The sequence below is a fragment of the Salmonella sp. NW38 genome (assembly GCF_051807745.1).
GTDB classification, from domain to species: Bacteria; Pseudomonadota; Gammaproteobacteria; order Enterobacterales; family Enterobacteriaceae; genus Salmonella; species Salmonella enterica.
This window is the reverse complement of the sequence record NZ_JAMMTO010000012.1, coordinates 1-115,343: the sequence shown is the minus strand read 5'-3', so window position 1 is coordinate 115,343 and position 115,343 is coordinate 1. Positions and strand designations below refer to the sequence as shown.

Below are 115,343 nucleotides of genomic sequence, written 5' to 3'. Positions count from 1 at the left end.
GAAGTGCTGACGGCCACCAAAGGCGCGACCGGCATCTGGAGCGTGACACCGACCGGCACATGGGCAGATGGCGACTATACGCTGACGGTGAGGGTGGAGGATGAAGCGGGTAACGTAAAATACTCGGCGCCGCTGACGGTCACGGTTGATGCCCAAATCACCATCGATGTTATTGAACTGGTTAATGATAACGGTATTCCCGGCGACAACCTGACCAATGACGTTCGTCCACACTTCCGTGTCACGGTGCCAGGGGATGTCAACGAGGTACGTCTGAGTATCGACGGCGGTAATACGTGGGTTCGTGCAACACAGGGCACGGCAGGGATCTGGGATTACACCTGGCCGAAAGATGTGACCGACGGGCTACATACCCTGACGGTAGAAGCGACCGATAAGGCGGGAAATAAGACGACGCAGACGCTCGATTTTACCATTGATACCCGGCTGTCAACGCCTACCATCACTATGGATAGCAGGGACGATACAGGTGCCATTGGCGATCATATTACGAGCGTCAAAAGACCGGGCTTTACCATTGGCAATATTGACTCCGATGCGCAATCGGTCATTTTGCGGATCACACAGGGCGGCAATAGCCAGGAAGTGACACTAACCCAGGTTGGAGGACAGTGGCGCTTTACGCCAGATGCTGACTGGGCGGACGGTAGCTATACACTGACGGTAGAGGTAACGGATAACGCAGGAAACGTTCGTCAGTCCACGCCGCTGATAGTGACGGTAGATACGCAAACCAGCATTACTGATATTACATTGGTCAATGATCATGGCGTGCCGGATGACAATCTAACTAACAGCACCCGTCCGCAGTTTGAGATCACGGTGCCGGCGGATGTGAATTCTGTGCAACTGAGCATTGATGGCGGCGCAAACTGGGTGAGCGCGGCGCAGGGTATCGAAGGCGTCTGGGGCTATACCTGGCCAACGGATATGGGCGATGGAAAACACACCCTAACCGTCATGGTCACCGACAGAGCGGGCAATACGGCGACGCAAACGCTTGAATTTTTCATCGACACCCGGTTGTCGACGCCGACCATTGCGCTGGATAGCACGGATGATACCGGTACGCCTGGCGATGATATGACCAATCGCACCCGACCGACCTTTATTCTGCAGAATATCGATTCGGATGTTATCAACGTTACAGTCAGCGTCACGCATAATGGAACGACAACCTCGTTTACTGCGACACAGGGGGCTGGAGGATGGAGCTTTACACCGCCAGCACCGTGGGGCGACGGTGATTATACGCTGACGGTGACAGTGGAGGATCGGGCGGGAAATACGCGTCCGTCTACGCCGCTGACGGTGACAGTGGATACGCAAATAGCCATTGATCATATTGAATTAGTCAACGATAGCGGCGTCCCTGGCGATAATATCACAAAACATGTGCGTCCGCAGTTCCAGATCTCGGTACCGGATGATGTGGAAAAGGTTCTTCTGAGTATTGACGGCGGCACGACCTGGGTTACTGCAATCAAGAGTTCGACGGCTGGCATTTGGGATTACACCTGGCCGACGGATATGCCAGAGGGACAGCATACCCTGATCGTGGAAGTGACTGACGGTGCGGGTAATAAGATGACGGGGACGCTCGATTTCACTATCGACATCACGTTGTTGACGCCAACCATTGAGCTAGCGCCCGATCAGGATACCGGACAGAATAAGAACGATAATCTGACCAGTGTCACTCAGCCGATATTTGTGTTGGGGAGTATCGATAAAGATGTTCGACACGTGGAATTGAGTATTGAGCATAACGGCACGTTTAAAACGGTGGTACTCACCGAATCAGCCGACGGCTGGCGTTATCGACCGGATTCTGCTTTGGCGGACGGTAGCTACACATTCACCGTGACGGTAACAGATGTGGCAGGCAACCAGCAAACATCCGCGCCTTTAAAGGTGACGATAGACGGTACGTTGACTACGCCGGTGATTGAACTGGCAGCTGGTGAAGATAGCGGTACTGTTGGCGATCGCCTCACCAATCACGATCGGCCTGTGTTCGACATACGCCAGGTTGATTCTGACGTTACGCGCGTGATGGTCAAAGTAACTTACAACGGTAAAACGCACGAGGAAGCGGCGGTATTCACCAATGGTCAATGGCGCTTTACGCCTTCTGCGAGCTGGGCTGATGGCTCATATCAGTTAGCCGTTGTGGTGGAAGATCTGGCGGGGAATGTAAAAGAATCTGCGCCGTTAGAGGTGCGTATTGATACCACGACAACCATTAACAATATCGTATTGCTTAATGATACTGGCGTGCAGAATGATCAATTAACGAATGTTGCCAAACCGTCATTCAGAATTGACGTTCCCGGTGATGTCATCCAGGTACGCGTAACCCTGGATGGTGGCGCTAACTGGAATGTGATACGCAAAAATGCCGACGGACAGTGGATTTTTGACAGTCCGAATACTCTGGTTGACGGCACATATACCCTTCGCGTAGAGGCCACGGATGAGGCAGGTAATATTGCGAATAAAGATTTAGTATTTAATATCGATACTAATATACAGGTTCCGACTATTGCTTTAGACGCAGGACAAGATACCGGAGCGAATACCGCCGATAATATTACTAATATTTCACGACCCACCTTTACGATTGGTAATGTTGACCCCGATGTTATTAAAGTCGTGGTGACGATTGATGGTCATGATTATAACGCGACTAAGGTTGGGGCTGGTTGGCAATTTACACCAGGCAATGCCATTCCGGATGGTTCTTATAATATTACCGTTACGGTTGAAGATAAGGCCGGAAATACCGCGACATCGAAACCATTACCTGTTGTGATAGATACGACGGCTGAAATTGAAAGCGTCACGTTGGTTACAGATAGCGGTGATAGCGATGTAGATAACATTACCAAAGTCGACAAGCCGCAGTTTAGTATTGTTACCGCTGATGATATTACCCATGTGCGCGTTAAAATCGATAACGCCGCTAATTGGATTGAACTCACAAAAGGAGGGGATGGCCGCTGGATATTTAATGTCGGTTCGGCATTACCTGATGGGAAACACACTCTCTTGGTTGATGTGACTGATATCGCTGGCAACGTTGCGCAAGAAACGCTGCAGTTTACGATTGATACGACTCTGCGAGAGCCGACAATTGTACTCGATCCCACCCATGATACTGGTGATGATACTAATGATAATCTTACCAGGATTAACAAACCGGTGTTTATTATCGGTAATGTCGATAATGATGTATCACACATTGTGGTTCATATTGATGGTCGGGATTACACCATTGAAAACACAGGGGGGAATTTAACCTTTACGCCGGATCAACCGCTGTCTGACGGTCAGCATACGATCTCTGTTACCGTAACGGATATTGCTGGTAATACCAAAACATCGGCCGAACTGCAGATTGAAATCGACACGCAGGTTCAGATTGACAGTGTTACGTTAACAACAGATAGCGGCGTCAACGACCACGATAATGTCACCAATGCTACCCGTCCCTCTTTTGAAATTGCAACGCCTGATGATGTGACATCGGTGCTGGTTTCTTTCGATGGCGTAAACTGGACGCCTATCAGTAAAAATGCGGCCGGGCAGTGGGAATTTACTGCAGGTAGCGCATTGCCTGATGGTCATTATACTCTCCATGTCCAGGCGACGGATCGGGCAGGAAATACGGCAAATTCCACGCTGGGCTTCACCGTGGATACGCAGATTGACGGCCTGAGCGTCGTGATGCTGGACGACGCCGGAAAGGATTCTACGGATGGTATTACGAATATTACCTCTCCACGTTTTGAAATTTCAGCCAGAGAACCGCTGCAGAGCGTGACGGTAATTTTAAACGGGAAATCCAGCACACTGACTCAGGGGGCAGGTAATAAATGGCTGTTTACCCCTGATACACCGTTAGTGGATGGAACTTACAAAATAGAAATAGTGGCTGAAGATATCGCAGGTAATAAAATTAGCAAAGAGGTATCATTCACAATAGACACTATTGTTTCTGATCCCAGTATTGATTTGCTGGATGCGGATGATACTGGCGAAAGCGCTGTTGATAATATTACGAGTGTCACTAAACCACGTTTCGTTATTGGCAATGTACCCGCCGATATTGATACTGTTGTAATCAGAATTAACGGCGTTTCTTATCCGGTTACGGCAAATGGCAATAACCTCTGGGAATTTCAGGTTCCCGTTGCGTTAAACGATGGCGTATATGAAGCCGTTGTTGTCTTCAGAGATATTGCCGGAAATACTTCTGAAACTAAGCTGCCCTTTACCATTGATACCACGACAAGCGTCAGTGTCAGAATGGAGCCAGCGTCTGATACCGGCAGCTCCAATAGCGATAACCTTACGAATAAGCAAAATCCCAAATTCGAAGGTACTGCGGAGCCTAATGCGAAACTGGTGATTACCATTGTTGATGATAAGTCAGGTCGGGAGGTTCTAAAACACACGATTACGGTTGGCGCCGATGGCAACTGGAGTGTGACGCCGAATATACTGCCGGATGGCATGTATACCATCAACGTCGTCGCAACAGATGTCGCGGGAAATACTGCGCAAACGCAGGAAAGATTCACTATCGATACGGTTACGATCGATCCTACCATTCGCCTTTCGGATCCATCTATTGATGATCAGTATGAAGCAACCAGCCTGCGTCCTGAGTTCAAAGGGCTAGCCGAAGCGTTCTCGACGATTATGATTCAGTGGGATGGGAAAGTGGTCGGCTCGGCAAACGCCAATGCGAATGGCGAATGGAGTTGGACGCCGCCATCAGTATTAGCGCCAGGCTCCTATGTTGTGAGCATTGTTGCCAAAGATAAAGCGGGTAATGAATCGTCGCAGGTCGACTTTCCTGTCGTAATACCTGTTATTGATGTCACGCCTCCAACCATAAAGCTCAGCGAGGAGAGCGATAGTGGTGCCTTAGGAGACTTTACCACGAATAATAAAACGCCGACCCTGGTTGGGAACACGTTACCTAATGCGATTGTGAGTATTTATGTGGATGGCGTGAAGGTCGGCGAGGCGACAGCGGATACAGCGGGTCGATATACTTTCCAGTTATCGGAAATGAAAGATGGCCATTATGTCGTCCAGGTGGGTATCGTCAACCCTCGCGATAATAGCGAACTGCGTTCCACCGCCGTTGATGTCACTATCGATACCGAGGTTGCTGAACTGGTATGGAATATATCTGGAATGCATGAGGGCGGATATATCAATACGGTGACGCCGGAGATTGGCGGCACCAGTGAGCCAAACAGCAAAATCACTATCTTTGTGAATGGCGTTGAAAAAGCGATTGCTTATACGACAGGCGCAGGACACTGGGGCGTAGTATTACCTGCTTTGGGTAATGACGGTAATTATGTATTAACGTTTAAAGTTGAAGATGTTGCCGGCAATATCAGAGAGTTTGGTCCGCAGAATGTGATACTGGATACGGTAATTTCGCCGTTAACCGTGGTATTACGCGAAGCTGATGACAGTGGCAAAGTTGGCGACTGGATCACCAATAAATCTCATGTCACCATCGATGGTACTGCCGAAGCCGGAAGTACTTTAACCATCAGGAATCCGCAGGGGGTGGTTATTGCTACCCTGGTGGTAGGCAATGATGGTCGATGGAGCGCAGAATTAGATCTGCGTGAAGGTAGTAATGCCTTTGTCGTGGTATCGGAAGATAAAGCGGGCAACAGCCAACAAAAAGATATCCTGATAGAACATGATACGCAGATTGAAATCAGCGATATTTCATTAAGTCGGGATACTAATAGCGGTGATAAATATGATCTGATTACCAATAATAAGTCTCCGGTACTGGTTGCCATGACCGATCCCGGCGCGACGGTACAGGTTTATATTAATGGTGTGTTACAAGGCACAGTAGAGGCGAGTTCGTCAGGTAATATTAGCTATACCATGCCGGCAAATAGCGCCGACGGCGAGTATCAGGTGCAATTTGTTGCTACGGATACTGCTGGTAACCGGGTTGAGTCTGCGATTACAACCGTGACAATCGATTCTCAAATTGCTGTCTTTGACATTGATGAAGATTCATTACCGGCCCTCTCTAATAACCGGGCGTTGTCAGTCTCAGGTGTCGGGGAGGCAGGTTCTCAGGTCAGCATCTTTGTCGATGGTAAATTAGTCAACGTTGTTATGGTTGAGGCTGATGGCACATGGCGCGCGCCGATACTGCTGCAAGATGATGGTACGTTTAATATTCATTTCAGCATTACTGACGTTGCTGGCAACACTGAAGTGAGCAAGGATTATAGCGTGGATGTCGATTCATCAACCGACTTCCCAACGCTCAACCTTGAAGATGCGAGCAACTCTGGTTCACTTGACGATCTGATTACTAGTCACAACAAGCCTGTGTTAGTTGGCACCGCAGAAGCGGGAGCCACAATCCATATTTATGTGGATGAAAAGATCGTGGCAAATGTTCTTGTGCTTGAAGATGGAACCTGGTCCTATCAGTTTGATAATGCGTTAAAAGATGGTGAATATTCTATCCGAGTGGTTGCCGAAGACCCGGCAGGTAATACGGCAGAATCGCCTCGCTTACTCGTCACGATAGATACCAGTACGTTTATCGATAATCCTGTTATGATGGCAGGTTCTGATAACGGTATTTTCAGTAATGATAGTATAACGAGTCAAACCCGGCCTGCGTTTAGTATTTATGGAGAAATGAACCAGAGTGTTCAGATTTTCATTGATGGGGTGTTAGTCGATACGATCACGGTGACGGACAGAAATCAAGTTTATCGACCTGAGTCACCGTTGGGCGATGGTTCCCATAGCATTTATTATGTTATCACCGATAAAGCAGGCAACACGGCTACCTCGAAAACGCTAAACTTTACTATCGATACCTTTAATACGACGCCTGTCGCCATTGATTCTATCGGTGGACAAACGTTAGCAGAGATGACCGGTAGTGATGGCAAAATATATATAACGGACACGACACGTAACTTATTGTTTAGTGGCAGTGCCGAGCCCAATAGCAAAATAGAAATCATCATTAATGGCTTAAATGTGGGGGAAGTTTGGGTTAATGACAAAGGCCACTGGCAGATGCCGGTGAACCCGCTTTATTTCACAGAAGGCCAGCTGGATATCACTGTTAAATCTACGGACCGTGCTGGTAACGTAAATCAGGAAAAGTATTCCATTTGGGTCGATACGCATATCCAGGTATTTACCAGCGAGCTTGATGACAATAAATCATCATCGAAAACGGACTGGTGGAGTAATAGCTCCACTATTACCATGAGAGGTATGGGGGAAATTGGCGCTACGGTATCATTAATCGTGGCAGGGGTCACGCTGGCAACCGCTGTCGTTGCGGCTAATGGGCAGTGGGAGTTATCGACCGATCAGCTTCCGGAAGGGAAATACGATATCACTTTGAGTATTGAGGATAACGCAGGCAACCGTAAGGAAGAGGTACATGAAATATTTATTGATCGAACGCCGCCAAACGCTCCGGTCGTAACTTATTCAGATATTGTCAACGATCTAATTATTATGCAGGGGACGGCGGAAGCCAAATCTCAGCTAATAATAACCGATAGTAATGGGAATACTTATACGTTAACCGTTCCTGATAATGGTAAATGGAGTATGGCGATCCCGTATCCATCGGAAGGGAAGTTTACCATTACGAGTGTGGATGCGATTGGTAACCGGAGTGATGATGTCCCTCTCGATATCATGAAAGAGACTCCTGTTATTTCATTATCTCCAGACTCAGACAGTGGTACGGTGGGCGATAATATTACGCGAGATAATCAGCCTACCTTTATTATCGGGAATCTGGAAAGCGATGTTGTGGTCGTTCAGGTCGATATCAATGGGACCGTATATAATGCTGAAAAAAATGCCGATGGCGTTTGGTTCTTTACGCCAGGTACACCGTTAGCTGATGGTTCCTATACGATATCGGTAATCGCAAGCGATGCCGCGGGTAATCAGAAAAACTCGTTACCCATTACCGTTACGATCGACAGTACGCTGACCGTGCCGGAGATTGCGCTGGCAGCAGGTGAAGGCAATGGCGCTTCAGACAGCGATAACGTGACGAATCACAATCACACCCAGCCTAAGTTCACGCTGCAGCATATTGATGCTGACGTGACCGGGGTGACCGTAAACGTGACGCATAATGGCGTGACAGACATCTATCAGGCGACGCAAGGCGCGGATGGCTGGACCTTCACGCCGCCAGCCGCCTGGAATGATGGTACCTACACGCTGAGCGTGACGGTGGTGGATCGCGCGGGGAACTCACTGCAATCTGCTTCGCTGGAGGTGACGGTTGACTCAACGGTGACGGTAACAGCGGATAGCCAGCATGACGATGCGAGCGATGACGCCACGCCAACAGCGGTTACTCCACCGGAGTCTGAAACAGTGAATGCCGAAAGCGCTACGCATCTTCGTACAGTGCCGTCTGCGGCGGAAGAAAGCGTGGTGAAGGAGACAGCCTATAGTATTACATTGTTAAACGCTGACTCTGGGGATGAAATAGATCGTTCAATTAGTCAGACACCTTCTTTTGAAATATCAGTACCTGAGAATATTGTTAATGTCAGTGTTATGTTTGAAGGAGAAGAGTTTACTCTGCCGATAACTAACCAGAAAGCAATATTCGAAGTTCCGCTATCTTTGGAAGATGGTGAATATACTATGGACGTGAAATTCCTTGATAAGGACGATGATTTCCTGATTAAGGAGAAAACATTCTCAGTCGATCACTCCTCGGCGGATATTGTGAACGCAATGAATGCAAGAGGAAAGACCGAGGATGATATTAATGATTCCCCTTCAACGAGTTCTGTAGGGCACAACAATAACGGCGCTATTGAAGTTTTCGCCGTTAATGAAGTTACGTTACCTGTAGATAATCAAGAAGAACACGCATAATAACGGAGACCCCTCACCTTTGGGTGAGGGGGTTTACTTATGGATAAAAAACTAGAACCTTATTATTTAAGTGCGGAAACGGCATTATCTATAGTGTCTAAAAAATTCAACATAAAAATTGACATCAAAGAAGATGATATAAATTTAAGATTTAAAAAGTACGACAGAAATAACACTGACGACTCTATACAAATGAAGAATTTCTTTTTGTCGTTAGGGCTTTCTCTACAGGATATATTATTTAATAATGGTGAGGATTTACTAAATGAGCCTATGCCGATTTTACTATTAACACCAGAAATGAAGTGGATGGTGTGTGTGAGTGGCGGGCAAAAAATAAAGTTGGTAAACGCGCGCGGTGAACTCTGTTATGTTGAAATTGAAGATGAATATTTAAAAGAGTTATCTGCATTTAGTATACTACCTTTAAATAAAGTTGTTGATAGTATAAGAGTAAAAAATATCATAAAAAACTCTTTATCGATGAACAAGATTTTTTATACTAAATACTTCTTTTCATCTCTTTTTATGGCAATTTTTGCGTTAACTATTCCAGTATTTAGTAATCTGTTCTATGATAAACTTGTTCCAAGTGCTTCGGTTTCATCTTTATTTGGCGTGGCTATAATTGTTGCTGTATTTATTGTTTTTGAGTTTATCCTTCGTACTTCGAAAGATATTTATCAGTCTATCACAGCAAGGCAGGATGACGTCGATATTGATATCGCATTTCTTGAAGCGGTACTTTATAGTAAAAAGAAAAATGGCAGATCCATGTCATCAGCATTTGTGCTATGGAATGAGTTTCAGAAAATTAAACCCGTTTTATTAAACTCGATCTTTCAACGTATAGCCGATATTCCAATATTTATTATATTTCTCATTGTTATATATGTAAATTTAGGTCTGGTCGTTATTGTCCCTGTTACCATGTTTATCGTCTCTATTATTATTTCCCTCGTTAACCACCATTATACTAATGAGTTAATGAACAAACAAAAAGAAGGACAGAAGAACAGGAATATCTTCATCTCAGAGGTTTTCTTATCTATTAAAATGATCCATACCTTAAATAATCAAGGTTTACTTTTTGATTGGGTCAACACATCAAATGAACAGTCGTATCTTAACCTGAAGATAAGGAAATTAAATCTTATCTATCAATCTATATTGGGGAGTATGTCATCTATTACCCAAATAACTATTATGGTAATAGCCTTTTTTATGGTAATCAAGGGTGATGTTACCACTGGCGCAATTGTTTCATCTGTCATTGTCTCTGGTCGTATTTCCGGGATCATTTCGAATTTTTCTTCTACATTAATCTCTATTTTATCAGCAGAAAAAACCGGTAAGGATCTGCTTTCTTTTTTTGATGAAGATCAGGCAGAAAAAACACCGGCATTACAGTCCATATCAAAGTGCAATGGCGATATCTCTATTCGGGGTGTGAGTTATCAGTATGACGCTCAATCTCCGATGATTATTAACCGACTGTCTATAGACATACCTGCGGGGCAGCGTGTTGCAGTGATAGGCGAATGCGGTGCAGGAAAAAGCTCATTACTGGGAATGCTATCTGGCTACCTTTCGCCAACAGACGGCGCCATCTTATATGATGGATATAACTTAGGGCATTTATCGCAGAACTTTTTTTCTCAGCATTTAAGCGTGGTGACGACACATGATGTTTTATTCACCGGAACCATTGAAAGTAATTTCGCGTTAAAACCGCAAAACGACAGGGGCCGGGTACTCAAGGCGCTCCATCTGGCGAACTGCGGTTTTATCTTGCAACATCCTATGGGACTGAAGTTTCCGGTGAATTTTATGGCTAAAAACCTGTCATCCGGACAGCAGCAGCAGTTATTATTAGCACGTAGTCTGAGCAGTAACGCCAGCGTCTTTTTATGGGATGAACCAACATCAAATCTGGATGAAAATACCGAGAAGCAAATTTTTGATAACTTAGATGAGTTTATTCATGGGAAAACGTTGATCATGGTGACGCATCGTCGATACCTGATAAAGTATTTTGACCGGGTCCTGGTAATGAAAGGTGGAAAAATAATCCGTGATTGTTCTCCGGATAAATTATTAACGTAAAATAAGCAGCGCTTGTCGCTGTTATCAGGCGGTACTACTTAATAAAAAAGACCCGTTGCACAAACGGGTCTTTTTGTCATTTAACGAGTCGGCAACGTCTTCAATAAGCTTCGATCGATTCTGTTAGGGCTATTCCGCTTGCCATTTTTGGATAACCACACCTGGCGGCCCTCATCAACGGCTATGCGAGGGACGTAATTGTGCGCAAGGCTACCCCTGGCGCGCGATTCCGCGTTGAGATAACCGGTGGGCGGCTTCATCGGCAGCGATAGCGTATCAGGTCAGCACCATCGGCCATTCTGGCGGGGTCTGGCTCATCGTTTCGACCATTACGGCTTCAATGTTATGCCAGATCGCAGCGAGATCCATCATGGTAATACCGAGTAAACCGGTGGCAAACCAGCAGGCGGATACCACGCCCAGACCGCTACTGATCACCGCCAGACCAATATAATCTGATTTACGGAAACGGATATTGAGCGTGCTGGCTAAAAACATGAGCACGGCGCTCAACAGTTGCCAGCGGAGAAGAACGACACCAGTGGTTATGGCAGCCATGAAACATTTCCTCTGAATAGACCTTTGTCCAGGACAGCACGGCGTTGTTCCCGGGAAACGTGGGACATTCTGGCTATCAACGGACGTCACATCAACATCGAATGAAACATTGTTTCTGTTTCATTGTTTTTGTGAACTATATCACAAAAACAGGCTTATTCGCCAGATCGGCAATGTATTTTTTGTGCGTTTTATAACCGTATTTTTTGTGTGACTTCTGCGCGTCCGTAGAGAAACTGCCGGAAAGCAAAGATGTATTATTACTACTCTTTTATTTTTTTCGTGAAATTCAGACCTGATAAAAATATCAAGTTATTTATCAAAAGAAAGGAGTAAAGATGTATACCCCATCGTTTACTTAGGTATAAATCTGATATTATCAAAAATATTTAGCGTCCTGCCTGGTATGCGAAAGAGATTGCGCTTAGTTATTAATGGTAAATGTTGATCGGTAAAAGTCTGTTGCTAATATTGATAAATTCATGCACCGTAAACCTCCGTTTGGTTCACGTCTTATTTTGCCAACAATAGTCACAAATAATGCAGGGAAATAGGCTGAAAATGAGTCAAAGCACACGACGCAAGGTGTTGAGATTTCTCGGAACGATCATTGTGGTGTTACTTCCTGTATTGCTGGCGATCTGGTTTGCTCATATCCGGGCAGTCTCTGAAACCAGAAATCAGTTACATTCATTTGCGCAGTTGGTATTAGATAAAACGGAGCGGGTTATCCTGCAAGCAGATTTAGCCCGCGATGCCGCTGAACAATATCAGGGGCAAGCCTGTACGCCAGCCCATCAACAGCGAATGCTGAATATTATCCGCGGTCGTTTGTACATTTATGAGTTGATTTATGCTAAGGGCCAGCGTTTTCTATGCTCTACGGTTATGACGCCAACAAGTCCTTATTTTATTCCCCGCGCTGACTATAAACGAAAGCCTGACATCGCTATTTATTACTATCGTGATACGCCTTTTTTCAACGGTTATAAAATGACATATATGCAGCGGGGAAACTATGTCGCGGTTATCAATCCCTTATCTTATAGCGAGGTGATGTCAGACGATCCGGCGTTGGCCTGGGGAATGTATGATACGGTGACCAACACCTTTTTCTCTCTGAGTGAACAGGCGCAGGCTGATCACCTATTACCTTTGGTACGACGGAGTGAACCTGTGTTCCAACAGGGTGAGCGTTTTTATACTCTGGTTAAATCAGCAAAACGACCGGTTGCCGCGATTGTGTCAACCTCAAAGCAACGCTTTTACCAGAACCTCTTTCATCAGCTTACGTTAACGCTACCGTTAGGGATCATCTGTAGCATTATCGTCTTATTTATGTGGTCACGATCCCGGCAGGCATATTACTCACCGCGTCGATTGCTGCAACGGGCCATTACCAGGCACCAGCTTTGCCTTCATTATCAGCCGATCATTGATATCCGAAACGGGACATGTGTAGGTGCCGAAGCGCTATTGCGTTGGCCGGGCTATCACGGTCCGGTGATGAGCCCGTGCGAATTTATTCCGCTGGCGGAAAAAGAGGGGATGATTGAGCAGATCACCGATTATGTCGTCGAAGAGGTATTTAATGATTTAGGTGGTTTTCTGGCCGCGCACCCGCATCTTTATGTCTCTATCAATCTCTCTGCCGCCGATTTTCTCTCTTCCCGACTAATTGTGATGATTCATGAAAAAACGCGTCAGCATTCAGTGCTTGCGCAACAGATAAAGGTTGAAGTGACCGAGCGCGGATTTATTGATGTGCCTAAAATGACGCCGATTATTCAGGCGTTTCGCCAGGCGGGATACGAGGTGGCAATTGATGACTTTGGTACCGGCTATTCGAACTTGCATAACCTGTACTCATTAAATGTCGACCTTTTAAAAATTGATAAATCTTTTGTCGACACGCTAACCACTAATAGCGCCAGCCATTTGATTGTGGAACATATTATTGAAATGGCGCAAAGTTTGCGGCTAAAAATCATTGCGGAGGGGGTTGAAACGGCTGAACAGGTTAGCTGGTTGCTAAAACGCGGCGTTCAGTATTGTCAGGGATGGCACTTTGCGAAGGCGTTACCACCGCAGGAATTCATCTCCTGGCTACAACAAACGCCCGCGCCTCTGACGATACGCGGGCAGACGCCCTACAGGCGGTGACGGTAATCGCTGGGAGTGCGATCGAACTCGCGGCGGAATACACGCGAGAAGGTTTGCTGCGATACATAGCCCAGGTCCATCGCGATATCAAAAATCGGGCGCTCGGTCGTTCGTAGCTCAACAGCCGCCAACAGGAGACGGCGCTGGCGAATATACTCGCCTAATGTTTGATGCGTTACCGTACGAAACATCCGCTGTAAATACCACTTGGAGTAGCCCGATTTTTTTGCCACCACATCAATGTTTAGCGGTTGGTCGATATGTTCATCAATCCATTCGATAAGGGTCTGAATTATCTGCTGATGCGACATATTGTTGCCTCTTAAACAGTATTCGATTCGTCGTTTTGTCTGCGGGCGAGTATAATTCCTCAAGTTAACTTGAGGTAAAGCGATTTATGGAAAAAAAATCTCCCCGTTTAAAAGCCTTACTGACGCCGGGGGAAGTTGCGAAACGTAGCGGTGTTGCTGTGTCCGCCCTGCACTTCTATGAAAGCAAAGGGCTAATTACCAGTATCCGTAATAGCGGTAACCAACGGCGATACAAGCGTGACGTGTTGCGTTATGTCGCGATTATCAAGATCGCCCAGCGTATCGGCATCCCGCTGGCAACTATCGGCGACGCGTTTGGTATCTTGCCGGAAGGACATACGTTAAGCGCGAAAGAGTGGAAGCAGCTCTCCTCGCAGTGGCGCGAAGAGTTAGACCGACGTATTCATACGCTGGTGGCGTTGCGCGATGAGCTGGACGGTTGTATCGGCTGCGGCTGTTTATCGCGTAGCGACTGTCCGCTGCGAAATCCAGGCGACAGGCTTGGCGAACACGGGACGGGTGCCCGGCTGCTTGAAGATGATTAACATGCACTCGGCCATCGGGCTGAGTTCACCTAAAACTAAAGCGCCGCTAAGGGCGCTTTAGTTTGTTTCCGGTCTTTGTCTTTCGCTCTATCCCGCTGATTACAGGAGGGTTTCCCCCGACGTCAACACCCCTCATATCGAGCACGTGGTGGAGGTTCCGGTTTGTGTTGATACTGTAAGTGTAAGCGACGACGCCCTGTTCGCCAGCGAAATGCTGATTTTTTAGCCGAAATTTTTACGGCAACTGCCATAATTTTCTATAGTTAGTTGGCATACCTTACAGGAGACAGCCATGCTGACGGTGCACCATTTAAATCAGTCTCGTTCGCAGCGCATCCTCTGGGCGCTGGAAGAGCTGGCGTTGCCTTACCAGATTGTGCGTTACCAGCGTGAAAAGACCATGCTGGCGCCGCCGGCATTGAAAAAAGTGCATCCGCTGGGCAAGTCTCCGGTTATCGAAGATCACGGTATGGTTATTGCGGAATCGGGCGCCATCCTGGAATATTTGCAGGACACTTACGACAGTATCGGACGCTTTAAACCTGCGGATGCGCAGGGGAAACAACACTATCGATTCTGGCTACATTACGCTGAAGGTTCGCTCATGCCCTTGCTATTGATGAGACTGCTCTTTACCTCTCTGGGTAAACCGCCGGTACCATTGGGCCTGCGAACGTTGGGCGGCGTTATCGGTAAGGGCGCGCAAAAAGCGTACCTCAATCCGCAACTGGAAACCCATGCGCGCTTTATTGACGGGCATCTGGCAAATCACCCCTGGTTTGCCGGAGAGCAGTTAAGTATGGCGGATATTCAGATGAGCTTCCCGCTATTTGCGCTGCTTGCCCGAGGCGGGATCGCTCATCTCGACCATATCAACGCATGGAAAGCGCGGGTAGAAATGCGTCCAGCCTGGCAGCGAGCGATTCAGCAGGGCGGTCCGTTTACCATTCCCGGCGGATAATGGCGTTTTTGTGAGCAGATTGCGCAACGTATTTGCTAACAGCGATGCGAAAAATTGTTGCTGGATTGCGCAGGGACGATAACGTTTGCGCATCGTCTGGCGATTTATTGAGCATACTAAGCAGAAAAGCATAAAAAGCGGCAAAGTTCAGTTGAAAAAGCGTTGATGATCGCTGGATAATCGTTTGCTTTTTTTTTGCCACCCGTTTTGTATACGTGGAGCTAAACGTTTGCTTTTTTGCGGCGCCCCGGTTGTCGTAAATGTAGCACAAGGAGATAACGTTGCGCTGTTAGTGGATTACCTCCCGCGTATACCGACGAATAATAAATTCTCAGGGGATGTTTTCTATGTCTACGCCTTCAGCGCGTACCGGCGGTTCACTCGACGCCTGGTTTAAAATTTCACAACGCGGGAGCACCGTTCGCCAGGAAGTCGTTGCTGGCTTAACCACGTTTCTCGCGATGGTTTACTCCGTCATCGTGGTGCCAGGGATGCTGGGTAAAGCCGGGTTCCCGCCTGCCGCCGTCTTTGTAGCGACCTGCCTGGTCGCAGGCGTCGGCTCTATCGTTATGGGGCTTTGGGCGAATCTGCCGCTGGCTATCGGTTGCGCTATCTCGTTGACGGCGTTTACCGCGTTTAGCCTGGTCCTGGGGCAGCATATTAGCGTACCGGTCGCGCTTGGCGCCGTATTCCTGATGGGCGTACTGTTTACCGTTATCTCCGCCACCGGCATTCGTAGCTGGATTTTGCGTAACTTGCCGCAGGGCGTGGCCCACGGAACCGGTATCGGTATTGGCCTGTTTTTGTTGCTGATTGCCGCCAACGGCGTCGGCCTGGTCATTAAAAACCCGCTGGATGGCCTGCCGGTCGCGCTGGGCGATTTCGACACCTTCCCGGTGATTATGTCGCTCGTGGGGCTGGCTGTTATTCTCGGTCTGGAAAAGCTGAAAGTCCCCGGCGGCATTCTGTTGACCATTATTGGCATTTCTATTGTGGGTTTGCTCTTCGATCCTAACGTCCATTTTTCCGGCATTTTCGCCATGCCTTCGTTGAGCGATGAAAACGGCAACTCACTGATCGGCAGCCTGGATATTATGGGCGCGTTAAACCCTGTCGTTCTGCCAAGCGTACTGGCGCTGGTGATGACGGCGGTGTTTGATGCGACCGGAACGATCCGTGCGGTCGCAGGGCAGGCTAATCTGCTGGACAAAGATGGACAAATTATCGATGGCGGTAAAGCGCTAACCACCGACTCCCTGAGTAGCGTTTTCTCCGGCCTGGTCGGGGCGGCGCCTGCGGCGGTGTATATCGAGTCTGCGGCTGGTACGGCGGCGGGCGGTAAAACGGGCCTGACGGCGATTACCGTGGGCGTGCTGTTTTTGCTGATCCTGTTTCTTTCGCCGCTCTCTTATCTCGTTCCCGTCTACGCAACCGCCCCGGCGCTCATGTATGTCGGTCTGCTGATGCTGAGTAACGTGGCGAAAATCGATTTTGCTGATTTCGTCGATGCGATGGCGGGGCTGGTAACGGCTGTATTTATTGTACTGACCTGTAACATTGTCACCGGGATTATGATCGGCTTTGCCACGCTGGTCGTCGGGCGTCTGGTTTCCGGCGAATGGCGTAAGCTGAATATCGGAACTGTCGTCATTGCGGTCGCGCTGGTCGCTTTTTATGCTGGCGGCTGGGCTATCTAGTTCTGCCTTCATTCTGAAAAACGGGCGGCGTTGGTCGCCCGTTTTCATTTTCAGGACACATCACGTTACCTTTTGCGTTAATCTGAAGAAGGTGAAACCGAGGCATGATGCCTTTCTCCATCATAAAAAACATCGCAAACAGGGAACGCATGGAAATTTTCTTCACAATACTCATCATGACCCTTGTGGTCTCGCTGTCGGGGGTATTTACGCGTGTATTACCCTTCCAGCTTCCTTTACCCCTTATGCAGATCGCCGTTGGCGCGCTGTTGGCGTGGCCGACGTTTGGTTTGCATGTGGAATTCGACCCGGAACTCTTCCTGGTGCTGTTTATTCCGCCGCTGCTGTTTGCGGATGGCTGGAAGACGCCGACCCGTGAATTTCTTGAGCATGGACGAGAGATTTTCGGGCTGGCGCTGGCGCTGGTCCTGGTAACGGTCGTGGGAATCGGCTTCCTGATTTATTGGCTGGTGCCCGGCATTCCGCTGATCCCCGCCTTTGCGCTGGCCGCCGTGCTGTCGCCGACCGATGCGGTAGCGCTCTCCGGAATTGTGGGCGAGGGGCGTATCCCGAAAAAAATCATGGGCATTCTGCAGGGAGAGGCGTTAATGAACGACGCCTCCGGTCTGGTATCGCTGAAATTCGCCGTCGCGGTGGCGATGGGGACGATGGTCTTTACCGTCGGCGGCGCGACGCTGGAATTTTTTAAGGTCGCTATCGGCGGTATTCTGGCGGGTTTTGTGGTCAGTTGGCTGTATGGCCGCTCGCTGCGTTTTTTGAGCCGCTGGGGCGGCGATGAACCCGCGACGCAAATTGTCCTGCTGTTTCTGCTGCCCTTCGCGTCTTACCTGATTGCCGAGCATATTGGCGTCTCAGGCATCCTGGCCGCGGTTGCCGCCGGGATGACCATCACCCGTTCTGGCGTAATGCGCCGCGCGCCGCTGGCAATGCGTTTGCGCGCGAACAGTACCTGGGCGATGCTGGAATTTGTCTTTAACGGTATGGTCTTTCTGCTGTTGGGACTGCAATTGCCGGGTATTCTGGAATCTTCGCTGGCGGCGGCGGAAGCTGACCCGAATGTCGAAACCTGGATGCTCTTTACCGATATCGTGCTGATTTATGCGGCATTGATGCTGGTTCGCTTCGGCTGGCTGTGGGCCATGAAAAAGTTCAGCCTGCGTTTTTTGAAGAAGAAACCGATGGAGTTCGCCAGCTGGACGTCGCGTGAAATTCTGATTGCTTCCTTCGCTGGCGTTCGTGGGGCGATCACCCTGGCTGGTGTGCTCTCTATACCGTTACTTTTGCCGGATGGCAGCGGATTTCCGGCGCGTTATGAACTGGTATTCCTGGCGGCTGGCGTCATTCTGTTCTCGTTATTTGTCGGCGTGATCATGCTGCCGCTGCTGTTGCAACATCTGGAAGTCGCCGATCATGCGCAACAGTTGAAAGAGGAGCGTATCGCCCGTGCGGCGACGGCGGAGGTGGCAATTGTCGCCATTCAGAAAATGGAAGAGCGTTTGGCGGCGGATACCGAAGAAAACATCGATAATCAGTTGCTTACTGAAGTAAGCTCGCGTGTCATTGGTAACTTGCGTCGCCGTGCCGATGGGCGAAACGATGTCGAAAGCTCCATACAGGAAGAAAATCTGGAGCGACGTTTCCGTCTTGCCGCGCTGCGTTCTGAACGCGCCGAGTTGTATCATCTGCGCGCCACACGAGAAATCAGCAATGAAACATTGCAAAAGCTGCTGCACGACCTGGATTTGATGGAAGCGCTACTGATAGAAAATCAGTAGTCCTTGTGGCCCGGTGGCGCCATGCTTACCGGGTCTACAAGTAGGCCGGATAAGGTGCTTGCGCCGCCATCCGGCAAGGGTTTTAACCTATGGCTTACGGTTGTTTCAGCCAAAACCCTTCGCAACAGGTTAACCATGCCCGGGCGCTGTGCGACAGATACACGCCCTCTCGCCAAATCATGCCTAACTGCCAGCGGAGATCGCTTTCCAGCGGTAGCCAGCGCAGCGTGGCCTTATCCAGACGCTGACAAATCGGCTCCGGCAAAATGGCGATGCCGACGCCCGCTTGCACCATGGCGGCGAGAAAATCCCATTGCCCGCTGCGCACGGCAATCCGTGGTTTTACGTCATGCTGGCTAAATAAGGTCATCAACTGGCGGCTCAGGGCAAAGTCTTCGTTATAGATAAGAAGAGGATGCTCCGCCAGTGCTTCAGGCGCGATGGAGTCGCAGGTTGTCCACTGACCTGAACGGGGAACCAGCACGCACAGCGGATGACTGAACAGCGATAATGTCGTCAGCCCGCTCGCTTCTTCCACCGGGAGCGCGGTCATCGCAACATCCAGCTCGCCATTCATTACCGCCTGCTGTACCGTCAGGCCGCCAAACTCCGAAATTTTGAGTTCAACGCCAGGGTAGCGTTGTCGAAACAAACTGATTGGCCCGGCCATCAACATGCCGACCATCGGGGGAATACCCAGCCGCAGCACGCCCTTATTGAGATGGTTAATATCGCTCAACTCGGCCTCTAACTGGCGAAACTCAGCGAGGATCGCCAGACCGCGTTCAAACACCACGCGTCCGGTATCGGTCAGCAATAACTTACGTCCGTCGCGGATCAGTAGCGTACAGTTAAGCTCATCTTCAAGATTTTTCAGCATCTTGCTAATGGTGGGCTGGGTGACAAATAACTTCTCCGCTGCGCGGGTGAAACTTTGCTGGCGCACCACCTCGACAAAATAACGCAGCGTTCTGATATCCATGATTATTCCTTCCGACTATGCCTGCAATGATTTTAATTCATTTCTGCCCGTGACGGAGGTTCTCTATACTGGCGCTCCGTATTATTTTTCAGGACATTCCCTCATGGCTGTGGCGATAAGCCGCGTTACGCCTGCCGTTGTGCAACGACTCCAGGTACCGGTTCAGGTACTGCTCTATGCAGGTTTATTCATTTTTTCCCAATATCTTGTCTCCTGGCTGCACCTGCCGTTGCCCGCGAATCTGGTCGGCATGGTACTTATGTTGGCGCTGATCGTTTGCCGGATTATTCCGCTTAGCTGGGTACGCGCAGGCGCACGCTGGCTGCTGGCGGAGATGCTGTTATTCTTTGTTCCCGCCGTCGTGGCGGTAGTGAACTATGCCCATCTGTTACTGGTGGACGGCTGGCGCATCTTCTCGGTGATAGCGATCAGTACCTTAATGGTACTCGGTGCGACGGCGTGGGTGGTGGATAAAGTGTATCGCTATGAGATGAGCAGGCTAAACCGTGAATAACGTTCAGTTAAGCGTACTGTGCCTGGTGATTACGCTGGGGATTTACTTCGCCAATAAGCGTCTGTATCGCCGTTTTCGCAAACTGCCGTTGATGCCATTAGTGTTGACGCCAGCACTGCTGGTGTTAATGCTGGTGTTCGGTCATATCTCCTGGCAAAACTATATTGGTGAATCGCACTGGCTATTGTGGCTGCTCGGCCCGGCGACCATTGCCTTTGCGGTGCCGGTGTACGATAACCTCGCGATTATCAAACGTCACTGGATGTCGCTCACCGCGGGCGTAGTGACGGCGACGGTGGTGGCGGTCACCAGTTCCGTTTGGCTGGCGCGTCTGTTCACGTTATCGGATGAGATTCAGCGTAGTCTGGCGGTACGTTCCGTTACTACGCCGTTTGCGCTGGCGGCGGCAGAACCCCTGGGCGGGCAGCCGGATCTGGTGGCGCTGTTCGTGGTCGTCACTGGCGTGTTTGGCATGGCGGTCGGCGACGCGCTATTTTTGCGTCTCTCTATCCGGGAAGGCATGGCAAAAGGGGCAGGATTTGGCGCGGCGTCACATGGGGCGGGCACGGCGCGTTCCTATGAACTTGGTCAGCAGGAGGGTGTCGTCGCCAGTCTGGTAATGATGCTGTCCGGCGTGGTGATGGTGCTGGCAGCCCCGCTGGTGGCGAGGGTAATGTTCTGATTTTCCTCCGACCCACAGGGCCGGAGGAAACGGTAAGATTAATGCGCACGCCCTTGTTGTACGCCGAATCCCGTTTGGGAGCGGATAAACTGAGCGCGGAACTGCTCACGTTCACGGTTGCCTTCTGCCGAGTTATCGGTGGCCGAGAAAAACCAGATCCCCAGGAACGCCACGCTGATAGAGAACAGCGCCGGATACTCATACGGGAAGATCGCTTTTTCGTGGCCGAGGATCTGCACCCAAATGGTAGGGCCAAGAATCATCAGCACCACCGCTGTCAGTAAACCTAACCAGCCGCCCAGCATAGCGCCGCGCGTGGTCAGTTTTGACCAGTACATGGAAAGCAGAATGATAGGGAAGTTGCAGCTCGCGGCGATAGCAAACGCCAGGCCCACCATAAAGGCGATGTTCTGATTTTCAAACAGGACGCCGAGGATAATGGCGATCACGCCCAGCACCAGGACGGTGATTTTCGACACCTTCAGTTCTTCACGTTCGGTTGCGCCTTTGCGGAACACGTTAGCGTACAAATCATGCGACACCGCCGATGCGCCCGCCAGCGTCAGACCGGCAACCACCGCCAGAATGGTGGCAAACGCCACTGCCGAAATAAAGCCGAGGAACAGGTTGCCGCCTACCGCGTTGGCCAGATGCACCGCCGCCATGTTATTGCCGCCAATCAGCGCGCCCGCCGCATCTTTATAGGCGGGATTCGCCCCCACCAGCATGATAGCGCCGAAGCCGATAATAAAGGTCAGAATGTAGAAATAGCCCATAAAACCGGTGGCGTAGAACACGCTCTTGCGCGCTTCGCGGGCATCGCTGACCGTAAAGAAACGCATCAGAATATGCGGCAATCCGGCGGTGCCGAACATCAGTCCCAGACCCAACGACAACGCCGAAATCGGATCTTGCACCAACCCTCCTGGGCTCATAATCGCCGTGCCTTTCGGGTGTACCGCCATGGCTTCGGTAAACAGATTATTGAAGCTAAAGCCGACGTGTTTCATCACCATAAAGGCCATAAAACTGGCACCAAACAGCAACAGGACGGCTTTGATAATTTGCACCCACGTTGTCGCCAGCATCCCGCCGAACAGCACGTACATCATCATCAGCACGCCGACCAGCACCACGGCGATGTGATAGTTGAGGCCGAACAGCAGTTCAATCAGTTTACCGGCGCCGACCATTTGGGCGATGAGATAAAGCGCTACCACTACCAGGGAGCCACAGGCCGAAAGAATACGGATTGGCCCCTGTTTCAGGCGATAAGAGGCAACGTCAGCAAAAGTATAACGTCCCAGATTACGCAGGCGCTCGGCAATCAAAAACAGGATGATTGGCCAGCCGACAAGGAAGCCCAGCGAATAGATCAGCCCGTCATAACCGGAGGTAAACACCAGCGCGGAAATGCCGAGAAATGACGCGGCGGACATATAGTCGCCGGCAATCGCCAGCCCGTTCTGGAACCCGGTGATATTGCCGCCTGCGGTGTAGTAGTCGCTACGGGAACGTACGCGTTTAGAGGCCCAGTAGGTAATACCGAGCGTAAACACGACGAAAATCAAAAACATGATAATCGCCTGCCAGTTGGTGGGCTGGCGTTCAACCGCGCCGCTAATGGCATCCGCCGCATGAGCGGCGAAGGGGAGTGCGGCGGCAAGCGCCGTCAGAACTCTCTTCATAATGCTTTCACCTCATGCAGTACGGCGTTATTAAGACGATCGAATTCGCCGTTCGCCCGCCAGATATAAATTCCGGTCAACACAAAAGAAATCACAATCACCCCGACGCCAATGGGAATTCCTCGGGTGACGCTGGTTCCCGCATGTAGAGGCGTGCCCAGCCAGCCAGGCGCGAAGGCGATCAGTAAAATAAAGCTGATATAAACCGCCAGCATGATAACCGACAGAATCGTGGCAAACCGTTGCCGTTTTTCGACTAATTCCCTGAAACGCGCACTGTCTTCTATCCGCTGATAAATTTGGTCATTCATCACAGAGCTCTCCAGAGGTCCCCCTGCGTCTTTCGCGCTACAGGCGCGTTGGCCGCACTCGCGCGCCCCAGCCACATAGTGAACTATGCTGCTGAGGATGTGCTCGCTTGCCGCCTTCCTGTAACACGAAATCCTTTGGGGGAGGTTTTTTTATATTTCCCTCTCCCGGTTTGAGAGAGGGCAGGGGTAGGGTCGTAGGCCGGATAAAACGCATTCGCGTTGCCATCCGGCATTTATGGTTATGACGGCATCGCGATGGCCTGCTTCTCTTCGAGCAGTTTCTCCACCACGCCAGGATCGGCGAGAGTCGAGGTATCGCCCAGATTGCTGGTATCGCCCGCCGCGATTTTGCGCAAAATGCGGCGCATAATTTTGCCGGAACGGGTTTTTGGCAGTGAGTCGGTCCAGTGCAGCACGTCCGGCGTCGCCAGCGGGCCAATCTCTTTACGTACCCAGTTGCGCACCTCCGCGTACAGTTCTGGCGACGGCTCCTCGCCGTGGTTGAGCGTCACATAAGCGTAAATCGCCTGGCCTTTGATAGCGTGTGGAATACCCACCACCGCCGCTTCGGCGATCTTCGGATGCGCCACCAGCGCTGACTCGATTTCCGCCGTACCCAGACGGTGGCCGGAGACGTTTAACACGTCATCCACGCGACCGGTGATCCAGTAATAGCCGTCTTCATCGCGACGCGCGCCGTCGCCGCTGAAATACATATTCTTAAAGGTAGAGAAATAGGTCTGCTCAAAACGTTCATGATCGCCGAACAGAGTGCGCGCCTGGCCCGGCCAGGAATCGGTGATGACCAGATTGCCTTCCGTCGCGCCTTCTTGCGGATGGCCTTCGTTATCCACCAGCGCAGGCTGTACGCCAAAGAAAGGACGGGTGGCGGAACCGGCTTTCAGTTCGATAGCGCCTGGTAGCGGCGTGATCATAAAACCGCCTGTTTCAGTCTGCCACCAGGTGTCGACGACCGGACATTTTTCCTTGCCGATCTTCTTCCAGTACCATTCCCACGCTTCGGGATTGATCGGCTCGCCGACGGAACCCAGAATGCGCAGTGAAGAACGGTCGGTGCCTTCAATGGCTTTATCGCCTTCCGCCATCAGCGCGCGGATGGCCGTTGGGGCGGTATAGAGAATGTTGACCTGGTGTTTGTCGACCACTTGGCACATGCGAGCGGGCGTTGGCCAATTCGGCACGCCTTCAAACATTAAGGTGGTCGCGCCGCAGGCCAGCGGGCCATACAACAGATAGCTGTGCCCCGTCACCCAACCCACATCGGCGGTACACCAGTAAATATCGCCAGGGTGATAATCAAAGACATACTTAAAGGTGGTCGCGGCGTAGACCAGATAGCCGCCGGTGGTGTGCAGCACGCCTTTCGGCTTGCCGGTGGAGCCGGAGGTATAAAGGATAAACAGCGGATCTTCGGCATTCATCGCTTCAGGCTGGTGCTCAGGGCTGGCTTTTTCAATCAAATCGCGCCACCACAGGTCGCGGTCTTCTTGCCAGTCAATGTCGTTGCCGGTGCGCTTCAGGACGATCACATGCTCAACGCTAGTGACATTCGGGTTTTTCAGCGCGTCATCGACATTCTTTTTCAGCGGGATACTGCGTCCGGCACGTACACCTTCGTCAGCGGTGATCACCAGCCGCGAGCTGGAGTCGATAATGCGTCCGGCGACGGCTTCCGGCGAGAACCCCCCGAAGATCACCGAATGCACCGCACCGATGCGGGCGCAGGCCAACATTGCCACCGCCGCTTCCGGCACCATCGGCATATAAATCGCTACCACATCGCCTTTTTTAATGCCCAGATCCAGCAGTGTATTCGCGAAACGGCAGACATCGCGATGCAGTTCGCGATAAGAGATATGTTTACTCTGCGACGCGTCATCGCCTTCCCAGATAATGGCGGTGCGATCGCCATTTTCCTGCAAATGGCGGTCAAGACAGTTCGCCGCCAGATTCAGCGTGCCGTCCTCGTACCATTTAATCGACACATTGCCTGGCGCAAAGGAGGTGTTTTTCACTTTTTGGTACGGCGTGATCCAATCGAGAATTTTTCCCTGTTCGCCCCAAAACGTATCGGGGTCGTTAATAGACTGTTTATATTTAGTCTCATACTGCTCTGGATTTATCAGGCAACGATCCGCAATGTTGGCGGGAATGGCGTGTTTATGTGTTTGGCTCATGCTGTTGTTCTCCTTGTAGGATGTTAATAATATGTCGCATAAACGTTAAATGTAGGGTCTTAATAAGTTTTGTTTAGTATTTGGGCGACAGATCACGCAAAAAGGGAACTGTGCAAATAAGCAGCAATCTATTTTTTGATTGTGTCCCGCAAAATTAGATAAATTTTCGGGATAACATGACGTTATATGAAATTTTTTAAAAAAGTGATCCGTGTCCGGAAATCAGAAAAGAGAGGGAGTTTTGTCCAGGTTACTAACTCTAAAGTGGTATTTTACATACACTTACAATTGATTAAAGACAACATTTTAAGTGTGGTTATTTGTTACACATAGAGGAGATCAATGTAATAACAGTATTTGTGCGGTTGCTGTTATGGAAAACGATAAAAAATCGCCATTAAAGATAATGGCGCAATCTGGATGAGACCTCTATGGCAAGGAAAACACTACGCGCACGCCGTTTCTTCAGCCTTATATTTCCTTTTTTCTTCATTACCTCTGTTTACGCTGAGCAAACGCCTGAATCCGCAAAAACCGTTACTGTTGAAGCGAAAAATGAAACGTTCGCGCCTCAACACCCCGACCAATATCAGTCATGGAAAGCGACGTCAGAACAGTCTGCCCGTGAAGATGCGCTGGCGGAAGACCCTCGTCTGGTGATCCTGTGGGCGGGCTATCCCTTCTCCCGTGACTACAACAAACCACGCGGCCACGCGTATGCGGTAACTGACGTGCGCGAAACACTGCGTACCGGCGCGCCAAAAACGGCGGAAGACGGCCCGCTGCCGATGGCCTGCTGGAGTTGTAAAAGCCCCGATGTCGCGCGCCTTATCCAACAAGAAGGCGAAGACGGCTACTTCCATGGCAAATGGGCGCGCGGCGGCCCGGAAATTGTCAACGATTTGGGCTGTGCCGACTGTCATAACACCGCGTCGGACGATTTCGCCCAAGGGAAGCCCGCGTTAACGTTGTCGCGCCCCTATGCTGAACGGGCGATGGAGGCTATCGGCAAACCGTTTGATAAAGCGGGACGATTTGATCAGCAATCGATGGTCTGCGGCCAGTGCCACGTGGAGTACTACTTTGACGGTAAAAACAAAGCCGTTAAGTTCCCGTGGGATGAGGGCATGAAGGTCGAAAATATGGAGCAATACTACGACGCCATCGCCTTCTCTGACTGGACTAACTCTCTGTCGAAAACCCCGATGCTCAAAGCGCAGCACCCGGAATATGAAACCTGGAGCGCGGGCATTCACGGTAAGAACAACGTGACCTGTATCGACTGCCACATGCCGAAAGTACAGAACGCCGAAGGCAAGCTCTACACCGACCATAAAATCGGCAACCCGTTCGACAATTTCGCGCAAACCTGCGCCAACTGCCACACCCAGGACAAAGCGTCCCTGCAAAAAGTGGTCGCCGAGCGTAAACAGGCGATTCATGACCTGAAAATCAAGGTTGAAGATCAGCTGGTACATGCGCACTTCGAAGCGAAAGCCGCATGGGATGCGGGGGCGACAGACGCGGAAATGAAACCGATTCTGAACGATATTCGCCACGCGCAGTGGCGTTGGGATCTGGCGATTGCGTCACACGGTATTCATATGCATGCCCCGGAAGAAGGTCTACGGATGTTAGGCAGTGCGATGGATAAAGCCGCGGATGCCCGTACTAAACTGGCGCGACTGCTGGCGACCAAAGGCATTACCCATGAAATTCCGCTGCCGGATATTTCGACGAAAGAGAAGGCGCAGAAAGCGATTGGTTTGAATATGCAACAAATCAACGCGGAGAAGCAGGACTTCCTGAAAACGGTCGTACCGCAGTGGGAAGATCAGGCGCGTAAAAACGGTCTGTTAAGCCAATAACCCCATTCCGCCCCATAAGGGGCGGATAACTCAACGGAGTGAATATGAGCGTATTACGTTCGTTATTAACTGCTGGGGTGCTGGCGTCAGGCCTGTTCTGGAGCCTGAGTGGAATCACTGCCACGCCAACGTCGCAGGAGTCGGATCAACGCTGGACGGTCACCCAGCAGCGTAATCCGGATGCTGCCTGTCTGGACTGTCACAAGCCGGACACCGAAGGTATGCACGGTAAACATACGGGCGCTATCAACCCGAACAATAAATTGCCGATAACCTGTACCAACTGCCACGGTCAACCGTCGCTTCACCACCGTGAAGGGGTGAAAGATGTGATGCGTTTTAACGACCCGATGTATACGGTAGAGCAGCAGAACAGCGTCTGTATGTCCTGCCACTTGCCTGAACAACTGCAAAAAGCGTTCTGGCCGCACGATGTTCATGTTACTAAAGTGACCTGCGCCAGTTGCCATTCCCTGCATCCGCAGCAAGACACGATGCAGACGCTAAACGAGAAAGGGCGGATCAAAATATGCGTGGATTGCCACAGCGATCAGCGTACTAACCCGTACTTTAACCCGGCGTCCGTTCCGTTGCTTAAGGAGCAGCCATGAGTTGCACCCGACGTCAATTTATTACCCGCGTCGGTGCGCTGGCGGCGGTCAGTGGGATGGCAGGACGCGTTGTAGCGAACACGTTGAATATTAATGGCGTGCGTTATGGCATGGTACACGATGAGTCATTATGCATCGGCTGCACGGCCTGCATGGATGCCTGTCGGGAAGTCAACAACGTGCCGGAAGGCGTATCGCGCCTGACGATTATTCGCAGCGAGCCGCAGGGGACGTTTCCGGAGGTGAAATATCGCTTTTTCCGCCACTCGTGCCAGCACTGCGACCATGCCCCCTGCGTTGACGTCTGCCCGACGGGGGCATCATTCCGCGATGCCGCCAGCGGTATTGTCGATGTGAATCCGGACCTTTGCGTCGGCTGCCAGTACTGCATTGCCGCGTGTCCCTACCGCGTGCGCTTTATCCATCCGGTCAGTAAGACGGCGGATAAATGCGATTTCTGCCGGAAAACCAACCTGAAAGCGGGCAAACAGCCCGCCTGCGTTGAGTCATGTCCGACGAAGGCGCTGACGTTTGGTAATCTGGACGATCCCAACAGCGATATCTCCCGTTTGTTGCGGCAAAAAACTACCTATCGTTACAAGCTGGCGCTGGGCACAAAACCGAAGGTCTACCGCGTTCCCTTTAACTATGGGGAGGTGAGCCAATGACACCCGCTTCTGCATTTCATTTTGCATCACTGGTGTGGGACTGGCCCATCGCCATCTATCTGTTCCTGATTGGCATCTCCGCCGGACTGGTTACGTTGGCGATTCTGCTGCGTCGCTTCCATCCGGAGGCGGGCGGTTCGGACAGCACGCTGCTGCGCACTACGCTGGTGTTAGGGCCGGGGGCGATTATTCTTGGTCTGCTGATTCTGGTCTTCCACCTGACGCGCCCGTGGACCTTCTGGAAACTGATGTTCCACTACAGCTTTACCTCGGTGATGTCGATGGGGGTGATGCTGTTCCAGTTGTACATGGTGGTGTTAGTACTGTGGCTGGCAAAAATCTTTGGAAAAGAGGTGATTGCCCTGCAACAGCGTTGGCTGCCGCGTTTAGGGATCGTGCAGAAAGTGTTGGCGCTAATAACGCCGTTTCATCGCGTGCTGGAGACGTTAATGCTGGTACTGGCGGTTCTGCTCGGGGCGTACACCGGGTTTCTGCTGTCGGCGCTGAAATCCTATCCGTTCCTGAATAACCCGATCCTGCCGGCGCTGTTTCTGTTCTCCGGCATCTCCTCCGGCGCGGCGGTGGCGCTGATCGTTATGGCGTTACGCCATCGTAGCAACCCGCACAGCACCGAGGCGCGTTTTGTACATCGCATGGAAACCCCAGTGGTATGGCTGGAGATCTTCCTGCTGGCGGCCTTTTTTATCGGGCTGGCGCTGGGCGATGATGGCAAAATGCGCGCGCTGGCGGCGGCGCTGGGCGGCGGATTCTGGAGCTGGTGGTTCTGGCTTGGCGTCGTAGGGCTGGGATTGATTATCCCGCTGCTGCTGAAACCCTGGGCTAACCGTAGCGTCACGTTTCACGGCGTGCTGGCCGTTTGCGGCGCCAGTTTGACCGGCGTGCTGCTGCTGCGCTTTTTCATTCTTTATGCGGGACAGCTAACGGTTGCATAATCTGGACATCTTCCTTCCTGAAGCCGGATTTCTGGCGCTGTTGTTGAGTCTCGGGGTCAACGTGTTGACCCCGCTGGCGACGTGGTGCGGGATGGGTCAGCATTGGCGTGGCGTCATGCGCCTGACGACCTGCGGCGCGTGGATGGCGTTCACGCTGCTGCTACTGGCGTTTGCGATTCTGGTTAGCTGTTTTCTGACCAGCGATTTTTCGGTCGTTTATGTTGCGCAGCATAGCCATAGTCAATTGTCATGGGGACTGAAACTGGCGGCGGTATGGGGCGGTCATGAAGGCTCGCTCCTGCTGTGGGCGCTGCTTCTTTCGGGGTGGACGGCGCTATTCGCCTGGCGCTCCCGGCATGAATCTGACGCGCTTTTTCCGCTGACCCTGAGCATCTTGTCCCTCATTATGGCCTCGCTGCTGCTATTTATTGTGCTGTGGTCCGATCCGTTCCTGCGTATTTTCCCTCCCGCCATGGAAGGGCGCGACCTTAATCCCATGCTGCAACATCTGGGGCTGATCTTACATCCGCCTTTGCTCTATCTGGGTTATGGTGGCCTGATGATCGCGGCGAGCGTAGCGCTGGCTTCGCTACTGTGCGGCGGCTTTAACGCGGCAACCGCCTGGGTGTGCTGGCGCTGGGCGTTACCCGGCTGGTGCGCTCTGACGCTGGGGATCATTCTCGGATCGTGGTGGGCGTATTGCGAACTGGGCTGGGGCGGCTGGTGGTTCTGGGACCCGGTGGAAAATGCCTCGTTGTTGCCGTGGCTTGCCGCCAGCGCCTTGCTGCACAGTCTGTATGTCAGCCGCCAGCGCGGGAGCTTCCGTCACTGGTCGTTGCTGCTGGCGATACTGACGCTGATCCTCTCGTTGCTGGGAACGCTGATTGTGCGTTCCGGCATTCTTGTTTCGGTACATGCCTTTGCGCTGGATAACGTGCGCGCGGTGCCGCTGTTTACCCTTTTTGCCGCGTTAAGTCTGGCATCGCTTGTTCTGTACGGCTGGCGGGCGCGGGAGCTGTATCCGGCGACGCGTTTGGGCGGCGGAAAGTGCGAAACGCTCATTCTGGCGACGCTGCTGCTCTTTAGCGCCGTCTTGTTGATCGTGCTGGTCGGGACGCTCTACCCCATGATTTATGGTTTGATGGGCTGGGGAAGGCTTTCGGTGGGCGCGCCCTATTTTAATCGCGTCACGCTGCCGTTTGGCCTGCTGATGCTGGTGGTTATCGTACTGGCGACAATCAGAAGCCGCAAAGTCTCTGTGCATCGTCAGCTTCCGGCATTGCTGGCGCATACGGGCGTATTTATCTTCGCCGCCGGGATCATGGTTTCCAGCGGCAGTCGGCATGAAATCAGCCTTAACCTCAGCCCCGGGCAGCAGGTGGTACTGGCGGGCTACATTTTCCGCTTTGAGCGCCTGGATCTGGAGGCCAAAGGCAACTACACCAGTGAAAAAGCGCGGATCACGTTGTGGCGGAATGAAAAACGCATTGGCAGCCTGCAGCCTGAAAGGCGCTTCTATGCCGCGCGTCGTCAACAGATGATGGAGCCGGGGATTCACTGGAACCTGCTACATGACTGGTACGCGGTGATGGGCGAAAAAACCGGACCGGATCGTTACGCCATGCGCTTATACGTGCAGACCGGCGTGCGCTGGATCTGGGGTGGGGGATTGTTGATGGTGTGTGGCGCGCTGCTGAGCGGATGGCGGGGGAGGAAGCGTGATGCGTAAATTACTCACAGCGTTGCCGGATGGCGGCGTAAACGCCTTATCCGGCCTACAGGATGCGCAAACCGTAGGTCGGATAAGCGTAGCGCCATCCGGCAGAAAGTTTTTACTCTTAACGATCGTCCTGTTTTTAATCACCTTCGCCACCCACGCCCAGGTGGTGGATACCTGGCGCTTTGACAATCCGCAACAGCAGGAAAAAGCGCTGTCTATTGCCAGTCAACTGCGTTGTCCGCAGTGTCAGAACCAGAATTTGCTGGAATCCAATGCGCCCGTGGCGGTCAGTATGCGCCATCAGGTTTACAGTATGGTGGCCGAAGGTAAAAGCGAAGCGGAAATCACCGCCTGGATGACCGACCGTTATGGTGATTTCGTACGCTACAACCCGCCGTTGAATGAGCAAACGCTGCTGTTGTGGGCGCTGCCGTGCCTGCTGTTATTGCTGGTGGGCGTGGTGGTCTGGCGGGCGAGAAAGCGTCAGCACGCAGAAGAGGGGGAACAATGAGCCAGTCTGAACACTCCACTGCGCCGTTACGTCCCATGCCCGTAAAGCGTCTGGCGGCTGCGGCGGTGTTGATGGTGGCTGCCTGTATCGGCGGCTATATGTTGACGCCGAAATGGCAGGCTGTGCGTAGCGAGCAACAGCGTCTGGCCGATCCGCTACGTGACTTTACGAACCCGCAAACGCCAGAGGCGCAGCTTTCCAGGCTGCAAGAAAAAATACGCGCCAATTCGCAGGATAGCGAGCAATGGGCGCGGCTGGGCGAGTATTATCTCTATCGCAATGCATATGACAATGCGCTGCTGGCATATCGTCAGGCGTTGCGTCTGCGAGGCGATAACGCGCAGCTTTTCGCCGCGCTGGCAACGGTGTTGTATTACCAGGCCGGGCAACATATGACGCCTGCGACGCGTGAAATGATTAATAAAGCGTTAGCGCTGGATGCGACAGAAGTGACCGCGCAGATGCTGCTGGCGGCGGATGCGTTTATGCAGGCGGATTATGCGCAAGCCGTGTCGCTGTGGCAAACCTTACTGGACGCTAACTCGCCGCGAGTGAACCGCGCGCAGCTGGTAGAGGCCATTAATTTGGCTAAATTGTTACAAAATCGGCAGAAATAATTTTTTCTTTTTTGTGACTTTTGTCATGTGTGCTGTTTAAAAAAACGGCGAATGAGACACAAGTAAAAATTAATTACCTCAGTGTATTATTCGTTTTTGACGAAGTAAAAAACTTTCCATAACAAATAGTTATTCATCATTAACGCCATAAACTCGCGTTATTATGCATAAAAACAGCCAAAAGCCCTGTTATGAAAGGGTTGCGCAAGACGCTATGCAAATGATACTGATTATGCGCGTTAAAAAACTCTACAAACCAACGCAACACAAATCATACCCTTTCAGTATGTATTGCTCTCATGCTTTCGGCGGAGAGCAACGCTTCATCGAGGAAGTCTGTTGTTATGAAAAATTTGAAAGTCAGCCTGGCCTGGCAAATTTTGCTGGCTATGGTGCTGGGCATTCTGTTGGGCAGCTATCTGCATTATCACAGTGACAGTCGTGAATGGCTGATTGCCAACCTGCTGTCGCCTGCTGGCGATATCTTTATCCACCTGATTAAAATGATCGTAGTGCCGATCGTGATCTCGACTCTGATTGTCGGCATCGCCGGCGTTGGCGATGCGAAACAGCTAGGCCGTATCGGCGCCAAAACCATTCTCTATTTTGAACTGATCACCACGGTGGCGATTATCCTCGGCATTACGCTGGCGAATGTCTTTCAGCCAGGCTCAGGCATTGATATGTCGCAACTGGCGACCGTCGATATTTCGAAATACCAGAACACCACGGCGGAAGTACAAAGTCATGCGCATGGGCTGATGGGGACGATACTGTCGCTGGTGCCGACCAATATCATCGCATCGATGGCCAAAGGGGATATGCTGCCAATTATCTTTTTCTCGGTCCTGTTTGGGCTGGGGTTGTCGTCCCTGCCGGCAACGCACCGCGAACCGCTGGTGACGGTATTTCGTTCCATATCTGAGACCATGTTTAAAGTCACCCATATGGTGATGCGCTATGCGCCAGTGGGCGTTTTTGCGCTGATCGCCGTCACGGTGGCGAATTTTGGTTTCGCGTCGCTGTGGCCGCTGGCGAAACTGGTGCTGCTGGTACACTTTGCCATTATCTTCTTTGCGCTGGTGGTGCTGGGCATCGTGGCGCGCCTGTGCGGGTTAAGTATCTGGATTCTGATTCGCATTCTGAAAGATGAATTGATTCTGGCGTACTCGACCGCCAGCTCCGAGAGCGTGCTGCCGCGCATTATCGAGAAGATGGAAGCTTACGGCGCGCCAGCCTCTATCACCAGTTTCGTGGTACCGACCGGTTACTCATTTAACCTCGACGGCTCCACGTTATACCAGAGCATCGCCGCCATTTTTATCGCGCAGCTATACGGTATCGACCTGTCGCTGTGGCAGGAAATTGTACTGGTGCTGACGCTGATGGTGACGTCGAAAGGGATTGCCGGCGTGCCAGGCGTTTCCTTCGTGGTGTTACTGGCGACGCTGGGCAGCGTGGGCATTCCGCTGGAAGGGCTGGCGTTTATCGCCGGTGTCGACCGTATCCTCGACATGGCGCGTACTGCGCTAAATGTGGTGGGGAATGCGCTGGCGGTGCTGGTGATTGCCAAGTGGGAACACAAGTTTGACCGTAAAAAAGCGCTGGCCTATGAGCGCGACGTACTGGGGAAATTTGATAAGACCGCCCAATAACGGATTGCCGGATGGCGCTTTGCTTATCCGGCCTACAGAGAAAGAAAATGTAGGCCGGATAAGGCGTTCACGCCGCCATCCGACAACCTGCTCCGGGTTGCCTGATGGCGCTACGCTTATCAGGCCTACAACGACTACGTTCATCAGGCAATAAACATCAGCCATTTGTTAGCGTTTCGAACTCTTCGCAACCGGTATCAAACCCTTCCAGACAGCTTAGATTCAACCAGTGCAACGCCTTCTGCTTGTTCTTTTCAATAAAGCCCGGTTCACCGTTTAAAAACATCATTCCCGCCCAGTATTCTGAATAGCCGGTACGGGAAATGGCGGAACTGCGTTTGAAATACCAGGCGGCTTTTTCATCATCGGCGGCAATGCCCACGCCGTTGGCGTAAATCAGGCCAAGCAACATTTGCGCATCCACCGCGGAGTCGTTATCCAGATCTTCAGAGGCCTTTTGCAGCAGCGAGATGGCTTTTGGGTAGTCCGGACGCCCGGCCTGGGTGTTGACCAGGATCCGCGCCAGCGTAATTTCGCCCGCTTTACTGCCCGCGTTAGCCGCCTTTTCAGCCAGCTTTTTCGCGTCGGGATAATCCAGGCTTACCGGATTAGTGATTTTGATTTGCGCCAGTAGCGCGCAGGCGTCGGCGTCGCCATTGTCGGCGGCTTTTTGCGCCCAGTATTCAGCTTTGTTCAAATCGCCATAGCTCAACCAACTGTCGGCCAGAAAATATTGCGCGCGTCTGTCACCTGCCTCTGCTGCCTGCAAATACTGGCTACCCGGCTCAGGATCTGCGGCATGGGCAAAGAATGTCATAAACAACATCAATGCAAGAAGTGGTTTCATTTTGAATTTTATTTAGGGTACGGAAAAGACAGTATAAAGAGATCGTATGGATAAAAAAACAGCCTCCGGGCGGAGGCTGTTATAGGGAAAATGCCTGATGGCGATGCTAATGCATCTAATCAGGCCTACAGTAGACGCAGGCCGAATAAAGCATTCTGATGCCGCCATCCGGCAGATCAACCCATTGCGCTTTCGCGCAGGCGGGTTTTCAGTTTGTTGTACTCATCAATCACATACTGCTCGGCGGCTCGCTGATCGGCGATCGGCTCAACGCGTACGGCGCAGTATTTGTACTCCGGCGTTTTGGTAATCGGGCTGAGGTTTTCAGTCACCAGCTCGTTACAGGCGCCAATCCACCACTGGTAGGTCATGTAAATCGCCCCTTTGTTCGGGCGATCGCTGACCTGCGCGCGGGTGATGATTTTGCCTTTGCGCGAATGAACCCACACCAGCGCTTCATCTTCAATGCCCAGACGCGCGGCGTCGGCGGTATTGATTTGCGCATAGCCCGGTTCATCGGCCAGCGCGGCCAGCGCCGCACAGTTACCGGTCATTGAGCGGCAGGAGTAGTGGCCGACTTCGCGCACCGTCGACAGTACCATCGGGTACTCTTCGGTGAGTTTATCGATAGGCGCTACCCAGTCGCAGGTGAAGAACTGCGCCAGACCGTTGGGGGTATCGAACTTCTCTTTAAAGAGGTACGAGGTTCCCTGATCGGCATCCGACGTGTCGCGGCACGGCCACTGGATATAGCCCAGCTCGCCCATTTTCTCGTAAGTGGCGCCGTAGAAATCCGGGCACAGATGACGCAACTCATCCCAGATCTCCTGGGTGTTGTTGTAGTGCATCGGATAGCCCATCCGGGTGGCGATTTCACTGATAATCTGCCAGTCGGTTTTCAGGTCCCACTTCGGCTCAACGGCTTTAAAGAAACGCTGGAAACCACGGTCAGCCGCAGAGAAGACGCCTTCATGCTCGCCCCACGAGGTGGAGGGTAAAATCACATCCGCCGCCGACGCGGTTTTGGTCATGAAGATATCCTGCACGATGACCAGTTCCAGATCCTCAAACGCTTTACGTACTGCAGAGAGTTCCGCATCGGTTTGCAGCGGATCTTCACCCATAATGTACGCCGCGCGCACTTCGCCATGCGCCGCACGGTGCGGCAGCTCGCTGATGCGATAGCCGGTATGCGCAGGCAGACTTTCTACACCCCAGGCTTTAGCGAACTTCTCGCGATTTTCCGGGAACTTAACGTACTGGTAGCCCGGATAAGTATCCGGCAGCGCGCCCATATCGCACGCACCCTGAACGTTGTTCTGGCCGCGAACCGGGTTAACGCCCGCGCTTGGCTTGCCGAGGTTGCCGGTCAGCATCGCGAGGCTGGTCAGTGAACGCACGGTTTCCACACCCTGATAGAACTGGGTGACGCCCATCCCCCACAAGATCGCTGCGCTTTTCGCGCTGGCATACATCCGCGCCGCCTGACGAATCTCCTGTGCGCTCACGCCAGTGATCTCTTCGACGGACTCCGGCGTATAGCCTTCGACAATCTTGCTGTACTCTTCAAAACCTTCAGTACGGCTGGCGACAAACGCTTTGTCGTACAGGTTTTCTTCAATAATGACATGCCCCATGGCGTTGAGCAGCGCGATATTCGAGCCGTTTTTCAACGCGATATGCATGTCGGCAATGCGCGCGGTTTCAATTTTGCGCGGATCGCAGACGATAATTTTCGCCCCGTTGCGTTTAGCGTTAATCACATGATTCGCCACGATAGGGTGGGAATCCGCCGGGTTATACCCGAAGACGAACACTAAATCAGTGTTATCAATTTCGTTAATCGCATTACTCATTGCGCCGTTACCGACCGATTGGTGCAGACCTGCAACCGATGGGCCGTGTCAGACGCGAGCGCAGCAGTCAACGTTATTGGTACCAATAACGGCGCGTGCGAATTTTTGCATTACATAGTTGGTTTCATTTCCGGTACCGCGAGAGGAGCCGGTTGTCTGGATTGCATCCGGACCGTACTTCGCTTTGATGGCGCTCAAACGTTCAGCGACGTAATTGAGCGCTTCATCCCAGGAAACAGATTCCAGTTTGCCGCCACGCTGGCGACGGATCATTGGGGTTTTCAGGCGCGGGGTCAGGATCTGGGTATCATTAATAAAATCCCAGCCGTAGTAGCCCTTCAGACACAGGGTACCCTGGTTGGTTTTCCCCTGCGCCGCCTCAGCCCGGACGATTTTGCCGTTATCGACCACCAGATTGATTTTGCAACCTGATGCGCAATACGGGCAAACCGTGACGACTTTTTTCATCGGTTTCGCTCCAGTTAATCAAATCGCGCATACGCGCTGTCGCCCTCAGTATGCATGTTTTATGCCACTTTTTTAGTATGGGCTTTCCCTGATATTACGGGCGAATTTTGCTCAAAACCCTGACGAAAAACAGGCTATCGTCAGTTTTGACGTGTCGAAAGAAAATGCCACATGACATTTATTATGGGGAGAAACGCTGAGCGCAGGCCAGATAGGGCGGAGCCGCCATCCGGCAATCTGCTCTGCCTGAAGTGGGGGTTTTTAATAAATTATCCGGATGGATAGACTCAAGGCCAGGGAACGCGTTGAGACTAACGCCAGGATAGAACGGGCCGCGGCAGGCAGTTCCATACCGCGGCCCGGCTTCAGAGGAGGCTGAAAAGGATTATCGCGGCAAAAATAGCGGCAATAACGAGATATTTCAGCGCGTAATAGAGAGTGCGGTTTTTCTTTTTCAGCCGTTGCCCGGCATCGCGTGCTGCGTGAACGTATTTAAAGATGCGATTAATCGCACCGGTACGATCGTTCTCGTCGTTTGGCGAACTGGCGGCGGACATCAACGATGCGCCGACCCAGTGGTTTACGCTCTGCGCCCAGCGCCATTTCATTGGACGCTCAATATCGCAAAAGAGGATAATACGCGTCTGCTCAGTTTTATTTTCCGCCCAATGAACGTAGGTTTCGTCGAAGATGACGGCTTCGCCGTCGCGCCAGCTATGGCGCTGTCGATCAACTTCAATAAAACAGCGGTCGTCATTCGGTGTGCTTAATCCAAGATGGTAACGTACTGAACCGGCATAGGGGTCGCGATGTTTTCCCAGATAGGCTCCGGGAGGCAACTCGGCGAACATCGCCGCTTTGATAGAGGGGATGCTGTTGACCAGCTTTGTCGTTATCGGGCATAACGTTTCCGCCGACGGGTGGGCATCGGAATACCATTTAAGGTAAAACCGTTTCCAGCCGCGCTTGAAAAAGGTATTGAATCCGGCGTCGTTATTGGCCTGCGCGGCTTTTATGTGATGCTGAAGCCGTAGCGCCTCTTCACGAATCACCTGCCAGTTTTCCGTCAGCTTCTGCAGCTCTGGAAATGCCGTGGTATCAAAGTACGGCTGCTTTGCCGGTAACGTTGAGAAGCGAGTCATGAACATATTGATCGGCGCCATAAACGTCGAGTGGTCAAAGAGCTGACGGGAAAGTTTTTGTTTTTCCACCCCGCGTGAATGCGCATAAATGACGCTGATAATAAAAATACCGATAATGATTGCTGCGAACATAACGTCACTGTCCTTCTAAGAAAACCTCATCCCGGGATTTTCAGGCAACCCTCCCGGTGATGCCAAAGAGAAAAGTGTAGTTCGTTGACAATAAATTTACATTTCTACAACTTAAAAGGGCCATTTTTGTTAAAGAAGCGAGTCAGCCCGTTTAATCTTTATCCAGGCTTGCCGACAGTAGAATTAAGATGGCTCCGCTACTTCACCCGGTGACGGTTGATTACGTTATGTCTTATCTCCCGATGACGGCTGCCAGATCACAATGCTTTCGTAAACCGGAAATGACTTTGCTTGTAACCTTCGCGAAGATAAAAACGGTGTGCATCGCGGCGCTTAATATTTGTGGAAAGCTCCGTTAGCTCGGCGCCCGCCTGACGTGCTTCTTCTTCTGCCCAGGCCAGAAGCTGACTGCCAACTTTTTGTCCCCGCATCTGCGGTAATACCACCAGCTCCTGAATTTCGCCAATCCAGTTGGCATGATGGAGATGAAACTGCATATGCAGGCTGATCATGCCGACTACCTCTCCGTTGCGCAGCGCTAAACGATAATGAACGTTGGGGTCCAGTAAATTAGCGGCGAATCCATCCCTGAAAGCCTGATAATCAAGCTCATTTTTAAGTAACTCACAGATAAGCGCGTAAACAGAATCGGTATCCTCTGTTGTCGCGTGGCGTAATTCACAGACTGGCATAATGTCCTCCCGACGCTTCATCAGGATCAACCATCTTTCGACAGACTGTAGCAAACTACCGTCATTATTTATTCTATGACAGTTAAACGGCGGATAACGTACAGCCAAAGATCACTCTGATGGCAAGGGGGAGGGCGAGCCTCCCGGGGAATTAGGTGGCAGGCTGATGTTTAACCACGTTAATCATCCACGGCACACCGAAACGATCGCTGACCTTGCCGAAACCCTGCGCCCAGAAGGTCTCCTGCCAGTCCATTTCGATTTGCCCTTGTGCGGCAAGGTTATCAAACCAGCGCTTCCCTTCTGCTACATCCTGGGTATCAAGCACCAGCGTAAAGCCGGAATAATGCGCCGTTCCCGACGCGCTGGCATCACTCATCATGATATCGCTGCCGGCAATGCGCATGTTGGCGTGGGCGATAGCAGTATCGGGAAAGCGCATTCCTGACGGGCAGCCCTCTTCGTTATCCGCCGCCGAGGGGGGCATTTCACCGAAGCTGAGTTTATAAAGCAGTTCTGCGCCTAACGTTTGTTGATAATACGCGATGGCGTCGGCACAGTTGCCGGCAAAAGAGAGATAGGGACTTAACGGCATGATGGTTACCTCAGGTAAGAGATGCTCGTTAAGTGTAGTTCGAAATTGGCACAATATTGTCGGTGGCAGGGCCGCTCAGGCCCGGTAAGCGAGGCGCTACCGGGCAATGATACGGTAAATCAGTTCTTTTTCACGAACTCGGATTTCAGTTTCATCGGGCCAAAACCATCGATTTTGCAGTCGATGTTATGGTCGCCTTCAACCAGACGAATATTCTTCACTTTGGTGCCGATTTTCAGCATGGAAGAGCTGCCTTTTACTTTCAGATCTTTCACGATGGTGACGCTATCGCCGTCCGCCAGCAGGTTGCCGTTGGCGTCTTTGACAATCAGCTCATCGCTCTCCTGAGCGGGTTCCGCATCGTTCCATTCGTGAGCGCATTCCGGGCAGATGAACATGCCGTTATCTTCGTAGGTATATTCGGAGTTACATTGCGGGCAGTGGGGTAATGACATGTTGGTATCCTCAAAAAGTCAGCGGGGGCAAACGCGCCCAAAAATGGCAGATCGCCGAAAAAGGCCGCAATTATACACAAAATCCTTAGCGTTGTCGGGACTATTGCCGCTTTTATAAAAGGGTCAGCGCAACGACAGTCAGCAATGGTTTACACTCAAATAACCGCTTTTTTACTGTCACCACAGCGCATTAGGGCGTCCTTATTTACACCTTTTGACCGAATTGACATATATGTGTGAAGTTGATCACATATTTAAACCCTGTTAGGGTAAAAAGGTCATTAACTGCCCATTCAGGCGTCAACAGGTTCGGTTGTACAGTCCGTAACCGGACAGTGTAAGTAAACCTGCTACGCTTGTATGAGGGAGAGCGTTCGCGCCCCTCCCTCCGCTCGACGGCGACGCTGGCGCGGTATGCCAGTGCCCGCCGTATATAGCGCTACAGGGCTTAGCCTATGAGGACAGCTATGCTGAAAAGGAAAAAAATAAAACCGATTACACTGGGCGATGTGACCATCATTGATGACGGTAAACTTCGCAAAGCGATTACCGCCGCCTCGCTGGGCAACGCGATGGAGTGGTTTGATTTTGGTGTTTATGGATTTGTTGCCTACGCGTTGGGTAAAGTCTTTTTCCCCGGTGCCGATCCCAGCGTCCAGATGATTGCCGCGCTGGCCACGTTTTCCGTTCCCTTCCTGATTCGTCCGCTCGGCGGGTTATTCTTTGGTATGCTCGGCGATAAATACGGGCGCCAGAAGATCCTGGCGATCACGATTGTGATTATGTCGATCAGTACTTTCTGTATCGGGTTAATTCCCTCTTACGCGACGATCGGTATCTGGGCGCCAATACTGTTGTTGCTATGTAAAATGGCGCAGGGCTTCTCGGTTGGCGGGGAATATACCGGCGCGTCGATCTTTGTCGCGGAATATTCGCCGGATCGTAAACGCGGATTTATGGGAAGCTGGCTGGATTTTGGTTCCATCGCCGGGTTCGTGCTGGGCGCGGGCGTGGTGGTCTTAATCTCAACGATTGTCGGCGAGGAGAATTTCCTGGAGTGGGGCTGGCGTATTCCGTTCTTTATCGCCCTGCCATTGGGAATTATTGGTCTCTACTTACGCCATGCGCTGGAAGAGACGCCAGCGTTTCAGCAGCACGTGGATAAACTGGAGCAGGGCGACCGCGAAGGGCTGCAGGATGGGCCGAAAGTCTCCTTTAAAGAGATTGCCACCAAACACTGGCGTAGCCTGTTGTCATGTATCGGTCTGGTGATTGCCACCAACGTGACCTACTACATGCTGCTCACCTACATGCCGAGCTACCTGTCGCATAACCTGCACTATTCTGAAGATCACGGCGTGTTGATTATCATCGCCATTATGATCGGGATGCTGTTTGTGCAGCCAGTGATGGGGCTGCTGAGCGACCGTTTCGGTCGACGTCCATTTGTGATTATGGGCAGCATTGCGCTGTTTGCGCTGGCGATCCCGGCCTTCATCCTGATTAACAGTAACGTTATTGGCCTGATTTTTGCCGGTTTGTTGATGCTGGCGGTGATTCTGAACTGCTTTACCGGGGTGATGGCCTCGACATTGCCGGCGATGTTTCCGACGCATATTCGTTACAGCGCGCTGGCGGCGGCTTTTAATATCTCTGTATTGATTGCCGGTCTGACGCCAACGCTGGCGGCCTGGCTGGTGGAAAGCTCGCAGGATCTGATGATGCCGGCGTATTATTTGATGGTCATCGCGGTGATAGGCTTGATTACCGGTATTTCCATGAAAGAGACGGCCAATCGTCCGTTAAAAGGCGCAACGCCAGCGGCGTCGGACATCCAGGAAGCGAAGGAAATTCTGGGCGAGCATTACGATAATATTGAGCAGAAAATCGACGACATCGATCAGGAAATCGCGGAGCTGCAGGTCAAACGTTCGCGTCTGGTACAGCAACATCCGCGTATCGATGAATAAATTTCGCGCTTAAGGTTCGCTTAATCTCTCGCGGGCATACTCTCCTCCATACCTTTGGAGGAGAGCGTCATGAAAAGCTATATTTATAAAAGTTTGACGACCCTGTGTAGTGTGCTGATTGTCAGCAGTTTTATCTATGTGTGGGTCACGACGTATTAAACGCCTGTTATGCCTTTTTCAACATCACCCAGGCACGGGTGCCTGTTCTTTCCGTACGGTTTTGCAGGAAAAACTGTCCCTGATGTAGCTGGGTGATGCGGCTGACGATACTCAGCCCCAGGCCAATTCCGCCATAACGGCTGTCCATCCGCACGAACGCTTCGCTTAGCTTCCCGCATTTGCTTTCATCAATACCCGGCCCCTCGTCTTCGACCGCCATAATAGCGTCGGGGTCGGCGCTAATGTGGATAGTGATATGGGTTCCTTCAGGGCTATAGCGATGCGCGTTTTCCACCAGATTTCGCAGCAGCATACGCAGTAACGTCGCGTCACCGCGCACCACCACGTCCGCCGCGCTTTCCGGCAGCAACAGAGTTTGCTGACGCGTTTCCAGCATGGTGTTCAGCTCATCGTAGGAGGGGAGGATCACATCTTCCAGCAGTTTTACTTCCTGATAATTCCCGGAAGAGAATGACTGGCCCACGCGCGCCAGTTGCAGAAGCTGGGAGACGCTATCCATCATCTGGTCAAGACGGGCGATAAGCGGCGCGACATCAACATTGTGGGTTTTTGACAATAATTCCAGATGCAAACGCACCCCCGACAGCGGCGTGCGTAGCTCATGGGCCACATCGGCGGTAAAAAGGCGTTCATTGTCGAGCGTGGTGGTCAAACGCGTAACCAGTTGATTGATCGCCGAGACAACGGACTCAATCTCAAGCGTGGAGCTGTGAATGGCGATCGGCGTCAGATTATCCGCCGTCCGCGCTTCCAGCTCTTTTTGCAGTTCGGCGAGTGGGCGGGTAATACGCCGTACCGCCTGGTAGCAAACCAGCAGCGTCAGGCTAACCATAAATATGCTGGGGACGATCAGGCTGGCGACCGCCTCGCGAATTTCGTGCATGATATGGCGATCGTTGTTGCGATTATCCCGCAGCGCCTGCTCGAACAGTTGGATTTGCTCAGTGCTTTCATGCCATAACCAGAAGGTACTGATTAGCTGGAACACCAGCAGAATAAGACCAATTGTCAGAGTTAAACGCTGGCGAAGGGTCATCGCTCTTCGCTGAAAACGCATCAGGCTCACTTAGCTTTCCTCAGTGGCAACCAGCATGTAGCCAAACCCGCGAACCGTGCGAATGCGCGACTTGCCGACTTTGTCGCGCAAATTATGTATATGCACTTCCAGAGTGTTGGTCGAGGGTTCGTTATCCCAGTTGTAGATATCGTTATAAAGAATTTCCCGGTGCACCGGACTGCCTGCCTTGAGCATCAACCGTGAGAGCAACGCGTACTCCTTAGGCGTCAGGGTCAGTTCCTGTCCATCCCTCCATGCCTGATGGCGGCCTATATTGAGCGTCAGATTGCCAACCGTCAGTTCACTTTCACCCTGGTTATTATGGCGGCGCAGCAGCGCGCGGATGCGGGCGTGCAACTCCTCCAGGGCGAAGGGTTTAACCAGATAATCATCTGCGCCGACATCCAGCCCGCTAATGCGGTCGTTGAGCGTATCGCGGGCGGTCAGAATGAGTACCGGGAGGGTATATTTTTTCTGTCGGATTCGCGTCAGGAAATGCAGGCCATCCTCATCGGGCAGCCCTAAATCCAGCACCATCAGACTGTAATGACCAGACTCCAGACTATGCTCGGCGGCACGCGCTGTCGAAACGCCATCACACGCATAGCCTTCGGTTTGCGCGGCGAGTATTAACCCCTGTAATAATAGCGTGTCGTCTTCAACAATCAGTATCTTCATTCGCTTAGTCTCCTGCACGGTTGCAGAATATCATCTGCGGCCTGGTAATACGTCGTTTGTACGCCGGTTAATCCCAGCATGGTTGAGAAAAGATTGTCCTGTGAATAATCCAGCGTGCTCGCCCGTTTTTGCAGGCAGGCCTGATCCACCTGATAACGCTGTTGATAATCTTTAGAAAGCCAAATGAGCATCGGGACATGTTTTTGCGTATCCGGCGCAATAGAATACGGCAGACCGTGTAAATAAACGCCATTTTCACCCAATGATTCGCCGTGATCGGAAAGATAGACCAGGCTGGTTGTGAATTTATCCTGATGAGATTTCAGCAGATTAATGGCTTTATCTACAATATAGTCCACGTACAGCACGGTATTATCATAGGTGTTGATCAACTGCTGTTGGGAACAGTTCTGAATTTCGTTAGTGTCACAGGTTGGGGTAAATTTTTTAAACTGCGGTGGATAACGGTTGTAATAGGTTGGGCCGTGGCTGCCGATGGTATGCAGTACAATAACGCCATCGCCTTTCAAATGGTCGATATAGTCTTCCAGACCGTGGAATAACACCTCATCGTAGCACTCGCCGTCGATACATTGTCCGGGCAGGTTTAGCTCGGTGACATTTTGATGCGGAACGCGATCGCATGCGCCTTTACAGCCGCCGTCATTATCATTCCACAGTACGTTAATCCCCGCGCGCTGGATAATATCCAGCAGCCCTTCCTGGTGATGCGCCAGCTCTTCGTCATAATGTTTGCGCGGCATATCAGAAAACATGCAGGGAACGGAGATCGCGGTCGCCGTACCGCAAGAGGTGGTATGCGGGAAATAGATTACATCGTCTTTCGCCAGCCGCGGATTGGTGTCGCGCGGATAGCCGCCAAGAGAGAAATCATCGCCGCGCGAGGTTTCGCCAACGATAAGAATCGTCAGGTTTTTGCGATCACCTTTCAGCATTAATGGATTGCGATGGGCATCCTCGCCAATGCGTACCAGCGGCAAATTCGCCAGCCGTTGATGCGAATACCATGACCAACTGGCGACAATACTGTTCGATGGGCTTAACGCTTTGATCAACTGTTTATTATTTCGAAATAGCGAGGCGTAATCTTTATAGAAAAAGGCGGCGACCAGAATAACTAATAAAATAGAGATCAGGACGCTGGCCAGACGGTAAAGCCCGCTACGTAAGCGCGGCGTCGCCGGGCGGATTTTGACCCAGAAGGCAATCACGGCTGCCAGAACGCCGCTTAATCCCAGCGTCAGCACCATTTGCGGCGTCATCAGCGCAAAGGTTTCCGCGGGCGTGGTATCCATCATATTGGCGATCATGGAGCGATCGATGATGATGCCGTAAGTCAAAATAAAATACTGCGCGGCAGCGCCGACCAGAATAAAAACGCAGGCCAGCAGTCGGTTTAGCCAAATAAATGAGGCCAGCGTCAGCACACTATTGACCACGCTAAACGCGACGACCGGCATGGAAATAAACACCAGCACATTGCGCAGCGAGTTTAACGGTAGGTCTTGTAGTACCTGCTTGTAGAACGCAATGTTCAGGCAGACGGCAATATAAAAGGAAAAAAGCAGAAGCCAGGCGATTTGCCCAAGAACAGGTCTTTTAAGAAAGCGCTTTAACATGTTGATGCGTCCATCGATTCGGTGACGCTAATCGTGACAAAGTAAAATTAAGTGAACCTTAAGAACTTAATGTTGGTGGTGGCCGGATAACCTGCGCTACCCGGCCTGTTGCGATAACATTAACTACACGTGGTCAATCCTGTTTAACCGGCGCATCCAGCGGATACGGGTTTTTGTGAATGCGGTTGTAGTTCAACGCATACAGCGCGGTGATCACCATCAACGTGACGAACGACCACATCACTTCTTTGGCGCCGGAACCGATGACCGCCCAGATGCAATACACAAACGCGACGAAGGTAATCAGCAGATACAGCGGGCGCGCTTTACCAAAGTGACCGTGGCCCAACAGCAACAGCGCGGCACAGGTGTAAAGATAAGGCACCAGGGTGAAGATAACCGACACGGAGGAGACCAGACCAAACTCTTTCGCGGCGTTCGGCGACATACTGCTGAACTGGAAGATAGTCATCAGCACGCCGACGATAAGCAACCCAGCTACTGGCGTACCGGCTTTATTAACCCGCGCGAAGATTGGCGGGAAGAGACCATCGTCCGCCGCCGCTTTTGCGGTTTGGCCGGCAAGCAGCGTCCAGCCGCCGAGAGAGCCCAGGCAACCTGCTGCCGCACAGAAGGAAACAATAGCCCCTGCGGTATCGCCCAGCGCCATACGCGCCGCGTCACCGAAAGGCGATGCCGACACACGCAGCGCCGCGTTGGGGATCATCCCCATAATCGCCGTTGTGGAGAGTACATAGCAGACGGCGGCGATCAGTACCCCGCCGATGGTGGCGATAGGCACGTTGCGTTTCGGGTTTTTGACCACACCGGCCGCAACGGAGGCGCTTTCTACCCCGATGAATGACCACAGCGTAACGTTCAACGTGCTTTGAATCGCGCCGAAGGTATTCATGCCGCTCACGTTCCAGGCCGCCATATAGGTTTCGCCTTTAAACCAGAACCAGCCGAAGACCGCAATCCCTACGATAGGCACCAGCGCCAGTACGGTGGCGACGGCCTGTACGCGGGTAATCATTTTCGGCCCGACGATGTTCAGCAGAACAAAAATCCACAGCACCGCGACGCAGGTAAGCGTTAATACCAGCGGATCTTTCAGAATCGGGAAGAAATAGCTCAGATAGCCGACGCCGATAACGACCATCGCGATATTACCGATCCAGCATGCCAGCCAGTACAGCACGTTCGTTTGATAGCCCAAAAACGGCCCGAAGCAGCGACGTGCGTAGGCATAGGAACCGCCGGGACTGGGATCTAAGGACGACATTTTGGCATAAACCATCGACAGCGCCAGGGCGCCGATGATAGTGACCAGCCATCCGTAGATTGCAATCCCGCCAGTGGCCGCCAGGTTGGCAGGGAGTAAGAATACCCCTGAACCCATAATATTCCCCGATACCATTAAGGTGACGGGGATTAGGCCCACTTTGTGAGCATCAGCATCCGAAGACATAATTTGGACTCCTGAAAAGGTGACTTCGTTACGATAAATTACGTCGTATCATACCCCCTCAGAATGCCGCTGAATTATGTCGGAGACGGGTTATCGCCAATGCTGTTATTATCGTGTCTTATCGTTGAGTGTAGAAAAATTAGGCAGCCGATCGTTCCCGATGTTGGCTAACATAATGCAGGGGGGTCATACCATAAAACTCTTTAAACACGGAAATAAAGTACGATGTGCTGTTATACCCACACAGCTGTGAGACTTGAGAGATATTCTTTCCGTCCATTAATAATTGGTTTACGGCATAACGCATTCGGCAGGTCGTGATTATTTGGCTATAACTGGTATTCTCGTTTTTGAGCTTTTTCTTTAACAAGCTTGGACTCAGGCACAGGCAACTGGCAACGGCGCTCAGATTCCAGTCTTTATGAATATCGCTCTGAATGATGTGGTAAACGCTGTCACTGATGCGGCTGCGCAGCATGTGCATTAACAAAGAAATAAATTTTTTGTGGTCAAGAAAGCGGGATAAAACGGTGAAAAGGAGCGCACGGGTACGTTCACTAACAATTTCATCCGGTGTTTCCATCGCGCTGTAGCGGGCAGCGACCCTGAAGATATCCGGCGTCAGACAGTTGGCAGTCAATAAGGGATCGGCGTTGCGTTGCCAGACGGGAAGGTGTGAGAGATCTTTATTCAGGAATTGTAAATAGTCTTTAATATTATTGCGACTCACTTGTATTACTAGCACGCTATTTAATGATGAAATGTCAATAACGTTATTTTCACAAGCCAGAATGGCCATATGATTCGCTTTTAAACTGATTGGCTCCTTACCATTTACTCGTAACCATGTATCTTTTTCGGTTAATAACACTATGCAAGGTTCGTTGCTGCAAATCCTCATACCCGAACTCCTGGAATATGAACATAAAATACCGGATCTCGCCAAACGGGAGAGATAACGGGGACTGAGTCAATTGTGTGATGAATTGAAACTGCACTAAAATAACTTTCCTGAATAATATTACAATATTTGTACGATGATTTAGGGTGTACAAAAAGTTGTACGCGAGTGGCAACTTGTCATTTTTGTATAAAAAAAGCGCGGGATGGGGCCCGCGCAAAAAGGTATGACAGTATTATTGTTTTGCAGCAATACTCAGGGAATACATGCCATCCTCAAAAAAAAGACTCTTTGTGATTAGGCTTTCACGCACATAACGTGATATACGCCATCAATAATTTCCGTGCCTTCGGTTTCATGCTCAAAGCCAGGGAAGTGATGATCCCAGGATTGCAGTGAGCGTAAGTAACCCACCTGCGGACTATTTTCATCGCCAAAGTTTTCGCCGGAGAGCAGCATCGGGATTCCTGGCGGGTAAGGAATAACGGAGTTCGCCGCAATGCGACCCGGTAGATTTTCAATCGCCACCATTTCAATATTGTCGTTCACGATCGCGTTGTAGGCGTCGCGCGGGGTAATCTCCGCAACCGGCAGGGTGGAATAGGCGGCGTTGAGACGGGCGCCCGGGTTATTTTCACGTAGCCAGGCAAACATTTTATCGCCCAGGTCATGAATACCCATGTTCGCGTAAGTGTCAGGATAATCCTGCACCAGTTCCGGCATCACCTGCGCCAGCGGCGTATTCGCGTCGTAATGATGTTTGAAGGAACACAGCGTGTTGATCAGCGTTCCCCATTTCCCGCGAGTTACCCCCATAGAGAACAGGAACATAATCTGGAAGTCGGTGGTGCGGGTCGGCACGATACCGTGGCGGCCAAGCCATGCTGTGACCAGCGCAGCAGGTACGCCGGATGCTTCCAGTTCGCCATCGTCGCCCATACCCGGCGCCAGGATACTGACTTTAATCGGGTCCAGCATACTCCAGTTATCCGGCAGGTCTTTAAAGCCGTGCCAGGTTTCTCCGGGGCGCATGACCCAGCAGTTCTGGTCAGTGGCTAGCAGTTTTGCCGGCGCGTCGGCGAAGTCATATGTTTTACCGGTTTGTGGATCGGTGACGACGTCTTTATTCCACGGTTTAAAGAACCAGTCGCCTTCATCGGTAAACTCTTTATAAAGACGCGCCATCGCCTGACGGAAATCAACCGCTTCGTCAATCACCTCTTGAGTCAGGGACAGGCCGCTGTTACCGTCCATCATCGATACCGCCACATCGTTGGATGCGCAGATGGCATATAACGGAGAGGTGGTGGCATGCATCATATATGCCTGGTTGAAGCGGGAGAAATTCACCGCGCCACGGCCTTCACGGACATGAATGTAGGAAGCTTGTGAAAGCGCATTCAGTAGTTTGTGCGTGGAGTGGGTGGCAAACACGGTCGGACCGTTATGGTCGCCTGGCTCGCCGCGCATCGCGTAATGATCGCAATAAATCGGGTTGAAGCGCGCATAGCCGTACCATGCTTCGTCGAAGTGAATGCGATCGCTGGTTTTTGCCAGCAGATCCTGCGCCTCTTTGGCGTTATAGCATACGCCGTCATAGGTACAGTTGGTCACCACGCTGTAAGACGGTTTCTGTCCGGCTTTGGTTTTGGTCAGCGGGCTGGCGCTGATTTTTTTCTGCAAGGTTTCAGGCTGCATTTCCTGCGGGTAGATTGGCCCGATAATGCCATAACGGTTACGGCTTGGCACCATATATACCGGTTTGGCCCCAGTGAGGATCAGCCCCTGCTCGATGGATTTATGGCAGTTACGATCCAGTACAACGACATCATTATCCGTCATACAGGCCTGCATAATAGTACGGTTAGAACCGGAGGTCCCGACAACCACGGACCAGGAGCGGTCAGCACCGAATACGCGGGCGGCGTTTTTCTCGCTTTCGCCAAACGCGCCGGTATGGTCGAGGAGTGAACCGAGCGTGGTACGCTCAATCCCCATATCGCTGCGGAACAGGTTTTCGCCATAATAATCGTGATAAAAGCGACCGGCAGGCGTTTTAGTGAAACCGACGCCGCCCTGGTGTCCCGGCGCCGCCCATGAATATTCATGAATGTCGCTGTATTTCATCAACGCGTTAAACAGCGGCGGTAACAGTTGCTGGCGATACCGGGTCATGGCGGCAACGGCGCGTCCGGCGATAAAGTCAGCGGTGTCTTCCAGAATCCAGGCGAATTCATCGACAAGCTCCAGCAGGTCGCGGTCCAGCGATGCCGTCGCTTTTTCCCTGTCGCCTAACAGGAAAACGGGCACGTTTTGCTGACGCTCGTGAAGCTTACCGATCAATTGCCTGACGCTCAGGTGCTCATCCGGTTGTTCCATTTGGTAGCTAAACATCAGACAGTCAATGGCTTCGTTCGCGGACAAGATGGCATAGCCGTCATCGAAGGATGTCGATTTAATGACGGTAACATTTTGTTGGCTCAAGGCATCCGCCAGACGCTCAACCGCGTTGCCAACCCAGGTGTCCTGATGCAGAAACTCACTTTCAACAATTAATACTTTCATCATCTTTTACCCGGTTGTGGAGGCCGTGCAATTTACGCCTTGCCGACCCGCCGTATGAATGTGACGTGGGCAAGTATTACCCCGTCAAATAGGGGGTGTAAAGTGATGGAATAATGGTCAGTTATTGATATTATTGTTTAATAAACAATGGGTTAATTATTGATATCGAGCGATTTCACCTGCCGTTTATCGACAGGTGAATTATTTTTTTGGCTGATAGTGGTATCCGGCTTTAGCCGGGCATCGTCTGGCGTCGTTGCTGGCTTAGCTTGCGATATTGTTGCGGAGACATGCCGACAAATTTGCTAAAAGTACTGTAAAAACGGCTGCTGGATCGGAACCCGGCAGTCAGAGCGACATCGAGGATCGTTTTGTCAGTATCGCTCAATAAGGCACGTACGTGATTGATGCGCATCGCCGTGATGTACTGCTTCATCGTCAATTGCATAACCCGCTGGAATATTCCCATCGCGTAATTAGCATTGAGTTTGACATGCTCCGCGACGTCGTTAATGGTGAGCGCCTGATCGTAGTTATCGGCAATAAATCCCAGCATCTGGCTTACGTAAAACTGCGCATGGCGTGAGACGCTATTCTTGTGGGTGCGTGATGTTTTATTGAGCAAAATAGGCTGCCAGCCGGAAAGGCTAAAGCGTTTAAGCATCAGGCCGATTTCATCGATCGCCAACTGGCGAATTTGCTCATTCGGGCTGCTTGTTTCCTGCTGCCAACGCAACACTTCAAAGGTGCTAAGCTGCTGGGTCGCCAGTGATTTAACCACCATCCCGTGCGTGACGTGGTTGATAAGATCGCGATCCAGCGGCCATGAGAGAAACAGGTGCATCGGCAAACTGAAAATCGCCATCTGGCGGCAGTTGCCGGGGCGGGTAAGCTGGTGTGGCGTACAGGCCCAAAACAGGGTGATATGTCCCTGCTTTATCTGCACGACTTCATTGTTGATTAAATACTCCACATCGCCGTCAAACGGAACATTCACTTCTACTTGCCCATGCCAGTGACTGCTGGCCATTCTGTGCGGTGGCCTCAGCTCAACGTCCAGTCGTTGATATTCGGAATAGAGCGACAGCGGGCTACGGGTTTGCTTTTCATCGCCGTTGCACATGTGCGGGTCGGGCGGGAGGAGGGATATTGCTTGCGTACTCATCGTCACTCCATTTCCTGAATTATCAGAATTATGCCCCTTTAGCCGGGAGGAAACCGGGAATCCGGACACAGAATCCGTCGATATTGTAGAGCGTAGCCTGACTATCAGGCCGAATACTCTGCTTTTTACACCATTTTGTCCCAAAAACTCAGATCTTCCGCGCGCCAGCATACGATCTGAGTTTTCGGGAATGCTCATCGGGGAAGACGGAGGTTTTCACCGGGAACGCGTGCCACCATGAAGGTGTTCACTACTGTTCTGGAGAGTCATGATGACGGCACCCAAAATTACCTTTATCGGCGCAGGTTCTACGATTTTCGTCAAAAATATCCTCGGCGATGTGTTTCACCGCGAGGCGCTAAAATCAGCGCATGTCGCCCTGATGGATATTGACGAAACCCGGCTGGAAGAGTCGCACATTGTGGTACGGAAACTGATGGACTCAGCGGGCGCTTCTGGCCGGATTACCTGCCATACCAACCAGAAAGCGGCGCTACAGGATGCGGATTTCGTGGTGGTCGCCTTTCAGATTGGCGGCTACGAACCCTGCACCGTGACCGATTTTGAGGTTTGTAAGCGTCATGGCCTGGAACAGACGATCGCCGATACGCTGGGGCCGGGCGGCATTATGCGCGCGCTGCGGACCATCCCGCATCTGTGGCGGATTTGCGAAGACATGACGGAAGTCTGTCCGAAGGCCACCATGCTCAATTATGTCAACCCGATGGCGATGAACACCTGGGCTATGTATGCCCGCTATCCGCATATCAAACAGGTCGGCCTGTGCCATTCGGTACAGGGAACGGCGGAAGAACTGGCGCGCGACCTGAATATCGATCCCGCCTCGCTGCGCTACCGCTGCGCCGGCATTAACCACATGGCGTTTTACCTCGAACTGGAGCGCAAAACGGCTGACGGGACTTATGTCGATCTCTATCCTGAATTGCTGGCGGCCTATGACGCCGGACAGGCGCCGAAGCCCAATATTCACGGCAATGAACGCTGCCAGAACATTGTGCGCTACGAGATGTTCAAAAAGTTGGGCTACTTCGTCACCGAGTCATCAGAGCATTTTGCCGAGTACACGCCGTGGTTTATTAAACCGGGACGCGAGGATCTGATTGCGCGCTACAAGGTGCCGCTGGATGAATATCCGAAACGCTGCGTAGAACAACTGGCGAACTGGCATAAAGAGCTGGAGGAGTATAAAACCGCCGAGCGTATCGACATCAAACCGTCCCGCGAGTACGCCAGCACCATTATGAACGCTCTGTGGACCGGCGAGCCGAGCGTGATTTACGGCAATGTGCGTAATGAGGGGCTGATTGATAACCTGCCGCAGGGAAGCTGCGTGGAAGTGGCTTGTCTGGTGGATGCCAACGGCATTCAACCGACGAAGGTGGGGACGATCCCTTCTCATCTGGCGGCGATGATGCAGACCAACATCAACGTGCAAACGCTGTTGACCGAAGCCATCCTCACGGAAAACCGCGATCGCGTGTATCACGCGGCGATGATGGACCCTCATACCGCAGCGGTGCTGGGTATCGAAGAAATCTATGCGTTGGTTGACGATCTGATCGCCGCGCATGGCGACTGGCTTCCGGCCTGGTTACGCCGTTAATCTCCAGCCGCGCTGGACGGCAGATCCGGCGTTTAACCTCTACTAACAGAAGGCGGGCGCTGGTAACAGCGACCCGGTACCCTATGAGCATCTCTCTGACAACAAAGCTGAGTTACGGGTTCGGTGCGTTTGGTAAGGATTTCGCCATCGGCATTGTGTATATGTACCTGATGTATTACTACACCGATGTGGTGGGACTCTCGGTCGGCCTCGTCGGCACCCTTTTTCTGGTCGCGCGAATCTGGGATGCGATAAACGATCCCATCATGGGATGGATTGTCAACGCCACGCGTTCGCGGTGGGGGAAATTTAAGCCGTGGATATTGATCGGCACCTTAACCAATTCGCTGGTGCTTTTCCTGCTGTTCAGCGCCCATCTTTTTGAGGGAACCGCGCAGGTTGTATTTGTCTGCGTAACCTACATCCTGTGGGGCATGACGTATACCATTATGGATATCCCATTTTGGTCGCTGGTGCCGACCATTACGCTTGATAAGCGAGAACGCGAACAACTGGTGCCGTTCCCGCGTTTCTTCGCCAGTCTGGCTGGCTTCGTCACTGCCGGTATAACGCTGCCGTTTGTGAACTACGTTGGCGGAGCGGATCGTGGGTTCGGCTTTCAGATGTTTACGCTGGTACTGATTGCGTTCTTTATCGCCTCGACTATCGTGACATTACGCAACGTACATGAGGTGTACTCCTCCGACAACGGTGTAACGGCGGGCCGCCCACATCTGACGTTAAAAACGATCGTTGGATTGATATACAAAAACGATCAGCTCTCTTGCCTGTTGGGAATGGCGCTGGCGTATAACATTGCCTCCAATATTATCAATGGCTTTGCGATCTACTACTTCACCTATGTGATTGGCGATGCCGATCTTTTTCCCTATTACCTTTCTTACGCCGGCGCGGCGAATCTGCTGACGCTGATTGTCTTCCCCCGGCTGGTGAAAATGTTATCGCGGCGGATATTGTGGGCGGGCGCCTCCGTGATGCCCGTTCTGAGTTGCGCAGGGCTCTTCGCGATGGCGTTGGCGGATGTCCATAATGCCGCTTTAATCGTGGCGGCGGGTATTTTCCTGAATATCGGGACCGCGCTCTTTTGGGTGCTTCAGGTAATCATGGTGGCGGATACGGTCGATTATGGGGAATTTAAGCTCAATATTCGCTGCGAGAGTATCGCTTATTCCGTACAGACGATGGTCGTGAAGGGCGGCTCGGCGTTTGCGGCGTTCTTTATCGCTCTGGTGCTGGGGCTGATTGGCTACACGCCGAACGTGGCGCAGTCTGCGCAAACCCTGCAGGGGATGCAGTTTATTATGATTGTCCTGCCGGTACTGTTTTTCATGATGACGTTGGTTCTCTACTTCCGCTACTACCGTTTGAACGGCGATATGCTGCGCAAGATTCAGATCCACCTGCTGGATAAATACCGGAAAACGCCGCCATTCGTCGAACAGCCGGATAGCCCGGCGATTTCTGTGGTAGCGACCAGCGATGTAAAAGCGTGAGCATGGTCTCTCGTGCAGGCCGGATAAGCGTAGCGCCATCCGGCAATTAACCGATAACGCGGCCCGGGAGAACGCCGGGCCTGCCAGGTTATTTCGCGCAGTTAGCGCACTGTTTGCTGACAATCTGCTGGAAGAAATCGTTGCCTTTGTCATCCACCAGGATAAAGGCCGGGAAATCTTCTACTTCAATTTTCCAGATAGCTTCCATGCCGAGTTCCGGATACTCGACGCACTCCAGATGCTTAATGCTCTGCTGTGCCAGAACCGCCGCCGGGCCGCCGATACTGCCCAAATAAAAGCCGCCGTGTTTTTTACAGGCATCCGTGACCTGCTGACTACGGTTGCCTTTCGCCAGCATGATCATACTGCCGCCGTGGGATTGCAGCAGATCGACATAAGAGTCCATTCGGCCTGCGGTGGTGGGGCCTAATGAGCCAGATGGATAACCTGCCGGGGTTTTTGCCGGACCTGCGTAATAGATGGGATGGTCTTTAATATACTGCGGCAGGTCTTCGCCGGATTCAATACGCTCTTTTAGCTTCGCGTGGGCGATATCGCGACCTACGATAATGGTGCCCGTCAGCGACAGGCGAGTCGAGACCGGGTACTGCGATAGCTGGGCGAGGATCTCTTTCATCGGACGGTTGAGATCGACTTTCACCGCGTCGCCTTCGCCCGCCTGACGCAGCGCTGGCGGAATATACTGGCCCGGATTGTGTTCCAGTTTTTCGATCCAGATGCCTTCGCGGTTGATTTTCGCTTTGATGTTACGGTCTGCCGAGCAGGAGACGCCCATCCCCACCGGACAGGAAGCGCCGTGACGAGGCAGGCGAATTACGCGAATATCGTGGGCGAAATATTTCCCGCCGAACTGGGCGCCGAGGCCAAGTTTATGCGCTTCTTCCAGCAGTTCCTGTTCCAGGTGGAGATCGCGGAATGCCTGGCCGTGCTCGTTACCTTCCGTCGGCAGCGCGTCGTAATAGTGGGTGCTGGCGAGTTTAACGGTTTTCAGCGTGCTTTCCGCCGAGGTGCCGCCAATGACAAAGGCGATATGGTATGGCGGACAGGCTGCGGTGCCCAGCGTGCGCATTTTCTCAACGAGGAAGTTTTTCAGCTTGCCTGGGGTGAGCAGCGCTTTGGTCTCCTGATAGAGATACGTTTTGTTTGCTGAACCGCCGCCTTTCGCCACGCAAAGGAACTTGTACTCGTCGCCGTCGACGGCATAGAGATCGATTTGCGCTGGCAGGTTGCTGCCGGTATTGACCTCTTTGTACATATCCAGCGGCGCGTTCTGCGAGTAGCGCAGGTTATCTTCGATATAGGTATTAAACACGCCTTTGGAGAGCGCGGCTTCATCGCCGCCGCCCGTCCAGACGCGTTGGCCTTTTTTACCCACGATAATCGCCGTGCCGGTATCCTGGCAGGTCGGCAGAATGCCTTTGGCGGCGATTTCGGAGTTTCTCAGGAATTGCAACGCCACATATTTGTCGTTTTCGCTGGCTTCGGGGTCATGGAGAATGGCGGCGACTTGCTGCTGGTGTTCAGGACGGAGCATAAAAGACGCATCATGGAAGGCCTGCTGAGCCAGCAACGTTAACGCCTGCGGCTCAACGTTGAGGATAGATTCTCCGTTGAATTCACTGACGCTGACATAATCGGAGGTGAGCAGATAATACTCTGTTTTGTCCTCTCCCATCGGGAAAGGCGCCTGATAGATAAACTCTTTTTTCGACATGTGCTTCCAGCCTAATAGTAAGAAAATGTATTAAGAGCCTCATGGGCCAGACTCTAAGTCGCGCGCCGCGCATAACTTGGCGGCGCGCGCGGCCATTACAGGAATCCGTACATTGCGGCAAAGATCCAGCCAAAGACGCAGGAGACGCTCACGCCAATCAAACCCGGCAGAATGAAGCTGTGGTTAATGACGAAGCGGCCAATACGGGTTGTGCCGGAACGGTCAAACTGAATCGCCGCCAGATCGCTTGGGTAGGTCGGCAGGATATAGTAGCCATAACATGCCGGCGCAGAGGCCACGATATACGCCGGATCGACACCGATAGCCAGCGCGACGGGAACAATCGCCGCCAGCGCCGCGGCCTGGGAGTTAACAAACTTGGAGACCAGCAGCAGAACGATGGCGTAGGCCCACGGATACTCTTTGACCATTTCGCCCAGCACGCCCTGAATTTCCGACATATGCGCGCCGAACATGGTTTCCGCCATCCAGGCGATCCCGTATACCGCGACAATCGCAATCATACCGGAACGAAAAACTTCGTTTTTTGAGATAGACGCAGGATTGGTTTTGGTCAGAATGATAATGAGCGCCCCGGTCAGCAGCATGAACATCTGAATGACCAGCACCATCGACAACGGTTTGCCGCCGAAGGTTGGACGTAAGTCGGAGTCCGCGCCCAGGAGAGCGACCACGGCAATCGCCGCCAGGAAGATCCACATCGCCAGCCAGTTGCTTTTCGGCAGTTTTTTATCCAGCAGCGTCGCGGTATCGCCGTACACGTACTGACGGTTTTCCGGTACGGAGATAAATTTCTGAAACGCTTCGTCTTTATCCAGATCTTTACCGCGGAACCAACTAAAAATACCGATTGCCAGGATACCGAGCAGGGTAGACGGGATGGTGATCGACAGCAGATCGAGGAACTCCAGATGTTTTCCGTCAAATGTCACGTTGCCCAGCATCGCTACCAGAGAAACCACGGCGACGGAAACCGGACTGGCGATGATGCCCATTTGCGCGCCGATAGAACTGGCCGCCATTGGACGTTCCGGACGGATATTATTCTTGATCGCCACGTCATAGATAATCGGCAAAATGGTGTAGACCACGTGGCCTGTCCCACACAGAATCGTCAGGGTACAGGTGACGAACGGCGCCACAATAGAGACGTATTTGGGGTTGCGACGCAGCAGCTTTTCGGCAATCTGCAGCATCACATCCAGCCCGCCTGACGCCTGCAACGTTGCCGACGCGGCGACTACCGCGATAATGACCAGCATTACGTCAACGGGCGGTTTACCTGGCTGGAGATGGAAAACAAACACCAGAATGACCAGACCAATACCGCCCAACAACCCGAGCGCGATCCCGCCCTTTCGGGCGCCATAAAACAGACATATTAATATTATGAGAAGCTGTATACTAAATAACATTTTTATTTATCCTCGCGATAAACCCAGTCAATTTTGATAAATGGATCACAGCCATCCTCTGATTTGTGTGAATGAGCATCAGGAAATGGCGAATATTCAATGCGCCAGTGGCGACGATTAACGATTAAGGTTTTTACAGAGTTGCTTTAAGTAATTATTTTTTTGCGATGGTGATGTTCAGAGGGAAGCACCCTCTGGCGATGGGCAGGTGGAGTCAGCGAGAGCAGTAAATTATGATTTGTCTGTTTTAAAAACAGGCGTTTATTATTTAATTTTTGTGTCTCGCCATCAGGTAAATCACGAGATAAATCCAACAGAATGTGACTTATGTGATCATTGTCACGCCATTTTTTTAAATTATTAGTATGGCGTGTGGAGACGCGTATCTGCTCACCAATATACGTATTGTCCATAGGCGTAGCACAAGCTCCATTGCTACAAACATAATTTTATTTAAGTGTCAGGAAAATTCCGGACAAATCCCTTTTTTAATAAAAATACACACTCTCGGCATGGGATAATACTTAATTAACTTTTGTTAGCGTTTTGAAATTAAAAACAGCGCATAGCGCTGTAATTATAGAAAATAACGTTAACAGGCCTGGGTTGAGTATATTTGATCTGACACAATTTCCCAGGTTTGTTATTAATGTGATAGCGTTTTTATTGGCATTGTTATAATAAATGTTACCAGGATATAACGCTTCGCGTCGGATTTATGCGGTATCCTTACTGACAATATTGTTTCAGTAAAGAGTAATGTTCCGGCTGAACGCGGTAGCGGTAAACCGGCCTGCCGGTCACGCCGTAATGAATACTGGTAAACAAGATATGGCAATTCACCAGCCAGATAAGATATTTACGGCAGGAGACGCGCGAGATATTCACTTCGTTGGCCAACTCGTCGGTAGAAAATTCCTGCTCCTGATGCGCATCAATCCACTGGCATAAGGTGCGTAGCGTTTGCTGCGTCAGCCCTTTTGGCAGCCGGCGAGGCTCCTGCTCGCTGGATGAATTACCGTGAATGAGCAGGTCAAGCTCAGACTGTTCGTAATACTGGCGTTTTTCCATCGCCGTTTTCTTACGTAGCCAGCCGGTCAGCGCTTCTTCAAAGCGCGTGGCCTGAAAAGGCTTGATCAGATAATCCACCACGCCGTAGTGAAGCGAATCTTTAATGGTGGCGGCGTCAGCGGCAGAAGAAATGACAATAACGTCGCTTTTGCAGCCTGCGCTGTGCAGGACAGGCAGCAGATCCAAACCGTTTTCCTGCTGCATGTAGATATCCAGCAGGATTAGGTCAATGTGATTTTCACTGTTGAAGATAAACTCTTTCGCTTTTTCCAGCGTCGAAGCGGTTCCACAACAATGAAAACCGGAGATTTGCGCGACATAGCGGCGATTTAACTCCGCGACCATCGCATCGTCATCGACAATTAATACATTGATCATAGGCTGGTCCTTTTTCCATCCCAGGGTAACTGTACAAAAAATTGTGTGAAGATCCCAGGCTCGGACTCCACGGAAATTACGCCGCCAAGCGCTTCAACCTGCTGTTTAACCAGCGCTAAACCGACGCCGCGTTCGGCGCCTTTCGACGAGACGCCTTTTTCAAAAATCGCCTCGATGCGCTCAGGTTCGATACCCGGACCGTCATCGCTCACTTCGCAATGCAGCCAGCCATGGCGGTAGTGTAACGAGACGCTGATTTCGCCGCCGGATTCCTGGCTCAATGCTTCCAGCGCGTTTTCAATCAAATTACCCAGCGCCGTAATCAGCACCGTAACCTGATCTTCATTGTTATTATCCGGTAACTGGCTGTCGCTGCTTATCACCAGGCTGTGCCCGAAATCAGAGGCGCGAGTAATTTTACTGAGCAAAAAGCCAGCGATAATCGGCGACTTTATTTTACCCAGCAGCAAACCGATCTCTTCCTGATAGTTATTGGCCGTCTTGATAATATACGCTTCAAGCTGCTTATAACTCTTCAGGTGCAATAATCCCAGAATCACATGTAATTTGTTCATGAATTCGTGGGATCGTTCACGGAGCGCATCCGCGTAGTTCACCATCCCGTCCAACCGCTGCATCAGTTGGCGAACTTCTGTTTTATCCCTGAAGGTGGATATCGCGCCGATAATTTCGCCGTTGCTGCGCACCGGAACGGTATTCACCAGCAGCAGGCGGCCTTTGACGATAATCTCTTCATCGCGGCGCGGCGTACCGTCACGCAACACTTCGCTAATGTCCACCACCTGCGACCAGGCATGACTCAGGGTGGATAATCTGGCGTCATCCTGCGTTTTTCGATAATCGAGCAGCGCCTGCGCCGCATGGTTAATCAACGTAACTTCGCCGCTACCATCCACGGCGATAACGCCCTCTTTGATTGACTGCAGCATCGCCTGGCGTTGTTCAAACAGGGTTGAGATCTCATAGGGTTCTAGGCCAAACAGGATACGTTTTAGCACCTTGACCAGCGCATACGTGCCTACTAACCCCACCAGAGCGCCGAACAGAATGGACCAGATAATACTGCCGCGGCTATTGTTGATCTGCTGCGTAACGTGACTGAGTTCCAGGCCGATCGCTACCACACCGATCTGCCGGTGGCGTTCATCATAAACCGGTGTGAAAACGCGCAGCGCTTTGGCAAGAAAGCCGCGATTAATGGCAACGTTTTCCTTTCCCTGCAGCGCGAGCAGAATGTCATCGCCTTTGAACGGTTGGCCGATTCGCTGCGTTTCTGGGTGTGAATAACGGATGCCCTGCATGTTGGTCACCACAATAAACAAAAAGCCATTATGCTGGCTCACCGCTTCGGCGAGCGTCTGAATGCCGCTTTCCGCAGGCGGTTTTTTCAGCCCCTCGCGAATTGCCGGAGAGTCCGCCAGCGAGCGCGCCACCGCCAGCGCTTTATCTGCCAGCGCGTCGCGCGTCATGCTGCTGATTTGCGAAAAATAGATCAGATGGACCACAACGAGCACCGAAAACAAAACGGCGCTGACCATCAGAATGACGGTAGTGCCGAGTTTCATGGGGCGTTTGCGTAACGCCCGGCATGGCAGGGAGTGTTTCATAGTGGACCTGAGCGGACGAATCGTAAGGTTATTATCCCTGATGAGGCGTCTAATTCAAAGGCATAGGCGATGTTGCTCCAGTGTTGAAAAGCCCGTCTTACCTTGTAGGGGGCGCTACCTGCTCATGTCGACTGGCAAACGTCATGTCGTTAATTAATATCGCCGGATACCGTGATGGGTAATTTATTTTCATCAGAATTGCATAAAATAATTTTTCATTAATTTTTATAATAACGTATGCGGTGTCACGTTTTATTTTTACTGACGTTCAGAATGCGTTTGATCACAATCAATCAGCGCTAATGTTTAATCTATTATGATTAGTTTTCATTACATATTATTAATAATTATGGAAGCAATGTGAGAAATAAAAAATGGAAATAAAAAAATGGCTGAACACAACCATAACCCGACGTGATGCTATTGTCGCTACTGCAAAAGTAGGGGCGGCGGTGACGCTAAGTCAGGCGATTACGCTGCCTTTTGCTACCACTGCCCAGGCGCAGGATATCCCGATACCGAAGGATGCCAACGACGAAACCGTCAGGCACAGCGCCTGTCTGGTCAACTGTGGCAGCCGATGCCCGCTTAAGGTTATCGTGAAAAATGATCGCATCGTGCGCATTGAGCCGGAAGACGCGAAAGATGACGCGGTATTCGGCGAGCATCAGATTCGTCCCTGCCTGCGTGGGCGTTCCAGTCGCTGGCGCGTCTACAGCCCGGATCGCATTAAGTATCCGATGAAAAGAGTGGGAAAACGCGGTGAAGGAAAATTTAAACGTATTTCATGGGATGAGGCCACGGCCTTTATTGCAGCGGAATTAACGCGCGTTAGCGAACAATATGGCCGGGAAGCTATTTATTATAATTATCAATCCGGGGCATATTATCATACACAGGGCAGGCCCGCCTGGATAAGATTATTAAATCTCACCGGCGGTTATTTAAATTATCACAACACCTATTCCACGGCGCAAATCGCCACCGCCACGCCCTATACCCACGGCGATTATGTCGGTAGCCATTTTACGCAGATCGCGCATTCCGATCTGGTGGTGCTATTTGGTCTGAATCTCTCAGAAACGCGGATGTCCGGCGGCGGTCAGGTTGAAGAGCTGCGCCGGGCGCTGGAGACCTCGAAAGCCCGAGTCATTATTATCGATCCACGCTATACCGATTCGGTGATTACCGAACACGCCGAATGGCTACCGATTCGCCCAACCACGGACGCTGCGTTAGTCGCCGGCATCGCGCATACGCTGATTACCGAACAGCTTCTCGACGAGGCGCTGGTAAACCGCTATTGCGTCGGCTACGACCGTAGCACCTTGCCGGACACGGCTGCGCCTAACGCCAGCTATAAAGATTATGTTCTTGGCACGGGCGATGACGGTATCGCGAAAACCCCGGAATGGGCGGCGGATATCACCGGTATTCCGGCAACGCGTATTCGCCAACTGGCGCGCAAAATCGCCTCGGCGCGCGCCTGCTATATTTGCCAGGGCTGGGGGCCGCAGCGTCATGCCAACGGCGAACAAACCGTGCGTGCTATTCAGACGCTGCCAGCGTTAACCGGCCACTTCGGGCGGCCCGGCACCAACAATGGCAACTGGCCTTACGGTACGCCGTATGGCGTGCCATTGTTGCCTGTCGGTAAGAATCCGATCAAAACCTCTATTCCTTGCTATTTATGGACGGACGCCATTCAGCATCCGGAGAAAATGACCGCGACGACAATGGGCGTGAAAGGCGCGGACAGGCTAAAAACCGGGATTAAGCTGTTTTTCAACCAGGCCGGTAATACCTTGCTGAATCAGCACGGCGAAACGAACCGCACCCGTCAAATTCTCGCGGATGAATCGCTGTGTGAAACCATTATCGTGATTGAAAACCATATGACGCCCAGCGCGATGTATGCGGATCTGCTGTTGCCGGAGACCAGCTATCTTGAGGCGGAAGACCTGGTGGACAGCTCCTATGCGGCGGGATCGCATAACTATATGATTGCGATTCAGAAAACCGTTAAACCGATGTGGGAAGTGCGCAGCACGTATGACATCTGCGCGGATATCGCCGGGCATCTTGGACTGCGCGAGCAATATACCGAGGGCCGAACTCAGGCGCAGTGGGCGGAGATGCACTATCAGCAGATCCGTGAGAAACGTCCATACCTGCCGGAGTGGAGCGTGGCGAAAGAGATGGGCGTGATTGACCAGCGTATCGCGACCGAGCAGCAGAGCCTTGCGTTTGCCGATTTCCGCGCCGACGCCGAGGCTAATCCACTCTCCACGCCGTCGGGCAAAATTGAAATTTACTCCCAGGCGCTGGCGGATCTGGCGCAAACGTGGACTTTGCCAGAAGGCGAGCGAATTCCCGCATTGCCGGAATTTTGTCCGGCGAAAGAGTCGCACCTTAACAAAGCGCTGACGGCGAAGTATCCGTTGCAGTTAAGCGGCTTCCATACCAAAGGGCATACCCACTCGACCTACAGCAATGTGCTGATGCTGCATGAGGCGGTGCCGGATGAAGTCTGGATTAACCCGATTGACGCCAGCGCCCGCCAATTGAAGTCCGGCGATCGGGTGCATGTATTCAATGACCGCGGCGTGGTGGAGCTTCCCTGTAAAGTGACCCAGCGCATTTTACCCGGCGTGGCGGCGATGCCGCAGGGCGCGTGGACGCGGCTTGACGGCAACGGCGTTGATGTCGGCGGCTGTATCAATACGCTGACCAGCCACCACCCTTCGCCGCTGGCGAAAGGCAATCCGCAGCATACCAATCTGGTTGAAATTAAACGCGCTTAAGGAGTGATGTACGATGAAACAGTATGGCTTTTATGTTGACTCCTCGCGCTGTTCAGGCTGTAAAACCTGCCAGGTAAGCTGCAAGGATAATAAAGATCTGGATGTTGGTCCGAAACTGCGCCGCGTCTATGAATATGGCGGCGGAAGCTGGGTGAAAGAGGGGGAAAGCTGGCATCACGACACCTTTACCTACTACCTCTCTATTGCTTGTAACCATTGCGATGAGCCGGTATGTGTCTCCGGCTGTCCGACCGGGGCGATGCATAAACGCAAAGAGGATGGTCTGGTAGTGGTGGATGACAGCGTATGCGTCGGCTGTCGCTATTGTGAAATGCGCTGCCCCTACGGCGCGCCGCAGTTTGATACGCAGGCGAACGTGATGCGTAAATGCGACGGTTGTCTTGACCGACTGGAGAACAATCTGCGCCCTATTTGTGTGGATTCTTGCCCGCAGCGAGCGCTGGATTTTGGCCCTGTCGATGAATTACGGGCAAAATATGGCACGGAGAATCAAATTGCGCCGCTGCCTTCGGCGTCGTTCACCCATCCTAACCTCATTATTAAACCGCATCCGAAAGCGAGACCCACAGGCGATACGGAAGGCGCAATCATGAACATTCGGGAGGTGCGCCATGCATGAGTTACCGCTGGTCTTTTTTACGGTCTTTACCCAGAGCGCGGTCGGCGCGTTTATTCTGCTGCTGATTGGCGGCGCAATGGGGCTGGTCGCGCCGCGGCGTAAGGCTATCGGTCTGTTCTCGGTGATGTGCCTGTTTGGGCTTGGCGTCATTGTCGGCATCTTCCACGTCGGGCAACCGCTGCGCGCGCTGAATATGCTGCTGCGCGTCGGACATTCGCCGATGAGTAACGAGATTGTCTTGTCGGCGGCTTTTGCGGCGCTCGGCGGTCTGGGGGCGCTCGGTTTGTTGCTGAACCGGGCGACGCCGCTGTGTAACGCGTTGGTATGGTTGGCAGCGATAGTCGGGGTGGTCTTCTTATACGCCGTTCCGCAGATTTACCAACTGCCGACGGTGGCGACCTGGCGTTCATCTTACACCACGGCAATGATGATATTGACGCCGTTGATTGGCGGCGGCGCGTTGGCGGCATTGTTTGGCGTGCGCCGTCTGGGGCTACTGGTCAGCGTGTTGGCGATTTTGGTGAGCTTTTGTCTGCGCCCGGGCTATATGGCGACGCTGATGAGCGCCGATAGCGCTCTGACCGCTGCGCAGCATAGCTGGTTTACCGCCCAGGCGATATTGCTGGCGGCGGGCGTGGTCGGGGTGGTGGCCTGCGCGCGCCTGAAATCGAGCGCTGCGGTGCTGGCCATGACGGCAGTGGTGGTTATCGCGGCGGAGTTGGCGGGTAGGATTGCGTTTTACAATCTGTGGACGCTGCCAATGTAGTTTTTTGCCCGGTTTATGCCATGTAAGCCTGATAAGCGTAGCGTCATCAGGCGAAATATTTCAGGAGCTATTGCTATGCCTTCCCGTGCTGTTTTGCCGCGTATCCTCGGCGCACTGTTTTACTTCTCCCCTGAGAGGCCGGAGGTGAAAGCGTTGTTCGACTGTTTGCCAACGTTGCCTGAGCTTTACCCCTGGCGCGATCGCGGACATATTGAATCACTGTGTGCGTCATGGTCGCTACCGGATGATGATGTGCTTACATGGCAATTTTCCGTGTTGTTTGAAGGCCAGGGAAAGATGCCCGTCCCGCCCTGGGGATCGGTCTATCTGGAAAAAGATAATTTGCTGATGGGGGAAACCACCGCCGATTATCGAGCTTTTTTACAGGCGCAGGGCATGGTATTCACTGACCGTGAACGTGAGCCGGAAGATCAGTTTGGCCTGATGCTATTAGCCTGTAGCGATCTGCTGGCACGAGGCGACAACGTGGCGGCCAACCGGTTACTGGAGGCGCATCTGCTGCCCTGGGGATTCCGCTATCTGGAATTGCTGCAACGCAATGCCGTTAGCGCCTTCTATGCCCGGCTTGCCATCGTAGCGACCTGTTATCTGCAGGATGTTCAGCAGCAACAGGGACTACAGCCTGAGAATAAACGGTTGTTTTTCTGAGGTATTGGTCAGGTTTTGATGGCGTGCCATAATGCTTGTGCCGCCATCGTGCCCGCTGTTGCGTCAGCGGGCACAGTTTACTATTACAGCTCCGGCGTCTTTTTGAAACCGGTCAGCATCAGCACCAGGCTCTGTTTTGAGTCCGCTGGCGTGAAATCGTAGTGATTTCCCTGACGGTCGCCGCCGATATACCAGGATATTTCCGTTTTCCCTTCCGCCAGCGCTTTGCGCACCGCTTTATCGACATCAACCATGCGATACTCATGTGAATGGTTTAGATATAACACGGCATCGGAATGGTAGTTGATCGCCGGTTTATTGTTCCAGGACACGGTACTGACGTGCCAGTCACTGCTGGTCGGGTAAAAGAAAATTTGATCGGCGCCGTTCGTTTCCGTTTTGCCGCCAAAAAGGCGAATACGGTATTTGAATAGCGAAGCGTCCATATTGGCAGGCAGGGGCGGGATCTTAAATTTCACCAGCGTGAGCGTTTCCGGGTGCTGCGTGCGTCCGCCATTTGTCCAGTCATCCTGTACGTACAAGGTATCGACGCTGGCATGAGGCTTGTCGTCTTCGCTGCTTACCCAGGTATTTTCTTCCGCTTTACTGTAGGCGTAAGGAACCGTAGTGCCGCAATCCAGTCCCTGATTCATACACAGATCCGTCATAAACTGCGCGCCATCTTCCGTCCAGCCATTCATAAAATCGGCATGGGCGGTATAAAGACTTCCCCAGCGCTCTGCCCGGGTTTCGCCATGCATTACCGGGTCCATCGACAATTCCACTTTAGACGTATCCAGCGAGGAGATCTGCGGGAGTACCCAGGCGATGTTCATATTCACCGTCGGGATTTTGACCGGATAGTCTGCGGAACATTTCCCGTGGTCGGCATAGATAGCGTTATTGTGACTATGGGTCGGTTTCAGGTTGACGCCATCCCAACAGTTGGGGAAAGCGATCCCGATATTAAACTGGACGGCATCGCCCGCTTTACGCAGGCCGCATATTTCGCCTACCTTGTTGGTGTAACCTTTGCCGTTGGCACATAAAAAGGTGATTGCGGAACTGGGGCCAGTACCGTGATGATCGCCTGCCAGTAACTCCAGCCCGGCCGGGAATGGATGGAGCGGATATTGCGCAACATTTGTAGATTGATAATAGGTCTTTTGGTAGGCCGGATTTACGATTTCACCATCGGGTAATTTCATGGACGGCGCCCAGTAAGCGGAGCTGTCGGCTTTATTATCACAGGTGGTATCTGGTTGCGCGCGCAACGTCTGGTAGGTTGAGACCGCGTCGGTGTGGGTGTTGCCAAAAAAGTCATGCCACATCGCCTGATTCGCTTTACCAAACATCATAATCGCGTCATCGCCCAGCGTGTGGTGATAGCCGCACACGACATGCGCCTGAGGACCGGCATGGGCCGGGAATGCGCCAGCGGCAACGAGCGTAGCCAGGCTGACGGTAATAAGGTTGAGTTTCATTTTTTTGCTGCCCGGTTGAATAGAAGTGGGAGCAGCAATAGCAGATCAGATTGCGGTGTTACATCTCATTAATTATCACTTTTTGTCATTCGCCCTGCATACAGGGGCGAATTTGCAGACGTACTATTTAAATAATTAGCCGAAACTACCCTCCTCTTGATTATGTCAATTTACAAAAAGGGTACGTTAGTGATTAAAATCGGGCTTTTTGTGATAACCCTCACTATTTCATTTTGCCTATGCTAATGGCGCTCGCCATAACCGAATAACGATTCTATCGGACATCGGCTTTATTTTTAAGAAATGCGTTACGACATCAGTCGTGGCGCGATCTGTTATGGATTTTTTATGAGATTACTAAAACGCGTTATTGTGGTTGTACTCTTGGGCGTGATTTTATTTATGGTCAGGGACGATATACGCTATGTTTATCAACTGATCCTCAAATATGGTGATAAACCCTCGGCGCTAGCACTGAGTAGCTATAAAGCGGTTATTCAGCAAAAACCAGTCGCAGGAGTTGAGAGTAACCTTTCAGGTTTGACCTACTCCGCCGAAGATAGGATGCTTTTCGCCGTTATTAATAATCCCCCTGAACTGGTCTGGTTAACGACAGAAGGGCAGCTGGTAGGGCGGATGCCGCTCCAGGGCATCCACGACCCGGAGTCTATTGCATGGAGTGGGGGCAACCAGTTCCAGATAGGCAGTGAGAAAGATGGCGCGGTCTATAAAACACAGGTGGATATTCAGCGCGGCACCATGCAGATAATCTCCATGGTGAAGCTTGAGGGCTATGACAAAGCAAAAAATAAAGGGCTGGAAGGTACGGCATGGGATGCGAAAAATGAGAGATTATATGCCGCAAAAGAAAGAAAACCCATAATGATCAAAGAAGTAGAAATGAGCAAAAATGGTATCACCAGAGCGTTGCCTTCTGCCATCACTGCAAGTGTGAGCGATGTCTCCGGACTTGAATACCATGCCCCAACGGATTCGCTGCTGGTGTTGTCGGACGAGTCAAAAATGATCCTTGAGGTCAGTTCCGAGTGGCGGGTGCGCGATCGATTGTTCCTGACGGCGGAGTGGTCAGGGCTCAGAGACGATATCCCCCAACCAGAAGGGATTGCCATGGATAATGAAAATAATTTGTATATTGTGAGTGAACCAAATCTGTTTTATAAATTTTCGTGTGATATACAGAATGACTAAAATCTATTTTTACTGTCACAGTATGCTAAAACAGAACAAGGTTATTAATACCATGATTTGACGATTGTTTGATTCGTTGATTCATTGTTGGGGATATTTATGTTTTACTTACCTCAGTAACGGATTACTTTGTGGTGTAGCGTAACGGTAATTGTCCTCCTCATATTTGCGGCAGCGTAGTCTGCCGCTTTTTTTTATAAATTAACTCTCTCTGTAATAATTAACAGACAATAAATATTATTCTGTTTTTTTCAGGAGGCCTCCGAAGAGACCTCGCATGGTGATGTTTAGTTATCAGGCATAATATTCTTCATCAACACTTACCGAATGCCATGTCGCCTCGCTAAGCGAAATCATTTCATCTACGCCGGAACTCTTGTTAACCGGGTTTTACGTCGGCGATGTGCCTGTAAATGTTCCATTGGCGGTGGCGCTATTCCCGGCGGGATCGGTGGCCGTAATGATGTACTGATTCTCCCCCCCCGACAGAATAGCGGATTGCGGAACAGAAACATGCCAGTTACCGGTATCGTTATCAACACTGGCGGAGTAGAGTCGATCGTCAGCCAGCCGATAGACAGCGAAGAATTACCCCATAGCGTTTGCGGAACGAACACTGATTGAACAGCTTTCATTCACTGCTGTTCCCGGAGATTTTATGGGTATTATCGGTACATCAGGTTCAGGTAAATCTTCTTTAATCAAAGCACTATCAAATTCCAGTCATTGCTATACGGGAACAGTTAAATTAAACAACGTAGATATCACACCGATCTCTGAAGATGATATCCAGAATTGCCTTGCCTACCACTTTGGCAACATTTTAGAAAAAATTACGTAATATCGACTGATATGTAAAACTCATTCAGCATCAAATGGATTAATTCAACATCAGTAGTAATATCCATTTTTTTATAGGCTGATCTCTTTTGTGTTGAAATCGTTTTTATATTTCGATCTAATAAATTTGAGCAACTTTTAACAGATAATCCTGCTGCCACGTAATAAATGACTTTTTTCTCGCTCAATGTTAGGTCGAATTTTTTAGCGAGCAACAGAATCCCATCTCTTATATTAATATGTTTTGCTTTGTTCTTATACTGCATTGTCAGATATCTCAATTAACATATTGATGACGAGAGGAAGATAAAAACGCTAAAAATTCCGATGGTGTAGTTTTGAAGTGTTTTTTAAAAACGCATGTAAAATAAGAAGCACTATCATAACCACACATATAAGCCACTCGGGTAATATTATATTCACTATTGCGTAGAAGTTTTGTCGCTTTATTCATTCGCGCATTAAGGTAAACTTCGCTGAATGAGGTGTTCTCTTGTTTCAATTTCCTCTTTAATGTGGAACAACTCATATAGAGTGAGTCAGAAATATCCTTGAGCGCCCATTTTCGACTTATGTCGCTTATAATAATATTATAAATGTTTTCGGCTAATGTATTTTGCGATAGTTCTCTGAAGAGAGCAAATGCTTCGGGTTCATAGATGAACTCTGAAAGTAGAAATCTTATTAAATATTCCTTTTTATCTTGGGATAGTTTTTGGCTTTTATTTGAAGAGTGTAAGAGGTTGAATACTCTTGCTACGCCTGTTTCTATTGGCGCTAACAGATGTTTTGTCGTCGGTTTTGTTAATGGGGCCGAAAAGTCTGCATGTTCATACAGAAAAAAATTATAAGCATTTTTTATTGACGCTGAATCTAATTCAATTAAATTATAATTTAACTGTTCATGAGTCTCTTCCATTGTGATATGAATGGTTTGATCTTTAGCTAAAAATATTAACATTGGCCCTGATGCCGTAATATACTCCCCGGACGATGTCGTAATTGAAATTTTACCCGTGGTGAGCTTGATGAGCACGGACTGCAGTAAATTTAATCCCTGAAGTGATAAGGATTTCCTCTGCCAGTTTTGCGCTGATTGTAAACATTCAATGCTCCCCACCTGGACAGGTGAGGGATTAAATACTTTTAGCATGATAATTTCCTTTTATTAAATGTGCGTGTAAATCAAAAATTATTCTGAAAAATATTTCAAAAAAACTAATATATAGCTATATAATTATTTGCGAACTTAAGGTATCAGGTGGCGATCTTTTCATTTTCTATGGAAAATGCTATTTTATATTGCATTTCTACATATTATAGTATCGTTAAAAAACTATGTCGCGTATAAAAAAAAGATGGAAATTTACAAGAATTGGCTCATGTTATTATCAAATTATCTCTTTAAAATTTGAATTAAGTAATAATTTCCTTTAATCTTTTAGAGAATAGCTCTTTAATTTCATGGAGGTAGTTAGCATAAGGTATAAGATCTGATTTTAATTTGTGATAAGGTTTATCCTGGAGGTAAATATTAACGTTCTCGGTTAGGAAAGGCATACAACGCGGTAAATATATACTGCGGCGGGTAGATGGCGTAGCGATATCCGGAAGTTTGAGGGGGAGGGGACGCATTCAATCGTATGGTTGGCTTTATGAAAAACGGTGTAACACGTTATTGGGGTTCTTACTGTGCGTATCCGTTAGGTTTATGCTTTCTGATTATATAATGTTGCGTGTTTTGGCGCGGCAGTATTGAATCTTTTGCTGCGTCGGCCCCGAGGAGGAATCACTCACAGCGAATGCCAGCGCACAGCCTGGTACTGAATCTCTAAATGAGTAGAAAACCTTTCGGTTCGATACTCCGGTTCTATTCCTTCTAAATTTATCGTAATGACATCTGCGTTACGCGTGTTGTATACTTAATATCCACAGAAGTACAAGAGGACAACACTATGCCAGCCGCAAACAGTATGGCGATGAAACGCGAAACCCTGAACCTGCGTATCAAACCCGCCGAGCGCGATCTTATTGATCGAGCGGCGAAAGCCAGAGGGAAAAACCGCACTGACTTTGTGCTGGAAGCTGCCCGTGCTGCCGCCGAGGAAGCGCTGATCGAACAACGCATCATTATGGCCGATCCAGAGGCCTATCAGGAATTTCTGGCTCGTTTGGATCAAACACCTTCACCTAATGCCGCACTGCGTAAAACCATGCAGACCCCTGCGCCGTGGGAGCAGGAAAAATGATCTCCTCCCCTGAGCCGCTTCATGCCGGACATATTCTTACTCCGTTTTGCTGCGGTGTGGATTCTATGGATAACTGGCTGAAACAGCGGGCGATGAAAAATCAGACCACTGGTGCGTCCCGTACCTTTGTGTGTTGTGGCAGCGATTCGAGCGTACTGGCCTATTACTCGCTGGCGTCCAGCGCGGTCACGACGAATACCGCCCCCGGTCGCTTTCGTCGCAATATGCCTGACCCGATTCCGATTGTGGTATTGGGGCGTCTGGCGGTGGATAAATCGCTTCATGGGCAGGGCGTTGGTCGGGCGCTGGTACGCGACGCAGGGCTACGGGTTATTCAAGTGGCGGAGACTATCGGCATTCGCGGGATGCTGGTTCACGCCCTGTCGGATGAAGCGCGGGAATTTTACCAGCGGGTGGGGTTTGTACCGTCGCCGATGGATCCGATGATGTTGATGGTGACGTTGGGGGATTTGGTGGAGAGTGTTTAAACTCCAGAACGTATCCATTAACCTCACAGACACTTCAAGTTACGGATGAACATTGCCCCTGAAATAAAAAATGAATTCAGTTTTGAACATTTTCCATCAAATTAAGTGGGTTTTCGTCGATATGCAGCGTCAAGTTGTACAAAAAATAGTTACGAAACACACCCTGGTCCTACGTTACTTATAAGAGTTATCGCTTGTTATTATGCAGCAGCGAGGTCAGCACAGAACCAGTAATGAGTTACGTAAACAGAGAGTCTTTATCTCCGGAAGCGGTGTCCGTTCTGTTTGGTTTCGCCATAACCTTGAGAACTTCAAAAAGCGCCTGAAAGCGCTGGAGCGTAGAGCCAGTGACGACGAGGCGTGTGGAGAAATCGAAACGGCGCATCCCGGTTATCTGGGGTCACAGGACATATTCTATGTTGGCAACCTGAAAGGCGTTGGGCGTATTTACCAGCAGACATTCTCGGCCAGACTGTGTGTTCTGTTCTTTTTGACGATCGGATGTCAGAAGATGATGGCTGCCGCCAGACTGACGATGTCTGTCCTGCTGCTCAATATCCCGTCCGGGGGCGTGATGATGCTGTCAGGTCTGCTGCCCGGTGGCCGCTGGTTTGCGCAACTTTGTGTCCTGCACCTGACCGTTATCGGAGCCGTGTTATATCTCCCCTGATCATTCCTTTCCTGTCGAAAATTACACTGTCTGTTGTTTAATTATGTATTAACCCGGAGAGACTCTTTTAGCTCCAGCAGTCAGGCATTGCGGGTTGTTTATCTGCTGACTGAACGTTTTCTCTGTGTGTAAACACCTTCCCTTCTTCCACCTGATCCATGTTTAAGAATGGAACGGATGTTATTTTATTACGGCAACCATGTCCGTTTTTTTTATTTATTTCCCTTTTTTTAATATCTGAACATAATTTAATACTCTCCCAGCCTGTTTTCTGAACGTTGTTTTTATCCGGCATTAATGGTTCTGTATTTTATATACCCTGTTCATCGGGCCCTTTAATTCTCGGTTACTGTTTTGCGTTTTGTTGAAAAACAGGAAGATACTTGCGTGGTGAATAATATCCTGCGGTACTTGTTCGGGGCTGGGAAACCTCTTTGTTTGCGGTCGATTCCGGCTTAACTATAAATCAACGTCTTTTTTAAGTGCTGCGAGGTTGCTGTGTATCCATTTGATTTAAATGTATTTTATATCGTGATATTCAGTTTTATTACATGAAGTTCTGTCTTTTTCGTTATTATTTTCTGTTTTTGATTTTGATTAATTTATCTTTTCTTTTTTTTGGGAGTGTAATGCATGGTTAATGGATGGTTTGGCGATCTTTTGTATTGATTTGATGTTATTTTTTAGAATCTAATTCTGTTTTCATTATATTTTCTAGTGTTATATTTTGGATATGTGTTTTGTTATGGATTAAAAGATCGTTAAAAATGGCCTTTTCAGCATTAATCTCTTAAATATAATAAGCGAAAAGATTAGTTATCTTCCCTTTACATGTTTTCCTTGCCGGGAAGGTTAAGGAAAAGTTAAGGAAGGAAGTTCCGTTGAAACTGAATAAAAAATCATTTTCCGGCGTCAGGATAGTGAGGGCCGGGGAACTCGAACCGGGGGCCGTGTCCGAAGAGCAGTTCTGGCTACTTGTTGATATATCCCCGATACACAGTGAAAAGATTATTCTGGCCCTGAAAGATTATTTCGTTTCCGGGTATTCCAGAAAGGTTGTGTGCGAACGCCACGGTATGAGTGGCGGGTATCTCAGCACCAGTGTTAACCGGCTGAATTTTATCAGCAGGAATGTGCATAAACTGGCGGGTTATTACAGCCATCATGAATGATAAAGCAGACTGAACCGTCTGCTCCGGATTTGCGATGAAAAAAATAAAGATATTTTTCCTTCTGCTGCTGGCAGGGGGCGGGCTTTCTCACGCTTCCGTTCAGAAAACCCTGTTCAGTGCTGATGTGGTGGCCTCTGCCTGTCATGTGGTGGTGGATGCTGACGGTACCGGCAGCAGCCGTTTGACCTTCGGGACATACCGTAAGTCGTCCGCTGCACCCGTGCCGCCGCGTGATTTCACCGTGCGTCTGTATGAGACCGGCGCCACCGTTCAGGGCTGTTCGGCCTTTCTGGCCGGGCAGATCGCCACCCTGAATTTCGGCAACCCGGGCCAGCTGGACGGACAGGGTGTGGTCACCCGTGGCGCTGGCGACGGTATCCGTATCGATGTGCGGGCCGCGGATACGCAGGCGGACTTCCGGGGGCGCATCACGCAGGCAAATCATGAGGTGAAGTACCCGGTGGATTTTGCCGCGAAGGGGCAGTTCCGGTTTCGTGCGCAGCCGGTGTTTCCGGCGGACGTGAAGGCGGGTGAGTACAACGGCGCCCTGACCTTTGTGGTCACCTACCAGTAAGGAATGCTGATGAACGGGAATAACGTAAGACAGCCAGCCTGCCAGATGTCTTTTTGCCATGCCGTGCTGGCACTTGCGATAGCGGTTGCCCTGGGCAGCGGTACCGCAAGTGCCGGAGAAAAACTGGACATGTCCTTTATTCAGGGCGGGGCGGGAATTAACCCGGAAGTCTGGGCGGCGCTGAATGGAGATTATGCGCCGGGGCGTTACTTGGTGGATCTGTCCCTGAACGGGAAGGATATCGGGAAGCGGATCCTGGACGTAACACCGCAGGACAGCGAAGCGCTGTGTCTGTCAGAAGCGTGGCTGGCAAAGGCCGGGATTTATGTCAGCGCGGAGTACTTCCGTAAGGGATATGACGCCATGCGGCAGTGCTGGGTGCTGGCGAAAGCGCCGGCGGTGAAGGTGGACTTTGATGTCGCCACCCAGAGCCTGTCGCTGGCCATTCCGCAGAAAGGACTGGTGAAAATGCCGGAGAACGTGGAGTGGGACTACGGCACGGAGGCGTTCCGGATGAACTACAACGCGAACGCCAACAGCGGGCGGTACAACACGTCGGCGTTCGGCTCAGCAGACCTGAAGGCCAACATCGGTCGCTGGGTGGTGAGCTCGTCAGCCACGGCCAGTACCGGGGATGGCGGGAGCAACGAGGCCACGATAAACATGTTCACGGCCACCCGGGCCATCCGCTCCCTGAGTGCGGACCTGGCGGTCGGGAAGACCTCGACCGGTGACAGCCTGCTGGGCAGTACCGGCACGTACGGTGTGTCCCTGTCGCGGAACAACAGCATGAAGCCGGGCAACCTGGGGTATACCCCGGTGTTCAGCGGCATTGCGAACGGTCCCTCAAGGGTGACCCTGACCCAGAACGGCAGGATGCTGTACTCGGGGATGATGCCGTCCGGGCCGTTCTCCGTCACGGATGTGCCGCTGTACAGCAGCGGGGACGTGACGATGACCGTCACCGGGGATGACGGGCGGGTGCAGACGCAGGTCTTCCCGCTGTCGGTAATGGCCGGGCAGCTGAGTCCGGGGCAGCACGAGTTCAGCGTGGCGGCCGGGATACCGGACGACGACAGCGACCTGGAGGGCGGGGTGTTTGCCGCGTCATACGGGTATGGTCTGGACGGGCTGACACTGCGCACGGGAGGCGTGTTCAACCAGGACTGGCAGGGCGCCAGTGCCGGTGCGGTACTGGGGCTCGGTTATCTGGGGGCGGTGTCTGCTGACGGCGCTTATGCCACGGCGAAGTACCGGGACGGCAGCCGCTGCGGGAATAAGGTGAAACTGGCCTGGAGCAAACAGCTGGCGCTGACGAACACCGGACTGCGGGTGAGCTGGTCACATCAGAGTGAGGAATATGAGGACATGTCCTCCTTTAACCCGGCTGAAACATGGCTGCAGCAGAACCAGGGGCGCCGGACCCGGGATGAGTGGAATGCGGGCATCAGCCAGCCGGTGGGAGGGCTGTTCAGCCTGTCGGCGTCGGGATGGCAGCGGAGCTATTACCCGGCCTCCACGACCGGCAGTTACCGGTACGCTGATGACAACGGTAAGGAGACAGGAATTACCGGTACCCTGAGCACACAGATAAAAAGCGTCAGCCTGAATCTGGGCTGGTCCGGGTCCCGGAACATGAACGGGGAGAACACCTGGTCGGCCTCCGCGTCGGTGTCGGTGCCGTTCACCCTGTTTGAGCGGAAGTACAGCAGCAGCACCACGGTGAGCACCGGTAAAGATGGCGGCACCGGCGTCAGTACCGGTATCTCCGGGGCCCTGAACGACCGGTTCAGTTACGGTCTGGGCGGCGGCCGTGACAGTGACGGCGGTGTCAGCAGTTACCTGAACGCCGCCTACAGCGGCGACCGGGCGAACCTGAACGGCACGGTGAACCACTCGTCCGGTTCGGGCACCAGTGGTTCGGTGTCAGCCAGCGGTTCGGTACTGGCGGTGCCGGCGGCGCGGGACATCATGTTCAGCCGGACCACCGGGGACACGGTGGCGGTGGTGAGCGTGAAGGACACGCCGGGGGTGAAGGTGATGTCCGGCAATGAAACGTCGGACAGTGACGGGAACCTGGTGGTGCCGCTGAACAGCTATGACTGGAATACGGTGACCATAGATGCGGGCACGCTGCCGCTGGACACGGAGCTGTCCACGACCAGCCGGAAGGTGGTGCCGACGGACAGGGCGGTGGTGTGGATGCCGTTTGATGCTCTGAAGGTGCACCGTTACCTGCTGCAGGTGAGGATGCCGGACGGGGCCTTTGTGCCGGGCGGCACATGGGCACGGGACAGCAATAACACGCCGCTGGGCTTTGTGGCGAACAACGGCGTGCTGATGATTAACGCGGTGGACCGCCCCAGCGATATCACGCTGGGACAGTGCCGGATACCTGCGGCGAAACTGCAGGAGACGGCGAAACTACAGGAAATTACGTGCGAATAAGCATAACCGGACAATGATGACGATGAAACAGACCCAGAAAATGCGTTCTTTTTTCCGTAACAGAGTGACGAAGGCGCTGGGAATGACCCTGGCCCTGATGATGGCGAGCCAGAGTGCACTGGCTTCCCTGGCGGCGGACCAGACCCGCTATATTTTTCGCGGCGACAAGGACGCGCTGACCATCACGGTGACCAACAATGACAAGGAGCGTACTTTCGGCGGCCAGGCGTGGGTGGACAATATTGTGGAGAAAGACACCCGCCCGACGTTTGTGGTGACACCGTCCTTTTTTAAGGTGAAACCGCAGGGGCAGCAGACGCTGCGTATCATCATGGCCTCTGACCACCTGCCGAAGGATAAAGAGTCAGTGTACTGGCTGAACCTGCAGGATATTCCGCCGGCGCTGAAGGGAAGCGGGATTGCCATTGCCCTGCGCACGAAGCTGAAGCTGTTCTACCGCCCGGAGGCGCTGCTGAAGGACCGTAAAGGCGCCGAGGAAGGCATCAGCCTGCAGGTCCGTCCGGACGGGCGGACGATGCTGGTCAACACCACGCCGTATATCTACGCCATCGGCAGCCTGCTGGATGCGAACGGTAAAAAGGTTGCGGTAGACAACGACACGGCTCAGAAACTGCTGATGTTTATGCCGGGGGATGAGGTGCAGGTGAAGGGGAATGTGGTGAAGGTGGATTCCCTGAACGATTACGGCGAGCTGCAGACCTGGACCATCAACCAGAAAAAAGCGGCGGCACCGGAGGCAAAGACGGTCCCGGAGACGAAAACAGCGGCCGGGGCAGGTAAAAAATAATCCTTTCCGGTCCTGCGGAGTAAAGAGAAACCATGATGAAAAAAGCACTGATGGCGGTGGCCCTCTTCAGCGCCCTGCCGGTCCTGGCGGCGGATTACAGCGAGAAGACGCAGTACCTGGGCGTGGTGAACGGTCAGGTGGTGGGCAACAGCGTGGTGAAGGTGACGCGCACCCCGGCGGACCCGGTGCTGTACCGGACGGAGAGCAACGGTCCGCTTCCGGAGACGCTGGTCATCCGCAATGCCGAAAGTCGTCCGGCATCCGGAAACATGGCGTATATCACGGTGAAACGGACCCTGGGAGACGGCCGGGACGCACGGCTCACGCTGAAGACCACCCTGATGGTGGACGGGCAGCGGGCGGCCATTACGGCCGGCCAGCGGGGAGAGGATGTGGTTATCACGGTGCCGGCGGCAATCCGGCAGGTGGAGCTGAGAAGTGACGCGCCGGCGGAGCTGGAGGTGCCGGCGAACTACCGGGGGAATGTGCAGGTGCCGGTGGAAGTGGAAGGAGTAAGCGTCAGTTAAAAAGAACGGCAGGACACCACGAATTACCTGAGTGAATGACGCCCAGTTATTTACAGCAATAACGTAAAGCCATTCTGTATTACAGGGATAAATATCTCAGTGATGCCATCTGAATAAGGTGGCAGGGGATGGCTTTGCGGTAAAGCCAGATAAATGGGTTACCAAAATAAAAGATGTATTTATTTATTGTTTTATAAAACAGAAAGGAACTTAATTTATGAAAAAAACACTGATTGCACTGGCAGTGGCTGCATCTGCAGTGGTATCCGGCTCGGCTATGGCAGCATGGTCGACGGGCGGTGATTTTAACGGTAACATTAATATCGGCGGTAATATCACTACTGATGCACCAGCCTGGCTGTGGAAGACCGGGGCTGATCAAGGCACTGCGGTTGATTTAAAACTCGCAGATGCTGTCGTGTCTGGTGATAATAATGTGTGGAGCGGTGTTGGTAAAACTTCATTTCCTGTATTGATGGGGAAAACAAAAGCTCCATACTCCGGGATATCTACAGGTATGGCTCCGGTTATCACTTATGGTGGTGAGGGCTTCTCAATTTCTCAGCCTGCTGATTCTGCACCAGTGATCACGTTAAGTGCTTTTGCTAAAGATGATAAAACGAAGGCTGGTACGTTCCAGTTTAAAATGGATATTATGTCACTGGCTAATGTCTTCTGGAAAGGTGATGGCGTTACTACCAATGATAAAAACGCATATCAGACAATTGGTGACACAGGAAAAACTTATGGTAACGGATTTGCTCAAAATAAAACCTATGTAAACTCAATGACCCCAGTAGCAATCAAAGATAAAATCTCTGCTATTCTGGGTGCCGATATGATTACCATCCCAGCCGATGCTGTAACTAGCGGTTATACTGGGCCGAATATTTTTAACCGCGCTGATGCAGGAAGTATTCAGGGGGTATATGCTTCTGAATATGTTGCTGGTTCTGGCGTATTAACTTTCCCGAAAGCTAAAACACCTAAGAACTGGAACGCAAATATGACTGTCACTGTTTCTTATCAGTAATAGATCAGATTATCAGGCATAACAGAAAGTAATTTGCCTGATTATTAAAAACGGCGAACTATTTTTCGGTCGTTTGCCGGTAATAAACCCGGCATTCCGGTATATTTATTTCCTGCTTCTCTGCCAGTCAGGAAATGTTCGCGTACGCCGGTGCCGGGTTTATTCTTTTCAGCTTATCTGAATGCTCGTTGTTTATTAATTATGACCAACGGATAAAACAGAGTGAATAACGATGAAAATAACGCATCATTATAAATCTATTATTTCCGCCCTGGCCGCGCTGGCCCTGTTTTATTCCGCAGCACCTCGGGCCGGAATTCTTGACGGCGGGGAAATACAGTTTCATGGTCTGGTCACTGACGAGGCCCCGAAATGGACCTGGCAGGTGGGCTCTCCTGACCAGACATGGGCGGTGGATACCGCTGATGCCCGAACAGAGAGCGGACAACTGGTTTTTGATTTACGCGGCAAGGGTTCCCTGCCGTTTCTGGAAGGCCATCTGTATGAGGTGGCAGAGCGCGGTGGTCCCGGCTTCACGCCTTTCATCACGTTCAGCAGTAACGGTCAGCCGTTTTCCGTGACGGCTGGCGGTAGCACGACGGCGCAGCACTTCCGCGCCTCTGTCCCGGTACGTAACCCGGAGAACGGTCACGTGGCGGGACAGCTTTCTTTCACCCTTGACCAGGGAATGGCCGTCAGCGCCGGACACCAGGAAGACGGGGCGGTTCTGCCGGCAGGCATGTCGCTCGTAAACGGGCAGAGCGTGAGCGGTGTGCAGGCCGACACCCTGCCGCAGTGGCTCAAAAGCCGTCTGCCTTCCCTGCTGATGCTGAACCGGGGCTTCGGTAACGGAATGAGCACGGCAGATAACGGTCAGGTTATCAGTCAGGGCGTGCTGGCTGACGGCCGGGTGACCCGGCTGGCGGCGGCCTATGCGTCCGCCGTCTCGGATTTTGAGCTGCGCCTGCCGGCAGAAAACACGCCGGCGCAGTGGCAGGCCGGGCTGAGTGTGACGGTGACGGTCCAGTAAAGAACGGGCAGGGAGAGGAAGAACACAATGAAACGAATGACGATTTTACTGCTGGCCGCCAGTCTGCTGCCGTCCTGTGTGCTGGCGTGGAACACGCCGGGGGAAGACTTCAGCGGAGAGCTGAAGCTGGGCGGGCCGGTGACCAGCACCCGTAATCCCTGGGTCTGGAAGGTCGGGGAAGGGAACACACAGATAAACACGAAAGCTGTCTCTGTCCTGCGCAGTGGGGAGCAGGTAATACCGGTTCCCCTGCCGGCCATGACGGTCCTGCTGGGAAAAACTATCCTGACCACCCCGGCCGGCCGGGAGGGGCTTGCGCCGCAGGTGACGTACGGTAAGGAAACCGAGGGTTTTGCACTGACGTGGACGGCGCCGGGTACGGCATCGGTGACACTGCCGGTGACGGGGGAGGGAAATGTCCGTACCGGGACATTCACCTTCCGGATGCAGGCGGCGGGTGTGCTGCGCCATGTCCTGGGGGACCGGGCGGAGTATGCCGGGCTGTATGGCGACCTGCAGGGCAACGGCTTGCCGCCACAGACGCAGGTGATGCCGGCAGGGCAGACGCCGGGTGTGCTGCAGACCCTGTTTGACAGTGAAGGCCCGGTCTGGCTCCGGAAGATGACGGTCAGCAGCGTGTCCGGACTGAGCCGGTTCAGTGACGCCGCCCTGCGCCAGGTTGACGGGGTATACGGCGCACAGACGGTGGCGGACAGCGGTGAGCTGCGTTTTAAGGGGGCGGTACCGTCCCGCTGGCATACCTCCCTGGCGGTGAGTATTGAATACCGGTAAGGCTGCAGGCCCCCGGTCACCCGTTCCGGGCCCCGCCGTTTTTGTGGGGCTGGAGCGGGCTGACGGCGTGTTTTTCTTTGTGAGTGTCCGGGATATCCGGCAGGTGCAGGAACATAACGGCCGGGTCAGGCTGGTATTCGGGGAAGGCACGACATTCATGACCAGAATGACGCTGTCTGAGTTTACTGCTGCCTTACATGAAGCCGGTGGCTGTTATCTGTCGGTTGTTGATGCAGGTACTGTGTTATGTCAACCACTCGCAGAGAAACCTGATGCCGGTAGTGAACTATTTCTGAGCAGGGATCGTAATGAAAATATCTGTACGTGTACTGGTCACGGTTTATCTGCTGGTTCTTGTGGGACTGGCAGCCATGCTGGCAGAGCTGATAAGCCCGGCGTTAAGTTAGCGGGGGCAGATAAATGGAAAATGCCATGTCCCGCCGGAAACGCATACTGCTGACGGGGAACTGTGAATATGAACTGCTGGGGCTGTCACATCTGCTTGCCGGTATGGGGTATGCCGTGGTGCGACCGGAGATGTCACCTCCCGGGGCATATGACCTGGCCCTGGTGGCACTGAGTGCGGAGCCGCTGGCCGGCTGGGGGCGGCATCTGCAGGACATCAGAATGCTGCACGCGGCCAGTCCGGTTCCCATGGTTGTTCTGGTACCTTCGCGGCTGCAGGAAATGCGGCTACTGAGAGGAACTGCGCAGGTTATCAGTGGCCGGGACAGCCTCCTCCGGCTGCGTGACATGCTGCGTCAGGCGCTTGAGGGAAGAGCCGGGCCGGAAAGCTCAGGTGAACTGACTGAGTTGCGAAAGCGGACTCTGATATCCCTGTGTACGGCCATAAACAGGAATGCCTCACTGAAGGCGGCATCACGCAAGGATTATTACCTCCGGGCCTGCCTGGTGGAGTATGCAGGGGTGGAGAACCTGCATGTACTGTGCACGAGCGGCCTGTTACCCGGGGTGATTACAGATGAGACCGGACAACGGTTCTGATATGTGAAGACCCGGGGCAGGTATTTCAGCTTCCGGGACAGCATTGCTTCCCCGTAGTCACAGGAGAACAAAATGAGTAATGACGCTTGCGACAAAATTCTGTCTTTTATGCAGTCACAGGCAAACGGCAGGATAAATATACCTGTCAGAACCCGGAGTATTGCGGATGCGGCCGGGCTGACAATATACCAGGCCAGGGCTTATCTGGTTACGCTTGAGGGAGCGGGCGTGGTGGAGAAAATGAATGCAGGTAAAGGCGTGTCCGGCCGATGGCGGCTGGTCTGACGGATATCCGGTAAAACAGGGGCATGGAGAGAACAAGTGGCCGGAACAGATATTGTGGTAACTGACTGATGAACTTTCTGAAGATGATTTATTACATCTGTATTTCTTTTGTCGTCATGATATCACTGGTGTTTTTTGTATCGGTATTTCTGTTACTGAATATTGAATGAATATAATCCGGGGCTGCATGACAGGCCTTACGGGAATAAAGCTCTTTTTATCCGGACATCTCCATACCGGTAATTCCCCGGAGAATTTTTTTGCAGAAGGACAACATGCCGGATGACGAAAGACGCGCCGGGTATGGCGGGGGACGCTTTTCGCTCCGGGCGCTGATTTTACTGCTGCTGACCAGCGCTTTCATCTCCGGCTTCCTGACCGGAGCCCTGGCCATGCTCTGGTTTGTCATTGACTGCATGTAATGCGATGAACTGAACATCCGGAACCATGACTCTGAGACGTTTACTTAAACAAAAACCGGCACTGCTGGCTGGCGCTCTTCTGATGGTGGCCGGTGCGGCCACACTGTATTTTCCGGAAACCTGGTACCCGGAGGAAACGCAGTGGCAGCTTGCGACAGAAAAAGACATTCCCGGTATACAGGGCGGTCTCTCCGGCCTGACGTGGAACCCGGACAGCGGAACGCTGTTTGCCGTGACCGACCATCCGTCGTCGGTGGTGGAGCTGGACACGGACGGGAACGTGCTGCGGGTGATACCATCGCATGGCGACCATGATTTTGAGGCCATTGAGTATCTCGGCCGGAACCGCTATGTCCTGTCCCGGGAACGGGAGCGGATACTCACCACCCACCACATTGACAGGAATACGTCTGTCCTGCCGCCGGCGTCATACACCCTGACCCTGGATGTGGACAGAAAAAGCGACAATGCCGGTTTTGAAGGCCTTGCCCGTGGACGGGGAGAGAATGCCCTGATAGTGGCGCAGGAAAAGAAACCGCTTCGTTTTTTAGAAACGGACCACAGCCATGACTCTCTGTCGGTCAGTGATTCACTGACGCACCGGTTGTCCCTGCCGTGGTTCCTGAAGGATATCTCCGGCCTGCATTACGACAGGAAAAACAGGCGGCTGTATGTGCTTTCCCATGAATCAGCCCTGGTACTGGTGTCAGACCCCGAGGGCGGCTGGTGGGTGATGCCGCTGCGCCGGGGACACAGTGGTCTGGAGCGGGACATTCCGCAGGCGGAAGGGATAGCTTCTGATGGCCGGAATTCGCTGTGGATAGTCAGTGAGCCAGACCGGTTTTACCGCTTCAGCCGGACAACGACGTCATGACGGTCTGGACGGACTGCAAACGGGGGAGAGGCGTTGAATTCATGCGAATCGGGGAAACCAAAGGCGTTCTCCACGCCCGGTCGCCCCTACGCAGTTGCACTTCCTTTCATTTGCTGTGGCCAGTTTGCGGGAAGACTTTCACCTTCAGTAATTAAGTTTGGGGTGATCTTCTTTACTCAATAAATTATTTTTGTCGTTCAGCTCCTCACGGACTTTTGCCAGTGACTTCTGAAAAGCCGGGATTGTTTGCAGTCTTGCAAACTCTACTGCTCCCACATAACGGCCAGCATCAACATCACTTTGCCAGTGAGCACCACATATCACTCTGCTTTGCCCGAACTCCCATCCTCGTCTGGCGAGCTCCTGCGCGCGTTCCGGTCTGGCCTGGGATAATACTAATGCCAGAAGTGTACCATAAGCAGTATGCCCGGAAGGGTAAGAGCCATCTTTTCTCAAAGTATTCTCATCTTCAGGACGGCAGGTGGAATGATTAAATAAGACAAAGGGGCGAGTACGCATATAATATTTTTTTGCCGAAGCAGTAGCGTAGTAGCCGCCCATTTTCAGAAGATTCTGTAACATATTCCAGGTTTCAGGCGTATCTTTGGGATTAATTTTAGCACCCACTACTGGCGAGAATATTCTGGCTATATTTTCCACGCTTACATCTGCATCCTCAGCAGCTTGTTTCCATCGTGGGGAACCCTTTATCGCATAGCCCTTAAAATAAGCCTCTTTATCATAGCGGAAAGCCGGATCATCATTACCTGGCGGTGGTGGTAAGTAGAACTGACTGTTCACTGATTCTTCAGGAGAATGAAAGAGTTGCACTGTTGCTGCTGATGTATATTTAGCTACGATCAGTGGTAGAAAAAATAGTAAATAACGACTTTTCATAAAGACTCACTCCGGATCAGGAAATAATAAACAGATGTAATCCTATAATGATTTATTGCAATGGTTATTCAACATACAGGTAAAAAAGCAGGACGCTGCACTGGCATTATCGTCTGCCCATACCGGACTGACTGCAGCGGACAACAGAACAATACTGATATTTCCGGCTAACAGCATTTTGTTTAACTTTTGTCTCCGGTTATTTTTTATCTGCGTGCCTGACTGACATGCATTAGGTTAAAATGTTTACGTAATAACAAAGTATGAATAAGTATTTTAAAATATGTGCCCTGTTACCCCGACAGTTACCACCAGTTATGATGTGCTGAGTATTAATTTATGATTATGAACAAGAGCCGGAAACAGTATTTAAGAATAAAGAAACCGAAAAAGAAAAAATGCTAAAATTGGCGAAGGAATTGTTGTTGTCAGTGATGGAAAAGTTCATGGCGGAGATATTGGACTCACTTGTCGAGGCTAGCGAACCGTCAGATGGAGTGATACGCGTTATTACTGGTAATAATCTCCCTGTAGCTAAGTAAGCTTTTGACCCAGGCCCAAAGATGAGCGGCTGATCGCCGAAGCGCTGGGCGTTGCGCCAGAGAAAATCTGGCCTTCTCGTTATAGCTAGTCAGGCCGGAGATGGGGGCTACGGATTTCCACTCCCAGAAAAGCAAAAACCCAGCCATAGGCTGGGTTTTCTGAATAAGTGGTGCCCGGACTCGGAATCGAACCAAGGACACGGGGATTTTCAATCCCCTGCTCTACCGACTGAGCTATCCGGGCAACGGGGCGCATTAAACCGTAAAGGGACGCGGTCGTCAACGGCTTTACACGAAAAAAGTGATAAAAGCGCGCTGACTGCCTGCTTTTCAGGCAAAATGCATAAAATCAGTACCCCGTCAGGTGAGCGCCCCACCCTGGCGGCACTGTGCAAAACGCAGAATATCTTCCGCCAACCGCTGAGCGGTATCTACATCAGCCTGACTGCGGTTGACCAGCATTCGGCTGAGACAACCTTCCAGCACCAGCTCCATCTGCCTTGCAACCATCGCCGGATCGTCAATTTCCAGCGTGGTCAGTAGTTCATGGGTAAAATCATGTGCCGTGCGTTTTTGTTGATTAGCCAGTTGGTGAATAGGATGGGTTGGATCGGGATAAAACGTACAGGCGGCAATGAACAAGCAACCAGGATAACGGTTATTACTGACACATTCCGAGAGCGCGCTGTAGCGTGCCAGTAGCTTTTGTTCAGCAGAAAGTGTCTCATCAAGAAGAAGCTGGCGTCGCCAGATATCTACCTGCTGACTCAGATAACGTAGCGCGTCATATAAAATGGCTTCTTTATCTGGCCAGAAACGCTGTAATGTGTCGAGTGGGCGATTTACGCGCTCCGCCACCATTTCCAGCGTAGTATCGGCTATCCCTTGCGTCTCCAGTAATTTCAGGGCTTCTCCCAGAATATCTTCACGTTGCACGGTATTCTCCTCCGTCTTTGCTTTTGCAAGTGTCGCTCACGGTTGGCGATCGTGCAAATGCGCGCTAAAGGTGGCGGCGTCCATAAAGCCGGTGACTCGCGATTGCGGCTGTTCCTGGCCTTGGGCATTAAAGAACAGAATGGTGGGCAGCCCGAGGACTTGCAGATGCTTTAACAGCGCGACATCCTGCGCATTGTTAGCGGTGACGTTAGCCTGCAAGAGCACCGTGTCGCCGAGCGCCTGCTGGACCCGCGGATCGCTGAAGGTATACTTTTCAAACTCTTTACAGGCCACGCACCAGTCGGCGTAGAAATCCAGCATAACGGGTTTGCCTTTGGCCTGCGCCAGCGCCTGATTGAGTTCGTCCACGGTAGAAATAGCCGTGAAATTGAGGTGCGCTGGAGCTTGCGCGGATGGCGATCCGAACGCCCAATCCTGTAGAGGCCGCACGCTAATGAGCGCAGCCGCCAGCAGGATAATCTGTACGATACGCATCCACGCTCGTCTGGCCTGAAGGCTGGTGATAAATGCCCAACCAAAGAAAGCGACGCCCAGCAGCGACCACAGACGTAAACCCCAAGCCTCGCCAATAATCCGCTCCAGTAAAAAGACCGGTAACGCGAGGATCACGAAACCAAAAGCGGTTTTGACATGCGCCATCCACGGGCCGCTTTTCGGTAGCAGGCGGTTGCCAAACACGGTGACCAGCATTAGCGGCAGACCCATACCTAATGCATACAAATACAGCGTACCGCCGCCCAGCCACATGTTGCCGCTCTGAGCGATATAAAGCAGGATCGCGCTTAACGGCGCTGTAGTGCAGGGCGAGCAAATTAATCCGGCAATCGCCCCCATAACAAAAACGCCGCCGGGCGAGCCGCCTTGCTGACGATTACTCATTAATGTCAGCCGGGTTTGCAGTGAGGAGGGGAGCTGTAGTGTGAACAAGCCAAACATCGACAACGCAAGCAGGGTGAACACGATGGCAAGGCCGATTAACACATAAGGGTGCTGCAGCGCCGCCTGAAACTGTAATCCCGCCGCGGCGACGACCAGACCCAGTGCGGTATAGGTCAGCGCCATCCCTTGTACATAGATAAAGGCCAGCAGCAGTGCGCGCCCCGTCGACAAACGTTGCCTTCCCCCCAGGACAATACCGGAAATCAGCGGATACATGGGTAAAACGCAGGGCGTAAAGGCGATGCCGATGCCGATCAGCAGCGCCCAGAGCGCGGAAAAAGGTAGCTGGGCGGCGGGTTTTGACGTCTCACTCGTCTGGGTGACAGCAGGCGTCGGCGTGGCGTCTATTGCCGCGGCGACTTCACTTAGCGGCACCGTTTTCGTTTCCGGCGGATAACAGAATCCCGCATCGGCGCACCCCTGGTACGTTACCGTTAATGTCGCGCCAGCCGCCGCCTGGTTAACCGTTACCGGAACGTTTAGCCGCTTACGGTAGATTTCGCTTTTTCCGTAGAATTCATCTTCATGCCAGACGCCTGCCGGGAGTTGGACTGCGGCGATATCCGCTTTCGTTGGCGTGATGCTGATTTGTTTACGGTAAAGGTAGTAACCCTCTTTTACCTGCCAGGAGAGGGTAAGATCGTGTTGATTTTGCTGAAAATCAAAAACAAACGCCCGGTCGGCAGGGACGAACTGCGAGCGACCCGGCGCGTCGAATAATCCGGCGAAGGCGGATGTGCTGCACAGCAGCAGGATCAGCGTAAAGATGCGTTGAGCCATGAGAGGTAATCAGTATCTCCGTGAGTAACAGGTAAAACCAGAAGTTCAGGCGTTTGATACGGGTGATGAGACTTCAGGCAGTCGATAAGCGCTTGCTGATGTGAAACGGTGGTTTTTAAGATCATTTGAACTTCATACTCCTGCTCCAGTTTGCCTTCCCAGTAGTACAGCGATGTCGCGCCGGGGAGGAGGGTGGCGCAGGCGGCCAGTTTTTCCGCCAGCACTTTGGCGGCCAGATCCTGGGCGGTAGCTTCATCCGGGGCGGTACAAAGCACCACAACGGCCTCGGGGATGGAAATATCCTGACTCTTAACATCAAGCATAAACACCTCGAAAGAACAAAAAGACCCGCAAGTGAACGGTCACTATACAACGGACGAGGGCAGGATGTTAGTCAAAGGGCGGGAGAATGCGGGGCGTGATACGCCCCGCGGGTGAAACACTTACAGCATAAAGCTGCCCAGCAGGAAGCCGAAGCAGACAGCCAGAACGACGCCCAGGGTGCCTGGGATGAAGAACGGGTGGTTAAAGACGAATTTACCGATACGGGTTGTACCGGTGTCATCCATCTGTACCGCCGCAACCAGAGTCGGGTAGGTCGGCAAAATGAACAGGCCGGAAACGGCGGCGAAGGAAGCGACTGCCGTCAGCGGAGAGACGTTCAGCGCCAGCGCCATCGGCATCAGCGCTTTCGCCGTTGCCGCCTGAGAGTAGAGCAGCGCGGAAGCAAAGAAGAAGATGACGGCCAGCAGCCACGGATGGCCCTGGATGACGCTACCCGCAGTGTCTTTGATCCAGTCGATGTTAGCGGATACGAAGGTATCGCCCAGCCACGCCACGCCCAGAATACAAATACAGGCGCTCATCCCTGCTTTAAAGGTACTGGAGTTGAGGATGGCGTCAGTTTCCACTTTACACAGGATGGTGGTCAGCGTTGCGACGCTCAGCATGATGATCAAAATAGCGTTGGTGGTGTTCATCAGCGGTTTCTCAACCAGGCCGAGGCTCGGACTGTTGACAATCGCATAAACAACCACGCAGATAACGCCCAGCAGGAACAGCCAGACGGAATTTTTTGCCATCGGTTTGATTTCAATCTGCTTTTCACCACGCAGTTCAATCAGCCCTTCTTCCAGACGCTTGCGGTAAATCGGGTCGTCCGACAGTTTGGAGTTGAACAGCATAGTGACCAGGAAGGACATCACCAGCACCGCCAGCAGCGTAGAGGGGATAACCACGGACAGCAGGTGAATGTAGCTAATGCCATGACCTTCCATAACAGAAGACATATACACCACGGCCGCAGAAATCGGCGAGGCGGTAATCGCAATCTGCGCGGATACCACGGCGGTCGAGAGCGGACGGCAAGGTTTGATTCCCTGCTCCTTCGCGACTTCAGCAATAACCGGCAGCGTTGCCAGGGAAATGTTCCCGGTACCAGCAAAAATAGTCAGGAAATAGGTCACAATCGGTGCGAGGATAGTGATGTATTTCGGGTTCTTACGCAGCAGTTTTTCCGTCTGGTTTACCAAATAATCCAGACCGCCCGCGACCTGCATAGCAGAGATCGCGGCGATAACCGCCATGATGATGGAAATGACATCGAATGGAATTGTCCCTGGCTTCACGCCGATGGCGGCAAGTACCAGAACACCCAGCCCACCTGCGAATCCAATACCGATGCCCCCAAGTCTGGCGCCCAAAAAGATTGCCAGCAAAACAATGATAAGTTCGACAACTATCATATTAGCCTTCCTTGTTGTTTAACAAGTTGATATTAAATTGTTGTTATTTGGTAACTTCTTGTAAGAAAAAAGGCACGTCATCGTGACGTGCCTCTTTGGTACTACCCTGTACGATTACTGTTCGCTTTCATCAGTATAACGTTTAGCTTTATAAGCCGGGTGCATCAAGTTCTGTACGGAGAAAATATCGTCCAGCTCGGCTTCCGTTAACAGGCCGCGCTCCAGCACAACTTCACGTACGCTCTTACCGGTTTCAGCACAGATTTTACCGACGATGTCGCCGTTGTGGTGGCCGATGAACGGGTTGAGGTAAGTGACGATACCGATGGAGTTATAAACGTACCCTTCGCACACTTCTTTATTCGCGGTAATGCCGTTAACGCATTTTTCCAGCAGGTTGTAGCACGCGTTGCTCAGAATGTGGATGGATTCGAACATCGCCTGGCCGATAACCGGCTCCATAACGTTCAACTGCAACTGACCGGCTTCCGCCGCCATCGTAACGGTGGTGTCGTTACCGATGACTTTAAAGCATACCTGGTTTACGACTTCCGGTACTACCGGGTTCACTTTGGCTGGCATGATGGAAGAGCCCGCCTGCAGTTCCGGCAGGTTGATCTCGTTCAGGCCGGCACGAGGACCAGAAGAGAGCAAGCGCAGGTCGTTACAGATTTTGGACATCTTCACTGCCAGACGTTTCAGCGCGCTGTGAACCATAACATACGCGCCACAGTCAGATGTCGCCTCAATCAGATCTTCCGCCGGAACACAGGCGAAACCAGTGACTTCAGCCAGTTTTTTCACCGCCAGCGGAGAGTATTCTTTCGGCGTGTTCAGACCGGTACCGATTGCCGTTGCGCCAAGGTTGACTTCCAGCAGCAGCTCAGCAGTACGCTCGATGCTTTTCACTTCTTCTTTCAGCAGGATGCTGAACGCACGGAATTCTTGACCAAGCGTCATCGGTACGGCGTCCTGCAACTGGGTACGACCCATTTTCAGGATGTCCTGGAATTCAACCGCTTTACGTTCGAAACCTTCACGCAACTGGTTGATGGCATCGATCAGTTTGACGATAGAGGCGTAAACCGCTACACGGAAGCCTGTCGGATAGGCATCGTTAGTGGATTGACATTTATTCACGTGGTCGTTCGGGTTCAGGTACTGATATTCACCTTTCTGATGACCCATCAGTTCCAGCCCGATGTTGGCCAGCACTTCGTTGGTATTCATGTTGACGGAAGTGCCCGCGCCGCCCTGATAGACATCTACCGGGAACTGGTCCATGCACTTACCGTTGTTAAGGACTTCATCACATGCGGCAATGATGGCGTTCGCCACACTCTTAGGAATGGTTTGCAGCTCTTTGTTGGCCAGCGCCGCCGCTTTTTTTACCATAACCATGCCACGCACAAATTCAGGGATGTCGCTGATTTTGTTATTGCTAATGTAGAAGTTTTCAATCGCTCTCAGAGTGTGAACACCATAGTAGGCTTCAGCTGGAACTTCCCTGGTACCCAACAGATCTTCTTCGATACGAATGTTGTTTGACATGTGAACCTTCTTTTTCAAGCTGCCAATGATTTTTACTTTAAAACACACAGGATATATGTGATTTCGAATGTTTTCTGACCGACGATTATCCCCTCCATCGGCCTGATAAACGAGATCATATGCTGGTTCAGAATTCCTACCGTAATCTGGATCACTTAAAGTGTGGGAATTTACCCCTTATTTATTATTTTGTGAAATAGGTCACCGCTTTAGTATTACTACCTAAAATAGGTGTACAAACCACTTGAAATTTTGCTACGCACCACCATATCGGATCGATGCGAATCGCAACCCCATTCAAATGGTCGTCGCAGACGGCCATGACTTACAGGAGAGTCCTTTGCGCTGGATACCCTTTTTAGCTGTCTTTCTCTATGTTTACATTGAGATTTCTATCTTTATCCAGGTCGCCCATGTGCTTGGCGTCCTGATGACGCTAATCCTGGTGATTTTTACGTCTGTTATCGGTATGTCGCTGGTACGTAACCAGGGTTTTAAAAACTTTTTGCTGATGCAACAAAAAATGGCGGCCGGTGAGAGCCCGGCGGCAGAAATGATTAAGAGTGTATCGCTGATCATCGCTGGCTTACTGCTCCTGTTGCCGGGATTTTTCACCGATTTTCTCGGCCTTCTCCTTTTGTTACCGCCAGTGCAAAAACATTTGACGCTGAAGTTGCTGCCGCATTTACGTTTTTCCCGGATGCCGGGCGGCGGATTTAGCGCGGGTACTGGCGGTGGCGAAACATTTGACGGCGAGTATCAGCGTAAAGATGACGATCGCGATCGTATTGAACATAAAGACGATCGTCGGGATTAAAGGTAGAGATGTTGGTCGGATAAGTCGCGCGAGGCGTTATCCGGCCAGCGGATGCGTCTTACGCCATGCGTTTTCGCTTCGGTAAAAACAGCCATAATGCAGCCAGCATGATAATGGCATATAAGCTTTTCCACCCCAGCATTGCCAGCAATAACAGGCACAGTAGACAACCCGTCACCGCCAGTGCATAGCAACGCCCTTTCAACAGTCGACAGCCCGCCAGCATACAAAGCAGATAGAGCATAATAAAAATACCGTTAGCATAGACGATCAGCGCATTGAGGTTAATCTTCAGGGCGTAGACGACCAGGGAACTCACGCAACAACAGGCCAGAATAACGTTTAACGCGTGCAAGGGAAGGCGCCCGGGAGAGAGTTGAGCCAGATAGTGATCGGGCTGATATTGCATTTGCGTCCATATCAGACGCGCAAAACTCTGAGCATACACATTCAGGCTGGCAAAGCAGGTGAGATAACCAATAATGCAGGCTACCCACAACGCCTGGATACCGAAGAGATGAACAATAATAAGCGGTAGCGATGCTGTTGCCGCTATCTTGTCGCTATAGACGCCAAAATGCAGCACCACGGCGGTACAGGCCCAATAAATGGCGCCGGCCAGCATCAGGCCAATGATCAATGCGCGCGGAAAATCACGTTCAGGATTTTTAAATTCAGATGACAAATGCGTAAACGCCTCAATTCCCACAAATCCCCAGAACATGATCGCCAGGGCGGTACACAGGCGGGAAAAGGTGATTTCGTTTGCGGCTGGGAAGGTGATATCTGCAGGTTTAATCGCGCCTTTCCACAGAATGGCGGCAATAAGCGCGATAATTAATCCAGCGATAATGGCTTGCAGGTTGGCGCTGGAGCTGGCGCCGCGCGATCCCATAAACCATAGCAAACCTAGAGTACCCAGTTCCCCAAATAAGAGCTGTTCGCTTTGCCAGCCAAACAGCGCCTGGCCGAAACCCACCGCAATATGCAAGGCTGCGGGAAAACTAACAGGAATGACTGATAAAAACAGCCAACTGATCACCCGTTGCAGACGCGGGCCAAATGCCATCCCGACAAAATGCGCTACGCCGCCAGCGTGTGGAAAATGACGCCCCAGCACAGCAAAGACAATCGCAATAGGGAAAATCAAAATAATGAGCAGCGGCCATGCCCAAAGGCTGATGTCGCCTGCCGCCAGCGCAGCCAGCTCCGGAAGCGCAAAAACGCCAGTCCCTAATAATGATGTGGTTAACAAGATAACGCCCTGAACCAACCCAAGCTCTTTTTTTAGTTCATTCATCAGCTCATTATCCGGCGGCATTGTAACGTCAGGTGACGACAGGCATTTTTAAGCGTATCACACACGCCTTTTCTTATAGCAGGATGTTCTAAACCTTGGGTAAACGTGAGATAAGTAGCGTTTTTACCGCTTTTTTCGCTCAGAAGAATTTTTTTTCATCTCCCCCCTTGAAGGGGCAAAACCCCATCCCCATCTCTCTGGTCACCAGCCGGGAAACCGTTTACGGGCCGGCGTCACCCATAACTGATAATGACTTTCTCAAAGGAGAGCTATCAATGAGTATTCGTCCGTTACATGATCGTGTGATCGTCAAACGTAAAGAAGTTGAGTCCAAATCTGCTGGCGGCATCGTACTGACCGGTTCCGCAGCGGGTAAATCAACTCGTGGCGAAATCATCGCTGTCGGTAAGGGTCGCATCCTGGACAACGGTACTGTACAGCCGCTGGACGTGAAAGTTGGCGACATCGTTATTTTTAACGATGGCTACGGTGTGAAATCTGAAAAGATCGACAATGAAGAAGTGTTGATCATGTCTGAAAGCGACATTCTGGCAATTGTTGAAGCGTAATCCGCGAACGACACTGAACATACGAATTTAAGGGAAAGAGAAAATGGCAGCTAAAGACGTAAAATTCGGTAACGACGCTCGTGTGAAAATGCTGCGCGGCGTAAACGTACTGGCAGATGCAGTGAAAGTAACCCTCGGTCCGAAAGGCCGTAACGTGGTTCTGGATAAATCTTTCGGTGCGCCGACTATCACTAAAGATGGTGTTTCCGTAGCGCGTGAAATCGAGCTGGAAGACAAGTTTGAAAACATGGGCGCGCAGATGGTGAAAGAAGTTGCCTCTAAAGCGAACGACGCTGCAGGCGACGGCACCACCACCGCGACCGTACTGGCGCAGTCCATCATTACCGAAGGCCTGAAAGCCGTTGCTGCGGGCATGAACCCGATGGACCTGAAACGTGGTATCGACAAAGCGGTTGCTGCTGCGGTTGAAGAGCTGAAAGCCCTGTCCGTACCGTGCTCCGACTCTAAAGCGATTGCTCAGGTAGGTACTATCTCCGCTAACTCCGACGAAACCGTAGGTAAACTGATCGCGGAAGCGATGGATAAAGTCGGTAAAGAAGGCGTCATCACCGTTGAAGACGGTACCGGTCTGCAGGACGAACTGGACGTGGTTGAAGGTATGCAGTTTGACCGCGGCTACCTGTCTCCTTACTTCATCAACAAGCCGGAAACTGGCGCAGTAGAGCTGGAAAGCCCGTTCATCCTGCTGGCTGATAAGAAAATCTCCAACATCCGCGAAATGCTGCCGGTTCTGGAAGCCGTTGCAAAAGCAGGCAAACCGCTGCTGATCATCGCTGAAGATGTTGAAGGCGAAGCGCTGGCTACCCTGGTTGTTAACACCATGCGTGGCATCGTGAAAGTGGCTGCTGTTAAGGCACCGGGCTTCGGCGATCGTCGTAAGGCGATGCTGCAGGATATCGCTACCCTGACCGGCGGTACCGTAATCTCTGAAGAGATCGGTATGGAGCTGGAAAAAGCAACCCTGGAAGACCTGGGTCAGGCGAAACGCGTTGTGATCAACAAAGACACCACCACCATCATCGATGGCGTGGGTGAAGAAGCTGCAATCCAGGGCCGTGTTGCTCAGATCCGTCAGCAGATTGAAGAAGCGACCTCCGACTACGATCGTGAAAAACTGCAGGAGCGCGTAGCGAAACTGGCAGGCGGCGTTGCGGTAATCAAAGTTGGCGCTGCGACCGAAGTTGAAATGAAAGAGAAGAAAGCCCGCGTTGAAGATGCCCTGCACGCGACCCGTGCTGCGGTAGAAGAAGGCGTGGTTGCCGGTGGTGGCGTTGCGCTGATCCGCGTTGCTTCTAAAATTGCTGACCTGAAAGGCCAGAACGAAGACCAGAACGTGGGTATCAAAGTTGCGCTGCGCGCAATGGAAGCTCCGCTGCGTCAGATCGTGCTGAACTGCGGCGAAGAGCCGTCTGTTGTCGCTAACACCGTTAAAGGCGGCGACGGTAACTACGGTTACAACGCAGCAACTGAAGAATACGGCAACATGATCGATATGGGTATCCTGGACCCAACCAAAGTTACCCGTTCTGCGCTGCAGTACGCGGCTTCAGTGGCTGGTCTGATGATCACTACCGAGTGCATGGTGACCGACCTGCCGAAAAGCGATGCTCCTGATTTAGGCGCTGCTGGCGGCATGGGTGGTATGGGTGGTATGGGCGGCATGATGTAATTGCCCACACCCTGCATCCTTCAGGCTGTAGATGCGTTGGCTAACCCCAGTCACTTACTTGAGTAAGTAACTGGGGATTAACAAACTGGCCGCCTTCCTGCAACCAGAATGATTTGGGTGCTTATCTCCCAGAATTGAGAAACCCCCGGGCAGAAATGACCGGGGGTTTTTCTTTTAGTCATCTTTTTAGTATAAGATTCAGATACGGACAAAACGTCCAGCTCATTGATTATGGGGAATAACATGCACGTGAAATATTTAGCAGGGATCGTTGGCGCCGCGCTGCTGATGGCGGGTTGTAGCTCCAGCAACGAACTCACCGCTGCCGGCCAAAATGTACGCTTTGTCGAAGATAAGCCAGGCGCGGAATGCCAGCTTATTGGTACGGCAACTGGTAAACAGAGTAACTGGTTTTCAGGCCAGCACGGCGAAGAGGGTGGCTCAATGCGTGGCGCAGCGAACGATCTGCGTAATCAGGCAGCCGCGATGGGTGGAAACGTGCTGTATGGCGTAAGTAGTCCGTCACAGGGCATGTTGTCCAGTTTTGTCCCGACGGCCAGCGAGATGAACGGCCAGGTTTATAAATGTCCGAATTGATATGTCTGAATCGTAACGCCCTCTGAAAGATTCAGAGGGCGATATGGTTAGCGTTTTCCCTGCGATGATGCCATGCGTAGATTATGCAACGCGCGCATGCATTGATCTTGCGTCAGACGCGCTGCTTTACCGGTTCCAAGCGTTCTGACAAAAACCTTACACGGTTTTCCTTCCAGCTTTTTAAGACGCGGGCTGAAATTCAGCAAGCGGCGTGATATTGCTTCAGCTTCTTTAGAGCCTGACTGACTACGGGTCTTAATGATGGTGCCGCAATCATGCGATTGTCCTGCCTCATCCGTATAACGATAAACGAGCGCTAAATAATGGTTATACAGATTATGTTTCCAGTCAGGCTGGTTATAGGTATCGAATTCGATATTACCGTTTTCCAGGCAGTCAGCATCGTATAATGGTAAAAAGTCCAGCATTGAAGAAATACGCAATGCGAGCTCACGCATTTCGGCATTATTAATGGCGTGAATAATAGCCATCACCAGAACTTCAACCTGCCACTCACCGACCTGTAAATCAAGATGGCTACCATTGTGCAGCTTTAACGTAAAAGTTAATACTTTTTCTGTATTATCGCTCAACGCTAAAGATTCAACACGCTGATTAACATCGGCGTTTTCCAGCTCTTCACGGAGTATTGCCGGAATATTCTCATGCATTTTAAGCACATGACTGCTTTTGGCTTTCTGGCGTTTTTCCTGCTCTTGTTCCGGCAGCGAGTGTTGTAAATAAAGCCGGTGTTCAAGGCCGATCAACAAGTCTCGCAGCGCGAGCACAGGAAAGAAAAGCAGTGTTTCTTTATTTCTCAGTGACTTCACCTTAAGCGCCAGCGCGATAAACTTATCATTGTGACGAATAACGCCGGTATTTAGTCCCTTAATCGTTAAGGCCATGTCAATTCTCCACAAATATAAAATAATTAAATGTTTTACTGAAATGTATTTGATATATAAATTGTTTATGCCGCCCTATAAAAAGGAGAACCAGTATAATTCGAAAATGCAGTACACGCTAAGCGAGTCCTAAAACGGACTTTATTGAAAAGAGAGTAGCGGAAAGGTGTATTTAACGAAGGGTATTTTATCGTCGCCAGAGGGTGAGGAGAATCGCGGGGGAATCTCCTCGTGATATTGCGCGGTAATATTTTCGTCGTCCCTGACGCGCCCGCGAGGATTAGCGCTGACGAAGCTGTAAATCCAGCGGTGTTTTGCTCGGTTCGCCGCCGATTTCACGCGCCAGTCTTGGCACCATATAGCCGGATACCAGCGTGAGCAGTTCGCGCATGATTTGCCGGGCTTCGTCATCGGTGACCATAAAATGCGCGGCGCCCTGCACTTTATCCAGCACATGCAGGTAATAGGGCATCACGCCGGCGTCAAATAGCGCGTTGCTCAGATTCGCCAGCGTTCGCGCGTTATCATTCACGCCACGCAGCAGGACGCTCTGGTTGAGAAGCGTGACGCCCACGTGGCGCAGTTTCTTCATCGCCAGGCAGAACGCCTCGTCCACTTCATTGGCGTGGTTGATATGGTTCACCAACAAAATTTGCAGACGTGACTGGTCAAAGCGGGCGACCAGTTCGTCAGTAATGCGTGCCGGGATGACGATAGGCAACCGGCTGTGGATGCGTAGCCGCTTGACGTGCTTAATGGCTTCCAGTTGCGTGAGCAGCCAGTCCAGCTCATGATCTTTCGCCATCAGCGGATCGCCGCCGGAAAAGATGATCTCATCCAGTTCCGGGTGTGCGGCGATATACTCCAGCGCGACTTTCCAGTTGCGCTTATTGCCTTGATTCTCCGCATACGGGAAGTGACGACGGAAACAGTAGCGGCAATTTACCGCACATCCGCCTTTTACCAGCAATAGCGCCCGGTTTTGGTATTTATGCAATAATCCTGGCACCACGCTGTGTTGCTCTTCCAGCGGGTCGGTGGAGAAACCGGGGGCGACAATAAATTCATCCCGGGACGTCAGCACTTGACGTAACAGAGGATCGTCAGGGTTGCCCTTCTCCATGCGCGCAATAAAAGCGCGCGGCACGCGGAGGGCAAACAAGCGCCTGGCGTCCTGTCCTGCCCGGAGGTTTTCATCAGCTTCAATCTGTAAAAGATGCAGCAGTTCGTCGGGATTGGTCACAACATCGGCAAGTTGCGCTAACCAATCTTCTCGCAATGGGGTATTTAGGGTTACAATATGCGCCATTTTGTGGCTTAGCTACCAGTTAACAATTTCAGAGGGCCTTATGGCGACTTACTATAGCAACGATTTTCGTTCCGGTCTTAAAATCATGTTGGATGGCGAACCTTATGCGGTTGAATCCAGTGAATTCGTGAAACCGGGTAAAGGCCAGGCGTTTGCCCGCGTTAAGCTGCGCCGTCTGCTGACCGGCACGCGCGTTGAGAAAACCTTCAAATCGACCGATTCCGCTGAAGGCGCGGATGTAGTCGATATGAACCTGACTTACCTGTACAACGACGGTGAGTTCTGGCATTTCATGAACAACGAAACCTTCGAACAGCTGTCTGCAGATGCCAAGGCTATCGGCGACAACGCAAAATGGCTGTTGGATCAGGCGGAATGCATCGTAACCCTGTGGAACGGTCAGCCTATCTCTGTCACTCCGCCGAACTTTGTTGAACTGGAAATTGTTGATACCGACCCAGGTCTGAAGGGCGATACCGCAGGTACTGGCGGCAAACCAGCCACGCTGTCTACTGGCGCAGTGGTTAAAGTTCCGCTGTTCGTGCAGATTGGCGAAGTGATCAAAGTCGATACCCGTTCCGGCGAATACGTATCCCGCGTAAAATAATTTACGTTATCGGGAAAAATGGTGCAGCGTATGCTGCGCCATCCTATTTTTCGCGCCTCAATGATGAAACGCTTTATCTGCCTTGTCGCGCTGGTTCTTCTTACCGGCACATTATTAACGGCATGTAATACCGCCCGCGGCTTCGGCGAAGATATTCAGCATCTTGGCCACGCCATCTCCCGCGCAGCCAGCTAATCGCTTCTCGTCTTCCTAAAATTAGTCGATCGCCCGTCATTTTCTGGGATGTTGTCTATTATTAAGTTGCTATACACAAACAACATTGGCTAGAAAAGGAAGACATTATGGTTAAAAAGACAATTGCAGCGATCTTTTCTGTTTTGGTACTTTCCACTGTATTAACTGCTTGTAATACCACGCGCGGCGTGGGCGAGGACATCTCGGACGGTGGTAGTGCGATCTCTGGCGCTGCAACCAGAGCTCAGCAGTAATCATCAACGGTACGGCATGGCGTCGTACCGTTAATCGATTTTCTCCGGAAGCATAAGAAAGGGAGAATACCGGTTATCCATATGAAGTTTCATACGGATATTACGCTTATAGGTGTAAACCGTTTTCCCGTGAATACCAAGCGCATACGCAATCTCTTTATTGCTGGTGCCTTCCGTCCACATCGCGAGTACCTTTTCCTCCTGCGGAGAGAGCAATGGCGTGGCGCTTTCCGGCGCTTCCTGCAGTGGATGAGTATATAGAGCTCCTTTAATTCGTTGTGCAAGCTCATGTAAAGGCGTGTGTTTAGATAACACCGCATGACTGGCATATTGTGGTCTGTACGGCATATTCCCTGACTGTAATAATACCAACGGCGTCATCCTGCAGGCGGCAAAAAATGCATTGATAGGCTGTTCGGGTAAGGCATCGTTGAGAAAACCATATAAATCAGCGATAACCAGATGGGGCTTCCATTGCAGAATATGTTCTTTCGCCAGTATAAGGTTATTCATCCCGGATACCAGCAGTGAAGAACTGAGCACATCAGTGTGATTAAGCCAGGCCTCCATGCCCGTACGGGTAAAGTGGCATCGGTCTATCACTAAAATTTTCAACATAGTTTTTTGCACCCGGAAGTAGATAAAGCACTTTCTTTCCCAGAAGGCGTTCCATCATAGAGAACTCCTGTGGGCGCTAAATGCGAAAACTACGCGGCTTAAAAGGGCCAATTCCCGCCTTTAGACGGAAAAAAATAAAAAGGTTGAAATTCATTTTCTCTCAGGCAAAAATGGCTTTTCATCCGTATACGTTACAGGACGACCTGTAAACGCTATTCTCACCGGGGACGGCCCCATTAATTATCTGGAGCCTGCTATGTCCTGGATCATTCTATTAATCGCTGGTTTACTTGAAGTGGTATGGGCTGTCGGCCTGAAGTATACCCACGGTTTTTCTCGTCTGACCCCCAGTATTATCACCATTACGGCCATGGTTATCAGTATGGCGTTACTTTCCTGGGCAATGAAAACGCTGCCCGTTGGAACGGCGTACGCCATCTGGACCGGCATCGGCGCCGTCGGGGCGGCAATCACCGGTATCCTTCTGCTGGGCGAGTCTGCCTCACCGGCGCGTTTGCTCAGTCTTGGCTTGATCGTCGCGGGTATCATTGGGCTAAAACTCAGTGCGCATTAATTCGTCGCTGACATTGCTACGAACCTGATTGTTTTACCCAAATTAATTTATTGACGTCAAACCCCTCCCGGGTCGCGACGGCCAGCATTTGCTGTTTTATTTCCTCAGAAAGCGTTGGCGTGCGAGAGAGTATCCACAGATAGTCGCGATCCGGGCCGCACACCAACGCATGACGGTATTCCCGGTCAAGCGCAATCACGTTATAGCCGCCGTAGAACGGGCCGAAAAAAGAGACCTTGAGCGCGGCGCGGTTTGGACTACCGGTAAAATACGCTTTGCCTTCTGTTTTTTGCCACATTCCCCGATCCGGGTTATAGCCTTTATTGATGACATTAATCCCGCCATCGTCACGCAGACTATAGGTGGCCGTGACTTGTTCCAGTCCACGTTCAAATCGATGATCGAGGCGTGCGATCTCATACCAGGTGCCGAGGTAACGTTTGGCATCAAAGTTATTTACCACGGTAACGCCTTTAGGCGGAGTAGGCGAACTACAGGCGACGACCAGAAATACGGCCGTAACTGCAGCAACGACGGGCAGAATGCGCATAAGATTTTCCTTCCAGTGTTTTTTCTAAGTGTAGAACCTGGCGGGAAAATGAGAGGCAGGAAAAGAAAAAACGCCCTCTTATCGGGTAGATAAGAGGGCATCGTGGCAACTTAGAGAGTGATAACGCCAATCGCTGTCACAACGGTCAGGATTGCCGCCAGACCGTAAAAGACCCATTTGCCCGCGGGCACGTGGATTTTCAGGTCATGCATCGCGTGGTGCATACGGTGTAGGCCACACCATAGCGGCAGCACAATCATCAGGAACAGAAAAACGCGACCAATAAAGCTTTGGGCGAACGTCAGTACGCGCTCAAAACTCAGGGCATCGCCCGGAAATAGCCCCAGCGGCAGCATGATGCCAACCAGTAGCACGATCACCGGCGCGATGATCGCGCCCCACATACCGCCTGCGCCAAACAGTCCCCAGAATACGGGTTCATCAGAACGTTTTGGGTTTGGATTAATCATCCGGGACTCCTTACCAGAACAGGGCAACATACAGAATGACTACGGTGACTACCGCAGTGACCACCCAAAGCCCTTTGATGATTGGCTCTGGCCCCATTTTTTCGTCTTTTACAATGATATTGGCCGCCTTCGGCGCCAGTTCAAACCAGGTTTTGGTGTGCAGCAGCGCGGCCGCCAGGGTGATCAGGTTTAAGATCACCACCACCGGGTTTTGTAAAAAGCCGACGAATCCCATCCAGGATTCCGCGCCGTGTTTGAGCGCAAACAGACCGAAAATCAGTTCAATACTGAACCAGACTGCCGGCACTGCTGTGCCTTCGCGCAGCATATAAAAGCGATAAAACGGCAGTTTTTTCCACCAGGTGGACGTCATCGGCCGCACATAGGGTTTGCGTTTAGTCGTCATGTTGCACTCCTTAGCGTGGTTTCAGGGTGGCGATAAGAAAGTCTTTCGAGCTTTCCACTTTACCCTGCTGAATGGCCGCAGCCGGATCGACATGTTTTGGACAGACTTCGGAGCAGTAGCCCACGAAAGTACAGGTCCATACGCCGTTCGGACTGTTCAACTGCGCCATACGCTCCTTCTTACCGTGATCGCGGCTATCTTCGTTATAGCGATGCGCCAGCGTAATCGCAGCCGGTCCGATAAACTCAGGATTCAGACCGAACTGCGGGCACGCGGCGTAGCACAGACCACAGTTGATGCAACCGGAGAACTGGTGATACTTGGCCATTTGCGCCGGGGTCTGGACATTCGGCCCCTGATCTGGCGTGCGAGAGTTGCCAATAATGTACGGTTTGATCGCTTCCAGGCTTTCGATAAAGTGCGTCATATCGACAACCAGATCGCGCTCAATCGGGAAGTTCGCCAGCGCTTCCACCTTCATACCGTTGGTGTAATCGCGCAGGAAGGTTTTACACGCCAGTTTAGGGACGTTGTTGACCATCATGCCGCAAGAGCCGCAGATCGCCATACGGCAGGACCAGCGGTAGCTCAGGTCTGGCGACAGGTTATCTTTGATGTAGCCCAACGCGTCCAGTAGCGATGTTGTTTCATCATAAGGAACTTCATAGAAAGCACTGTGCGGCGCGGTATCGGTTTCCGGGTTATAGCGCACCACCTCAACTTTCAGGTTTTTCATCTCAGCCATTCGCCTTCTCCTTCTTATCGGCTGCTTCCGCTTCACCGCCGTAAACACGTTTGGCTGGCGGCAGGGTGGTGATTTTCACGTCGCTGTATTCCAGACGGGTCGTGCCATCAGCATCGCGGAAGGCGAGGGTGTGCTTGAGGAAGTTCACATCGTCGCGCTCGGTACAGCCTTCATCCAGACGCTGATGCGCGCCGCGGGACTCTTTACGCGCCAGCGCAGAGTGCGCCATACATTCCGCCACGTTCAGACCATGACCCAGTTCGATGGTATACAGCAGGTCAGTGTTGAACACGCTGGAGGTATCGGAGATACGTACGCGCTTGAAACGTTCCTGAAGCTCGGCCAGTTTATCAATGGTTTTCTGCATCAGTTCCGGGGTACGGTAAATACCGCAACCTTCTTCCATAGACAGACCCATCTCATCGCGGATCTTCGACCAGTTTTCGTTGCCTTCCTGGTTCACCAGATTTTTCAGACGCTGTTCAATATCGGCAACCTGGGCGTCGAGCGCGGCGCTATTTGCGGCGCCAGCCGTCGCAGCGCGTTCCATTGCTTGTTCGCCAGCCAGACGACCAAACACCACCAGTTCCGCCAGTGAGTTGGAACCGAGGCGGTTCGCGCCATGCAGGCCAACAGAGGAGCATTCGCCAACGGCAAACAGCCCTTTGACACGGCTTTCACAGTTCTGGTCGGTTTCAATGCCGCCCATGGTGTAGTGCGCGGTCGGACGTACTGGAATCGGTTCTTTAACCGGATCGACGCCGACATAGGCTTTCGCCAGTTCGCAAATGAACGGCAGACGTTCATGCAGTTTCTTCTCGCCGAGATGACGCAGGTCGAGGTGAACCACATCGCCGCGCGGCGTGGAGATGGTGTTGCCTTTACGCCATTCGTGCCAGAAAGCCTGGGATACTTTGTCGCGCGGCCCCAGTTCCATATATTTGTTTTTCGGCTCGCCCAGCGGCGTTTCGGGGCCCATGCCGTAGTCTTGCAGATAACGGTAGCCATTTTTATTGACCAGAATACCGCCTTCGCCGCGGCAACCTTCAGTCATCAGGATACCGGAACCTGGCAGGCCGGTCGGGTGATACTGAACGAATTCCATATCACGCAGCGGAACGCCGTGGCTCAGCGCCATGCCCATCCCGTCGCCGGTGACGATGCCGCCGTTGGTGTTATAGCGGTATACGCGGCCTGCGCCGCCTGTCGCCATTACCACGGCGTTGGCGCGGATTTGCACCAGCGTGCCTTCCATCATGTTCATTGCCACCAGGCCGCGTGCATGGTTGTCATCAACCAGAATATCCAGCACAAAATGTTCGTCAAAGCGCTGGATTTGCGGGAACTGCAGGGAAGTCTGGAACAGGGTATGTAGCATATGGAAGCCGGTTTTATCCGCGGCGAACCAGGTACGCTCGATTTTCATACCACCGAAGCGACGCACGTTAACGCTACCGTCCGGACGGCGGCTCCACGGGCAGCCCCATTGCTCCAGCTGCGTCATCTCAGTGGGACAATGGTGGACAAAGTAATCCACGACATCCTGCTCACACAGCCAGTCTCCGCCTGCTACCGTATCGTGAAAATGGTAGTCAAAGCTGTCATGATCCTGGGCGACAGCGGCTGAGCCCCCTTCGGCAGCGACGGTGTGGCTGCGCATCGGGTACACTTTTGAGATCAGTGCGATTTTAGCATTGGGATTCGCCTGTGCGGCAGCAATTGCAGCACGTAATCCCGCGCCACCGGCGCCTATAATGGCAAGATCGGCTTGAAAGGTTTGCACGACATTCCTCCAGATTATTGTAATTTCACCCTCGCGCAGCCAGATAAAGCCTCTGGGTTCTGCGAAGTATGAATGCGTTTCCACTGCTCCTTTATGGGTACAACAGTATAGTCTCAGGGATGTCAGGGAAATTTGACGTGTTCGATTTTTTTAGCGTATCAGAGGGATGAATTATCATTGATTTTGATTAATTTAATTACTAAACCATCTGAAATCACTTTTTTTACCCTCCAGAAGGCGCCCGATACGCCTGCGCAAAATTTGTTTCGCCCGCGCGTTGCGAGTAGACTTCGTGACCTTGTCTTAAACTGGAGAAAGAATCATGAGCGAAACGGCAACCTGGCAGCCGAGCGCGTCCATCCCCAATTTATTAAAACGTGCGGCGATTATGGCGGAAATCCGTCGTTTCTTTGCCGATCGTGGAGTGCTTGAGGTTGAGACGCCCTGCATGAGTCAGGCGACGGTCACAGACATTCATCTGTTCCCGTTCGAAACGCGTTTCGTCGGACCTGGCCATTCCCAGGGGATGAACCTCTATTTAATGACCAGTCCGGAATACCATATGAAACGCCTGCTGGCGGCAGGGTGCGGCCCGGTTTTCCAGCTATGCCGCAGTTTCCGTAATGAAGAGATGGGACGACATCATAATCCGGAATTCACTATGCTGGAGTGGTATCGCCCGCATTACGATATGTACCGCCTGATGAATGAAGTGGATGATTTGCTTCAGCAAGTGCTGGATTGTCAACCTGCGGAAAGTCTCTCCTATCAACAGGCGTTTCAGCGCCATCTGGAGATTGACCCGTTGTCAGCAGATAAAACGCAACTGCGTGAGGCGGCGGCAAAGCTTGATTTAAGCAATATCGCCGATACGGAAGAAGACCGTGATACGTTGCTGCAACTGTTGTTCACGATGGGGGTTGAGCCGCATATAGGTAAAGAAAAGCCGACCTTTATTTATCACTTTCCGGCAAGTCAGGCATCGTTGGCACAAATCAGTACCGAGGATCATCGCGTCGCCGAGCGCTTTGAGGTGTACTACAAAGGTATTGAGCTGGCGAATGGTTTCCACGAACTGACGGACGCACGTGAGCAACAACAGCGCTTTGAACAGGACAATCGTAAGCGCGCCGCGCGCGGTCTGCCGCAGCAGCCGATTGACCAAAATCTACTGGATGCGCTGGCCGCCGGTCTACCGGATTGTTCCGGCGTGGCGCTGGGTGTTGATCGTCTGGTGATGCTGGCGCTGGGAGCAGAAAGCCTGGCGGACGTGATTGCTTTTACGGTCGATCGGGCGTAAATCTGAAATTCACTCTTTCGCGAGATAAAATGGCGCAATAAGCGCCATTTTGTAGCATATTTTTTCAATTATCCTCTATTTGCCACAACATAAGGCTGGAGCTTTGATGCCATTTAGGTATCAATCCTGTGTTGATTTTTTTATCGCTGACCTTTGTAAAAAAGAAGGCGGCGTCAATCGGTGAGCGGCGTCTGGCAAACGCGCTCGAGCGTAAGGGATGGTTGAATGACCCACACGATAAAAAAGATGAGCCTTATTGGGCTTATCCTGATGATTTTTACTTCTGTTTTTGGTTTTGCGAATAGCCCGTCGGCGTTTTATTTAATGGGGTATAGCGCAATCCCGTGGTATATATTTTCTGCCTTGCTGTTTTTTATTCCATTCGCCTTAATGATGGCTGAAATGGGTTCCGCTTATCGCAAAGAAGAGGGCGGGATCTATTCGTGGATGAATAATAGCGTGGGGCCACGTTACGCGTTTATCGGCACGTTTATGTGGTTTTCATCGTATGTCATATGGATGGTAAGTACGGCGGCAAAAATTTGGGTACCGTTTTCTACTTTTGTTTTTGGCGCCGATATGACGCAGCACTGGCGTATTGCGGGGCTTGAGCCTACGCAGGTTGTCGGGCTGCTCGCCGTCGGCTGGATGATTCTGGTGACGTGTGTCGCCGCCAGAGGGATCAATAAAATTGCGCGAATTACGGCGGTCGGAGGTATTGCCGTAATGTGCCTTAATTTAGTTTTATTGTTAGTGAGTGTCGCTATTTTGTTATTAAATGGTGGGCATTTTGCACAAGAAATTAATTTTACCTCGTCACCGAATCCGGGTTATCACTCCGGCCTGGCAATGTTGTCATTTGTGGTATTTGCTATTTTTGCTTACGGCGGTATTGAGGCTGTCGGCGGACTGGTGGATAAAACCGAGAAACCGGAAAAGAATTTTGCGAAAGGTATTGTTTTCGCGGCTATTGTGATTTCAATTGGTTATTCTTTGGCGATCTTTTTATGGGGCGTCAGCACTAACTGGCAACAGATATTAAGTAATAGCGCCGTTAACTTAGGGAATATCACCTACATTCTGATGTCGAGTTTAGGCACGACATTAGGTAACGCGTTAAACCTTTCTCCGGACGCAGCGATGACGGTGGGCGTCTGGTTTGCGCGTATCACCGGCCTTTCTATGTTTCTGGCTTATACTGGCGCGTTTTTTACGTTGAGCTATTCACCGCTGAAAGCCATTATTCAGGGGACGCCAAAAGCGTTGTGGCCCGCGCCGATGACGACACTGAACGCTAACGGTATGCCGGCGACCGCTATGTGGCTACAGTGCGTGCTGGTGAGTCTGTTTATTTTGCTGGTCTCTTTTGGCGGTGACACCGCATCGGCGTTTTATAACAAACTCACGCTGATGGCGAACGTCTCAATGACCTTGCCATACCTGTTCCTTGCGCTGGCATTTCCCTTCTTTAAAGCGCGTCAGGATCTGGAGCGGCCATTTGTTCTCTTTAAAACCAAAGCCTCTACCCTGGTCGCGACGGGTGTTGTGGTGCTGGTGGTGACGTTTGCCAACGTCTTTACCATCATCCAGCCAGTGATTGAAGCTGGGGACTGGGACAGCGCCTTGTGGATGATCGGCGGCCCGATCTTCTTCTCGCTGCTGGCGATGGCGATTTATCAGAATTACAGCAGCCGCATGAGCGCTGATCCGGAGTGGGCGGCGGAGTAAAGGCCGTATGCCGGATAAGACCCCACGGGTCGCATCCGGCATTTCTTGCCTGGATCATGCGCTACAAACTCCCCGCCGGGCGGCTGGTTTTACCCGCTGACGTTAACGTTCTCCCCGTTTGTTTACCGCCGAGACTCTCCAGACGCATCTGGAACGGCGGGAACGGCATATCAATACCGTGCTCGCGGAAGCCCGCCAGAATCAATTGGTGGATCTCATGGCGTAATGGCATACGGTGTCCCATTTCCGCGGCATAGATACGCAGTTCGAAAATCTGAATACCCTGCTGGAGATCCACCAGAAAGATTTCAGGCGGCGGGTTATCCAGCACCAAAGAACAGCGCTGCGCCGCCGTCAGTAGAATTTGCGTCACCTCTTCGCTATTGGCATCCGCCGGTGCCGGGATGGTTAACACCACGCGCGTAACGGAGTCAGACAGCGACCAGTTGATAAACTGTTCGGTGATAAAGGCTTTATTCGGCACGATAATCTCTTTACGATCCCAGTCGCTGATGGTGGTGGCGCGGGTATTGATTTTGGTCACGCTGCCAGTGAGATCGCGAATGGTCACCGTATCGCCGATACGAATCGGCTTTTCAAACAAAATAATCAGGCCGGAGATAAAGTTAGCGAAAATTTCTTGCAGGCCAAAACCAAGCCCAACGCCGAGCGCGGCCACCAGCCATTGTAGCTTCGACCACTCAATGCCGATCATCGAGAAACCGACCAGCCCGCCAATCAGCATTAACAAATATTTGGTGATGGTCGTGATGGCGTAACCGGTACCAGGCGTTAAATCGAGATGCTGTAATAACGCCAGTTCCAGCAGCGCAGGCAGATTACGCACCAACTGCGTGGTTATGATAAAGACCAGAATCGCAATGAGCACCGCCCCGAGGGTAATCGGCTCCAGGCTTTCCACGCCTTGCACCGTAGAGGTGACATCCCACAGCGAAATATTCTCCAGGAAGCCGAATGCCGAGTGAATTTCCGACCACAGTACAATTACCGATAGTAGGGCGATAAGCATCAGAATTGAGCGGACCAGACGCAGCGACTGAGCGCTAATAGCGTCAAGATCGATTTCACTTTCATCGATGTCGACCGCGCCTTCCAGGCTGGAGGAATGCGCCGGTTCTTCTTCGCCGCGCGCGCGCTGCGCCAGCATTTCCGCCCGACGATGTTTGGCGCGGTCAAAAGCCAGTCGGCGTCGTTGGATCAGCATCCAGCGGCGAATGACGTGATAAATGACCAGCAACAGGAACCAGATGGCGACCGAGGTTTCCAGTCTCGCCAGTAGCGCCTGCGCCGTGGCCAGATAACCCACTGCCGCTGCCAGAATCGCGATAAGCGGCGCGCCCATCAACATATTCCACAGCAGGCTGTTGACCATGTTGTCGCCGTTGCCTTCTTTATCAAGATAGAGCGGGATGCCCGCTTTTTTCAGACTCAGCGTGACCAGCGCCAGCGCGCCGCATATCAGGATGAAGCAAAGGCGGCCCAACGAGCCGGAAAACTCCCGATCGTTAAGATTATCAAACATGATCACTGCCATGATGAGCGGCACGATCAGCCCAATGCTCATCAGGTAGTAGCGCATCGCTTTCGCTACCCGGTTTCGCGGCCAGCCAAAATGCGCCACAAACAGGCCATTAGGGCGGGCAAACGCGGCGCAAATCATGACTACCCACAACAGCGGTACTGTCGCCGTCACGCCATCGCCGATGGCGACGGCCAGCGGATACGGCCAGGCTTCCTGTAGACCATAGCCGAGCGTCGCCCACAAGACCGGCAGCGGCGAGGCGACCAGAATCGACCAGAACACCGTTCGCAGCGTCAGCGAGAAGTGATCCTGGGTGACTTTCCCGACGCGCGAGGCCGAGCGCTCAAGGAACCGGTTGAAGTGTTGGCGTGAATAGAGGCTAAACCCGACCAGCGCCAGCGCGCCGAATAACGGCAGTAGCGTCTCTTTGCTGGTCAGCATCATGATGCTGGCTTTACCTAACTGATTAAACGTATCTAATGAGATAAGCCGGCGTAAATCCTGAACCAAATCAACAGGCCAGGAGAGCGATAGCGGGCTAACGTCAGCGGTCCAGAACAGATAACGGTGGGTCGCTTCATTAACCTCTTTAAGCGCATCCTCCAGTTGGCTGTTGGAGACTTTCAGTTTGGTCAGCTCCAGGATCAGCGTGTCGCCGCCCTGTAACAAAGAGTTGAGCAGCTCGCGCTGAGTGCGAAGCTGGGCGTCAAGGATCTGGTTTTGCTCGGCGGTCAGCGGCTGTCCATTGGCCTGACGTATTTGCCGTAGCTGCGGCTGCTTATTGAGTAACTCTTCATAGCGCATACGGTGGACGCGTAGCTGCGCCATTTCCGTATCAAGCTGCTGCGGCTTAGGCATCTCTGGCAGACGGGCGACCTGCGCGCGCAGCGCTTCGCCAAGCATGTTGGACACGCCAAGCCATTGCGACTGCTCCCGCAGCGTATTGAGCGCCTGGCGCACCTGTAACGTTTGGCTGGTAGCCTGTCGCTGCTGCGAGGCGACCAGATCCATCCGCTGCGCTTGTTGATTGAGTGCCTGTGACAGCTCGCGGTTGACTTTAAATTGTTCGACGATGCCTTCCGGCAAACCGGCGCTGTTTTCCGCCAGCAGCTCAGTGCTTTCCAGCGCGCGTTCCGCTTCACGTTGACGCAGGCTATTGAGCTGATTGCGCAGCGCCTGAAGATACGCATCCAATTGCTGACTCTGTTTTTCCGCCAGCTCGGAACGCAGACGAGCCAGTTCCTGCCGGTTGTTGGCGGACAGTTGCGCCAACTCCAGTTCGTCGACTAACGCTTTTAGTTTGGCGGACTCCGCCTGCATACTGAGACTTTGCGCCTGGCTAAGCGCGGCACTTCCGCCTGCGGCGCCGAGCCGTCGCTCAATCTCATTAAGCTGGCGGCGGGCATCGTTTTGCTGTTGGGGAAGCTGGCTGAGCGAGTCGGCGATCTCCCTGACGCGCTCCTGCTCCTGTTGCGCCTCGCGGGTTTTATCCAGTAGCTGGCTGCTAACCTGCAAGATCTCCTGATTTAACGCTTCGGTGGACATCTCTGGCGGTACGCTGCGAGGCTCATCGCGCAGATTATTCAACTGGGCGCGCAAGGTGGCGGATAGCTTAGGGAAATTATCAATAACGTGTTGATATTGTTTCGCGCGCTCAAGCGAGCCTTTTCGCTCTTCAAGCGCGTTTAAAGCAGTCTGGAGCGCCTCAACGGCTTCCGGCTGAGCGGGCTTCGCCGCTTTTGCCTGCTCCAGTTCCTGCGTGATTTGTTTGGCGTCGGGGGCCGTTGCGGCGAACGCCCCCGTGCTGAGGCACCAGGCCATCAGAAAAGCGATAATCAGGCGCACGTCAGCATTCTCTCTTGATTAGGTGTCGTCTTTTTTATTGTCAACCAGCGGGCTGGCGTCGTGTTCGGCTTTAATTTCTTCTGCCGGCAGCGGAGCAGGTTCTACCTCCGGCGCGACGAATGTTTCGGTCGACGTCGCCAGCGGTTGGCCAATTTTGGTAACGGACAGGCTTGCCAGCGACGCGATCAGATTCACTTTCCCCGGCGCAAATAAGTTGATGACCGTGGAACCCAGTTTAAAGCGCCCCATCTCCTGGCCTTTCAACAAGGCGACAGACCCTTCATGTTCGCCTTCTGGCCAGGTCCAGCGCTTGATGATGCCTTCGCGCGGCGGGGTAATGGTCCCCGCCCAGACGGTTTCGATACTGCCGACAATAGTTGCGCCGACCAGAATCTGCGCCATAGGACCGAACTCGGTATCAAACAGACAGATAACGCGCTCGTTGCGGGCAAACAGGTTGGGGACGTTTTGCGCGGTCAGATGGTTAACGGAGAACAGATCGCCCGGTACGTAGATCATTTCACGCAGGATGCCGTTGCATGGCATATGCACGCGATGGTAGTCGCGAGGGGAGAGGTAAGTGGTCACAAACGTGCCGTTGCGAAACTTATCCGCCATCAGGTAGTTACCCGCCAGCAACGCTTCAAGGCTGTAATTATGGCCTTTGGCCTGCAAAATTTTATCTTCTTCGATACGACCTAACTGGCTTATCACGCCGTCGGCAGGCATAACCAGGATGTTAGGATCGGTATTGAGCGGACGCACGTCATCACGCAGCGGACGAACAAAGAAATCATTGAACGTACGATAGCTGGCGGTATCCGGTTTTTGCGCCTCGGTCATATCAACTTTGTAATACTTTACGAAGAGATCGATAACCAGTTTTGTCAGCCATCCTGCTCGTTTGCTTGCGCCCCAGCCCGCCAGGCGAGTGAGCCATAGTTTCGGCAGAATGTATTGTAGCGAAAGTTTAAATGAGTTTAACAAGGTAGCCTCCAGGCCATTGTTGTTCCTGAACCGGCAGTTATACCGGTATCCTGAAAAAAGGGGACGATTCTAACGACGCCTAGCGTATCTGTCAGTCGTCCGTATCAGAAAAGTTTTTACGCGTTTTTACCTGCGCCATACTTTCAAGAATTCGGTGATAATTTTCGAAACGGGTTTCCGCAATAGCGCCGTTCTCTACCGCTTCGCGAATGGCGCAGCCTGGATCGGCGTCATGCTTGCAGTCCCGGTATTTGCAATGTCCCAAATAGTCATGAAATTCGACAAAGCCCTGGGTGATTTGTTCCGGCTCCAGATGCCATAAGCCGAACTCGCGCACGCCGGGGGAATCAATGACATCGCCGCCATGCGGGAAATGATACAGACGAGCAGCGGTAGTGGTATGTTGACCCAGACCGGAGACATTCGACACATCGTTCGTCAGAATCTCGTTCTGTAAGCCGAGCAGAGCGTTTAGCAGACTGGATTTTCCGACGCCGGACTGCCCGGCAAAAATACTGATGCGACCGGTTAACGCCTCTTCCAGCGGTTTCAGACCATCCTGCGTATGGCTGGAGACCATCAACACGCGATAGCCGATATTGCGGTAGATATCCATCTGCTCATTAACGAAGTCCATACCTTCGTCGTCCAGCAGATCAATTTTATTGAGTACGATAAGCGGCTCAACCTGTAGGGTTTCACAGCCGACCAGATAGCGATCGATGATATTCAGCGACAGCTCCGGCAAAATCGCGGAGACGATAACGATTTGGTCAATGTTGGCGGCAATAGGCTTCACGCCGTCGTAGAAGTCCGGGCGCGTCAATACCGAGGTGCGCTCATGCACCGCTTCAACGATGCCTTTTACGTTGACGCCCTCTGCGGCGGCTTTGCCCGGACGCCAGACGACGCGATCGCCCGTCACCAGCGAACGGATAGTGCGGCGGATATTGCAACGGTGAACCTCGCCGTCAGCAGACTCCACATCGGCATGCATACCAAAACGGCTAATGACGATACCTTCTGCAGGCTCGCCAAACAGGTTGTCATCGTAGTCGGCTTTCTCCACGGACGTTTTTAAACGACGCTGGTGATTGGCGTTCACACGGCGCTGCTGGCCTTTGGAGAGTTTATTTTTGCTCAATCGTACTGGCTCCTGGTCGCCCATAGTGGGCAAAACATCTATGATACACGCAATTGTAGATGAATATAGTCACAGTGAATGTGACCTCTGAAGGGTGGAAAATAGCATGAGTGCCGATGAAAACAACCTGATTTGGATCGATCTGGAGATGACAGGTCTGGACCCCGAGCGCGATCGCATTATTGAGATAGCCACGCTGGTAACGGATGCCAGCCTGAATATTCTGGCGGAAGGGCCGACGATTGCGGTACATCAATCCGATGCGCAACTGGCGTTAATGGATGACTGGAACGTGCGCACCCATACCGGCAGCGGTCTGGTAGATCGCGTTAAGGCAAGTACGATGGGCGAACGAGACGCTGAACTGGCGACGATTGAATTTCTGAAAACGTGGGTGCCTGCGGGTAAGTCGCCGATTTGCGGTAACAGTATCGGTCAGGATCGTCGTTTTCTGTTTAAATATATGCCGGAACTGGAGGCTTACTTCCACTATCGCTATCTGGATGTCAGTACGCTCAAGGAACTGGCGCGCCGCTGGAAGCCGGAGATTCTGGCCGGCTTTACCAAGCAGGGCACGCACCAGGCGATGGATGATATTCGCGAGTCGGTGGCGGAGCTGGCTTACTACCGCGAGCATTTCATTAAGCTGTGAGGCGTAACATGCCGGATGGCAACGCCAGAGCGTCTCATCCGGCAGCTCTCCCGCCACTGAATTACTGCGTAAACCATTTCTCTTGCATTTGCGCATATTCCGGCGACGCTTTCACCTTGTCGAGCGCGGCATTAATTTCTTGCAATAGCGCGTCATTGCCTTTGCGTACCGCAATGCCTAACCCTTTTCCGTAGTAGTCAGGATCGCTGGCGCGTTCATCCATGATGGCGTAATCCGGATTGTTTTTTAGCCACTTTCCAATCGCGGCGACATCGCCAAACACGCCCTCAAGACGGTTATTTTTCAGATCGGTAAAGGCGTTTAGATAGCTGTCATAGGCGACAGGCGTGATAGCTTGTTGTTTATCCTGCAAATAGCGCTGATGCGTTGTACCGTTTTCCAGACCGACTTTTTTGCCTTTCAGATCGGCAAAAGTGTGATAAGCCCCTTTACGCGTGACGACTACCGCCGATAAACCTTCGTAATAGGGTTGGCTAAAGGAGACCTGCTGCTCACGTTTGGGCGTCATATCCATACCGGCGATCACCGCATCAAACTTTTTGAAGCGTAGGCCGGGGATCAGACTATCAAAGCTCTGGTTAGTGAATGAGCACTCCGCTTGCATCTCTTTGCAGACCGCGTTGGCGACATCAATATCGAAACCAACAATTTTATTATCGGCATCGACAAACTCATAGGGCGCATAGGTGGCGGAGGTGCCAAAATGTAATGTTCTGGCGGAAACGGAAGCGGCGTGAACGGAGAGGCTGGCTAACAGCATGACAATAAGTTTTTTTTTCATCTTGATCCCTGATATCAATTGGATGTTGTGGTCACCGTGCTATTCTTTTTTTGGCGCAGGGTGCTATTCTGATTCTGTGCCTTTAGGCGTGGCGTGAAAAGTTTTTTGTTGCATAGCGCGCGCTTTGCTCGTTTTTTGTCTTGTTTGGTGATTTAATCAGCATTCAAACAAAAATCGCGAAAAAATGCGTTCAGGGGCTTGCAGCTAAATGGATTTCTCGTATAATGCGCCTCCCGTAACGACGCAGAAATGCGAATTACGACAGCAACAAATTTGCGGGAATAGCTCAGTTGGTAGAGCACGACCTTGCCAAGGTCGGGGTCGCGAGTTCGAGTCTCGTTTCCCGCTCCAAAATTTGAAAGTACTTGTTAAGTACAAGCGCACCCAAGCGGGAATAGCTCAGTTGGTAGAGCACGACCTTGCCAAGGTCGGGGTCGCGAGTTCGAGTCTCGTTTCCCGCTCCAA

98 protein-coding genes, 3 tRNA genes and 7 pseudogenes (1 of these 108 running past the window's edge) are annotated in these 115,343 nt (G+C 51.8%); 57 read left to right on the top strand and 51 right to left on the bottom strand.

What is annotated here, in order from left to right; genetic code table 11:
* Together siiE and siiF are read left to right on the top strand one after the other, a co-directional pair.
* On the top strand, positions 1 to 8,973 hold the 3' portion of the coding sequence (gene siiE / locus NA624_RS19665) for a non-fimbrial adhesin SiiE (protein WP_439040283.1). The gene continues 7,713 nt to the left of window position 1, outside the view; only the last 8,973 of its 16,686 coding nucleotides appear in the window; its start codon lies off the left edge, out of view; it ends in the stop codon at positions 8,971 to 8,973.
* Positions 8,974 to 9,012: 39 nt separating this feature from the next.
* On the top strand, positions 9,013 to 11,079 hold the full coding sequence (siiF, locus tag NA624_RS19660) for an SPI-4 type I secretion system protein SiiF (protein WP_000358575.1): 2,067 nt from the start codon (positions 9,013 to 9,015) through the stop codon (positions 11,077 to 11,079).
* 276 nt (positions 11,080 to 11,355) lie between these two features.
* On the opposite strand, the gene NA624_RS19655 is transcribed toward siiF, so the two are convergent.
* Positions 11,356 to 11,637 carry a YjcB family protein gene (locus NA624_RS19655; protein WP_000719058.1) on the bottom strand — a complete coding sequence of 94 codons (282 nt, stop codon included), beginning with the start codon at positions 11,635 to 11,637 and terminating at the stop codon, positions 11,356 to 11,358.
* A gap of 561 nt (positions 11,638 to 12,198) precedes the next feature.
* On the opposite strand from NA624_RS19655, the gene NA624_RS19650 reads away from it, so the two are divergent.
* On the top strand, positions 12,199 to 13,800 hold the full coding sequence (locus NA624_RS19650; RefSeq protein ID WP_000083655.1) for an EAL domain-containing protein: 1,602 nt from the start codon (positions 12,199 to 12,201) through the stop codon (positions 13,798 to 13,800).
* Here the strand turns inward: NA624_RS19650 and soxS are convergent.
* Positions 13,788 to 14,111 (bottom strand): superoxide response transcriptional regulator SoxS, encoded by a 324-nt coding sequence (soxS, locus tag NA624_RS19645; RefSeq protein WP_000019483.1) that lies wholly within the window; start codon positions 14,109 to 14,111, stop codon positions 13,788 to 13,790. The genes NA624_RS19650 and soxS overlap by 13 nt on opposite strands.
* An 86-nt stretch (positions 14,112 to 14,197) precedes the next feature.
* On the opposite strand from soxS, the gene soxR reads away from it, so the two are divergent.
* From soxR to NA624_RS19625, 4 genes are all read left to right on the top strand, one after another.
* Positions 14,198 to 14,656 carry a redox-sensitive transcriptional activator SoxR gene (soxR, locus tag NA624_RS19640; RefSeq protein WP_000412686.1) on the top strand — a complete coding sequence of 153 codons (459 nt, stop codon included), beginning with the start codon at positions 14,198 to 14,200 and terminating at the stop codon, positions 14,654 to 14,656.
* 292 nt (positions 14,657 to 14,948) lie between these two features.
* Complete coding sequence (locus tag NA624_RS19635) at positions 14,949 to 15,617, top strand: glutathione S-transferase family protein (protein ID WP_000958575.1); 669 nt, start codon at positions 14,949 to 14,951, stop codon at positions 15,615 to 15,617.
* A gap of 347 nt (positions 15,618 to 15,964) precedes the next feature.
* Complete coding sequence (ghxP, locus tag NA624_RS19630) at positions 15,965 to 17,314, top strand: guanine/hypoxanthine transporter GhxP (protein ID WP_000106907.1); 1,350 nt, start codon at positions 15,965 to 15,967, stop codon at positions 17,312 to 17,314.
* 149 nt (positions 17,315 to 17,463) lie between these two features.
* Positions 17,464 to 19,110 carry a Na+/H+ antiporter gene (locus tag NA624_RS19625; protein ID WP_001549778.1) on the top strand — a complete coding sequence of 549 codons (1,647 nt, stop codon included), beginning with the start codon at positions 17,464 to 17,466 and terminating at the stop codon, positions 19,108 to 19,110.
* 94 nt (positions 19,111 to 19,204) lie between these two features.
* Here NA624_RS19625 and NA624_RS19620 read toward each other — a convergent pair whose 3' ends face one another.
* Entirely contained in the window at positions 19,205 to 20,092 is an 888-nt protein-coding gene (locus NA624_RS19620) for a LysR family transcriptional regulator (RefSeq protein ID WP_000354962.1), read from the bottom strand.
* A gap of 103 nt (positions 20,093 to 20,195) precedes the next feature.
* Between NA624_RS19620 and NA624_RS19615 the strand changes: the two genes are divergently transcribed.
* A complete protein-coding gene (locus NA624_RS19615; RefSeq protein ID WP_000257347.1) occupies positions 20,196 to 20,606 on the top strand; it encodes a CidA/LrgA family protein in 411 nt (136 codons plus the stop codon).
* On the top strand, positions 20,599 to 21,288 hold the full coding sequence (locus tag NA624_RS19610) for an LrgB family protein (protein ID WP_001067096.1): 690 nt from the start codon (positions 20,599 to 20,601) through the stop codon (positions 21,286 to 21,288). Before NA624_RS19615 ends, NA624_RS19610 begins: the two co-directional genes overlap by 8 nt.
* Before the next feature lie 38 nt (positions 21,289 to 21,326).
* Here the strand turns inward: NA624_RS19610 and actP are convergent, their stop codons facing one another.
* The 3 genes from actP to acs all read right to left on the bottom strand — a co-directional run bounded on the left by actP (position 21,327) and on the right by acs (position 25,485).
* Positions 21,327 to 22,976: a cation/acetate symporter ActP gene (gene actP / locus NA624_RS19605; RefSeq protein WP_000832536.1), complete on the bottom strand. Its 1,650-nt coding sequence runs from the start codon at positions 22,974 to 22,976 to the stop codon at positions 21,327 to 21,329.
* Complete coding sequence (locus tag NA624_RS19600; protein WP_000999620.1) at positions 22,973 to 23,287, bottom strand: DUF485 domain-containing protein; 315 nt, start codon at positions 23,285 to 23,287, stop codon at positions 22,973 to 22,975. Before NA624_RS19600 ends, actP begins: the two co-directional genes overlap by 4 nt.
* Positions 23,288 to 23,526: 239 nt before the next feature.
* Positions 23,527 to 25,485, bottom strand: a complete 1,959-nt coding sequence (gene acs, locus NA624_RS19595; protein ID WP_000083873.1) for an acetate--CoA ligase — start codon at positions 25,483 to 25,485, stop codon at positions 23,527 to 23,529.
* Positions 25,486 to 25,916: 431 nt separating this feature from the next.
* On the opposite strand from acs, the gene nrfA reads away from it, so the two are divergent.
* The 9 genes and pseudogenes from nrfA to NA624_RS19550 all read left to right on the top strand — a co-directional run.
* Entirely contained in the window at positions 25,917 to 27,353 is a 1,437-nt protein-coding gene (gene nrfA / locus NA624_RS19590) for an ammonia-forming nitrite reductase cytochrome c552 subunit (RefSeq protein ID WP_000101775.1), read from the top strand.
* A 44-nt stretch (positions 27,354 to 27,397) separates the two neighbouring features.
* Positions 27,398 to 27,964, top strand: coding sequence for a cytochrome c nitrite reductase pentaheme subunit (nrfB, locus tag NA624_RS19585; protein ID WP_000115069.1), 567 nt, complete (start codon positions 27,398 to 27,400; stop codon positions 27,962 to 27,964).
* The gene (gene nrfC / locus NA624_RS19580) at positions 27,961 to 28,632 is read left to right on the top strand and encodes a cytochrome c nitrite reductase Fe-S protein (protein WP_001278026.1); all 672 of its coding nucleotides are present in this window, start codon (positions 27,961 to 27,963) and stop codon (positions 28,630 to 28,632) included. The genes nrfB and nrfC overlap by 4 nt, the downstream gene beginning before the upstream one ends.
* Complete coding sequence (nrfD, locus tag NA624_RS19575; protein ID WP_000186606.1) at positions 28,629 to 29,585, top strand: cytochrome c nitrite reductase subunit NrfD; 957 nt, start codon at positions 28,629 to 28,631, stop codon at positions 29,583 to 29,585. Before nrfC ends, nrfD begins: the two co-directional genes overlap by 4 nt.
* Positions 29,578 to 31,314, top strand: coding sequence for a heme lyase CcmF/NrfE family subunit (locus NA624_RS19570; RefSeq protein WP_000551706.1), 1,737 nt, complete (start codon positions 29,578 to 29,580; stop codon positions 31,312 to 31,314). Before nrfD ends, NA624_RS19570 begins: the two co-directional genes overlap by 8 nt.
* An 82-nt stretch (positions 31,315 to 31,396) precedes the next feature.
* Positions 31,397 to 31,816 (top strand): annotated as a pseudogene (nrfF, locus tag NA624_RS19565) (heme lyase NrfEFG subunit NrfF); the annotation flags it as partial.
* Complete coding sequence (gene nrfG, locus NA624_RS19560) at positions 31,813 to 32,433, top strand: heme lyase NrfEFG subunit NrfG (RefSeq protein ID WP_000083227.1); 621 nt, start codon at positions 31,813 to 31,815, stop codon at positions 32,431 to 32,433. The pseudogene nrfF and the gene nrfG, both read left to right, overlap by 4 nt.
* Before the next feature lie 344 nt (positions 32,434 to 32,777).
* On the top strand, positions 32,778 to 34,088 hold the full coding sequence (gltP, locus tag NA624_RS19555; RefSeq protein ID WP_000793278.1) for a glutamate/aspartate:proton symporter GltP: 1,311 nt from the start codon (positions 32,778 to 32,780) through the stop codon (positions 34,086 to 34,088).
* A 4-nt stretch (positions 34,089 to 34,092) separates the two neighbouring features.
* Positions 34,093 to 34,169 (top strand): annotated as a pseudogene (locus tag NA624_RS19550) (hypothetical protein); the annotation flags it as partial.
* A 76-nt stretch (positions 34,170 to 34,245) separates the two neighbouring features.
* Here NA624_RS19550 and yjcO read toward each other — a convergent pair.
* The 6 genes from yjcO to NA624_RS19520 all read right to left on the bottom strand — a co-directional run bounded on the left by yjcO (position 34,246) and on the right by NA624_RS19520 (position 40,275).
* Complete coding sequence (gene yjcO, locus NA624_RS19545) at positions 34,246 to 34,935, bottom strand: Sel1 family TPR-like repeat protein YjcO (RefSeq protein WP_000803307.1); 690 nt, start codon at positions 34,933 to 34,935, stop codon at positions 34,246 to 34,248.
* Between the two features lie 176 nt (positions 34,936 to 35,111).
* Positions 35,112 to 37,259 (bottom strand): formate dehydrogenase H subunit alpha, selenocysteine-containing, encoded by a 2,148-nt coding sequence (locus tag NA624_RS19540; RefSeq protein WP_011233236.1) that lies wholly within the window; start codon positions 37,257 to 37,259, stop codon positions 35,112 to 35,114.
* Positions 37,260 to 37,624: 365 nt separating this feature from the next.
* Entirely contained in the window at positions 37,625 to 38,533 is a 909-nt protein-coding gene (gene lpxO / locus NA624_RS19535) for a lipid A hydroxylase LpxO (RefSeq protein ID WP_000457029.1), read from the bottom strand.
* Positions 38,534 to 38,790: 257 nt separating this feature from the next.
* Entirely contained in the window at positions 38,791 to 39,225 is a 435-nt protein-coding gene (gene phnO / locus NA624_RS19530) for an aminoalkylphosphonate N-acetyltransferase (RefSeq protein WP_001549776.1), read from the bottom strand.
* A 151-nt stretch (positions 39,226 to 39,376) separates the two neighbouring features.
* A complete protein-coding gene (gene yjdN, locus NA624_RS19525) occupies positions 39,377 to 39,820 on the bottom strand; it encodes a VOC family metalloprotein YjdN (protein WP_001131301.1) in 444 nt (147 codons plus the stop codon).
* Positions 39,821 to 39,939: 119 nt separating this feature from the next.
* Positions 39,940 to 40,275, bottom strand: coding sequence for a zinc ribbon domain-containing protein YjdM (locus tag NA624_RS19520; protein ID WP_000056482.1), 336 nt, complete (start codon positions 40,273 to 40,275; stop codon positions 39,940 to 39,942).
* A 467-nt stretch (positions 40,276 to 40,742) separates the two neighbouring features.
* Between NA624_RS19520 and proP the strand changes: the two genes are divergently transcribed.
* Positions 40,743 to 42,245 carry a glycine betaine/L-proline transporter ProP gene (gene proP / locus NA624_RS19515; RefSeq protein ID WP_000919710.1) on the top strand — a complete coding sequence of 501 codons (1,503 nt, stop codon included), beginning with the start codon at positions 40,743 to 40,745 and terminating at the stop codon, positions 42,243 to 42,245.
* A 69-nt stretch (positions 42,246 to 42,314) separates the two neighbouring features.
* Positions 42,315 to 42,404 carry an LpxT activity modulator PmrR gene (pmrR, locus tag NA624_RS19510; protein ID WP_000844399.1) on the top strand — a complete coding sequence of 30 codons (90 nt, stop codon included), beginning with the start codon at positions 42,315 to 42,317 and terminating at the stop codon, positions 42,402 to 42,404.
* A gap of 7 nt (positions 42,405 to 42,411) precedes the next feature.
* Here the strand turns inward: pmrR and pmrB are convergent, their stop codons facing one another.
* The 7 genes from pmrB to melR form a co-directional block, all read right to left on the bottom strand.
* Positions 42,412 to 43,482, bottom strand: a complete 1,071-nt coding sequence (gene pmrB / locus NA624_RS19505) for a two-component system sensor histidine kinase PmrB (RefSeq protein WP_071585826.1) — start codon at positions 43,480 to 43,482, stop codon at positions 42,412 to 42,414.
* Positions 43,483 to 43,491: 9 nt separating this feature from the next.
* Positions 43,492 to 44,160 carry a two-component system response regulator PmrA gene (gene pmrA, locus NA624_RS19500; protein ID WP_000697894.1) on the bottom strand — a complete coding sequence of 223 codons (669 nt, stop codon included), beginning with the start codon at positions 44,158 to 44,160 and terminating at the stop codon, positions 43,492 to 43,494.
* The gene (gene eptA / locus NA624_RS19495; RefSeq protein WP_000919290.1) at positions 44,157 to 45,800 is read right to left on the bottom strand and encodes a phosphoethanolamine transferase EptA; all 1,644 of its coding nucleotides are present in this window, start codon (positions 45,798 to 45,800) and stop codon (positions 44,157 to 44,159) included. The genes pmrA and eptA overlap by 4 nt, the downstream gene beginning before the upstream one ends.
* A gap of 133 nt (positions 45,801 to 45,933) precedes the next feature.
* Entirely contained in the window at positions 45,934 to 47,271 is a 1,338-nt protein-coding gene (gene adiC, locus NA624_RS19490; RefSeq protein WP_000093130.1) for an arginine/agmatine antiporter, read from the bottom strand.
* Positions 47,272 to 47,410: 139 nt separating this feature from the next.
* Positions 47,411 to 48,172, bottom strand: coding sequence for an AraC family transcriptional regulator (locus NA624_RS19485; RefSeq protein WP_001217075.1), 762 nt, complete (start codon positions 48,170 to 48,172; stop codon positions 47,411 to 47,413).
* A 297-nt stretch (positions 48,173 to 48,469) separates the two neighbouring features.
* Positions 48,470 to 50,737, bottom strand: coding sequence for an arginine decarboxylase (gene adiA / locus NA624_RS19480; protein ID WP_001538051.1), 2,268 nt, complete (start codon positions 50,735 to 50,737; stop codon positions 48,470 to 48,472).
* Positions 50,738 to 50,969: 232 nt separating this feature from the next.
* On the bottom strand, positions 50,970 to 51,902 hold the full coding sequence (gene melR / locus NA624_RS19475; RefSeq protein ID WP_000106992.1) for a transcriptional regulator MelR: 933 nt from the start codon (positions 51,900 to 51,902) through the stop codon (positions 50,970 to 50,972).
* Between the two features lie 268 nt (positions 51,903 to 52,170).
* Here melR and melA point away from each other — a divergent pair, with 268 nt between their 5' ends.
* Both melA and melB read left to right on the top strand, forming a co-directional pair.
* Positions 52,171 to 53,526: an alpha-galactosidase gene (gene melA / locus NA624_RS19470; protein WP_001527488.1), complete on the top strand. Its 1,356-nt coding sequence runs from the start codon at positions 52,171 to 52,173 to the stop codon at positions 53,524 to 53,526.
* 83 nt (positions 53,527 to 53,609) lie between these two features.
* Positions 53,610 to 55,040, top strand: coding sequence for a melibiose:sodium transporter MelB (gene melB, locus NA624_RS19465; protein ID WP_000028070.1), 1,431 nt, complete (start codon positions 53,610 to 53,612; stop codon positions 55,038 to 55,040).
* An 88-nt stretch (positions 55,041 to 55,128) separates the two neighbouring features.
* Here the strand turns inward: melB and fumA are convergent, their stop codons facing one another.
* The 5 genes from fumA to NA624_RS19440 all read right to left on the bottom strand — a co-directional run bounded on the left by fumA (position 55,129) and on the right by NA624_RS19440 (position 61,288).
* Complete coding sequence (gene fumA, locus NA624_RS19460) at positions 55,129 to 56,775, bottom strand: class I fumarate hydratase FumA (protein WP_000037198.1); 1,647 nt, start codon at positions 56,773 to 56,775, stop codon at positions 55,129 to 55,131.
* Positions 56,776 to 56,870: 95 nt separating this feature from the next.
* On the bottom strand, positions 56,871 to 58,211 hold the full coding sequence (gene dcuB, locus NA624_RS19455) for an anaerobic C4-dicarboxylate transporter DcuB (RefSeq protein ID WP_000899149.1): 1,341 nt from the start codon (positions 58,209 to 58,211) through the stop codon (positions 56,871 to 56,873).
* 146 nt (positions 58,212 to 58,357) lie between these two features.
* Positions 58,358 to 58,624, bottom strand: coding sequence for a hypothetical protein (locus NA624_RS19450; protein ID WP_001642024.1), 267 nt, complete (start codon positions 58,622 to 58,624; stop codon positions 58,358 to 58,360).
* A gap of 316 nt (positions 58,625 to 58,940) precedes the next feature.
* Positions 58,941 to 59,660 (bottom strand): two-component system response regulator DcuR, encoded by a 720-nt coding sequence (gene dcuR, locus NA624_RS19445; protein WP_000611307.1) that lies wholly within the window; start codon positions 59,658 to 59,660, stop codon positions 58,941 to 58,943.
* The gene (locus NA624_RS19440) at positions 59,657 to 61,288 is read right to left on the bottom strand and encodes a sensor histidine kinase (RefSeq protein ID WP_000682906.1); all 1,632 of its coding nucleotides are present in this window, start codon (positions 61,286 to 61,288) and stop codon (positions 59,657 to 59,659) included. The genes dcuR and NA624_RS19440 overlap by 4 nt, the downstream gene beginning before the upstream one ends.
* A gap of 374 nt (positions 61,289 to 61,662) precedes the next feature.
* Between NA624_RS19440 and NA624_RS19435 the strand changes: the two genes are divergently transcribed.
* The 4 genes from NA624_RS19435 to NA624_RS19420 all read left to right on the top strand — a co-directional run bounded on the left by NA624_RS19435 (position 61,663) and on the right by NA624_RS19420 (position 66,167).
* A complete protein-coding gene (locus NA624_RS19435; protein ID WP_439040282.1) occupies positions 61,663 to 64,092 on the top strand; it encodes a DMSO/selenate family reductase complex A subunit in 2,430 nt (809 codons plus the stop codon).
* Between the two features lie 13 nt (positions 64,093 to 64,105).
* Entirely contained in the window at positions 64,106 to 64,732 is a 627-nt protein-coding gene (locus NA624_RS19430; protein WP_000816143.1) for a DMSO/selenate family reductase complex B subunit, read from the top strand.
* Positions 64,725 to 65,498: a dimethyl sulfoxide reductase anchor subunit family protein gene (locus NA624_RS19425; protein WP_000544920.1), complete on the top strand. Its 774-nt coding sequence runs from the start codon at positions 64,725 to 64,727 to the stop codon at positions 65,496 to 65,498. The genes NA624_RS19430 and NA624_RS19425 overlap by 8 nt, the downstream gene beginning before the upstream one ends.
* 75 nt (positions 65,499 to 65,573) lie before the next feature.
* The gene (locus NA624_RS19420) at positions 65,574 to 66,167 is read left to right on the top strand and encodes a TorD/DmsD family molecular chaperone (RefSeq protein WP_001549774.1); all 594 of its coding nucleotides are present in this window, start codon (positions 65,574 to 65,576) and stop codon (positions 66,165 to 66,167) included.
* 83 nt (positions 66,168 to 66,250) lie between these two features.
* Here NA624_RS19420 and NA624_RS19415 read toward each other — a convergent pair whose 3' ends face one another.
* Positions 66,251 to 67,651: a CBM96 family carbohydrate-binding protein gene (locus NA624_RS19415; protein WP_000773781.1), complete on the bottom strand. Its 1,401-nt coding sequence runs from the start codon at positions 67,649 to 67,651 to the stop codon at positions 66,251 to 66,253.
* Between the two features lie 303 nt (positions 67,652 to 67,954).
* Here NA624_RS19415 and NA624_RS19410 point away from each other — a divergent pair, with 303 nt between their 5' ends.
* A complete protein-coding gene (locus NA624_RS19410) occupies positions 67,955 to 68,860 on the top strand; it encodes an SdiA-regulated domain-containing protein (protein ID WP_001268204.1) in 906 nt (301 codons plus the stop codon).
* A 294-nt stretch (positions 68,861 to 69,154) separates the two neighbouring features.
* Here the strand turns inward: NA624_RS19410 and NA624_RS19405 are convergent.
* Both NA624_RS19405 and NA624_RS19400 read right to left on the bottom strand, forming a co-directional pair.
* Positions 69,155 to 69,289, bottom strand: a pseudogene (locus NA624_RS19405) (hypothetical protein); the annotation flags it as partial.
* Between the two features lie 110 nt (positions 69,290 to 69,399).
* Positions 69,400 to 69,499 (bottom strand): annotated as a pseudogene (locus NA624_RS19400) (hypothetical protein); the annotation flags it as partial.
* A gap of 19 nt (positions 69,500 to 69,518) precedes the next feature.
* Between NA624_RS19400 and NA624_RS19395 the strand changes: the two are divergent.
* A complete protein-coding gene (locus NA624_RS19395) occupies positions 69,519 to 69,701 on the top strand; it encodes an ATP-binding cassette domain-containing protein (protein ID WP_001527266.1) in 183 nt (60 codons plus the stop codon).
* Here NA624_RS19395 and rtsB read toward each other — a convergent pair.
* The 3 genes and pseudogenes from rtsB to NA624_RS19380 form a co-directional block, all read right to left on the bottom strand.
* Positions 69,694 to 69,981, bottom strand: a complete 288-nt coding sequence (gene rtsB / locus NA624_RS19390) for a transcriptional regulator RtsB (RefSeq protein ID WP_001269916.1) — start codon at positions 69,979 to 69,981, stop codon at positions 69,694 to 69,696. The genes NA624_RS19395 and rtsB overlap by 8 nt on opposite strands.
* Positions 69,978 to 70,853 carry an AraC family transcriptional regulator gene (locus NA624_RS19385; protein WP_000921676.1) on the bottom strand — a complete coding sequence of 292 codons (876 nt, stop codon included), beginning with the start codon at positions 70,851 to 70,853 and terminating at the stop codon, positions 69,978 to 69,980. The genes rtsB and NA624_RS19385 overlap by 4 nt, the downstream gene beginning before the upstream one ends.
* Before the next feature lie 263 nt (positions 70,854 to 71,116).
* Positions 71,117 to 71,339: pseudogene (locus NA624_RS19380) on the bottom strand (hypothetical protein).
* A gap of 316 nt (positions 71,340 to 71,655) precedes the next feature.
* Between NA624_RS19380 and NA624_RS19375 the strand changes: the two are divergent.
* The 3 genes and pseudogenes from NA624_RS19375 to NA624_RS19365 all read left to right on the top strand — a co-directional run.
* Complete coding sequence (locus tag NA624_RS19375) at positions 71,656 to 71,949, top strand: DUF1778 domain-containing protein (protein ID WP_001110450.1); 294 nt, start codon at positions 71,656 to 71,658, stop codon at positions 71,947 to 71,949.
* A complete protein-coding gene (locus tag NA624_RS19370) occupies positions 71,946 to 72,437 on the top strand; it encodes a GNAT family N-acetyltransferase (RefSeq protein ID WP_000625912.1) in 492 nt (163 codons plus the stop codon). The genes NA624_RS19375 and NA624_RS19370 overlap by 4 nt, the downstream gene beginning before the upstream one ends.
* 214 nt (positions 72,438 to 72,651) lie before the next feature.
* A pseudogene (locus tag NA624_RS19365) lies at positions 72,652 to 72,900 on the top strand (IS481 family transposase); the annotation flags it as partial.
* Between the two features lie 274 nt (positions 72,901 to 73,174).
* On the opposite strand, the gene NA624_RS19360 reads toward NA624_RS19365, so the two are convergent.
* Complete coding sequence (locus NA624_RS19360) at positions 73,175 to 73,402, bottom strand: hypothetical protein (protein ID WP_001112992.1); 228 nt, start codon at positions 73,400 to 73,402, stop codon at positions 73,175 to 73,177.
* Positions 73,403 to 73,988: 586 nt separating this feature from the next.
* Between NA624_RS19360 and NA624_RS19355 the strand changes: the two genes are divergently transcribed.
* From NA624_RS19355 to NA624_RS19300, 12 genes are all read left to right on the top strand, one after another.
* Positions 73,989 to 74,279 (top strand): PapB/FocB family fimbrial expression transcriptional regulator, encoded by a 291-nt coding sequence (locus tag NA624_RS19355; protein WP_000773469.1) that lies wholly within the window; start codon positions 73,989 to 73,991, stop codon positions 74,277 to 74,279.
* A gap of 43 nt (positions 74,280 to 74,322) precedes the next feature.
* Positions 74,323 to 74,853 (top strand): fimbrial protein, encoded by a 531-nt coding sequence (locus tag NA624_RS19350; RefSeq protein WP_375136751.1) that lies wholly within the window; start codon positions 74,323 to 74,325, stop codon positions 74,851 to 74,853.
* A 9-nt stretch (positions 74,854 to 74,862) separates the two neighbouring features.
* Positions 74,863 to 77,301, top strand: coding sequence for a F4 (K88) fimbrial usher FaeD (faeD, locus tag NA624_RS19345; protein WP_001014134.1), 2,439 nt, complete (start codon positions 74,863 to 74,865; stop codon positions 77,299 to 77,301).
* Positions 77,302 to 77,323: 22 nt separating this feature from the next.
* The gene (locus NA624_RS19340; protein WP_024134449.1) at positions 77,324 to 78,109 is read left to right on the top strand and encodes a fimbria/pilus periplasmic chaperone; all 786 of its coding nucleotides are present in this window, start codon (positions 77,324 to 77,326) and stop codon (positions 78,107 to 78,109) included.
* Positions 78,110 to 78,144: 35 nt separating this feature from the next.
* Positions 78,145 to 78,636 carry a DUF5462 family protein gene (locus NA624_RS19335; RefSeq protein ID WP_000709796.1) on the top strand — a complete coding sequence of 164 codons (492 nt, stop codon included), beginning with the start codon at positions 78,145 to 78,147 and terminating at the stop codon, positions 78,634 to 78,636.
* A gap of 217 nt (positions 78,637 to 78,853) precedes the next feature.
* On the top strand, positions 78,854 to 79,669 hold the full coding sequence (locus NA624_RS19330) for a K88 minor fimbrial subunit FaeI (RefSeq protein ID WP_000751765.1): 816 nt from the start codon (positions 78,854 to 78,856) through the stop codon (positions 79,667 to 79,669).
* Between the two features lie 232 nt (positions 79,670 to 79,901).
* The gene (gene faeH, locus NA624_RS19325; protein WP_000704726.1) at positions 79,902 to 80,699 is read left to right on the top strand and encodes a F4 (K88) fimbria minor subunit FaeH; all 798 of its coding nucleotides are present in this window, start codon (positions 79,902 to 79,904) and stop codon (positions 80,697 to 80,699) included.
* A gap of 27 nt (positions 80,700 to 80,726) precedes the next feature.
* Positions 80,727 to 81,491 (top strand): K88 minor fimbrial subunit faeI, encoded by a 765-nt coding sequence (locus NA624_RS19320; protein WP_000827659.1) that lies wholly within the window; start codon positions 80,727 to 80,729, stop codon positions 81,489 to 81,491.
* Between the two features lie 420 nt (positions 81,492 to 81,911).
* Positions 81,912 to 82,496 (top strand): hypothetical protein, encoded by a 585-nt coding sequence (locus tag NA624_RS19315; protein ID WP_000426473.1) that lies wholly within the window; start codon positions 81,912 to 81,914, stop codon positions 82,494 to 82,496.
* 72 nt (positions 82,497 to 82,568) lie between these two features.
* Positions 82,569 to 82,781: a FaeA/PapI family transcriptional regulator gene (locus tag NA624_RS19310; protein ID WP_000063794.1), complete on the top strand. Its 213-nt coding sequence runs from the start codon at positions 82,569 to 82,571 to the stop codon at positions 82,779 to 82,781.
* A 260-nt stretch (positions 82,782 to 83,041) separates the two neighbouring features.
* On the top strand, positions 83,042 to 83,203 hold the full coding sequence (locus NA624_RS19305; RefSeq protein ID WP_001816720.1) for a hypothetical protein: 162 nt from the start codon (positions 83,042 to 83,044) through the stop codon (positions 83,201 to 83,203).
* Positions 83,204 to 83,228: 25 nt separating this feature from the next.
* Entirely contained in the window at positions 83,229 to 84,077 is an 849-nt protein-coding gene (locus NA624_RS19300; protein ID WP_000175394.1) for an SdiA-regulated domain-containing protein, read from the top strand.
* Between the two features lie 144 nt (positions 84,078 to 84,221).
* On the opposite strand, the gene NA624_RS19295 is transcribed toward NA624_RS19300, so the two are convergent.
* The gene (locus NA624_RS19295; protein WP_000842407.1) at positions 84,222 to 84,974 is read right to left on the bottom strand and encodes a non-specific acid phosphatase; all 753 of its coding nucleotides are present in this window, start codon (positions 84,972 to 84,974) and stop codon (positions 84,222 to 84,224) included.
* Positions 84,975 to 85,530: 556 nt separating this feature from the next.
* Here NA624_RS19295 and NA624_RS19290 point away from each other — a divergent pair.
* A pseudogene (locus NA624_RS19290) lies at positions 85,531 to 85,605 on the top strand (helix-turn-helix domain-containing protein); the annotation flags it as partial.
* A 79-nt stretch (positions 85,606 to 85,684) separates the two neighbouring features.
* Here NA624_RS19290 and NA624_RS19285 read toward each other — a convergent pair.
* The 6 genes from NA624_RS19285 to aspA all read right to left on the bottom strand — a co-directional run bounded on the left by NA624_RS19285 (position 85,685) and on the right by aspA (position 91,488).
* Positions 85,685 to 85,760, bottom strand: a tRNA-Phe gene (locus NA624_RS19285).
* Between the two features lie 116 nt (positions 85,761 to 85,876).
* Complete coding sequence (locus tag NA624_RS19280; protein WP_001188511.1) at positions 85,877 to 86,452, bottom strand: transcriptional regulator; 576 nt, start codon at positions 86,450 to 86,452, stop codon at positions 85,877 to 85,879.
* Positions 86,453 to 86,488: 36 nt separating this feature from the next.
* Positions 86,489 to 88,192, bottom strand: coding sequence for a protein-disulfide reductase DsbD (locus NA624_RS19275; RefSeq protein WP_000068895.1), 1,704 nt, complete (start codon positions 88,190 to 88,192; stop codon positions 86,489 to 86,491).
* On the bottom strand, positions 88,168 to 88,515 hold the full coding sequence (gene cutA, locus NA624_RS19270) for a divalent cation tolerance protein CutA (protein ID WP_000887832.1): 348 nt from the start codon (positions 88,513 to 88,515) through the stop codon (positions 88,168 to 88,170). The genes NA624_RS19275 and cutA overlap by 25 nt, the downstream gene beginning before the upstream one ends.
* A gap of 120 nt (positions 88,516 to 88,635) precedes the next feature.
* On the bottom strand, positions 88,636 to 89,937 hold the full coding sequence (dcuA, locus tag NA624_RS19265) for an anaerobic C4-dicarboxylate transporter DcuA (RefSeq protein ID WP_000637595.1): 1,302 nt from the start codon (positions 89,935 to 89,937) through the stop codon (positions 88,636 to 88,638).
* A gap of 114 nt (positions 89,938 to 90,051) precedes the next feature.
* Positions 90,052 to 91,488: an aspartate ammonia-lyase gene (aspA, locus tag NA624_RS19260; protein WP_000069440.1), complete on the bottom strand. Its 1,437-nt coding sequence runs from the start codon at positions 91,486 to 91,488 to the stop codon at positions 90,052 to 90,054.
* 340 nt (positions 91,489 to 91,828) lie between these two features.
* On the opposite strand from aspA, the gene NA624_RS19255 reads away from it, so the two are divergent.
* Positions 91,829 to 92,305 (top strand): FxsA family protein, encoded by a 477-nt coding sequence (locus NA624_RS19255; protein ID WP_001267291.1) that lies wholly within the window; start codon positions 91,829 to 91,831, stop codon positions 92,303 to 92,305.
* Positions 92,306 to 92,363: 58 nt separating this feature from the next.
* Here the strand turns inward: NA624_RS19255 and yjeH are convergent, their stop codons facing one another.
* Positions 92,364 to 93,605: an L-methionine/branched-chain amino acid transporter gene (gene yjeH, locus NA624_RS19250; protein WP_023136358.1), complete on the bottom strand. Its 1,242-nt coding sequence runs from the start codon at positions 93,603 to 93,605 to the stop codon at positions 92,364 to 92,366.
* Positions 93,606 to 93,880: 275 nt separating this feature from the next.
* Here yjeH and NA624_RS19245 point away from each other — a divergent pair, with 275 nt between their 5' ends.
* The 3 genes from NA624_RS19245 (at position 93,881) to NA624_RS19235 (ending at position 96,461) form a co-directional block, all read left to right on the top strand.
* Positions 93,881 to 94,174 (top strand): co-chaperone GroES, encoded by a 294-nt coding sequence (locus NA624_RS19245; protein ID WP_000027827.1) that lies wholly within the window; start codon positions 93,881 to 93,883, stop codon positions 94,172 to 94,174.
* 43 nt (positions 94,175 to 94,217) lie between these two features.
* Positions 94,218 to 95,864: a chaperonin GroEL gene (gene groL, locus NA624_RS19240; RefSeq protein WP_000729126.1), complete on the top strand. Its 1,647-nt coding sequence runs from the start codon at positions 94,218 to 94,220 to the stop codon at positions 95,862 to 95,864.
* Positions 95,865 to 96,107: 243 nt separating this feature from the next.
* Positions 96,108 to 96,461, top strand: a complete 354-nt coding sequence (locus NA624_RS19235) for a DUF4156 domain-containing protein (protein ID WP_000558210.1) — start codon at positions 96,108 to 96,110, stop codon at positions 96,459 to 96,461.
* A gap of 47 nt (positions 96,462 to 96,508) precedes the next feature.
* On the opposite strand, the gene NA624_RS19230 is transcribed toward NA624_RS19235, so the two are convergent.
* Positions 96,509 to 97,366: a YjeJ family protein gene (locus NA624_RS19230; RefSeq protein ID WP_001229228.1), complete on the bottom strand. Its 858-nt coding sequence runs from the start codon at positions 97,364 to 97,366 to the stop codon at positions 96,509 to 96,511.
* Between the two features lie 280 nt (positions 97,367 to 97,646).
* Positions 97,647 to 98,675, bottom strand: a complete 1,029-nt coding sequence (gene epmB, locus NA624_RS19225; RefSeq protein WP_000940478.1) for an EF-P beta-lysylation protein EpmB — start codon at positions 98,673 to 98,675, stop codon at positions 97,647 to 97,649.
* Positions 98,676 to 98,715: 40 nt separating this feature from the next.
* Here epmB and efp point away from each other — a divergent pair, with 40 nt between their 5' ends.
* The 3 genes from efp (at position 98,716) to ecnB (ending at position 99,731) form a co-directional block, all read left to right on the top strand.
* Positions 98,716 to 99,282 carry an elongation factor P gene (gene efp / locus NA624_RS19220; RefSeq protein WP_000257282.1) on the top strand — a complete coding sequence of 189 codons (567 nt, stop codon included), beginning with the start codon at positions 98,716 to 98,718 and terminating at the stop codon, positions 99,280 to 99,282.
* A gap of 60 nt (positions 99,283 to 99,342) precedes the next feature.
* A complete protein-coding gene (locus NA624_RS19215; RefSeq protein ID WP_001670700.1) occupies positions 99,343 to 99,477 on the top strand; it encodes an entericidin A/B family lipoprotein in 135 nt (44 codons plus the stop codon).
* A 107-nt stretch (positions 99,478 to 99,584) separates the two neighbouring features.
* Positions 99,585 to 99,731: a lipoprotein toxin entericidin B gene (gene ecnB, locus NA624_RS19210; RefSeq protein ID WP_000239598.1), complete on the top strand. Its 147-nt coding sequence runs from the start codon at positions 99,585 to 99,587 to the stop codon at positions 99,729 to 99,731.
* 30 nt (positions 99,732 to 99,761) lie between these two features.
* Here ecnB and NA624_RS19205 read toward each other — a convergent pair whose 3' ends face one another.
* Positions 99,762 to 100,349 (bottom strand): helix-turn-helix transcriptional regulator, encoded by a 588-nt coding sequence (locus NA624_RS19205; protein WP_000912959.1) that lies wholly within the window; start codon positions 100,347 to 100,349, stop codon positions 99,762 to 99,764.
* Positions 100,350 to 100,605: 256 nt separating this feature from the next.
* On the opposite strand from NA624_RS19205, the gene sugE reads away from it, so the two are divergent.
* The gene (gene sugE / locus NA624_RS19200; RefSeq protein ID WP_000118469.1) at positions 100,606 to 100,923 is read left to right on the top strand and encodes a quaternary ammonium compound efflux SMR transporter SugE; all 318 of its coding nucleotides are present in this window, start codon (positions 100,606 to 100,608) and stop codon (positions 100,921 to 100,923) included.
* A 16-nt stretch (positions 100,924 to 100,939) separates the two neighbouring features.
* Here sugE and NA624_RS19195 read toward each other — a convergent pair whose 3' ends face one another.
* From NA624_RS19195 to frdA, 5 genes are all read right to left on the bottom strand, one after another.
* Complete coding sequence (locus NA624_RS19195; protein ID WP_001221674.1) at positions 100,940 to 101,473, bottom strand: lipocalin family protein; 534 nt, start codon at positions 101,471 to 101,473, stop codon at positions 100,940 to 100,942.
* A 110-nt stretch (positions 101,474 to 101,583) separates the two neighbouring features.
* Positions 101,584 to 101,943 carry a fumarate reductase subunit FrdD gene (gene frdD / locus NA624_RS19190; protein ID WP_000609650.1) on the bottom strand — a complete coding sequence of 120 codons (360 nt, stop codon included), beginning with the start codon at positions 101,941 to 101,943 and terminating at the stop codon, positions 101,584 to 101,586.
* Positions 101,944 to 101,953: 10 nt separating this feature from the next.
* The gene (gene frdC / locus NA624_RS19185) at positions 101,954 to 102,349 is read right to left on the bottom strand and encodes a fumarate reductase subunit FrdC (protein ID WP_000208749.1); all 396 of its coding nucleotides are present in this window, start codon (positions 102,347 to 102,349) and stop codon (positions 101,954 to 101,956) included.
* Between the two features lie 10 nt (positions 102,350 to 102,359).
* Positions 102,360 to 103,094: a fumarate reductase iron-sulfur protein gene (frdB, locus tag NA624_RS19180; protein WP_000829509.1), complete on the bottom strand. Its 735-nt coding sequence runs from the start codon at positions 103,092 to 103,094 to the stop codon at positions 102,360 to 102,362.
* Positions 103,087 to 104,877 carry a fumarate reductase (quinol) flavoprotein subunit gene (gene frdA, locus NA624_RS19175; protein WP_001192952.1) on the bottom strand — a complete coding sequence of 597 codons (1,791 nt, stop codon included), beginning with the start codon at positions 104,875 to 104,877 and terminating at the stop codon, positions 103,087 to 103,089. Before frdA ends, frdB begins: the two co-directional genes overlap by 8 nt.
* A 322-nt stretch (positions 104,878 to 105,199) precedes the next feature.
* Here frdA and epmA point away from each other — a divergent pair, with 322 nt between their 5' ends.
* A complete protein-coding gene (gene epmA, locus NA624_RS19170; RefSeq protein WP_000004797.1) occupies positions 105,200 to 106,177 on the top strand; it encodes an elongation factor P--(R)-beta-lysine ligase in 978 nt (325 codons plus the stop codon).
* 225 nt (positions 106,178 to 106,402) lie between these two features.
* Positions 106,403 to 107,905, top strand: coding sequence for a glutamate/gamma-aminobutyrate family transporter YjeM (yjeM, locus tag NA624_RS19165; RefSeq protein WP_000149872.1), 1,503 nt, complete (start codon positions 106,403 to 106,405; stop codon positions 107,903 to 107,905).
* 61 nt (positions 107,906 to 107,966) lie between these two features.
* On the opposite strand, the gene mscM is transcribed toward yjeM, so the two are convergent.
* The 3 genes from mscM to rsgA all read right to left on the bottom strand — a co-directional run bounded on the left by mscM (position 107,967) and on the right by rsgA (position 113,424).
* Positions 107,967 to 111,293, bottom strand: coding sequence for a miniconductance mechanosensitive channel MscM (gene mscM / locus NA624_RS19160; RefSeq protein ID WP_001236755.1), 3,327 nt, complete (start codon positions 111,291 to 111,293; stop codon positions 107,967 to 107,969).
* Positions 111,294 to 111,311: 18 nt separating this feature from the next.
* Positions 111,312 to 112,280, bottom strand: a complete 969-nt coding sequence (gene asd / locus NA624_RS19155; RefSeq protein ID WP_000934949.1) for an archaetidylserine decarboxylase — start codon at positions 112,278 to 112,280, stop codon at positions 111,312 to 111,314.
* A 91-nt stretch (positions 112,281 to 112,371) separates the two neighbouring features.
* Positions 112,372 to 113,424, bottom strand: coding sequence for a small ribosomal subunit biogenesis GTPase RsgA (rsgA, locus tag NA624_RS19150; protein ID WP_000041988.1), 1,053 nt, complete (start codon positions 113,422 to 113,424; stop codon positions 112,372 to 112,374).
* 106 nt (positions 113,425 to 113,530) lie between these two features.
* Here rsgA and orn point away from each other — a divergent pair, with 106 nt between their 5' ends.
* Positions 113,531 to 114,076, top strand: coding sequence for an oligoribonuclease (gene orn, locus NA624_RS19145; protein WP_001271546.1), 546 nt, complete (start codon positions 113,531 to 113,533; stop codon positions 114,074 to 114,076).
* Positions 114,077 to 114,137: 61 nt separating this feature from the next.
* On the opposite strand, the gene NA624_RS19140 is transcribed toward orn, so the two are convergent.
* Positions 114,138 to 114,878 carry an arginine ABC transporter substrate-binding protein gene (locus NA624_RS19140; protein ID WP_000727892.1) on the bottom strand — a complete coding sequence of 247 codons (741 nt, stop codon included), beginning with the start codon at positions 114,876 to 114,878 and terminating at the stop codon, positions 114,138 to 114,140.
* 275 nt (positions 114,879 to 115,153) lie between these two features.
* On the opposite strand from NA624_RS19140, the gene NA624_RS19135 reads away from it, so the two are divergent.
* A tRNA-Gly gene (locus NA624_RS19135) sits at positions 115,154 to 115,229 on the top strand.
* Between the two features lie 37 nt (positions 115,230 to 115,266).
* A tRNA-Gly gene (locus NA624_RS19130) sits at positions 115,267 to 115,342 on the top strand.
* Position 115,343: the final 1 nt, after the last annotated feature.

Bases quoted from the DNA above. Each gene is read 5' to 3' on its own strand.
- siiF (WP_000358575.1), top strand. From the start codon at position 9,013: ATGGATAAAAAACTAGAACCTTATTATTTAAGTGCGGAAACGGCATTA.
- NA624_RS19655 (WP_000719058.1), bottom strand. From the start codon at position 11,637: ATGGCTGCCATAACCACTGGTGTCGTTCTTCTCCGCTGGCAACTGTTG.
- NA624_RS19650 (WP_000083655.1), top strand. From the start codon at position 12,199: ATGAGTCAAAGCACACGACGCAAGGTGTTGAGATTTCTCGGAACGATC.
- soxS (WP_000019483.1), bottom strand. From the start codon at position 14,111: ATGTCGCATCAGCAGATAATTCAGACCCTTATCGAATGGATTGATGAA.
- soxR (WP_000412686.1), top strand. From the start codon at position 14,198: ATGGAAAAAAAATCTCCCCGTTTAAAAGCCTTACTGACGCCGGGGGAA.
- NA624_RS19635 (WP_000958575.1), top strand. From the start codon at position 14,949: ATGCTGACGGTGCACCATTTAAATCAGTCTCGTTCGCAGCGCATCCTC.
- ghxP (WP_000106907.1), top strand. From the start codon at position 15,965: ATGTCTACGCCTTCAGCGCGTACCGGCGGTTCACTCGACGCCTGGTTT.
- NA624_RS19625 (WP_001549778.1), top strand. From the start codon at position 17,464: ATGGAAATTTTCTTCACAATACTCATCATGACCCTTGTGGTCTCGCTG.
- NA624_RS19620 (WP_000354962.1), bottom strand. From the start codon at position 20,092: ATGGATATCAGAACGCTGCGTTATTTTGTCGAGGTGGTGCGCCAGCAA.
- NA624_RS19615 (WP_000257347.1), top strand. From the start codon at position 20,196: ATGGCTGTGGCGATAAGCCGCGTTACGCCTGCCGTTGTGCAACGACTC.
- actP (WP_000832536.1), bottom strand. From the start codon at position 22,976: ATGAAGAGAGTTCTGACGGCGCTTGCCGCCGCACTCCCCTTCGCCGCT.
- NA624_RS19600 (WP_000999620.1), bottom strand. From the start codon at position 23,287: ATGAATGACCAAATTTATCAGCGGATAGAAGACAGTGCGCGTTTCAGG.
- acs (WP_000083873.1), bottom strand. From the start codon at position 25,485: ATGAGCCAAACACATAAACACGCCATTCCCGCCAACATTGCGGATCGT.
- nrfA (WP_000101775.1), top strand. From the start codon at position 25,917: ATGGCAAGGAAAACACTACGCGCACGCCGTTTCTTCAGCCTTATATTT.
- nrfB (WP_000115069.1), top strand. From the start codon at position 27,398: ATGAGCGTATTACGTTCGTTATTAACTGCTGGGGTGCTGGCGTCAGGC.
- nrfC (WP_001278026.1), top strand. From the start codon at position 27,961: ATGAGTTGCACCCGACGTCAATTTATTACCCGCGTCGGTGCGCTGGCG.
- nrfD (WP_000186606.1), top strand. From the start codon at position 28,629: ATGACACCCGCTTCTGCATTTCATTTTGCATCACTGGTGTGGGACTGG.
- nrfG (WP_000083227.1), top strand. From the start codon at position 31,813: ATGAGCCAGTCTGAACACTCCACTGCGCCGTTACGTCCCATGCCCGTA.
- gltP (WP_000793278.1), top strand. From the start codon at position 32,778: ATGAAAAATTTGAAAGTCAGCCTGGCCTGGCAAATTTTGCTGGCTATG.
- yjcO (WP_000803307.1), bottom strand. From the start codon at position 34,935: ATGAAACCACTTCTTGCATTGATGTTGTTTATGACATTCTTTGCCCAT.
- lpxO (WP_000457029.1), bottom strand. From the start codon at position 38,533: ATGTTCGCAGCAATCATTATCGGTATTTTTATTATCAGCGTCATTTAT.
- phnO (WP_001549776.1), bottom strand. From the start codon at position 39,225: ATGCCAGTCTGTGAATTACGCCACGCGACAACAGAGGATACCGATTCT.
- yjdN (WP_001131301.1), bottom strand. From the start codon at position 39,820: ATGCCGTTAAGTCCCTATCTCTCTTTTGCCGGCAACTGTGCCGACGCC.
- NA624_RS19520 (WP_000056482.1), bottom strand. From the start codon at position 40,275: ATGTCATTACCCCACTGCCCGCAATGTAACTCCGAATATACCTACGAA.
- proP (WP_000919710.1), top strand. From the start codon at position 40,743: ATGCTGAAAAGGAAAAAAATAAAACCGATTACACTGGGCGATGTGACC.
- pmrR (WP_000844399.1), top strand. From the start codon at position 42,315: ATGAAAAGCTATATTTATAAAAGTTTGACGACCCTGTGTAGTGTGCTG.
- pmrB (WP_071585826.1), bottom strand. From the start codon at position 43,482: ATGCGTTTTCAGCGAAGAGCGATGACCCTTCGCCAGCGTTTAACTCTG.
- pmrA (WP_000697894.1), bottom strand. From the start codon at position 44,160: ATGAAGATACTGATTGTTGAAGACGACACGCTATTATTACAGGGGTTA.
- eptA (WP_000919290.1), bottom strand. From the start codon at position 45,800: ATGTTAAAGCGCTTTCTTAAAAGACCTGTTCTTGGGCAAATCGCCTGG.
- adiC (WP_000093130.1), bottom strand. From the start codon at position 47,271: ATGTCTTCGGATGCTGATGCTCACAAAGTGGGCCTAATCCCCGTCACC.
- NA624_RS19485 (WP_001217075.1), bottom strand. From the start codon at position 48,172: ATGAGGATTTGCAGCAACGAACCTTGCATAGTGTTATTAACCGAAAAA.
- adiA (WP_001538051.1), bottom strand. From the start codon at position 50,737: ATGAAAGTATTAATTGTTGAAAGTGAGTTTCTGCATCAGGACACCTGG.
- melR (WP_000106992.1), bottom strand. From the start codon at position 51,902: ATGAGTACGCAAGCAATATCCCTCCTCCCGCCCGACCCGCACATGTGC.
- melA (WP_001527488.1), top strand. From the start codon at position 52,171: ATGATGACGGCACCCAAAATTACCTTTATCGGCGCAGGTTCTACGATT.
- melB (WP_000028070.1), top strand. From the start codon at position 53,610: ATGAGCATCTCTCTGACAACAAAGCTGAGTTACGGGTTCGGTGCGTTT.
- fumA (WP_000037198.1), bottom strand. From the start codon at position 56,775: ATGTCGAAAAAAGAGTTTATCTATCAGGCGCCTTTCCCGATGGGAGAG.
- dcuB (WP_000899149.1), bottom strand. From the start codon at position 58,211: ATGTTATTTAGTATACAGCTTCTCATAATATTAATATGTCTGTTTTAT.
- NA624_RS19450 (WP_001642024.1), bottom strand. From the start codon at position 58,624: ATGGACAATACGTATATTGGTGAGCAGATACGCGTCTCCACACGCCAT.
- dcuR (WP_000611307.1), bottom strand. From the start codon at position 59,660: ATGATCAATGTATTAATTGTCGATGACGATGCGATGGTCGCGGAGTTA.
- NA624_RS19440 (WP_000682906.1), bottom strand. From the start codon at position 61,288: ATGAAACACTCCCTGCCATGCCGGGCGTTACGCAAACGCCCCATGAAA.
- NA624_RS19435 (WP_439040282.1), top strand. From the start codon at position 61,663: ATGGAAATAAAAAAATGGCTGAACACAACCATAACCCGACGTGATGCT.
- NA624_RS19430 (WP_000816143.1), top strand. From the start codon at position 64,106: ATGAAACAGTATGGCTTTTATGTTGACTCCTCGCGCTGTTCAGGCTGT.
- NA624_RS19425 (WP_000544920.1), top strand. From the start codon at position 64,725: ATGCATGAGTTACCGCTGGTCTTTTTTACGGTCTTTACCCAGAGCGCG.
- NA624_RS19420 (WP_001549774.1), top strand. From the start codon at position 65,574: ATGCCTTCCCGTGCTGTTTTGCCGCGTATCCTCGGCGCACTGTTTTAC.
- NA624_RS19415 (WP_000773781.1), bottom strand. From the start codon at position 67,651: ATGAAACTCAACCTTATTACCGTCAGCCTGGCTACGCTCGTTGCCGCT.
- NA624_RS19410 (WP_001268204.1), top strand. From the start codon at position 67,955: ATGCGTTACGACATCAGTCGTGGCGCGATCTGTTATGGATTTTTTATG.
- NA624_RS19395 (WP_001527266.1), top strand. From the start codon at position 69,519: ATGGGTATTATCGGTACATCAGGTTCAGGTAAATCTTCTTTAATCAAA.
- NA624_RS19385 (WP_000921676.1), bottom strand. From the start codon at position 70,853: ATGCTAAAAGTATTTAATCCCTCACCTGTCCAGGTGGGGAGCATTGAA.
- NA624_RS19375 (WP_001110450.1), top strand. From the start codon at position 71,656: ATGCCAGCCGCAAACAGTATGGCGATGAAACGCGAAACCCTGAACCTG.
- NA624_RS19370 (WP_000625912.1), top strand. From the start codon at position 71,946: ATGATCTCCTCCCCTGAGCCGCTTCATGCCGGACATATTCTTACTCCG.
- NA624_RS19360 (WP_001112992.1), bottom strand. From the start codon at position 73,402: ATGCCGGATAAAAACAACGTTCAGAAAACAGGCTGGGAGAGTATTAAA.
- faeD (WP_001014134.1), top strand. From the start codon at position 74,863: ATGAACGGGAATAACGTAAGACAGCCAGCCTGCCAGATGTCTTTTTGC.
- NA624_RS19340 (WP_024134449.1), top strand. From the start codon at position 77,324: ATGAAACAGACCCAGAAAATGCGTTCTTTTTTCCGTAACAGAGTGACG.
- NA624_RS19335 (WP_000709796.1), top strand. From the start codon at position 78,145: ATGAAAAAAGCACTGATGGCGGTGGCCCTCTTCAGCGCCCTGCCGGTC.
- NA624_RS19330 (WP_000751765.1), top strand. From the start codon at position 78,854: ATGAAAAAAACACTGATTGCACTGGCAGTGGCTGCATCTGCAGTGGTA.
- faeH (WP_000704726.1), top strand. From the start codon at position 79,902: ATGAAAATAACGCATCATTATAAATCTATTATTTCCGCCCTGGCCGCG.
- NA624_RS19320 (WP_000827659.1), top strand. From the start codon at position 80,727: ATGAAACGAATGACGATTTTACTGCTGGCCGCCAGTCTGCTGCCGTCC.
- NA624_RS19315 (WP_000426473.1), top strand. From the start codon at position 81,912: ATGGAAAATGCCATGTCCCGCCGGAAACGCATACTGCTGACGGGGAAC.
- NA624_RS19310 (WP_000063794.1), top strand. From the start codon at position 82,569: ATGAGTAATGACGCTTGCGACAAAATTCTGTCTTTTATGCAGTCACAG.
- NA624_RS19300 (WP_000175394.1), top strand. From the start codon at position 83,229: ATGACTCTGAGACGTTTACTTAAACAAAAACCGGCACTGCTGGCTGGC.
- NA624_RS19295 (WP_000842407.1), bottom strand. From the start codon at position 84,974: ATGAAAAGTCGTTATTTACTATTTTTTCTACCACTGATCGTAGCTAAA.
- NA624_RS19275 (WP_000068895.1), bottom strand. From the start codon at position 88,192: ATGGCTCAACGCATCTTTACGCTGATCCTGCTGCTGTGCAGCACATCC.
- cutA (WP_000887832.1), bottom strand. From the start codon at position 88,515: ATGCTTGATGTTAAGAGTCAGGATATTTCCATCCCCGAGGCCGTTGTG.
- dcuA (WP_000637595.1), bottom strand. From the start codon at position 89,937: ATGATAGTTGTCGAACTTATCATTGTTTTGCTGGCAATCTTTTTGGGC.
- aspA (WP_000069440.1), bottom strand. From the start codon at position 91,488: ATGTCAAACAACATTCGTATCGAAGAAGATCTGTTGGGTACCAGGGAA.
- yjeH (WP_023136358.1), bottom strand. From the start codon at position 93,605: ATGAATGAACTAAAAAAAGAGCTTGGGTTGGTTCAGGGCGTTATCTTG.
- NA624_RS19245 (WP_000027827.1), top strand. From the start codon at position 93,881: ATGAGTATTCGTCCGTTACATGATCGTGTGATCGTCAAACGTAAAGAA.
- groL (WP_000729126.1), top strand. From the start codon at position 94,218: ATGGCAGCTAAAGACGTAAAATTCGGTAACGACGCTCGTGTGAAAATG.
- NA624_RS19235 (WP_000558210.1), top strand. From the start codon at position 96,108: ATGCACGTGAAATATTTAGCAGGGATCGTTGGCGCCGCGCTGCTGATG.
- NA624_RS19230 (WP_001229228.1), bottom strand. From the start codon at position 97,366: ATGGCCTTAACGATTAAGGGACTAAATACCGGCGTTATTCGTCACAAT.
- epmB (WP_000940478.1), bottom strand. From the start codon at position 98,675: ATGGCGCATATTGTAACCCTAAATACCCCATTGCGAGAAGATTGGTTA.
- efp (WP_000257282.1), top strand. From the start codon at position 98,716: ATGGCGACTTACTATAGCAACGATTTTCGTTCCGGTCTTAAAATCATG.
- NA624_RS19215 (WP_001670700.1), top strand. From the start codon at position 99,343: ATGATGAAACGCTTTATCTGCCTTGTCGCGCTGGTTCTTCTTACCGGC.
- ecnB (WP_000239598.1), top strand. From the start codon at position 99,585: ATGGTTAAAAAGACAATTGCAGCGATCTTTTCTGTTTTGGTACTTTCC.
- NA624_RS19205 (WP_000912959.1), bottom strand. From the start codon at position 100,349: ATGTTGAAAATTTTAGTGATAGACCGATGCCACTTTACCCGTACGGGC.
- sugE (WP_000118469.1), top strand. From the start codon at position 100,606: ATGTCCTGGATCATTCTATTAATCGCTGGTTTACTTGAAGTGGTATGG.
- NA624_RS19195 (WP_001221674.1), bottom strand. From the start codon at position 101,473: ATGCGCATTCTGCCCGTCGTTGCTGCAGTTACGGCCGTATTTCTGGTC.
- frdD (WP_000609650.1), bottom strand. From the start codon at position 101,943: ATGATTAATCCAAACCCAAAACGTTCTGATGAACCCGTATTCTGGGGA.
- frdC (WP_000208749.1), bottom strand. From the start codon at position 102,349: ATGACGACTAAACGCAAACCCTATGTGCGGCCGATGACGTCCACCTGG.
- frdB (WP_000829509.1), bottom strand. From the start codon at position 103,094: ATGGCTGAGATGAAAAACCTGAAAGTTGAGGTGGTGCGCTATAACCCG.
- epmA (WP_000004797.1), top strand. From the start codon at position 105,200: ATGAGCGAAACGGCAACCTGGCAGCCGAGCGCGTCCATCCCCAATTTA.
- yjeM (WP_000149872.1), top strand. From the start codon at position 106,403: ATGACCCACACGATAAAAAAGATGAGCCTTATTGGGCTTATCCTGATG.
- orn (WP_001271546.1), top strand. From the start codon at position 113,531: ATGAGTGCCGATGAAAACAACCTGATTTGGATCGATCTGGAGATGACA.
- NA624_RS19140 (WP_000727892.1), bottom strand. From the start codon at position 114,878: ATGAAAAAAAAACTTATTGTCATGCTGTTAGCCAGCCTCTCCGTTCAC.